Source organism: Thermobifida fusca YX (assembly GCF_000012405.1).
Lineage (GTDB): Bacteria > Actinomycetota > Actinomycetes > Streptosporangiales > Streptosporangiaceae > Thermobifida > Thermobifida fusca.
Genome location: NC_007333.1, coordinates 115,344 through 227,414 on the forward strand (window position 1 = coordinate 115,344; position 112,071 = coordinate 227,414).

General features: G+C 67.2%; 109 protein-coding genes, 1 tRNA gene and 1 pseudogene (2 of these 111 running past the window's edge). 59 read left to right on the top strand and 52 right to left on the bottom strand.

Annotated elements, in window-relative coordinates; translation table 11 throughout:
* The 3 genes from TFU_RS00465 to TFU_RS00475 form a co-directional block, all read right to left on the bottom strand.
* Positions 1–103: the beginning of a PPOX class F420-dependent oxidoreductase gene (locus TFU_RS00465; RefSeq protein ID WP_011290540.1), read on the bottom strand. The gene continues 326 nt to the left of window position 1, outside the view; only the first 103 of its 429 coding nucleotides appear in the window; its start codon is at positions 101–103; its stop codon lies beyond the left edge, outside the window.
* A 199-nt stretch (positions 104–302) separates the two neighbouring features.
* Positions 303–1,112 (bottom strand): DUF2786 domain-containing protein, encoded by an 810-nt coding sequence (locus TFU_RS00470; RefSeq protein ID WP_016188001.1) that lies wholly within the window; start codon positions 1,110–1,112, stop codon positions 303–305.
* Positions 1,113–1,286: 174 nt separating this feature from the next.
* Complete coding sequence (locus TFU_RS00475; protein WP_016188002.1) at positions 1,287–1,706, bottom strand: hypothetical protein; 420 nt, start codon at positions 1,704–1,706, stop codon at positions 1,287–1,289.
* Between the two features lie 261 nt (positions 1,707–1,967).
* Between TFU_RS00475 and TFU_RS00480 the strand changes: the two genes are divergently transcribed.
* Entirely contained in the window at positions 1,968–2,771 is an 804-nt protein-coding gene (locus tag TFU_RS00480; protein WP_011290543.1) for a PhzF family phenazine biosynthesis protein, read from the top strand.
* On the opposite strand, the gene TFU_RS00485 is transcribed toward TFU_RS00480, so the two are convergent.
* On the bottom strand, positions 2,760–3,659 hold the full coding sequence (locus tag TFU_RS00485; protein WP_011290544.1) for an NUDIX domain-containing protein: 900 nt from the start codon (positions 3,657–3,659) through the stop codon (positions 2,760–2,762). The two genes, TFU_RS00480 and TFU_RS00485, sit on opposite strands and share 12 nt — an antisense overlap.
* A gap of 932 nt (positions 3,660–4,591) precedes the next feature.
* Here TFU_RS00485 and TFU_RS00490 point away from each other — a divergent pair.
* The 3 genes from TFU_RS00490 to TFU_RS00500 all read left to right on the top strand — a co-directional run bounded on the left by TFU_RS00490 (position 4,592) and on the right by TFU_RS00500 (position 8,084).
* Entirely contained in the window at positions 4,592–5,203 is a 612-nt protein-coding gene (locus tag TFU_RS00490; RefSeq protein ID WP_011290545.1) for a hypothetical protein, read from the top strand.
* Between the two features lie 21 nt (positions 5,204–5,224).
* Positions 5,225–5,581: a hypothetical protein gene (locus TFU_RS00495; RefSeq protein ID WP_011290546.1), complete on the top strand. Its 357-nt coding sequence runs from the start codon at positions 5,225–5,227 to the stop codon at positions 5,579–5,581.
* Between the two features lie 169 nt (positions 5,582–5,750).
* Entirely contained in the window at positions 5,751–8,084 is a 2,334-nt protein-coding gene (locus TFU_RS00500; protein ID WP_011290547.1) for a Tex family protein, read from the top strand.
* A 44-nt stretch (positions 8,085–8,128) separates the two neighbouring features.
* Here TFU_RS00500 and TFU_RS00505 read toward each other — a convergent pair whose 3' ends face one another.
* On the bottom strand, positions 8,129–8,911 hold the full coding sequence (locus TFU_RS00505; protein ID WP_011290548.1) for a DUF2306 domain-containing protein: 783 nt from the start codon (positions 8,909–8,911) through the stop codon (positions 8,129–8,131).
* Between the two features lie 133 nt (positions 8,912–9,044).
* Between TFU_RS00505 and TFU_RS00510 the strand changes: the two genes are divergently transcribed.
* The 3 genes from TFU_RS00510 (at position 9,045) to TFU_RS00515 (ending at position 11,988) form a co-directional block, all read left to right on the top strand.
* A complete protein-coding gene (locus TFU_RS00510) occupies positions 9,045–9,677 on the top strand; it encodes a MerR family transcriptional regulator (RefSeq protein WP_011290549.1) in 633 nt (210 codons plus the stop codon).
* Between the two features lie 108 nt (positions 9,678–9,785).
* Positions 9,786–9,956 carry a hypothetical protein gene (locus TFU_RS15985; RefSeq protein ID WP_016188005.1) on the top strand — a complete coding sequence of 57 codons (171 nt, stop codon included), beginning with the start codon at positions 9,786–9,788 and terminating at the stop codon, positions 9,954–9,956.
* Between the two features lie 1,588 nt (positions 9,957–11,544).
* On the top strand, positions 11,545–11,988 hold the full coding sequence (locus tag TFU_RS00515) for a DoxX family protein (RefSeq protein WP_011290551.1): 444 nt from the start codon (positions 11,545–11,547) through the stop codon (positions 11,986–11,988).
* Positions 11,989–12,926: 938 nt separating this feature from the next.
* On the opposite strand, the gene TFU_RS00520 is transcribed toward TFU_RS00515, so the two are convergent.
* The 3 genes from TFU_RS00520 to TFU_RS00530 all read right to left on the bottom strand — a co-directional run bounded on the left by TFU_RS00520 (position 12,927) and on the right by TFU_RS00530 (position 16,313).
* Positions 12,927–13,003, bottom strand: a tRNA-Pro gene (locus TFU_RS00520).
* Positions 13,004–13,110: 107 nt separating this feature from the next.
* Positions 13,111–15,123, bottom strand: coding sequence for a SpoIIE family protein phosphatase (locus tag TFU_RS00525; protein WP_011290553.1), 2,013 nt, complete (start codon positions 15,121–15,123; stop codon positions 13,111–13,113).
* A gap of 269 nt (positions 15,124–15,392) precedes the next feature.
* On the bottom strand, positions 15,393–16,313 hold the full coding sequence (locus tag TFU_RS00530; RefSeq protein ID WP_011290554.1) for a metallophosphoesterase: 921 nt from the start codon (positions 16,311–16,313) through the stop codon (positions 15,393–15,395).
* Positions 16,314–16,496: 183 nt separating this feature from the next.
* Here TFU_RS00530 and TFU_RS00535 point away from each other — a divergent pair, with 183 nt between their 5' ends.
* A complete protein-coding gene (locus TFU_RS00535; RefSeq protein ID WP_041427539.1) occupies positions 16,497–16,949 on the top strand; it encodes a GatB/YqeY domain-containing protein in 453 nt (150 codons plus the stop codon).
* A gap of 77 nt (positions 16,950–17,026) precedes the next feature.
* Here the strand turns inward: TFU_RS00535 and TFU_RS00540 are convergent, their stop codons facing one another.
* Positions 17,027–19,432, bottom strand: a complete 2,406-nt coding sequence (locus tag TFU_RS00540) for a penicillin-binding protein (protein ID WP_011290556.1) — start codon at positions 19,430–19,432, stop codon at positions 17,027–17,029.
* Positions 19,433–19,898: 466 nt separating this feature from the next.
* Here TFU_RS00540 and TFU_RS00545 point away from each other — a divergent pair, with 466 nt between their 5' ends.
* The gene (locus TFU_RS00545) at positions 19,899–20,207 is read left to right on the top strand and encodes a WhiB family transcriptional regulator (protein ID WP_011290557.1); all 309 of its coding nucleotides are present in this window, start codon (positions 19,899–19,901) and stop codon (positions 20,205–20,207) included.
* A 271-nt stretch (positions 20,208–20,478) separates the two neighbouring features.
* On the opposite strand, the gene TFU_RS00550 is transcribed toward TFU_RS00545, so the two are convergent.
* On the bottom strand, positions 20,479–21,618 hold the full coding sequence (locus TFU_RS00550) for an ArsA family ATPase (RefSeq protein ID WP_011290558.1): 1,140 nt from the start codon (positions 21,616–21,618) through the stop codon (positions 20,479–20,481).
* Positions 21,615–22,628, bottom strand: coding sequence for an ArsA-related P-loop ATPase (locus TFU_RS00555; RefSeq protein WP_041427540.1), 1,014 nt, complete (start codon positions 22,626–22,628; stop codon positions 21,615–21,617). The genes TFU_RS00550 and TFU_RS00555 overlap by 4 nt, the downstream gene beginning before the upstream one ends.
* 118 nt (positions 22,629–22,746) lie before the next feature.
* Between TFU_RS00555 and TFU_RS00560 the strand changes: the two genes are divergently transcribed.
* Genes TFU_RS00560 through TFU_RS00575 form a run of 4 tightly spaced genes read left to right on the top strand, consistent with a single transcriptional unit; the run spans position 22,747 to position 25,217 of the window.
* On the top strand, positions 22,747–22,920 hold the full coding sequence (locus TFU_RS00560; RefSeq protein ID WP_011290560.1) for a DUF4177 domain-containing protein: 174 nt from the start codon (positions 22,747–22,749) through the stop codon (positions 22,918–22,920).
* Entirely contained in the window at positions 22,917–23,384 is a 468-nt protein-coding gene (locus tag TFU_RS00565) for a RidA family protein (RefSeq protein ID WP_011290561.1), read from the top strand. Before TFU_RS00560 ends, TFU_RS00565 begins: the two co-directional genes overlap by 4 nt.
* Before the next feature lie 46 nt (positions 23,385–23,430).
* Entirely contained in the window at positions 23,431–24,363 is a 933-nt protein-coding gene (locus TFU_RS00570; RefSeq protein ID WP_011290562.1) for an NUDIX hydrolase, read from the top strand.
* Positions 24,364–24,401: 38 nt separating this feature from the next.
* Positions 24,402–25,217 carry an MBL fold metallo-hydrolase gene (locus TFU_RS00575; protein WP_038043041.1) on the top strand — a complete coding sequence of 272 codons (816 nt, stop codon included), beginning with the start codon at positions 24,402–24,404 and terminating at the stop codon, positions 25,215–25,217.
* Between the two features lie 168 nt (positions 25,218–25,385).
* Here TFU_RS00575 and TFU_RS00580 read toward each other — a convergent pair whose 3' ends face one another.
* Complete coding sequence (locus TFU_RS00580) at positions 25,386–26,072, bottom strand: Crp/Fnr family transcriptional regulator (RefSeq protein WP_011290564.1); 687 nt, start codon at positions 26,070–26,072, stop codon at positions 25,386–25,388.
* Between the two features lie 363 nt (positions 26,073–26,435).
* On the opposite strand from TFU_RS00580, the gene nth reads away from it, so the two are divergent.
* From nth to TFU_RS00595, 3 genes are read left to right on the top strand one after another with little or no spacing between them, the layout of a single operon-like run.
* A complete protein-coding gene (gene nth / locus TFU_RS00585) occupies positions 26,436–27,110 on the top strand; it encodes an endonuclease III (protein ID WP_081430380.1) in 675 nt (224 codons plus the stop codon).
* Entirely contained in the window at positions 27,107–27,772 is a 666-nt protein-coding gene (locus tag TFU_RS00590; RefSeq protein ID WP_011290566.1) for an NUDIX hydrolase, read from the top strand. The genes nth and TFU_RS00590 overlap by 4 nt, the downstream gene beginning before the upstream one ends.
* 32 nt (positions 27,773–27,804) lie before the next feature.
* Positions 27,805–28,983, top strand: a complete 1,179-nt coding sequence (locus TFU_RS00595; RefSeq protein ID WP_011290567.1) for a MarP family serine protease — start codon at positions 27,805–27,807, stop codon at positions 28,981–28,983.
* Positions 28,984–29,082: 99 nt separating this feature from the next.
* On the opposite strand, the gene TFU_RS00600 is transcribed toward TFU_RS00595, so the two are convergent.
* Positions 29,083–29,628 (bottom strand): ATP-binding protein, encoded by a 546-nt coding sequence (locus TFU_RS00600; protein ID WP_011290568.1) that lies wholly within the window; start codon positions 29,626–29,628, stop codon positions 29,083–29,085.
* A gap of 7 nt (positions 29,629–29,635) precedes the next feature.
* The gene (locus TFU_RS00605) at positions 29,636–29,989 is read right to left on the bottom strand and encodes an STAS domain-containing protein (protein WP_011290569.1); all 354 of its coding nucleotides are present in this window, start codon (positions 29,987–29,989) and stop codon (positions 29,636–29,638) included.
* Positions 29,990–30,211: 222 nt separating this feature from the next.
* Between TFU_RS00605 and TFU_RS00610 the strand changes: the two genes are divergently transcribed.
* Positions 30,212–32,497 (top strand): DEAD/DEAH box helicase, encoded by a 2,286-nt coding sequence (locus TFU_RS00610; RefSeq protein WP_011290570.1) that lies wholly within the window; start codon positions 30,212–30,214, stop codon positions 32,495–32,497.
* 96 nt (positions 32,498–32,593) lie between these two features.
* On the opposite strand, the pseudogene TFU_RS15645 reads toward TFU_RS00610, so the two are convergent.
* From TFU_RS15645 to TFU_RS00640, 8 genes and pseudogenes are all read right to left on the bottom strand, one after another.
* A pseudogene (locus TFU_RS15645) lies at positions 32,594–32,869 on the bottom strand (Rv3654c family TadE-like protein); the annotation flags it as partial.
* A complete protein-coding gene (locus TFU_RS00615) occupies positions 32,850–33,293 on the bottom strand; it encodes a TadE family type IV pilus minor pilin (protein WP_011290571.1) in 444 nt (147 codons plus the stop codon). The gene TFU_RS00615 and the pseudogene TFU_RS15645, both read right to left, overlap by 20 nt.
* A 4-nt stretch (positions 33,294–33,297) precedes the next feature.
* Positions 33,298–33,504, bottom strand: coding sequence for a DUF4244 domain-containing protein (locus tag TFU_RS15650; protein ID WP_011290572.1), 207 nt, complete (start codon positions 33,502–33,504; stop codon positions 33,298–33,300).
* 134 nt (positions 33,505–33,638) lie between these two features.
* Positions 33,639–34,379 (bottom strand): type II secretion system F family protein, encoded by a 741-nt coding sequence (locus TFU_RS00620; protein WP_011290573.1) that lies wholly within the window; start codon positions 34,377–34,379, stop codon positions 33,639–33,641.
* Positions 34,380–34,391: 12 nt separating this feature from the next.
* A complete protein-coding gene (locus TFU_RS00625; protein ID WP_011290574.1) occupies positions 34,392–35,144 on the bottom strand; it encodes a type II secretion system F family protein in 753 nt (250 codons plus the stop codon).
* Between the two features lie 2 nt (positions 35,145–35,146).
* Positions 35,147–36,343, bottom strand: coding sequence for a TadA family conjugal transfer-associated ATPase (locus TFU_RS00630; RefSeq protein WP_011290575.1), 1,197 nt, complete (start codon positions 36,341–36,343; stop codon positions 35,147–35,149).
* Positions 36,340–37,434, bottom strand: a complete 1,095-nt coding sequence (gene ssd, locus TFU_RS00635; RefSeq protein WP_011290576.1) for a septum site-determining protein Ssd — start codon at positions 37,432–37,434, stop codon at positions 36,340–36,342. The genes TFU_RS00630 and ssd overlap by 4 nt, the downstream gene beginning before the upstream one ends.
* A 724-nt stretch (positions 37,435–38,158) precedes the next feature.
* The gene (locus tag TFU_RS00640) at positions 38,159–38,944 is read right to left on the bottom strand and encodes a Fic family protein (protein ID WP_049755009.1); all 786 of its coding nucleotides are present in this window, start codon (positions 38,942–38,944) and stop codon (positions 38,159–38,161) included.
* Between the two features lie 205 nt (positions 38,945–39,149).
* Between TFU_RS00640 and TFU_RS00645 the strand changes: the two genes are divergently transcribed.
* From TFU_RS00645 to TFU_RS00665, 5 genes are all read left to right on the top strand, one after another.
* The gene (locus TFU_RS00645) at positions 39,150–39,584 is read left to right on the top strand and encodes a phage holin family protein (protein ID WP_169803314.1); all 435 of its coding nucleotides are present in this window, start codon (positions 39,150–39,152) and stop codon (positions 39,582–39,584) included.
* Positions 39,581–40,516 (top strand): alpha/beta fold hydrolase, encoded by a 936-nt coding sequence (locus tag TFU_RS00650; RefSeq protein ID WP_011290579.1) that lies wholly within the window; start codon positions 39,581–39,583, stop codon positions 40,514–40,516. Before TFU_RS00645 ends, TFU_RS00650 begins: the two co-directional genes overlap by 4 nt.
* On the top strand, positions 40,497–40,994 hold the full coding sequence (locus tag TFU_RS00655) for a DUF309 domain-containing protein (protein ID WP_011290580.1): 498 nt from the start codon (positions 40,497–40,499) through the stop codon (positions 40,992–40,994). The genes TFU_RS00650 and TFU_RS00655 overlap by 20 nt, the downstream gene beginning before the upstream one ends.
* A gap of 572 nt (positions 40,995–41,566) precedes the next feature.
* Positions 41,567–43,921 carry a sodium-translocating pyrophosphatase gene (locus TFU_RS00660; protein WP_016188027.1) on the top strand — a complete coding sequence of 785 codons (2,355 nt, stop codon included), beginning with the start codon at positions 41,567–41,569 and terminating at the stop codon, positions 43,919–43,921.
* A 224-nt stretch (positions 43,922–44,145) separates the two neighbouring features.
* Positions 44,146–44,619 (top strand): SixA phosphatase family protein, encoded by a 474-nt coding sequence (locus TFU_RS00665; RefSeq protein WP_011290582.1) that lies wholly within the window; start codon positions 44,146–44,148, stop codon positions 44,617–44,619.
* A 24-nt stretch (positions 44,620–44,643) separates the two neighbouring features.
* Here the strand turns inward: TFU_RS00665 and serB are convergent, their stop codons facing one another.
* The 3 genes from serB to TFU_RS00680 form a co-directional block, all read right to left on the bottom strand.
* Positions 44,644–45,873 carry a phosphoserine phosphatase SerB gene (serB, locus tag TFU_RS00670; RefSeq protein ID WP_227480977.1) on the bottom strand — a complete coding sequence of 410 codons (1,230 nt, stop codon included), beginning with the start codon at positions 45,871–45,873 and terminating at the stop codon, positions 44,644–44,646.
* A 161-nt stretch (positions 45,874–46,034) separates the two neighbouring features.
* Positions 46,035–46,649, bottom strand: a complete 615-nt coding sequence (locus tag TFU_RS00675) for a DUF1707 SHOCT-like domain-containing protein (RefSeq protein ID WP_011290584.1) — start codon at positions 46,647–46,649, stop codon at positions 46,035–46,037.
* A 29-nt stretch (positions 46,650–46,678) separates the two neighbouring features.
* Positions 46,679–47,299 carry a DUF1707 SHOCT-like domain-containing protein gene (locus TFU_RS00680; protein ID WP_011290585.1) on the bottom strand — a complete coding sequence of 207 codons (621 nt, stop codon included), beginning with the start codon at positions 47,297–47,299 and terminating at the stop codon, positions 46,679–46,681.
* Between the two features lie 414 nt (positions 47,300–47,713).
* Here TFU_RS00680 and TFU_RS00685 point away from each other — a divergent pair, with 414 nt between their 5' ends.
* Entirely contained in the window at positions 47,714–48,499 is a 786-nt protein-coding gene (locus TFU_RS00685) for an ABC transporter ATP-binding protein (protein ID WP_011290586.1), read from the top strand.
* Positions 48,500–48,614: 115 nt separating this feature from the next.
* Positions 48,615–49,367 carry a sulfite exporter TauE/SafE family protein gene (locus TFU_RS00690; protein ID WP_011290587.1) on the top strand — a complete coding sequence of 251 codons (753 nt, stop codon included), beginning with the start codon at positions 48,615–48,617 and terminating at the stop codon, positions 49,365–49,367.
* A gap of 10 nt (positions 49,368–49,377) precedes the next feature.
* On the opposite strand, the gene TFU_RS00695 is transcribed toward TFU_RS00690, so the two are convergent.
* Together TFU_RS00695 and TFU_RS00700 are read right to left on the bottom strand one after the other, a co-directional pair.
* Positions 49,378–50,004 carry an HD domain-containing protein gene (locus TFU_RS00695; RefSeq protein ID WP_011290588.1) on the bottom strand — a complete coding sequence of 209 codons (627 nt, stop codon included), beginning with the start codon at positions 50,002–50,004 and terminating at the stop codon, positions 49,378–49,380.
* A 272-nt stretch (positions 50,005–50,276) separates the two neighbouring features.
* A complete protein-coding gene (locus TFU_RS00700) occupies positions 50,277–51,161 on the bottom strand; it encodes an alpha/beta hydrolase family protein (protein WP_011290589.1) in 885 nt (294 codons plus the stop codon).
* Positions 51,162–51,191: 30 nt separating this feature from the next.
* Here TFU_RS00700 and TFU_RS15990 point away from each other — a divergent pair, with 30 nt between their 5' ends.
* The gene (locus tag TFU_RS15990; RefSeq protein ID WP_155983523.1) at positions 51,192–51,377 is read left to right on the top strand and encodes a hypothetical protein; all 186 of its coding nucleotides are present in this window, start codon (positions 51,192–51,194) and stop codon (positions 51,375–51,377) included.
* Here the strand turns inward: TFU_RS15990 and TFU_RS00705 are convergent.
* Both TFU_RS00705 and TFU_RS00710 read right to left on the bottom strand, forming a co-directional pair.
* Positions 51,366–51,989 (bottom strand): TetR/AcrR family transcriptional regulator, encoded by a 624-nt coding sequence (locus TFU_RS00705; RefSeq protein ID WP_041427549.1) that lies wholly within the window; start codon positions 51,987–51,989, stop codon positions 51,366–51,368. The genes TFU_RS15990 and TFU_RS00705 overlap by 12 nt on opposite strands.
* Positions 51,990–52,820: 831 nt before the next feature.
* Complete coding sequence (locus TFU_RS00710) at positions 52,821–53,957, bottom strand: CapA family protein (protein WP_011290591.1); 1,137 nt, start codon at positions 53,955–53,957, stop codon at positions 52,821–52,823.
* Between the two features lie 269 nt (positions 53,958–54,226).
* Between TFU_RS00710 and TFU_RS00715 the strand changes: the two genes are divergently transcribed.
* From TFU_RS00715 to TFU_RS00755, 9 genes are all read left to right on the top strand, one after another.
* The gene (locus TFU_RS00715) at positions 54,227–54,649 is read left to right on the top strand and encodes a Fur family transcriptional regulator (RefSeq protein WP_011290592.1); all 423 of its coding nucleotides are present in this window, start codon (positions 54,227–54,229) and stop codon (positions 54,647–54,649) included.
* 885 nt (positions 54,650–55,534) lie between these two features.
* On the top strand, positions 55,535–56,335 hold the full coding sequence (locus TFU_RS00720) for a chaplin family protein (protein ID WP_011290593.1): 801 nt from the start codon (positions 55,535–55,537) through the stop codon (positions 56,333–56,335).
* A 190-nt stretch (positions 56,336–56,525) separates the two neighbouring features.
* The gene (locus TFU_RS00725) at positions 56,526–58,547 is read left to right on the top strand and encodes an endonuclease/exonuclease/phosphatase family protein (protein WP_011290594.1); all 2,022 of its coding nucleotides are present in this window, start codon (positions 56,526–56,528) and stop codon (positions 58,545–58,547) included.
* Positions 58,548–58,602: 55 nt separating this feature from the next.
* Complete coding sequence (locus TFU_RS00730) at positions 58,603–59,400, top strand: SURF1 family cytochrome oxidase biogenesis protein (protein ID WP_276525619.1); 798 nt, start codon at positions 58,603–58,605, stop codon at positions 59,398–59,400.
* A 314-nt stretch (positions 59,401–59,714) separates the two neighbouring features.
* On the top strand, positions 59,715–60,287 hold the full coding sequence (locus tag TFU_RS00735; protein ID WP_011290596.1) for a DoxX family membrane protein: 573 nt from the start codon (positions 59,715–59,717) through the stop codon (positions 60,285–60,287).
* A 178-nt stretch (positions 60,288–60,465) separates the two neighbouring features.
* Positions 60,466–61,296 (top strand): class I SAM-dependent methyltransferase, encoded by an 831-nt coding sequence (locus TFU_RS00740; protein WP_011290597.1) that lies wholly within the window; start codon positions 60,466–60,468, stop codon positions 61,294–61,296.
* Between the two features lie 81 nt (positions 61,297–61,377).
* Positions 61,378–61,638 (top strand): hypothetical protein, encoded by a 261-nt coding sequence (locus TFU_RS00745; protein WP_011290598.1) that lies wholly within the window; start codon positions 61,378–61,380, stop codon positions 61,636–61,638.
* Between the two features lie 39 nt (positions 61,639–61,677).
* On the top strand, positions 61,678–61,917 hold the full coding sequence (locus TFU_RS00750) for a hypothetical protein (protein WP_016188034.1): 240 nt from the start codon (positions 61,678–61,680) through the stop codon (positions 61,915–61,917).
* A 239-nt stretch (positions 61,918–62,156) separates the two neighbouring features.
* The gene (locus TFU_RS00755) at positions 62,157–63,506 is read left to right on the top strand and encodes a pectate lyase family protein (protein ID WP_011290600.1); all 1,350 of its coding nucleotides are present in this window, start codon (positions 62,157–62,159) and stop codon (positions 63,504–63,506) included.
* 125 nt (positions 63,507–63,631) lie between these two features.
* On the opposite strand, the gene TFU_RS00760 is transcribed toward TFU_RS00755, so the two are convergent.
* Both TFU_RS00760 and TFU_RS00765 read right to left on the bottom strand, forming a co-directional pair.
* Positions 63,632–64,318 (bottom strand): class I SAM-dependent methyltransferase, encoded by a 687-nt coding sequence (locus TFU_RS00760; RefSeq protein ID WP_011290601.1) that lies wholly within the window; start codon positions 64,316–64,318, stop codon positions 63,632–63,634.
* Positions 64,319–64,359: 41 nt separating this feature from the next.
* Complete coding sequence (locus tag TFU_RS00765) at positions 64,360–65,316, bottom strand: alpha/beta hydrolase (RefSeq protein ID WP_011290602.1); 957 nt, start codon at positions 65,314–65,316, stop codon at positions 64,360–64,362.
* A 199-nt stretch (positions 65,317–65,515) separates the two neighbouring features.
* Between TFU_RS00765 and purQ the strand changes: the two genes are divergently transcribed.
* The 3 genes from purQ to purL are packed head-to-tail and all read left to right on the top strand — an operon-like array spanning position 65,516 to position 69,069.
* Complete coding sequence (gene purQ / locus TFU_RS00770; protein ID WP_011290603.1) at positions 65,516–66,223, top strand: phosphoribosylformylglycinamidine synthase subunit PurQ; 708 nt, start codon at positions 65,516–65,518, stop codon at positions 66,221–66,223.
* Positions 66,224–66,256: 33 nt separating this feature from the next.
* On the top strand, positions 66,257–66,739 hold the full coding sequence (locus TFU_RS00775; protein WP_011290604.1) for a hypothetical protein: 483 nt from the start codon (positions 66,257–66,259) through the stop codon (positions 66,737–66,739).
* A 32-nt stretch (positions 66,740–66,771) separates the two neighbouring features.
* A complete protein-coding gene (gene purL / locus TFU_RS00780; protein WP_011290605.1) occupies positions 66,772–69,069 on the top strand; it encodes a phosphoribosylformylglycinamidine synthase subunit PurL in 2,298 nt (765 codons plus the stop codon).
* 86 nt (positions 69,070–69,155) lie between these two features.
* Here purL and TFU_RS00785 read toward each other — a convergent pair whose 3' ends face one another.
* Positions 69,156–69,344: a hypothetical protein gene (locus TFU_RS00785; protein ID WP_016188038.1), complete on the bottom strand. Its 189-nt coding sequence runs from the start codon at positions 69,342–69,344 to the stop codon at positions 69,156–69,158.
* Positions 69,345–69,601: 257 nt separating this feature from the next.
* Between TFU_RS00785 and TFU_RS00790 the strand changes: the two genes are divergently transcribed.
* Entirely contained in the window at positions 69,602–70,696 is a 1,095-nt protein-coding gene (locus TFU_RS00790; protein WP_227480979.1) for a Vms1/Ankzf1 family peptidyl-tRNA hydrolase, read from the top strand.
* An 84-nt stretch (positions 70,697–70,780) separates the two neighbouring features.
* The gene (locus tag TFU_RS00795) at positions 70,781–71,011 is read left to right on the top strand and encodes a hypothetical protein (RefSeq protein ID WP_011290608.1); all 231 of its coding nucleotides are present in this window, start codon (positions 70,781–70,783) and stop codon (positions 71,009–71,011) included.
* A 454-nt stretch (positions 71,012–71,465) separates the two neighbouring features.
* On the opposite strand, the gene TFU_RS00800 is transcribed toward TFU_RS00795, so the two are convergent.
* A complete protein-coding gene (locus TFU_RS00800; RefSeq protein ID WP_011290609.1) occupies positions 71,466–72,251 on the bottom strand; it encodes an alpha/beta fold hydrolase in 786 nt (261 codons plus the stop codon).
* Between the two features lie 97 nt (positions 72,252–72,348).
* The gene (locus tag TFU_RS00805) at positions 72,349–74,058 is read right to left on the bottom strand and encodes a serine/threonine-protein kinase (RefSeq protein WP_011290610.1); all 1,710 of its coding nucleotides are present in this window, start codon (positions 74,056–74,058) and stop codon (positions 72,349–72,351) included.
* 622 nt (positions 74,059–74,680) lie between these two features.
* Here TFU_RS00805 and TFU_RS00810 point away from each other — a divergent pair.
* Entirely contained in the window at positions 74,681–75,511 is an 831-nt protein-coding gene (locus TFU_RS00810) for an SURF1 family protein (protein ID WP_011290611.1), read from the top strand.
* Here TFU_RS00810 and TFU_RS00815 read toward each other — a convergent pair.
* Positions 75,481–75,906: a DUF3817 domain-containing protein gene (locus tag TFU_RS00815; RefSeq protein WP_011290612.1), complete on the bottom strand. Its 426-nt coding sequence runs from the start codon at positions 75,904–75,906 to the stop codon at positions 75,481–75,483. The two genes, TFU_RS00810 and TFU_RS00815, sit on opposite strands and share 31 nt — an antisense overlap.
* 160 nt (positions 75,907–76,066) lie before the next feature.
* Positions 76,067–77,608, bottom strand: coding sequence for a glycosyltransferase (locus TFU_RS00820; protein WP_011290613.1), 1,542 nt, complete (start codon positions 77,606–77,608; stop codon positions 76,067–76,069).
* 370 nt (positions 77,609–77,978) lie between these two features.
* Here TFU_RS00820 and TFU_RS00825 point away from each other — a divergent pair, with 370 nt between their 5' ends.
* From TFU_RS00825 to TFU_RS00835, 3 genes are all read left to right on the top strand, one after another.
* Positions 77,979–78,686 (top strand): WbqC family protein, encoded by a 708-nt coding sequence (locus tag TFU_RS00825; RefSeq protein ID WP_038043096.1) that lies wholly within the window; start codon positions 77,979–77,981, stop codon positions 78,684–78,686.
* Positions 78,687–78,779: 93 nt separating this feature from the next.
* Complete coding sequence (locus tag TFU_RS00830; RefSeq protein ID WP_011290615.1) at positions 78,780–79,493, top strand: PIG-L deacetylase family protein; 714 nt, start codon at positions 78,780–78,782, stop codon at positions 79,491–79,493.
* An 82-nt stretch (positions 79,494–79,575) separates the two neighbouring features.
* Entirely contained in the window at positions 79,576–80,535 is a 960-nt protein-coding gene (locus tag TFU_RS00835) for an NAD-dependent epimerase/dehydratase family protein (RefSeq protein WP_011290616.1), read from the top strand.
* A 48-nt stretch (positions 80,536–80,583) separates the two neighbouring features.
* Here the strand turns inward: TFU_RS00835 and TFU_RS00840 are convergent, their stop codons facing one another.
* Positions 80,584–80,937: a DUF202 domain-containing protein gene (locus TFU_RS00840; RefSeq protein WP_011290617.1), complete on the bottom strand. Its 354-nt coding sequence runs from the start codon at positions 80,935–80,937 to the stop codon at positions 80,584–80,586.
* Positions 80,934–81,308, bottom strand: coding sequence for a YidH family protein (locus TFU_RS00845; protein WP_011290618.1), 375 nt, complete (start codon positions 81,306–81,308; stop codon positions 80,934–80,936). Before TFU_RS00845 ends, TFU_RS00840 begins: the two co-directional genes overlap by 4 nt.
* Positions 81,309–81,510: 202 nt before the next feature.
* Here TFU_RS00845 and trxA point away from each other — a divergent pair, with 202 nt between their 5' ends.
* Positions 81,511–81,891, top strand: coding sequence for a thioredoxin (gene trxA / locus TFU_RS00850; RefSeq protein ID WP_016188041.1), 381 nt, complete (start codon positions 81,511–81,513; stop codon positions 81,889–81,891).
* A 109-nt stretch (positions 81,892–82,000) separates the two neighbouring features.
* Here trxA and TFU_RS00855 read toward each other — a convergent pair whose 3' ends face one another.
* The 6 genes from TFU_RS00855 to purS form a co-directional block, all read right to left on the bottom strand.
* The gene (locus TFU_RS00855) at positions 82,001–82,717 is read right to left on the bottom strand and encodes a spermidine synthase (protein WP_011290620.1); all 717 of its coding nucleotides are present in this window, start codon (positions 82,715–82,717) and stop codon (positions 82,001–82,003) included.
* Between the two features lie 6 nt (positions 82,718–82,723).
* Positions 82,724–83,578, bottom strand: a complete 855-nt coding sequence (gene hisG, locus TFU_RS00860; RefSeq protein WP_011290621.1) for an ATP phosphoribosyltransferase — start codon at positions 83,576–83,578, stop codon at positions 82,724–82,726.
* An 82-nt stretch (positions 83,579–83,660) separates the two neighbouring features.
* The gene (locus TFU_RS00865) at positions 83,661–83,924 is read right to left on the bottom strand and encodes a phosphoribosyl-ATP diphosphatase (RefSeq protein WP_011290622.1); all 264 of its coding nucleotides are present in this window, start codon (positions 83,922–83,924) and stop codon (positions 83,661–83,663) included.
* A gap of 121 nt (positions 83,925–84,045) precedes the next feature.
* Positions 84,046–84,792, bottom strand: coding sequence for an SDR family NAD(P)-dependent oxidoreductase (locus TFU_RS00870; protein ID WP_370492644.1), 747 nt, complete (start codon positions 84,790–84,792; stop codon positions 84,046–84,048).
* A 165-nt stretch (positions 84,793–84,957) separates the two neighbouring features.
* Entirely contained in the window at positions 84,958–85,401 is a 444-nt protein-coding gene (locus TFU_RS00875; RefSeq protein WP_011290624.1) for an ATP-binding protein, read from the bottom strand.
* Between the two features lie 109 nt (positions 85,402–85,510).
* Positions 85,511–85,753, bottom strand: a complete 243-nt coding sequence (gene purS, locus TFU_RS00880; RefSeq protein ID WP_011290625.1) for a phosphoribosylformylglycinamidine synthase subunit PurS — start codon at positions 85,751–85,753, stop codon at positions 85,511–85,513.
* Between the two features lie 452 nt (positions 85,754–86,205).
* Here purS and TFU_RS00885 point away from each other — a divergent pair, with 452 nt between their 5' ends.
* From TFU_RS00885 to TFU_RS00900, 4 genes are all read left to right on the top strand, one after another.
* Complete coding sequence (locus TFU_RS00885; RefSeq protein ID WP_011290626.1) at positions 86,206–86,805, top strand: sigma-70 family RNA polymerase sigma factor; 600 nt, start codon at positions 86,206–86,208, stop codon at positions 86,803–86,805.
* Positions 86,806–87,177: 372 nt separating this feature from the next.
* Positions 87,178–88,290 (top strand): pyruvate dehydrogenase (acetyl-transferring) E1 component subunit alpha, encoded by a 1,113-nt coding sequence (gene pdhA, locus TFU_RS00890; RefSeq protein ID WP_016188044.1) that lies wholly within the window; start codon positions 87,178–87,180, stop codon positions 88,288–88,290.
* Positions 88,287–89,270 carry an alpha-ketoacid dehydrogenase subunit beta gene (locus TFU_RS00895; protein ID WP_011290628.1) on the top strand — a complete coding sequence of 328 codons (984 nt, stop codon included), beginning with the start codon at positions 88,287–88,289 and terminating at the stop codon, positions 89,268–89,270. The genes pdhA and TFU_RS00895 overlap by 4 nt, the downstream gene beginning before the upstream one ends.
* Positions 89,271–89,280: 10 nt before the next feature.
* A complete protein-coding gene (locus TFU_RS00900; protein WP_011290629.1) occupies positions 89,281–90,621 on the top strand; it encodes a dihydrolipoamide acetyltransferase family protein in 1,341 nt (446 codons plus the stop codon).
* 89 nt (positions 90,622–90,710) lie between these two features.
* Here the strand turns inward: TFU_RS00900 and TFU_RS00905 are convergent, their stop codons facing one another.
* Positions 90,711–90,929, bottom strand: coding sequence for a hypothetical protein (locus TFU_RS00905; protein ID WP_016188046.1), 219 nt, complete (start codon positions 90,927–90,929; stop codon positions 90,711–90,713).
* 124 nt (positions 90,930–91,053) lie between these two features.
* Between TFU_RS00905 and TFU_RS00910 the strand changes: the two genes are divergently transcribed.
* Together TFU_RS00910 and TFU_RS00915 are read left to right on the top strand one after the other, a co-directional pair.
* A complete protein-coding gene (locus tag TFU_RS00910) occupies positions 91,054–91,806 on the top strand; it encodes a 3'-5' exonuclease (RefSeq protein WP_011290630.1) in 753 nt (250 codons plus the stop codon).
* A 115-nt stretch (positions 91,807–91,921) separates the two neighbouring features.
* Entirely contained in the window at positions 91,922–93,682 is a 1,761-nt protein-coding gene (locus tag TFU_RS00915) for a BCCT family transporter (RefSeq protein WP_169803324.1), read from the top strand.
* 55 nt (positions 93,683–93,737) lie between these two features.
* On the opposite strand, the gene TFU_RS00920 is transcribed toward TFU_RS00915, so the two are convergent.
* Both TFU_RS00920 and TFU_RS00925 read right to left on the bottom strand, forming a co-directional pair.
* Complete coding sequence (locus tag TFU_RS00920; protein WP_011290632.1) at positions 93,738–94,463, bottom strand: YidC/Oxa1 family membrane protein insertase; 726 nt, start codon at positions 94,461–94,463, stop codon at positions 93,738–93,740.
* Between the two features lie 108 nt (positions 94,464–94,571).
* The gene (locus TFU_RS00925; RefSeq protein ID WP_016188048.1) at positions 94,572–94,859 is read right to left on the bottom strand and encodes a DUF6412 domain-containing protein; all 288 of its coding nucleotides are present in this window, start codon (positions 94,857–94,859) and stop codon (positions 94,572–94,574) included.
* A 241-nt stretch (positions 94,860–95,100) separates the two neighbouring features.
* On the opposite strand from TFU_RS00925, the gene TFU_RS00930 reads away from it, so the two are divergent.
* Positions 95,101–95,463 carry a hypothetical protein gene (locus TFU_RS00930; RefSeq protein ID WP_041427564.1) on the top strand — a complete coding sequence of 121 codons (363 nt, stop codon included), beginning with the start codon at positions 95,101–95,103 and terminating at the stop codon, positions 95,461–95,463.
* Here the strand turns inward: TFU_RS00930 and TFU_RS00935 are convergent.
* The 3 genes from TFU_RS00935 to TFU_RS15550 all read right to left on the bottom strand — a co-directional run bounded on the left by TFU_RS00935 (position 95,460) and on the right by TFU_RS15550 (position 97,857).
* Positions 95,460–96,092: a bifunctional 4-hydroxy-2-oxoglutarate aldolase/2-dehydro-3-deoxy-phosphogluconate aldolase gene (locus TFU_RS00935; protein ID WP_011290635.1), complete on the bottom strand. Its 633-nt coding sequence runs from the start codon at positions 96,090–96,092 to the stop codon at positions 95,460–95,462. The genes TFU_RS00930 and TFU_RS00935 overlap by 4 nt on opposite strands.
* A 4-nt stretch (positions 96,093–96,096) precedes the next feature.
* A complete protein-coding gene (locus tag TFU_RS00940; RefSeq protein WP_011290636.1) occupies positions 96,097–97,116 on the bottom strand; it encodes a sugar kinase in 1,020 nt (339 codons plus the stop codon).
* Positions 97,117–97,278: 162 nt separating this feature from the next.
* Complete coding sequence (locus TFU_RS15550) at positions 97,279–97,857, bottom strand: C40 family peptidase (RefSeq protein WP_016188051.1); 579 nt, start codon at positions 97,855–97,857, stop codon at positions 97,279–97,281.
* 891 nt (positions 97,858–98,748) lie between these two features.
* Between TFU_RS15550 and TFU_RS00950 the strand changes: the two genes are divergently transcribed.
* Positions 98,749–99,198 carry a GNAT family N-acetyltransferase gene (locus TFU_RS00950; RefSeq protein ID WP_016188052.1) on the top strand — a complete coding sequence of 150 codons (450 nt, stop codon included), beginning with the start codon at positions 98,749–98,751 and terminating at the stop codon, positions 99,196–99,198.
* Positions 99,199–99,272: 74 nt separating this feature from the next.
* Here the strand turns inward: TFU_RS00950 and TFU_RS00955 are convergent, their stop codons facing one another.
* Entirely contained in the window at positions 99,273–100,439 is a 1,167-nt protein-coding gene (locus tag TFU_RS00955) for a hypothetical protein (RefSeq protein ID WP_011290639.1), read from the bottom strand.
* Between the two features lie 339 nt (positions 100,440–100,778).
* On the opposite strand from TFU_RS00955, the gene TFU_RS00960 reads away from it, so the two are divergent.
* Together TFU_RS00960 and TFU_RS00965 are read left to right on the top strand one after the other, a co-directional pair.
* Positions 100,779–101,318 (top strand): gamma carbonic anhydrase family protein, encoded by a 540-nt coding sequence (locus TFU_RS00960; protein WP_016188053.1) that lies wholly within the window; start codon positions 100,779–100,781, stop codon positions 101,316–101,318.
* A gap of 1,636 nt (positions 101,319–102,954) precedes the next feature.
* Positions 102,955–103,179 carry a hypothetical protein gene (locus TFU_RS00965; RefSeq protein WP_011290641.1) on the top strand — a complete coding sequence of 75 codons (225 nt, stop codon included), beginning with the start codon at positions 102,955–102,957 and terminating at the stop codon, positions 103,177–103,179.
* A gap of 438 nt (positions 103,180–103,617) precedes the next feature.
* Here the strand turns inward: TFU_RS00965 and TFU_RS00970 are convergent, their stop codons facing one another.
* Positions 103,618–105,768 carry a (Fe-S)-binding protein gene (locus TFU_RS00970; RefSeq protein ID WP_011290642.1) on the bottom strand — a complete coding sequence of 717 codons (2,151 nt, stop codon included), beginning with the start codon at positions 105,766–105,768 and terminating at the stop codon, positions 103,618–103,620.
* A 438-nt stretch (positions 105,769–106,206) separates the two neighbouring features.
* On the opposite strand from TFU_RS00970, the gene dnaK reads away from it, so the two are divergent.
* The 5 genes from dnaK to clpB form a co-directional block, all read left to right on the top strand.
* The gene (gene dnaK / locus TFU_RS00975) at positions 106,207–108,048 is read left to right on the top strand and encodes a molecular chaperone DnaK (RefSeq protein WP_011290643.1); all 1,842 of its coding nucleotides are present in this window, start codon (positions 106,207–106,209) and stop codon (positions 108,046–108,048) included.
* Between the two features lie 33 nt (positions 108,049–108,081).
* Positions 108,082–108,876, top strand: coding sequence for a nucleotide exchange factor GrpE (grpE, locus tag TFU_RS00980; RefSeq protein ID WP_011290644.1), 795 nt, complete (start codon positions 108,082–108,084; stop codon positions 108,874–108,876).
* A gap of 98 nt (positions 108,877–108,974) precedes the next feature.
* Positions 108,975–110,111: a molecular chaperone DnaJ gene (dnaJ, locus tag TFU_RS00985; protein ID WP_016188055.1), complete on the top strand. Its 1,137-nt coding sequence runs from the start codon at positions 108,975–108,977 to the stop codon at positions 110,109–110,111.
* 5 nt (positions 110,112–110,116) lie between these two features.
* Entirely contained in the window at positions 110,117–110,560 is a 444-nt protein-coding gene (locus TFU_RS00990) for a heat shock protein transcriptional repressor HspR (protein WP_011290646.1), read from the top strand.
* Between the two features lie 96 nt (positions 110,561–110,656).
* Positions 110,657–112,071 carry the 5' portion of an ATP-dependent chaperone ClpB gene (gene clpB / locus TFU_RS00995; RefSeq protein WP_011290647.1) on the top strand. 1,189 nt of this gene lie beyond the right edge of the window, so 1,415 of the gene's 2,604 nt are visible here — the first part of the coding sequence; the start codon lies at positions 110,657–110,659; the stop codon falls past the right edge of the window.

Consider the following 112,071-nt stretch of genomic DNA (forward strand, 5'->3'; position numbering starts at 1 on the left):
TGCTCACCGGGGTGTGCACGGGGGTTTTGCCGTTGTTGAGATACGTGGTGAGCAGCGCGATCCGCTGGTGGCGGAACTGGTGGAGCAGCGCGGTTCCGGGCATCCTCTCCCCCTCTGCAGCGGCCGTGGTGTCAAGGCCCCACTTTCCCGGAATTGGGGGCTGCCACCACTGACCATGTCCAGGCAGGCCAAGTTATCCACAGATTTCCACAGGTTTATCCACAGCTTTTGAGGGGTGGGGGATGGCCGTTTCCGGTCTGCGGAAACCTGGGGACCGCGGCGGAACCGCCTCGCGCTCCGCTTTAGTTCGCGGCCGCCTGCCCCGGCAACGAGTGGGTGCCGCCTTTGCCTACCGCGGTCTCCAAACCCAACTGTGCGTTACGGCCCCGCAGATAGCCTGCCCGGTACCCAGCCCGATGATAGGTGCGCTCGGGCCGGGTCGGCCGCAGTTTCGGGAAACGGCGGGCAAATTCCTCCCGCACCCGGTCCACATCCGTACGCAACACCAGCTCCGCACCCGTGCTCGGCGTGTCCTCCGCCGCGCCCGCACCACTCCCCACCTGGGCATCCTCGGCGAGCCGGGCCCGAAACTCCCGGATACGCTCCGCTACCGCAGTCCCGTAGGCGCGGATGAACGACCGGTAGAAGCGGTTGCGTTCCGTGGCCAGAGTGGAACGGTCGTAGTTGCGCAGCTCCCGCAGGTTCGCCACATGCTCCCGCGCCGCGAACCGCGCCGACGACTCCATCTGCATGGTGATCGACGGCAGCAGCACTCGCAGCGAATCCAACGCACTCACTGTTCCGATGATGATCAGCGTGCGGTCGGTGTTCGCTGACGTGTTGCCGCGCACCGCCGACTGGCATCCGTACGCGGCCGCGATCGCTGCCAGCGCCTTCACCCGGGCTTTGCCGTGCCCGCCGACACCGGAAACCGGGAAGTCCAGCCTGCTGATCTCCTCAACACCTTCACCGCGCTGCGCCCGCGCCTCCGCCTCCGCAATCGCGTGGCGGGTCATCAGCTCAGCGGCTTTCGCGGTGAACGCTTGGCTTTCCGCGTCGGTGACCGAAGGGTCCTCTGCCATGCGCAGCAGCCCGCGGACCCGTTCGATCATCTTCTTCCGGGCGTCTCCCCCGGCGCGCCCCCGTGCGTCAGACGCCATGGACCCAGCTCCGTTCCCTGTTGGGCAGCGGCCAAAAACCGCTCCGGGGTGGTGTGCTTCCCCGGAGCGGTGAAGTTTGTCGCGGTTCAGTCAACCGTTGCGATATGTCAAGGACTGTGCAGCAGCCTACTTCTTGTTGCCCGCCACCATGGTGATGATCCCCAAGATGACCCAGAGCACCGCTGCGGTCGCAGCGCCACCCAAGATGCCCAGGATCAATCCGCTGCTCAGCAGAGTGCCTACGGCTGCGCCGGCGCCACCGATCAGGGCAGGAACCATGGCGAACCGCCACGGGTACTGGGCCGCGTAGCGGCGTGCCCGCCGGTCCCCCTTGCTGCCCAGAGCTCCGACCGCACCGCCCACCAGCGCGAAGAAGAAAGCCGCGGACCCGATGCCGCTCCCCAACGCGCTGAGCACGCCCTCGTTCAAACTGGTCAGCAAGGCGAGCACTCCGGCCACGCCGCCCGCGACCACGGAGCTGCGCCAGGGCCAGATCAGTGTCGCCGAGGCGACGGGGGTGAAAGCGTTTCCGCGCTCCAGCGTCATATCTGCTCCAAGTCCGTTAGTGAACGTTCCGGACGGTACGGCCCGGCTGTTCTCGTTTCCACCATGCCCCACAACAGGCCCGAGCTCCATCGGGAATCGACCCTGACTTCTCCCTGACGCTGCGCCAGCAGGGAAAAGGGGAATCCCCGAGCCCCACCCGGTTCCGCTTACTCAACGAACCAGCCGGGCAGAAAGTGCCCGGAAAACCGGTGCCGCGGGAGTCTCGTCCACTGTCCTGCCGTACTCCTACGCTTAAGGCGCATGAACCGTTTCCACGTGGTGGACGCTTTCACCGACCAGCCGTTCCACGGCAACCCCGCGGCCGTGCTCGTCCTCGACAGCCCTTACGACGACGCCTGGGCCCAGCGGGTGGCTGCCGAATTCAACCTGTCCGAAACCGCGTTCGTCCGGCCCCTTGCCGGGGCGGACGCCGACTACGAACTGCGCTGGTTCACCCCAACCACTGAAGTGGACCTGTGCGGGCACGCCACCCTCGCCGCCGCCCACGTGCTCGCAGCAGGCGGGGCCGAGGGGCCGTTCCGATTCGCCAGCCGCAGCGGGGTGCTCACCGTCACCGCGCGCGACGGCCTGCTGTGGCTCGACTTCCCTGCCAACCCGCCGTACGCGAAGGACGTTCCTGACGGGCTTGTGGCCGCGCTCGGCGGCGAACCGGTGTGGGCGGGGTTCAGCGACGTCAACGACTATTTCGTGGTCTATCCGGACGAAGCGACCGTGCGCGCCCTTGCCCCCGACCTGGCCGAGGTCGCCCGGTGCACGGTGCGCGGGGTGACCGTCACCGCGCCCGCCGACCCCGGGCAGCCCTACGATTTCGTGTCCCGGCTCTTCGCTCCCGCGATCGGGATTCCGGAAGACCCGGTGACGGGGAGCGCCCACACCGCGCTCGGCCCGTACTGGGCCCAGCGGCTGGGCCGCACCCGGCTGGACGCCGTGCAGTGCTCAGCCCGGGGCGGCCGCCTGGTCGTGGAGCTTCCCGCCGATGCCCCCGACCGGGTCCTCATCGGGGGAACAGCGGTCACAGTCAGCGAAGGGACTCTACGTTACTGAGGAGCCGCGTTCGACCGGGCTGGACTCTTCCCGCTGGGCAAGCTCGTACGCCCACGACACGGGGGCCGTGTGGACGCCTAGGGCCGCGGCCTGTGCCCGCGTGTCCGGATGGTCGGTGGCGACGACGATGCGGGTCTGCGGCAGGCGCTCGGAGACGAGCTGCGCTATTGCGGCGGCACTGCCGTCCGACACCTGGACTACGTCGACCCCGTGGACGGGGGCAGGCAGGGCGGCTCGGCTGTGGGCGTCCACGAGGAGCAGCACGCTGGGAAAACGCCGGTGCAGCGGGGTGAGGGGCACATCGGGGGGAAGCATGTCGTCCGTAACTCCGACCTGCGCCAGCTCAGTCAACCGGTGGCACAGTGCGCCGGGGGTGATGGACTGCGGCACCACCGTGGTGTCCACGATCAGCAGGAGCTGTTCAGAGAGCGCGGCCGCCACCTCCGGCCAGACCTTCCCGAACGCGGGCAGCAGCGGCATCGACGGCACGTCGGGGACCGGAATCCAGCGGATGCTCTCGCTCTCCGGGTTGCCGGGAGTGAACGGCCGCCGTTCCGGCACACTGGCCAGCACGGTGTCGAACACCCAGACCTGGTGGTCTTGCCGGTGGATGCCGAGCAGAGACAGCGTGCCCAGGTCGCCGTCCACCTCTTCGACGAATTCGCGGATCGCAGCGGAAACAGAGGACTCGCCGCTGTTGCGGGCACCGCCGGGCAGCCCCCAGGTGCCGCCCTGGTGAGTCCATGGGGCACGGTGCTGCAGCAGCACGTGGCCGGTTCCGGACTCGTCCACGCTGTACAACAGCAGTCCGGAAGCCCCGTACAGTCCCCACCGCCGTGAACCGTCGGCCAGGATCACCCAGCCGTCGCCATCCCCTGCGGTCACCATCCCACCTCCTCCGACGCCCCAGAACCCCCGGATAGGGTCCCACGTGGCATAACTCAGCATGCCTGGTCAAGCTTCCCTTCGGTGGGGATCGCGGCAACACGTGGCGGGTGGACGGTGCTGTCGCAGGGGACAGGGACACTGGGGCGGGCGGGTGCCGGAGGAGCGGCAGGGGCCTGCTGGAGGCCGCTGCCGTCAGGGGCACGGCTGGTTCAGGGGACGGCGCGCATGAACTACCGGGGCACCGGTTGAAGCCTTATGCGGAGTGCCGCGTTTTTGGTGCGGGGCAACGGTTGAACGCCATTCGATTTCTGGTGTTCATGAATAACAACTGTGTTCCGATGATCCCATCACATTCGCCTCGCTGCTCCCTCTTTCTTCTCGGCTATCAGAACGCCGCATAGTCCTCCGGGATGTGCGGTGAGAAAAATGAAGGAAATTCAGGTTTTCCCTTCTCTGTTGCTGTCGGGCAAGCAGCAGGACTCCATGATGTATCCGCTGGTCAACGCGATTTTCTGCGCGTCGGCCAACGGCTTGTCTGTGACGGTGTGTGCAGGAGGGATCGCGCGTCGCAGAATGTCAGATCCGGGGAAAGAACGGCGAAGAGGACCATTTCCTCAGTCGCATAGATATTGCTCCAGGAAGGAATTTGTGTCACAGAAAAGCAACGTTCCCTATGGTGCGGGATTTATGAGAAAACTCGGGTATAGGGTTATTTACCCAGCCGCAGCCGATGGCTGTCCGGCGAGAGATGCTGCCTAAGGCTCACCGTGAACCATTGCGGCTTTCACGGTGAGCCCGATCTCTACCTGGACCAGCCCTCAGGTCCTGCCCGGCGCTACCAAGCCGGGCAGTGGAACGCGCGGTTCCTGATCCGGAAGACCCCGGATAGGCCACAGAGCGCTGTCTGACAGACAAGCACTAAAGGCATCCCCATGACCAACGGACCCTTTCCTTCTGAGAGCCCTTCACCCCAGCCCTCCGACGGCCAGGGCAGCACTTCAGGAAACATTCCGGAGCCCGTCACCCAGCTCGCAGCCCAACGCGGTTTCGGTGCCCTCATCGACATGCGCTCCGACGGTACCCGGGCAGAAAAAGCGCTTGGCGGCTGTGCGATCGCGGTCGGCTCACTGCTGCTCATGGTCCTCGTGGCCTACCTTGCCCCAGAGGACGACCCCTTCTCGTTCTCCCTGCTCCGCTCTGTACTGCGGTTCTTCGCCCTGTTCTTCCTCTTCGTGGCTGTCTGGGCCGCTGCCGCCGGGCTGCGCGGCCTCATCGTCGCCCCCCGCTCGCACTACCTGTACGAAGGCGGAATCATCTACGCGGCAGGAAAACGGCTGCAGCCTGCGGCGTGGGAGGAAATCAGCCACCTGACCACCATCTACGGCAACCGCGCCACCGGAACCAAAGGCAAGATCCTCGGTTACAAGGTGTGGCTGGGAGACACCACGTCGTTCGACGTGCCCCTCATCCTCACCGACGGCCGCGACAGCTTCATGGACCGCATCATCCACGAAGTGCGCTCCCGCAACCGCCCTATCCGCTGAACCACCACCGGCACCACACCCATGGCTGAACAGCACACCCCCGAGCCGCACTCCTCAAACCGCCCCCAGCCAGAACCCGTGCCCAACGCAGAGCACACGGACGCTGCACTTTCCCCTTCCGCTGAGCCGCCCCCGTACGTTCCGCGCCCCGAGGCCCTGCGGCATGACTTGAAGGTCCGGGGTGAACGGGCGGTCATCTTCGGCGCGCTCTGGCTGCTGGCCGGCGTTCTCATCACCCTGATCACCTACGTGAACGCCCTGCAGTCGTTCTCCGGCGGCATCTACGTCGTCGCCTGGGGGCCGGCCGTCTACGGCCTCTACCGGATCATCTCCGGACTCATCATGATCAAAAAGAGTCGCACGCAAAGCGTCAACTGAACACCAACAGGTATCTTCTGATCCACCCCCGTGCCGTGTCCTGGCACGGGGGTGTGCCCGTCTGCGCGCCGACCAGCCCACTCGACCTTCACACCACCCCGGCCGCGGCGGGCATGGACAGGCGGCACAATGCTCCTGTCCCACCCTCAGGGAGAAAGCGGATCAGATTGTGACGACGTCCATTCACCAGCGGATCGCCGAGGAGCTCGGGGTACGCGAACGGCAGGTACGGGCCGCAGTCGAACTGCTTGACGACGGCGCAACCGTGCCGTTCATCGCCCGCTACCGCAAAGAAGTCACGGAGATGCTCGACGACGCCCAGTTGCGGGCGATCGAAGAGCGGCTGCGCTACCTGCGGGAACTGGAGGAACGCCGCACCGTCATCCTGGAGTCGATCAAGGCGCAGGGCAAACTCACGCCCGAACTCGAAGCCGCGATCATGGCCGCCGACTCCAAGGCACGCCTGGAAGACATCTACCTCCCCTACAAGCCGAAGCGCCGCACCAAGGCGCAGATCGCGCGCGAAGCCGGACTGGAGCCCTTGGCGGACGCGCTGCTCAACGACCCCTCCCGCGACCCGCACGACCAGGCCGCCGCCTACGTTGATGCGGACAAGGGGGTCGCGGACACGGCTGCCGCACTGGAAGGCGCCCGCGCCATCCTGGTGGAACGGTTCACCGAAGACGCCGACCTCATCGGTGAACTGCGGGAACGCATGTGGCAGCGGGGCCGTCTCGTCTCGCGGGTGCGGGAAGGCAAGGAAGAAGTCGGCGTGAAGTTCGCCGACTACTTCGACTTCGCCGAAGCGTTCACCACCCTGCCCTCCCACCGGGTCCTGGCTCTGTTCCGCGGTGAGAAGGAAGAAGTCCTCGACCTCACCCTGGAACCGGAAGAACCGGCAGAAGACCCGAGAGCCCGCAGCAGCTACGAGGTCCGCATCGCCCAGCACTTCGGTATCGCCGACCAGGGCCGTCCCGGGGACCGCTGGCTGTTGGACACGGTCCGCTGGGCGTGGCGCACCCGCATCCTCGTCCGTCTCGACATCGACCTGCGCTCCCGCCTCTGGCAGGAAGCCGAAGACGAAGCAGTCCGGGTGTTCGCCGCCAACCTGCGCGACCTGCTGCTGGCCGCGCCCGCCGGCACCCGGCCCACCATCGGTCTCGACCCGGGCCTGCGCACCGGGGTGAAGGTCGCTGTCGTGGACGGCACCGGCAAAGTGGTGGACACCGCGACGATCTACCCGCACGAACCGCAGAAGCGCTGGGACGAGTCCATCGCCGTCCTGGCGGCGCTCGCCCAGAAGCACCGGGTGGAACTGGTCGCGATCGGTAACGGAACCGCGTCCCGCGAAACCGACCGTCTCGCCGCTGACCTGATCAAACGCCACCCGGAGCTGAAGCTCACCAAGGTGATGGTGTCGGAGGCCGGGGCGTCGGTGTATTCGGCGTCCGCCTACGCTTCCCAGGAGCTTCCTGACTTGGACGTGTCGCTGCGCGGCGCTGTCTCTATTGCACGACGACTCCAGGACCCGCTCGCCGAGCTGGTTAAAATCGACCCCAAGTCAATCGGGGTCGGCCAATACCAGCACGACGTGTCCGAGGTGAAACTGTCCCGCTCCTTGGACGCGGTCGTGGAAGACTGCGTGAACGCGGTCGGCGTGGACGTGAACACCGCGTCGGTACCGCTGCTCAGCCGCGTTTCCGGTATCACGGCGAGCCTGGCCCAGAACATCGTCGCCTACCGTGACGCCAACGGGCCGTTCCGTACCCGTGCCCAACTGCGGGAAGTGCCGCGGTTGGGACCGAAAGCGTTCGAACAGTGCGCGGGTTTCCTGCGGATTCCTGACGGGGACGACCCGTTGGACTCTTCAAGCGTCCACCCGGAGGCGTATCCGGTGGTGCGGCGCATCCTCGAGGCGACCGGCCGGGATATCCGGGCGCTCATCGGCGACACGGACACGCTGCGCTCGCTACGCCCCGACGACTTCGTGGACGAGCGGTTCGGTCTGCCCACGGTGACCGACATCCTCGCGGAGTTGGAGAAACCGGGCCGGGACCCGCGCCCCGAGTTCCAGACCGCAGCATTCCGGGACGGGGTGGAGGACATCACCGACCTGGAACCGGGCATGGTGCTGGAGGGCGTGGTCACCAACGTGGCGGCGTTCGGCGCGTTCGTGGACGTGGGAGTGCACCACGACGGCCTGGTGCACGTCTCAGCGATGTCGAAGAGTTTCGTCAAAGACCCGCGGGACGTGGTCAAGCCCGGCGACATCGTGCGCGTCAAAGTGCTGGACGTGGATGTGCGTCGCAAGCGGATCTCGCTGACTCTCCGCTTGGACGATGAAGTGGACCAGCGCAGTGGGGAGAACAACCGCTCCGGCGGGGAGCGCCGGGAGCGGGGTGCGCCGCGGCGCGGGGACCAGCGGCGGCAGCGCGGCGGCCGCGGCGAGCAGCAGCCCATGGGGGCGATGGCGGAAGCGCTGCGCCGCGCAGGCCTGGTGTAGTCGATGCGTGTGGGCGGTGTTGCCAGGCACCGCCCACATGTCGTCTATGCGGGGGTCGGGGACGTTTCCGTGTTGTCGGCTGCCGCGGCGGTCGTCTGGAGCGCCGTGGCGAGGGCTTCCCGGGCTTGTCGGGCAGCCTGCCGGGCCAGGTAGACCTCGACGAGCAGCAGGTTGGGTAGCCACGACGTCCAGTGGCTGACGGCGTAGGCGGTGGCGAAGAGCTGGTCGAAGTCGCCTCCGTAGAGGGAGTCGAGCCAGGGAAGTTGGATGGCGACCAGTGCACTGAGCCAGATGCGCAGGGTGACTGCGGCGAACGTCAGGGAGAAGTTGCGCAGCATCCACTCCCGGTGTGCGGCATAGCGGCCGGCGCGGGCGGTCCGGTAGGCGGCGAGGCCCGTGATGATCCACAGGATGTCGAGGGAGAGGAACGCGGCCATCGCCACAGGGCCGCTGGAGGTCAGCAGGGCGGCGACGATACCGCTGAGCGCCGAGGGCAGCACTCCGGCGAACAGGTAGACCCGGCCGATCCAGCGGTGCCAGACTCCGCGGCGGCGCAGTCGCCGGCTGAACTGGAGTGGGCCGGTGAGCAGCGCGATCCCACCGGTGGCGGCGTGGATGGCGACGGCGGGAAAGTGCAGGGCCGAATCCGGGCGGAGTGCGACCCTGCTGGAGCCGGGGTCGAGGGACAGGTAGGGGGGCACAAAGATCGCAGCAACGAGGACGCAGGCGAAGGCGGTGATTGCCACGACCAGGGAGGTGCGGTTCCAGCGGACACCCGGAAGCCGGCGCGGGCTGCGGGGCGGTGCCGTAGCGGAAGAGAGAGTCATCGTCGGTCCTTGCTCCTGGAACGGCTGAGGGGGCCGAAACACCACAACTTAGATAGAAGAATTATCGATAATTGAATTATCGATAACAAAGCTATCTATTGACTGCTGGGGACGCAAGAGCAAAGGAGACAGGGTGCGCATCGGCGAACTGAGTCGGCGAAGCGGCGTGTCCGTGCCGACGATCAAGTACTACCTGCGAGAAAAGATGCTTCCCGAAGGCGAACGCATCGCCGCCAACCAGGTCAGATACTCCGAAGAGCATCTGAGACGCCTCCGACTGATCCGCAGCCTCATCGACGTCGGTGGACTCCCCGTGCCCACAGTCCGCGAAGTCCTCGCCGAAATCGACGCATCCCAGCCTTCGGTGCACCACGCCGTCGCCCTCGCCCACCGCGGACTGCCTGTCCTCACCGGGGAGCGCAGCGACGAGCCCCGGGAAGAAGCCCGACGCTACGTGGAATCAGTGTTCGCCGCCCGCGGCTGGACAGTCCCCGAAGACCACCCCGGTTTCACCGCGCTCGTAGAAGCCTTGGCTCGGATGAGCCTGCTGAATCAGCGCGGCTTCTTCGAGTGCGTAGGCCGCTACGCCGAACTCGCTGAAGCGATCGCCGAGGTCGACATCGACCTGATCTCCGGCCACACCGATGTGGCCGACGTCGTCGAAAAAGCAGTGCTGGGCACAGTGCTTGGCGACGTCGTCATCACCGCGCTGCGCCGCATCGCCCAAGAACAGGTGTTCAACCGGCGGATGGCGCAAGGCGGCTGACCCCTCGCCCACGACGTGGGCAGGCAGTGCCGTCTGCCACGTGTGTTCCGGCATACCTGGGGTAGCCGGGGGTGGGACAGGTCTGCAGAGAGCAGAAAGGGAACGACTGTGACCACTCCCGAGGAGAACCGGCCGAAGACCCGCGGCACCGAGCAGACACTCCCGGAGCCCGATGTGCAGGCTCCGAAGCTGCCGCAACCCCGCCCCACCCTGGGCGCGGAACTGGAAGATGCGATGCGGCGGTCCGGACTCTCCCGTGAAGACTTCGGGAAGGAGTAGTACCGCTGCTTGTGGTGAGGGCGGCACCGGGATTCCCGTGACGCCAGCGCACAGCGGCGCTTCCTGTCGTGGCGATGAAGGCTGCCGCCCCATCTGCCCTGGTGGACTTCCCGGTGGAACACCCCGCGTGTCCGCAGCGCGGCGGACACGCGGCTGGACGGAGCCCGGGAGGAGCGTGCCGGTGCGAGGAGCGCCCTCGAGGGATACCCCACACCGGTTGCCAGGTGTGCTGGAGAGAAGTCCTCGGTTTTCTCCCTGCTGTTTTTATGTGAAGTGGATCACTATTTAATGCCGTGTGGGTCACGGTAATTCACAGCGGTTTTCCACAACCCGGGCTGCGGTTGGGGGATCAGAAAAGTTGCCCTTGCGCCCCGAAAAAAGGGACAAACGGTGAGTTTTAGGTGCATTCGTTGCGCTCGATGCGCCGGGCGAGCATGAGGGAGCCGCTACGTTATCCACAGCCTGTGGATAAAACTCTGTGCATGTTTCCCGCCGACGAACCACGTCATTCCCGGCTCCGACACCCGACCACCCCGCACCGAAATCGGACCAGCGGCCGCCCCGCAAGAGGCATGACGAGCACCCTGCCCACAGGCACGGAACCTGCACGGCCCGGTCCCGTCGGCCTCCTCGCAAGGAAAACAGCAGCCCACCCGGCCCGATCCCGCGCCATGCTGACCCAGCGGCCAGCAGACGCTGGCCAACTCAAACCAGCGCGAAAAAGCCGTCCACGCCAGACATGCGCTCCCGCCTGCACGCAGACAGCGCCAAGTAGTCCGACCTTTCAATTCGGTCAGAAAAATCCGGTCCGAGAGGCTTCCGCGAACAGGAGAATCCGACAGAGAAACTTGACGAGAAAGTAACTTTAAGAGCTGGTTCAGCCCGGACCATCCTCGAAAAAATGCCCAGTGACGTGCGGTTTCTTCCAAAACCGCGCCCCGAGAAAGCGCTCTCGGGACGTCGGAAGCCTCCTCGGGACAGCGCAGGAGCACCGCGTTTCTGAAGTCCTCAAACCCGGAAAATTATCCGGCCAAAAAATGAGAGGACGCGATTCTGCCATCCCCTTTTACTCTGCGTTGACATTTGCCTAGCAAGTAGTCACTATTTGATGTAACCGCATAGCGGGCACACCCGACCTTGAGTCGCATTCCACGCGACCCACCCCTTGTCGTGGGAATGCCTCCTGCTGCCCCAAAGGCGACTCGGCCACTCGGCCGCCACCCCGGGTGCCCCACTCGTGCGGAGGAGCAGTCATGTCCTCAACAAGAGCCGTGCCCTCGCTCGCACCACCTTGATCACATTAAGTGGTCAAACCGTAACTCCGAGCCGGGGTTGTGCTCTCTGGGCGGTTTAAACACCATCGTGGCTGCTCCGCAGTTCCGGACGCACCGCAGCGTGGCGGTGCCCCGACCGGAATGACCACGGAGTGTCTCCCACAGTCGTGGTCTCTCCGGTGCCACGGACACGTCCACACCGCAGCGCCGTGCACCGCCGGGGCCCGCCGGTGTCACATCCACGCTGCGGCAAACGTGGCATTCCCGTGGTCACTCTCCTCCCTTCCTCCCCCATTCATGTATTGAGGTGACCAATGAACCTGGACCGATACCACGGACCAGTCCTCGCTCTATTCCGCATAGTCGTAGGCCTGATGTTCCTCTGCCACGGAGTGGCCTCCCTGTTCGGCGTACTCGGCGGCAACCAAGGCACCGGGCAGGCCGTGGAATTCGCCTCCTGGCCGGGATGGTGGGCCGCCCTCATCCAGCTCGTCTGCGGCGCCCTCGTCCTCCTCGGCCTGTTCACCCGGCCCAGCGCCGCCCTCGCCTCCGGCTCCATGGCGTACGCCTACTTCGTCGTGCACCAGCCCCACGCGCTCCTGCCCCTCAACAACGGGGGAGAACTCGCCGCCATGTACTGCTGGGCTTTCTTCCTCATCGCCATCCTCGGACCCGGAGCCTGGGCGCTCGACCACTTCATCCTCCGCCGTTCCAGCGGCACACAGCAGCGGCTGACAGCGGGCACCTCCGCGGGATAACAGCCAGCCGACAGCAGCCCCAGGTCCCGGAGCGGCCCCCACACGCTCCGTGACTCAGCCTCGGCAACAGCGCCGGTCGGACCACAGCAGCACCCGACCGGCGCTGTTCCTCTCATCAAACTGCGCTCCGTGCAGAAGCGCCCCCGCTTCACACGAGCAGTTCCCCGCTGAACCAGAAAACCCCGAACGCGGCACGCCCACGGAAGCGGGCTCCGACGTGTTTTCTCGGTGTGCCGCTCCGCACCCCAGTGGACAGGGCGAGGAGCGGCACACTCACCGACCAGAGACCCGAGACCCTGTAAGGTCCACGGACGGCCAGGACGCACAGTCGGCAAGCATCATCCGATCGTGCGTGGCGACCACCACCGCAGCCGGAGTGCGGCGCAGCGCCTCGGTGAGCTCGTCAACCAGAAGCGCCGACAAGTGGGGATCATCCCCGCATGCGCGGGGAGCACCGGAACCCCCTGCCAGAGCCGAGCGATGATCTCGGATCATCCCCGCGTGCGCGGGGAGCACATGGGTTGGCGACCGCCCCATTGACGGGAGGGAGGATCATCCCCGCGTGCGCGGGGAGCACACTAGACGACCTGCGACTTTACTAACGCGCGGCGCTGATTTCATTCACTTTTCAAAATCGTACAGGAGGGATTGTGGGGTGGGGTGCCCGTCCGGGGAGCGCCGCCGTGGGCGGCTACCGCTGCCCGTCTACGTTCGGCAGGCAGACGTCCCTGCGAGGCATGGGACGGGCAGTCCGCGGTAGTCAGCATGCTGGTGCAGTCCATGCCTCAAGGGGCCACGGTGCGAAGTGTCGCAGGGATGCGACCAGAGACCTTTGACGCACGTGTGACGCACGGACACACAGCAAAGAAGGTGGCCCCAGGAATCCGGATCCCCTGGGGCCACCCTCTTTGACCTCTGCTTATGCGACAGTGTCGCTGTGGTCGGGGTGGCGGGATTTGAACCCACGACCTCTTCGTCCCGAACGAAGCGCGCTGCCAAGCTGCGCCACACCCCGAAACACTGATGACAGTCTAGCGGACACTCCGGGGTACTTGCACATCTGCCGGTGGCAGGGGGTCCGTTAGGTGAGATACCCCCTATGCCGGAGGGGAAACTGGCCGGTCAGCCGTGCCGGGCCAGGGAGGCTGTGGCCAGGGTAGGCGACTCCAACCGCAACGCGATCAAAGTGATGTCGTCGTTTCCGGCGATAGGCAGCTCAGTGAGGAGCCGGTCGCAGAACGTGTTGAGGGGAATCCGGGCCATGGCGGCACAGTGGTGGGCCAGCCGCTCCAACCCGATATCGAGAGACTCGTGGGGGTGTTCCACGAGACCGTCGGTGTAGAGCAGCAGGGTGGCTCCCGAGGGCAGGACTTCGAGCGCCCGGTGGCGCGGCATTGTGGGGTCCACGCCGAGGAGAAGGTCGTGGGCTTTCTCCAAGAAGCGGGTCTCCCCGTTCGGGAGAACGAGCAGCGGCGGCAGGTGTCCGGCCACCGAGTAGTCCACCTGCCAGATGCCGTCACTGTCTGGGGTGACCCGGGCGAGGATGCAGGTGGCCGTCCCTTTGTACTCCCCGGAGCGTTGCACTGCGCCGTCCAGGCGGCGTAGCACTTCGTGAGGGTTGTGCGGGTGGTCGGCGGCGAAAGCGCGGAGCATGTTGCGCATCTGGCTCATGGCGGTGGCCGCGGTCAGGTCGTGTCCGGCCACGTCCCCGATAACGAGCATGATCGTGTCGTCGACGATGAACGCGTCGTACCAGTCACCGCCCACCTCCGCGGAAGTAGGGCTGGTCTGATAGCGGCCGACGATAGGGAGACCCGGGATGGTGGGGGGATCGCTGAGCAGGCTGTGCTGGAGGGCTCTCGCGACCCGTTGGGTGCGTTGGAAGCTCGCGAACGTGTCGATGGTGGGCTGGAGGTGGTCGATGAGGTCCGCCAGGAGGTCCGCGTCGTCTTGAGTCAGCGGTTCGCGTTCCCCGCAGACGACTGCGACCAGGCTAGCGACGAGTTCCCCCTCGACCGTGATGGGGAGCATGACCACGCTGTTGGCTTTGACTTGGCGGAGCCACCGCGAGCTATTCGGGCTGAGAGGGTCCAAGGGCGGCTTTCCTACCGGGAACACCCGGTGGATGGAGCGCTTCTGCCGGATCAACTCGAGGTATGTGCTTCGGATGGTGAAGCGTGACTGGAACCGTGGCGGCGGCACGGTGATCCCTTCCCGGGCTTTGGTCGCCAGGCGTTCCACAATGAACGGGTTCGCTGATGTTTCAGGCGATGAGGTGGGGGACAACAGGTGGACCGTGCACACATCGGCGACCTCGGGCACGATGACCTCGGGTAACGCCTTGAGCATGTCTTCGATGAGGGCGGTGTTGGAGATCGCCCCAGAGGCACGGTTGAACAGGGCGTGGCGGCGCTGCTCCCGCCATTGTTGTTCCACGTCGGCGCAGGTGCCGGTCCATTCGACGACGACCCCGTTTTCTCGGACGGGGACGGCATGGGCACGGAAGTGCCGGTAGGTGCCGTCGCGTGTTCGTACCCGGAAGATGTACTCCACAGAGTCGGGGACTTCGTCGATTGCCCGTAGCCAGGACGCGAGCAGCGCGGCCCTGTCTTCTGGGGCGACCATGTTCAACCAGCCGTGGCCTCGGGATTCTTCGTGGGGTTGCCCAGTGATCTCCTCCCAGCCGCGGATCCATTGCAGGGAGCCGTCGATGGGGGAGGCGCTCCATTCCACCAGGCTCCCGGAGCGGACGATGCTGGTGTACCGCTGGAGGGCGCGTTTCCGCTGGGCGGCGTCGATGGTTTCGGTGACGTCCGCGATCAGGTTCAGTACTGCGGGTTCTCCGTCGTCCAGGAACACCGGGGTGAAGCTGAGGTTGAAGTAGCGTTCTTGGCGGCCGGCGTTGGGATAGTTGACGGTTACGGGGACTTGGGGGAGGAATTCGGGTTTCCCGGTGGTCATGACCTGGTCGAGGACAAGGATGTATCCCGCTTCGGCAAGGTCGTTGAAGGCTTGCAGCAGGGGTTTGCCGAGTGGGCGCGGGCCGAATATGGCTCGTTGTGCTTCGTTGACGTAGACCAGGCGGTGGTCGGGGCCACGGGTGATGGACACCCCGATAGGGGCCAGGTCGAACATTGTCGACACGGTGGCGGTTAACCGGATTGCGCCGCCGGGTTCTCCGTGGTTCTCTGGCGTCGATCTCGGCACTGGATTCGTACGGCCTCCGGGCAGAGCGGTCTCTACCAGCGTTTATGCCTCATATGCCGGTATGTATGCGTGCCGGGGAGGGGTTGGAGAACGCGAATGTCGATTATGGGGAGCCCGGGTCAGGGACGGGTGGCGGGGCCGCGGTTGTGGGGTGCGGGGTGGGCGGCCCCGCCACGGGGATGGCACTGCGGGGCGGGTTAGGCGCGGGGGATGAGGTCCAAGAGGGCGGCTTCGGGGCGGCAGCAGAAGCGGACTGGGGCGTAGGGGGAGGTGCCTAGCCCGCCGGAGACGTGGAGCCACGACGTTCCGTTCCGGCTGAGTCCCCAGGCGCGGGCCCGGTCGATACCGCAGTTGGTGACGAGGGTGCCGTAGAAGGGGAGGCAGATCTGGCCGCCGTGGGTGTGCCCGGCGAGAAGGAGTTCGTACCCGTCGGCGGTGAACCGGTCGAGGTTCCGCGGTTCTGGGGAGTGCATGACGCCGATGCGTACGTCAGCGGTGGGATCGGCGGGGCCGGCTATCTTCTCGTAGCGGTCGAGGCCGATGTGGGAGTCGTGGATTCCGGCTGCGGCGATCCGCAGGTTTCCTGCGGTGAGGTGGCCTTTCTGGTTGTTGAGGTCGAGCCAGCCTGCTTCGCGCATGGCTGCGCCGAGCTCCCGCCACGGCAGGTCGGGGATTTTGCGTTTCCGGTAGTCGGCTTTGCTGCTGCGCCACAGGTAGCGGGCGGGGTTTTTCGGCTGGGGGGAGAACAGGTCGTTGGAGCCGTAGACGAACAGGCCCGGCCGGTCGAGGAGAGGGCCGAGCGCGTCGAGGAACGGTTTGACCGCTTGGGGGTGGGCGAGGGAGTCTCCGGTGTTGACGACCAGGTCGGGGTTGTGGGCGTCGAGGCTGCGGATCCAGTCGATGAGTAGGCGGCGTCCGGGGGTCAGGTGCGCGTCGGAGAGGTGGAGGATACGCAGCCGGTCGCTGCCGGGGGCGAGTATCGGTATCTCGTAGTGGCGCAGCCGGAACCAGTTGCGTTCCACGACCGAGGCGTATACGAGTCCTGCGACACCGAGGGCGCCGGTGACCGCTGCTGCTGTGCCGATCCGGCGTAGCACTCTGCCCGTGGTGTTCACCACCGCTGAACCTGTCATGGAACGATGGTGTCAGATCCCAGCAGTGCCTGGTTCCGGCGCGCCGGTCACGCGGGTATCGGTGGTGGCGAAAACCGTGGTGGGGGTGGGGCTGCCGGCTGGGCTGTGGTGGACGCCATGGGAAAAATTGCCTGGAGTTCCCCGGAAGGGGCCTCTAGCATCCCTGGCATGTCCGAACTAAAGACCCGGCTGCAAGCCGACCTTACCGCTGCGATGAAGGCACGGGACGCTGTGCGGACTCGGGCGCTGCGCATGCTGCTCACCGCGATCTCCAACGAGGAGGTGTCGGGGAAGTCCGCCCGTGAGCTCAGCGACGACGAGATCATCAAGGTGATCACGAAGGAAGTGAAGAAGCGTCGCGAGGCCGCGGAGGCTTTCGAGCAGGGTGGGCGCGCGGACCGGGCAGCGGACGAGCGTGCCGAAGGCGAGGTGCTGTCCGAGTATTTGCCGGAGCAGCTCAGCGACGAAGAGCTGGCTGATCTGGTTCGGGCGGCGATCGCGGAGGCCGGGGTGAGCGACGTCAAGGGGATGGGCGCGGTGATGAAGCTGCTCACTCCCCGGGTTGCGGGGCGTGCTGAGGGCCGCCGGGTCGCTGACGAGGTGCGCCGCCAGTTGTCGTGACTTTTGTCCTCAGGCTGAGGAAGCGTGTGGCCCTCGAGCACCAGTGCTCGAGGGCCATAGTGGTGAGTTGGGACTAGCTAGAACGCGCCCCACTGGTCATCTAAGGCGGGGAGCTCCCAGCCGCCTCCGCCGGGGAATTCCCAGCCGCCGTTGCCGTTGCCGCCGTTGCTGTTGCCGTTGTCGGCGGGGCCGCGGCTCAGGAAGATGTTGACGACGGAGCCTTCGGCGAGGCGGGAGCCCGCGGAAGGCTCGACGAGGGCCACGGTGCCTTCCGGGTGGCTGGACGGCAGCCGCCGGTCGGCCACGTTCGCCCGGTAGCCGGCGGATTCGATGGCGGCTACCGCTTGGTCACGGGACATGCCAACCACGTTGGGTACGCTTCCCGGGCTGGAAGCCGGGTTGGCGTCCGTGGGGTCCTCTCGTCGTGGCGGCGCGGGTTCGCTGGTGGAGCCGAACCGTGCGGGCGACCGTGCGAAGCTCTTCTCGTCCAGTTTCTTCACGGCTTCCCGCATGGTTTCCTGCCAGATCGGACCGGGGATGGTCGCGCCGTAGACCACCGAGTAGTAGCGTCCGCCGAGGGTGACGTTCCGCAGCGGGTACTGGTTGGGGCCGCGCGGGTCGCCGACGAACACGGCGCCGGCCAGGTTCGGGGTGTAGCCCGCGAACCAGGCGCTCGCCGAGTTGTCGGTGGTTCCCGTCTTTCCGGCGGCAGGGCGGCCGATACCCAGTCCGGTGGCGGTGCCGCCTTTGAAGGTCTGCTGGAGCAGGTAGTTCACGCCGTCGGCGACATCTTTGGAGATGCGCCGTTCGCACTCCGGTTCCATTTCGATGGTGCGCCCGGCCTGGCGGTCGACGATCTTGGTGATCGCCATCGGCTTGCAGTAGATGCCCCGCGAGGCGAAGGTCGCGTAGGCGGCGGCCACGTTCAGCGGGGAGACTTCCTCACTGCCCAGGGTGAAGGAGTTGTTCCCCTGGGTGCGCGGGTTGTCGTAGCTTTGGCCGTCGGCCCGGGTCAGGCCGAGTTTTTCCGCCATTTTGATGACGTTGCACAGGCCGACCCGTTTCTGCAGTTGGGCGAAGTAGGTGTTCACCGAGCCTTTGGTGCCCGACACCATGTTGTGGGTGGCGGCGCCGCCGCTTTCGCTGGAGTTGCTCACTGTCCACGGGGCGAGAGTGTTGCCGTCGCAGTTCTTCTGGCCGGTGACAGTGATGGTGCTGCCCGAGGTGAAGGACGTGCTGTACGGCAGTCCTTTTTCGAGGGCCGCGGCCAGGGTGATGGCTTTGAAGGTGGAGCCGGCTTGGAAGCCGGTGCTGCCGCCGCGGTCGGCGTTGGCTGTGAAGTTGATGGAGGTTTCGCCGAGTTTGCTTTCGTCGGGGCCGTAGTTGCGGCTCTGCACCATGGCCCGGATCTCCCCGGTGCCGGGTTCAATCAAGACTTCGGCGGCGACCTTGCGGGCTTCGTTCTTGCGCGGCACCCACTTGTCTACGGCTTTCTGCCCAGCCTCCTGCATGTCGGGGTCGAGCGTGGTGTAGATCTCCAGGCCTGCGGTGCGCAGCCAGCGGGCGCGTTCGGTTTCGGTCTCCCCGAACGCTTCGTTCTTCTCGATCTCCTGGATCACGTAGTCGCAGAAGAACGGCTGCTTGCTGGGCATGCACCCGTTGCTGGGCGTGGAGATGTCGAGTTCCAGGTCTTGCGCTTTGGTCTTCTCGGCTTCTTCTTCGGTGATCACCCCGGTGGCGACCATCCGGTCGAGGACCACGTCGCGCCGTTCTTGGGCCTGGTCCGGGTTGAGGCGGGGGTTGTACAGCTCGGGGTAGCGGACGAGACCGGCCAGGGTGGCAGCCTGGTTGAGGTTGAGTTCGCTGGCGCTGACGCTGAAGAAGTGCTGGGCCGCGGACTCGGCACCGTAGGCGCCGTCCCCGAAGTAGGCGATGTTGAGGTAGCCCTCGAGGATTTCGTCTTTGGTCATCCGCTGTTCGAGCGCGATGGCGTAGCGCAGTTCGCGGATCTTGCGTCCCAGGGTGGTTTCGCGGGCTTCTTCTTGTTCCGCCTGGGATGTGGCGCTTTCGATCAGCACGTTTTTGACGTACTGCTGGGTGATGGAGGAGCCGCCTTGGGTGCGCCCGGCGATGGTGCGCAGGGCGGCGCGGAAGGTGCCCACGATGTCGAGGCCGCCGTGCTCGTAGAACCGGCTGTCCTCGATGGCGATGATCGCCTGCTGCATGATCGGGGCGATCTGGTCGAGTTCTACCAGTTCCCGGTTCCGGTCGTACACCTCAGCGATGACGCCGCCTTCTGCGTCGTAGATGATCGAGCGTTGGGGCGGCGGCGGGGTCTCTAGCTCGCTGGGCATGTTGAGGAAGCCGGTCGCTACGTTGCGGGCAGCGATGCCGATACCGCCGAGGGCGGGAGCGGCGAGCGCAGCCACGAGTACTCCGGCAGCGACCGAGACCCCGAACAACTGACCGAGTTTCTGCAGCAATGTCCCTTGACCCACCCGTCCAGATTACGTTCGGAAACGAGAAAACAGCGACGAACCGCCGTGGGCTTCGCGTTGTTGTCGGTTCCGGATGTGGTCGATCCGCGAGCCCTGATTCCCATCTTTCCATGATCAGGGACTTGGGGAGGGTCGCCGCCCACACGCACTTTATTACTCTGGGTAGTCACTAGGTGACTAGTTTTCAAAGCTTTAATGGTCCACCTGAGCTATATCAGAAATGGGCCTAATGGGGACTGTTGACTTTGGGGTGCGGACCGTAATTTCTTTACCAGCGGAGATGCAAGAGACGGTACATCTCATACGGGCCCCGCACCCCGTCGTACCCGTTGAGCCGATCCGGTGTGCCCGCAGAGGTCGTCTCTGTTCCTCCGTGCCAGTCGATGTCCGCGCCCGTCGGCTGGCTTCTGTCACAGCACACAACACATGATGATCTTTGGGAGTGGGGCACATGTGGAGTACAGACTGGGCTGCGCGTGCTGCCTGTCGGGAGATCGACCCCGACTCGCTGTTCGTCCAGGGGGCCGCGCAGAACCGGGCCAAACTCATCTGCCGGGGGTGCCCGGTCCGCACCGAGTGTCTGGCTGACGCGCTGGACAACCGGATCGAGTTCGGTGTCTGGGGAGGGATGACCGAACGCGAGCGGAGGGCTCTGCTGCGGCGCCGCCCCGAGGTGACCTCGTGGCGGGCACTGCTCGAAGACGCCCGGCAGCACTACCAGCAGTCCGGGGCTGCTAAGGACCAGTTCGTCAAGGGTTGACGGCACCACGGGCAGGGAGGAAGCCCGTGGCCGCCCGCGCCCCCGGTGCACGTTCCGGAGACCGTGGAGGGTGGTTTTCGGCAGCGACAGAGCAAGACGGGGGAACCAGCCGTCTTCCGGACGGAGCCGTGCAAGCGCGGGACAGGTCCGTCCACCATTCATTGGGAGGGTGTGGGGTGGGGCTGCTCTTGTCGAGGACACGTGGTGAGAGGAGACGCGGCGTCCACGCGACCGAGGGGAGCAGCCGCCCCTTCCTGAGGGCACCGGGCCGTTACGGCACGGTGGACACACCAGCGAGTGCCCGGCCGATCGCGCGGAGCGCGTCCAGGTCGTGGACGTCTTCCGGGTAGGCCGGGACTTCCGCTATCGCAACGTCAGGATGGTCCGCAGCGAACCGGTTGCGCAGTCGCTGCTCCCGGTTCCGCTGTCGGACCCGTCCGGCATGCAGGCGGAGTGCCGCGGCGGCGAGGGGATGCTCCCCGGTTGCTTCGAGCAGCTCCGCCGCGGCCGAGCCTTGTTCCGCTGAGAGGTCGGCGTGGACCTGTTGGACGCGGTTGAGGACCAGGCCGGCCAGCGGCATCTGTTCTGCGGAGAGCCGTGCCACGAAGTAGGAGGCTTCCCGCAGCGCGTCGAGCTCGGGTGCGGCCACGACGAGGAACGCGGTGCCTTCGGTTTGCAGGATCCGGTAGGTCTGTTCGGCCCGTTCCTGGAATCCGCCGAAGACAGCGTCGAACGCGCCGATGAAGGACTGCACGTCTTTGAGGAGCTGGGTGCCGAGGATCTTCGTGATCACCCCGGTCACCAGGCCGAACCCTGCGCCGAGCAGGCGGAAGGCTCCGCCGCGTGCGGGGGTGCCCAGGAATCTGACCAGGCGGCCGTCGAGGAATCTGCCGAGCCGTTTGGGGGCGTCGAGGAAGTCCAGTGCGGACCGGCTGGGCGGGGTGTCGACGACGATGAGGTCCCATTCGTCGGAACGCCGCAACTGGCCCAGCTTCTCCATCGCCATGTACTCCTGCGTGCCCGCGAAGCTGGACGACAAGGACTGGTAGAAGGGGTTGTTGAGGATCTGCTCCGCCCGCTGGGGGTCTGCGTGCGCTTCGACGGTCTCGTCGAAGGTGCGTTTCATGTCCAGCATCATGGCGTGCAGTGATCCGCCGTTGCTGTCCGCGACACCGGGGACCGGGCGCGGGGTGTTGTCCAGTTCGGTCAGTCCCAGGGATTGGGCGAGTCGGCGGGCCGGGTCCACGGTGATCACCACGGTGTGCCGTCCGCGTTCTGCGGCGCGCAAGGCCAGGGCCGCGGCCGTGGTGGTCTTGCCGACGCCTCCGGAGCCGCAGCACACCACGATTCGGGTGCCGGGGTTGTCGAGGAGGTCGTCCACGTCGAGGGTGCGGGGAGGGGTGGGGTTCACACTGCCCCCTGGTCGCGTAGTTCGCGGGCGAGTCGGCGGAGGCCGTCAAGGTCGACCCCGTCGTCGAGGAAAGGGACGTCGTAGCAGGGGCGTCCGGCTGCGGCGAGCCGGCTGCGGGCTTCGGCTGCTACTCGCATGTGCCGGGCGTGTTCCACGATTTCTTTGGACAGCTCCTGGGCGAGACGGGACGGGTCGGGGAGGCTGGCGGCCTGAAGGCCGCGGGTGAGCGCGGCGACGTCGACGACACCTTGGGACGCTGCGGCGAGCACGGAGTCCTCTAGCAGCGCGGGGCGGACCATGTTCACCAGGATGCCTCCCACATGCAGTCCTGCGTCGCGTGCCTCCGCGATTCCCTCCACGCATTCTTGGACCGGCATTTCTTCGAGCAGGGTGACGAAGTGCACCACGGTTTCGGGGGAGCGGATGACGTCTATGACCCGGGCGGCGTGGTCGCGGACCGGGCCTACCCGGGCCAGGCCGGAGACTTCGGCGGTGACGTTGAGGAAACGAGTGATGCGGCCGGTGGGCGGGGCGTCGAGCACTACGGCGTCGTAGACGTACGGGCCGGGACCGTCGTGCCGGGCACTCTGCGGGGTGCGGCGGCGCACTGCTTCGGTGACTTTGCCGGTCAGGAGGATGTCGCGGGCGCCGGGCGCGATCGTGGTGGCGAAGTCGATGACGCCGAAGCGGCGGAGTGCACCGCCGACCCGGCGCAGGCCGTAGAACATCTCCAGGTATTCCAGGAGCGCTGCCTCAGCGTCGACGGCGAGCGCGTAGACCGTGCCGCCGTTGTCGGCGGCGGCGATTTCGCGTTCCGCATAGGACAGCGAGTCGAGGCCGAAGAGCGGGGCGATGCCGTGCCGTTCTTCAACTTCCACCAGCAGCACTTTGCCGCCTTCCGCGGCCAGGGCTAGAGCGAGTGCTGCGGCGACGGTGGTTTTCCCGGTGCCTCCTTTGCCGGTGACGACGTGGAGGCGGACTCCGTCCCAATCGCGATCGCGTGAGCTCACCCCACGGAGTCTATGCACTGCGGGTTGAGGTCTCGCCCTGCCGCCGCCGGGAGTGATGGTGCTGGTAAGGGTCATGGACCCCTGCCGTGCGGGGAACGGTCGCTATAAGGTTGGCGCCATGACGAAGTGGGAGTACGCGACTGTGCCGTTGTTGTCGCACGCAACCAAGCAAATTCTGGACAATTGGGGCGAAGACGGGTGGGAATTGGTCACGGTGATCCCCGGCCCCACGATCGGCGATGACCCGCGCAACCAGCAGTTGGTCGCCTACCTGAAGCGCGAGAAGAAATGACGACGAAGACCCCTGAGACACGATTGGCGGAGCTCGGGCACACCCTGCCCGAGGTGGTCCCTCCCGTGGCCGCATACCTGCCGACCGTGCGCAGCGGGAGCCACGTCTACGTCTCCGGGCAGCTTCCGGTGGTCGGCGGGGAGCTCCGTGCGACCGGCAAAGTGGGGGCCGACGTCGACCCGGAGCAGGCCAAGGAGCTGGCCGCGGTGTGCGCGTTGAACGCGATCGCCGCCATCAAAGCCGAGGTGGGCGAACTGTCCCGGGTGAAACGCGTGGTCAAGGTCGTGGGATTCGTGGCCAGCGACCCGTCGTTCACCGGCCAGCCGCAGGTCATCAATGGGGCCAGTGAACTGTTCACCGAGGTGTTCGGCGAAGCCGGCAAGCATGCGCGTAGCGCGGTGGGTGTGGCCGTGCTCCCGTTGAACGCCCCGGTCGAGGTTGAGGTGATCGTCGAGGTCGACTAGTCCGGTCCGACCAGGCAACGTCACCGTCCCCCGGGGAGGAGGCTCCGTGTCAGCGAACCATTCAGAATGCCGGCGGGAAGAAGAGGAGAAGCCTTCCTCCGCTCCCGTGTCTCCCTCCGAAGAAGCGACTCTCTCGGAGGGTGAGGTCATCCGCCACCTTGGCAGCGGCGAGATCACTCCCCGCATGTGGGACGTGCTCGCGGGGCGGGTGACTCCGGTGCGGCCTCGGGACGCCGCGACCGTGCTGCTGGTGCGTCAGGCAGATCGAGGTCTCGAGGTGTACCTGCTGCGGCGGGTCGCTTCGATGCGGTTCGCTCCGGGCATGTACGCCTTCCCCGGGGGGTCGGTGGATCCGCGGGACAGCGACCACACGATCCGCTGGAGCGGGCCGCCGCCCCGGGAGTGGGCTCGCGCGTTCGGGGCGGACGAGGCACTGGCGCGCGCCCTCGTCTGCGCGGCGGTACGGGAAACCTTTGAAGAGTCCGGGGTGCTGCTGGCCGGTCCCTCCGAGAATGAAGTGGTAGCCGATACGCGGGGGGACGACTGGGAGGAAGACCGGCAGGCGCTGCTCAACCGTTCCCTGTCGCTCGCGGAACTGCTTGACCGGCGAGGGCTGGTGCTCCGCTCGGATCTACTGTGTCCGTGGGCGCGGTGGATCACCCCGGCGATGGAGCCGCGCCGCTACGACACCAGGTTCTTTGTCGCGGTCCTGCCGGAAGGCCAGCAGCCTCGCGACGTGGGCGGGGAAGCCGACCATGTCACGTGGATGTCCCCGGAGGAGGCGGTGCGGCAGTGGCGGGCGGGGCAGTTGGCGATGCTGCCGCCCACGGTGGCCAACCTGAAGAGCCTCATCGGATACGCCACACCTGAGGAGGTGTTGGCCGCGGAACGGGAGATCGTTCCGGTGCAACCGGAGTTCCGGAAGTCTGCGGGGGGAATCACGCTGATCGTTCCCGATGGTGTTGATTATCCGTTCTGATGGACCCCCTAGTCGGGCATGCCGCGAAAAGAGGTGCGATGAGGATCGACGGTTCCGGGACGCTGCGCGCAAGTTGCGTTCTCTGCCCGAATCCCGGCCCGATGACGCTCGACGGAACGAACACGTGGATACTGCGGGAGCCTGGCGCCCGCAACGTGCTGGTGGTCGACCCCGGACCCCATCACGAACGGCACCTGGAGCGTGTTGCGCGCATGGTGCAAGAGCAGGGATCCCAGGTCACCCAGGCCCTGCTCACCCACGGCCATGCCGACCACGCCGCGGGGGCACGGTACTTCTCCGAGCTGACCGGCTGCCGTGTGCGCGCGGTCGATCCGGCGCATCGCATCAGCGGGGACGGGCTCGACGACGGAGAAGTGGTCGAAGCAGACGGACTGCGGGTACGGGTGCTGCGCACGCCCGGGCACACCGCGGACTCGGTGAGCTTCCACCTGCCTGCGGACGACGTCGTCCTCACCGGGGACACCGTGCTGGGGCGGGGCACCACGGTGATCGTCGGAGAAGACGGCGGAGACCTGGGCGACTATTTGAATTCCCTGATTCGGCTGCGTGACCTGGTGGATAGCGCGAACATCCGCGCCCTGCTGCCCGCGCACGGGCCCGTCTGCACGGATCCGCTGCGGAAGCTGAACTCTTACATCCAGCACCGCGAAGAGCGGCTAGGACAGATCCGTGACGCGGTGGCGGCCGGGGCGGACACGCTGGCCGAGATCGTGGACCGGGTGTACGCGGACGTGGATCCCGCGCTGCGTGCCGCGACCGAAGCGTCCGTCCGCGCCCAGGTGCGGTACCTCGTGGACCGCGGAGACGTTCCCGTGGAGGTTCTGGCGGACTGAGCCTGCCCGCGGCGCGGCCGGGCGGCACGGGCATGCCGAGCACACTCGACGTGCCGGGGTCGGCGGAGCGGCCGCTTCACCGGTGTTCCTACTGCGCGGAGGATGGTTGTCCGGCACGGTCCGACCGCCCGACGCCGCGGGACTGAGGCGGTCGGACCGGGGTCGAAGTCAGCGGGCGCGGCGACGCAGCCGTTCCACGTCGAGCAGGACCACGGCTTTGGCTTCGATCCGCAGCCAGCCGCGCAGCGCGAATTCGGCCAGCGCCTTGTTGACGGTTTCGCGTGACGCGCCCACGAACTGGGCCAGCTCTTCTTGCGTCAGGTCGTGGTGGACGTGGAGCCCGTCCTCGCTCTGCTTGCCGAAACGTTCCGCCAGGTCGAGCAGGGCCTTGGCGACACGGCCGGGAACGTCGGTGAAGACCAGGTCCGCCACCACGTCGTTGGTCCGCCGCAGTCGGGTGGCCAGCGCCTTCAGCAGGTGGACGGCGACCTCGGGCTGCCGCATGATGAACGGCCGCAAGTCGTCGTGGCCCAGCCCGGCCAACACAGCGTCGGTTACCGCAACCGCGCTGGCCGTCCGCGGTCCCGGGTCGAACAGGGAGAGCTCACCCAGCATTTCGCCCGGGCCGAGAACCGCCAGCAGGTTCTCACGGCCGTCAGCGGACTTGCGGGTGAGTTTGACCTTTCCGCTGAGCATGACGTAGAGACGGTCACCCTCGTCTCCCTCGGAGAAGAGTGTCTGGCCCCGGCCGAGTCGCACCTCGGTGATGGAAGAACGCAGCGCGGCCGCGCCTTCTTCGTCAAGCGCCTCGAACAGGGGGGCCTTGCTCAGCACCTCGTTGGTCTCGTCCACCATTCCTCCTCGCAGCCTGACCGTCAACAGTGTGACGCACATCGCACAAGCTGTGAAACCGGCGTGTTCCCTGGTGGACCCCACCGGGGGTACGAGCAGCTCGTCACAGCCGACGTCAGCACTTCGATCCTAGTTGTTTCTCGAGGGCGTGGCTGCGGACTCCGCTGGAGTGCCGGGAGGAAACCGCGGATAACACAGCCTGAGGCTGTCGCGGAATCCCGCGCTGACCGGGCACGAAGCAGAAAAGATACGTAGGCTGGAACAGTGTCCCGCAACGTATACACTGCTTCCTCCTCCCCCGGTGCTAGCGGCGACGCGTCCGCAGCGGAGCGCGACACGCCCACGGGTGAGACTCGCCTCGCTTTGATGAGACGTTCCCGACAAATCAACCGGGAATTGGCGCGAATGTATCCCGACGCGCACTGTGAGCTTGATTTCACTACCCCCCTCGAACTCCTGGTAGCCACCATCCTGTCGGCCCAGTGCACGGACCGGAGGGTCAACAAGGTGACCCCCGTGTTGTTCGCCCGCTACCGCTCTGCAGCCGACTATGCTTCGGCCAACCAGGAGGAGCTCGAAAACATCATCCGCTCCACTGGCTTCTACCGCACCAAGGCGCGCAACATCATCGCGCTTGGCCAGCGGTTGTGCGACGAACACGGCGGAGAAGTTCCCGACCGGTTGGAAGACTTGGTGAAACTGCCGGGTGTGGGCCGCAAGACCGCCAACGTGGTGCTGGGCAACGCCTTCGGTGTTCCCGGCCTCACCGTCGACACCCACTTCGGACGGCTTGTGCGCCGCTTCGGGATGACCCGGCAGACCGACCCGGTGAAAGTGGAACAGGAGATCGCTGCCCTGTTCCCGCCCGAGGAGTGGACGATGCTATCCCACCGGCTCATCTGGCACGGGCGCCGAGTCTGCCATGCCCGCCGCCCCGCGTGCGGTGCCTGCGAACTCCAGCACCTGTGCCCCTCCTACGGTGAAGGACCGGTGGACGAGGAGACCGCGCGGCGGCTGGTACGGACGGGGCCGTTCTCATGAGACCGCAGATCACTACTCCGGAATGGCTGCTGTCACTGACCGAGGCCGCGAAGCGGATGCCGGTGCCCGTCGAGATGCGGCCCCCAGCTTCCGGTGGGCGCAGCTCCGCGGTCCTGCTGCTGTTCGGGGAAGGCGAAGCCGGGCCCGACGTACTCCTCATCCAACGCAACACGGGGCTGCGGCGCCACTCGGGGCAGCCCGCCTTCCCCGGAGGGGCGCTCGAACCGCAGGACGCCGGGCCAGTGGACTGTGCCCTGCGGGAAGCCGAAGAGGAAACGGGGGTGGTCCGCGACGGAGTCCACGTGCTCGGCACCCTGCCGGAGTTCTACATTCCTCCCACAGGGTTCCGCGTCACCCCTGTGCTGGCGTGGTGGCACACCCCTTCTGAAGTGCGTGCCGTCGACACAGACGAAGTCGCCTCGGTGACCCGTGTCCCCATCGCAGAGCTCGCCGACCCGGCCAACCGGGTGCGTACAGTGCTGTCCAACGGGCGCACCGGCCCGGCGTTCCGGGTGCGCGGCATGCTGGTGTGGGGATTCACCGCTGGGATACTGGATCGTCTGCTCGTGTTGGGCGGGTGGGAACGGCCGTGGCGTGACCAGAATGTGGAAGTCATCGACGTGTTCCGACCCGTGGCCCGAGACGGTGGCGGCACACCTTAAAACAACCTTGGGGACAGCGGAGAGGAGCGGGTGTGCTGGACGCGATCCTCGTCGTGCTCATTATCGTCTTCGCGATCTCGGGCTACCGGCAGGGGTTCATTGTCGGAGTCCTGAGTTTTGTGGGCTTCATCGGCGGGGGAGTCCTGGCTGCGCTCGGCGCGCCTCCGGTCATCCAAGCGTTCGTCCCCAACCCCACGCAGCAGGCGCTCATCGCGATCGCGATGGTGTTCCTGTTCGCCGCGCTCGGCCAGTTCTTCACTTCCTATCTGGGCGCGCTCATCCGCAACCGGGTCACGTGGAACTCGGCGCGGATCCTCGACGCCATGGGCGGGGCCCTGGTGAGCACCCTGTCGGTGCTGCTGGTGTCCTGGCTGGTGGGGAGCGCCGTCGCTAACTCGATGATTCCTCTGGTCACCGAGCAGGTGCAGAATTCGCGGATCCTGCGGACGGTGGACCGGGTCATGCCTGATCCGGCGCAGACCTGGTTTTCCACCTTCCACAGGATCGTCGACCAGAGCGCTTTCCCGCAGGTCTTCAGCGGGTTGGGCACCAGCGAGCCCGCGGAGGTCGCGGAACCCGACCCGTCGGTGCTCAACACTGAAGAGCTGCGGCGGGCAAGCCAGAGCGTCGTCAAAGTGCTGGGGAACGCGCCCTCCTGCCAGCGTCGGGTCGAAGGCACCGGGTTCGTCTACGCGCACGAGCGTGTCATGACGAACGCGCACGTGGTGGCCGGGGTGGAAGAGGAGCTGCGGATCGTCACCCGGGACGGTACCCAGTACGAGGCGATCGTGGTCCTCTACGACCCCCAACAGGATCTTGCGGTGCTCGCCGTGCCCGGTCTCGACTTGGAGCCGCTGGAATTCGAAATGCAGGCGAAGAAAGGCGACGACGCGGTCGTCGCCGGTTTCCCCCGGGACAGCGGGTTCACCGTGGTCCCCGCCCGGATCCGCGCCGAGCAGACCGCACGGGGACCCGACTTCTACCACTCCCAGCAGGTGAGCCGGGAAATCTACCAGGTGCGCGCGGTGATCCAGCCGGGAAACTCTGGGGGGCCGCTGCTCTCACCCCGGGGAACCGTGTACGGGGTGGTGTTCGCGGCCGCCACCAATGACGAAGAAACCGGTTACGTGTTGACCGCAGAAGAGGTTGCCGCGAACGCGGAAGCGGGAATCCGCGCTACCACGCCGGTGTCCACTCAGGAATGCGACTAGGCGCACCGCTGCCATGGCGGATTTGTGTGGTGCTTGAGGGGACGGGGGAAGGAATTACGGGCGTCTCACCATGAGACGCCCGTGGACGTGCGGAAGGCGTCAGTCGAGTCCATGCGCCTCGGAGATGTCCGCCTCGTTACTGGCCAACGGCCAGCTCATGCGGATCACCGTGCCGTTCTCGCTGGGTTCGATACTCACCTCGTCAGCCAAACCGCGGATGACGGCAAGGCCGACATCAGGTGACAATCCGCCGAACCCGCCTGAGGTGAGGGATTCACCGAGCGAAGCGTGCGGCCCGCCCTCGAAACCGTTGAACGCTGGAGCGCCGTTCTCCTTGGCTGGGGCGTGGTCGGAAACGACCACTTCGAAGCGGCCGGAACGGCTGCCGTTGATCCGATCGGGACCTGAGGGGCCACCGGGTCCCGTCGGGCCGGAACTGTCGATCAACTCCAGCTTGATCGGCTGGTCGGGGCAGTGGGTGCGATGAGCCTCCACGGCGCGGGAGCACGCCTCGCCCACGGCCAGGCGAATCTCGTCGAGGGTCGACTCGCTGACACCCGCCCGCCGGGCCACGGCCGTAGCCATGAGCCTGGCGGTGCGGACATGCGCGGGCAGCGCGCTAATCGTGAGTTGGACAACCGCCATCGTTGGCTTACGACTGCTTCGACTTGCGCTTGTCGATGGCCTCCTGCACCGACTCGTAGATACCGAAGACCTTGGTCAGACCGGTGATCCGGAAGATCTTCAGGATCCGCTCCTGGGTGCAGACCAAGTCCAGGGTGCCGTCGTGGGCCCGCACGCGCTTGAGACCGCCCACAAGCACACCGAGCCCGGTCGAGTCGAGGAACTCCACCTTCTCCATGTTGACGATGAGGTGGTGGTGGCCCTTGTTCACCAGGTCGATGAGGAGCTCTCGCAGGCGAGGCGCCGTATAGACGTCGATTTCCCCTTCGACGACGACGACCTCGGTGTCGTCTTGGGTGTGGTGATCAAGCTTCAAGTCCACTGGTCCTCCAGCACCGAACAGCGAAAACTCGCGAGGGATCCTCTGCCGGGCGTTACCCTCTTCGGACGAAATTCAATCACGCCAGGCTGTTGTATCTATGGCAAAGTCAAGAAAACCACGCCGTAGCGCCAGTCGTACCCCCAGATGTCACACTGAAATCGTTCAGCTATCAACTGCGGTCCCGAATAACCAAGGCGCACGATCCTGTGGAGGGTGTCGGGTGTGAACCGTTGGGAGCCGGTTCTCCAACGGCTGCGGCGTGACCATACCCGCACCGCGCAGGTGACCCATGTGGAAAGCCTGACGAATAGTCCCGGGGTGAGGGAGAACTGGCCGGGCTGGGCGTCGCCTGCGGTGGTGGAACGCATGGTCAAGTCAGGTGTAGCGAAGCCCTGGTCGCACCAGGTGCGGGCAGCGAACCTGGCTCACAGTGGCAGCAATGTGATCATAGCCACTGGCATCTCTTCCGGGAAGTCGTTGGGTTTTCTGCTGCCGTGCACCGCGGCGATCGCCGAGGGCGGCAGCGTGCTCTACCTGGCTCCCACCAAAGCACTCGCCGCCGACCAGGAGCGCAAACTCGCGGAGCTGGCGCTGCCCGGGGTGCGGGCTGCCGTCTACGACGGCGACACCCCGATGGAAGAACGGTCCTGGGCCCGGGCGCACGCCAACTACGTGCTGACCAACCCTGACATGCTGCACCGTTCGATCGTGGCGCGCCACCCGGTCTGGGCGGGGTTTCTGCGCCGGCTCAGCTATGTCGTGGTGGATGAGGCCCACCACTATCGGGGAGTGTTCGGGTCGCATGTCGCGCAGATCCTGCGGCGGCTGCGGCGGGTGTGCGGCTGCTACGGTGCCGAGCCGCGGTTCATCCTGGCGTCGGCGACCACGGCGACGCCGGCGGAGACAGCGCAGCAGCTCACCGGGCTTCCCGTGGTCGCGGTCACCGGGGACGGTTCGGCGCGCGCCTCGCTGCGGTTCGCTCTCGTGGAGCCGGAGCTGACGGAGAAGACCGGGGAGCAGGGGGCGCCCCTGCGGCGCACGGCGACAGCGGTCGCCGCGGAACTGTTGGCTGACCTGGTGTCCCATGAGGTGTCCACTCTGGTGTTCGTGCGGTCCCGGCAGGCGGCTGAACTGGTTGCGCTGGCGGCGCAGCGGGCACTGGCCGATGCGGGGCGCCCAGAGCTGGCCCGGCGCGTAGCCGCGTACCGGGGCGGCTACCTGGCTGAGGACCGGCGGCGGCTGGAGCAGCGCCTGCGGTCCGGGGAGCTGCTGGGACTGGCCACCACCAACGCGCTTGAGTTGGGGGTGGACGTGAGCGGACTGGACGCTGTGGTGCTCGCCGGCTGGCCGGGGACGCGGGCCTCGCTGTGGCAGCAGGCCGGGCGGGCCGGCCGGAGCGGCCGTGACGCGTTGGCCGTGTTCGTCGCACGGGACGATCCGCTCGACACCTACCTGGTCCACCATCCCGACGCGATCTTCGGGCAGGACGTGGAAGCGACGGTCCTGGACCCGGACAACCCCTATGTGCTCGCCCCGCACTTGTGTGCCGCAGCCGAGGAACTTCCGCTCGCCCCGGAAGAACTGCCGATCTTCGGTCCGAACGCGTCCGATGTGGTTGCCGAGCTGGTGGGCCGAGGGCTGCTGCGCCGCCGCCCTCGAGGCTGGTTTTGGACGCGTCGGGAACGGGCCTCCACCTTGGCCGATATCCGGGGGTCGGGCGGGGCGCCGGTCCAGATCGTGGACGAAGACAGCGGCGTGCTGCTGGGCTCCGTGGACGAGGCCACGGCGAGCTCGGCCGTGCATCCCGGCGCGGTCTACCTGCACCAAGGGTTCAGCTATGTGGTCTCCGCGTTGGACTTGGAGAGCGGAATCGCCTTGGTGCGCGGCGAAGACCCCGGCTACAGCACCTGGGCGCGGGAGGTCACCCACATCGACATCCTCACCACCGCGCGCGAGGAGCGGTGGGGGGAAGCCACAGTGTGCTTCGGGAAAGTGCGGGTGGCCCGCCAAGTGGTGAGCTATCTGAGACGCGACCTGCGCACCGGGGCGGTCCTGGACGAGCGTCCGCTGGAACTGCCGGAGCGGGTCCTGGAGTCGCAGGCGGTGTGGTGGACGGTCGGTCCGGACGCTGAGGAACGGCTGCGGGACGAAGGGGTGGAGCTGCGCGGCGCCGCCCACGCAGCCGAGCACGCGTCGATCGGCCTGCTGCCGCTGTTCGCCACCTGCGACCGGTGGGATATCGGCGGGGTGTCCACTGCGCTGCACCCCGACACCGGGCTGCTCACCGTCTTCGTCTACGACGGGCACGAGGGAGGCGCAGGGTTCGCGGAACGCGGCTACGCCGCTGCGCGGGACTGGTTGCGCGCCACACGGGACGCGATCGCGGCCTGCGAGTGCGCTACCGGGTGCCCGTCCTGCATCCAATCGCCCAAATGCGGTAACGGCAACGAGCCGCTCAGCAAGCCGGGAGCGGTCCGGCTCCTGGACGCGCTGCTGGAAGCGGCCTAGCCAGGCCGGGGATACAGCCTTGTGCTCTGCGCCGACCGGACCAGCCCGGGAGACTGCGGTGAGCTGCGCTGGTCCTATACGGCCCGGCACCGCTACGGTGACCGTAACAGTCAGCCCAGACACGGTGCAGTCGACCAGCCGGGCCTGGTTCGCGTGCGCAGTGCGGCGGGCCACCGCGCAGGCCCGGTCGGCCCCCGAGGCGGCCTGCTCCGCCCCGGCGAGGGCGGCGAGGTCAGCGGCGGCAGCAGCCCGGTGCCGGTCCACGCGTACGCTCGCCACCACGACGATTGCGACTACGCACGCCCAGACCAGCATGGCGAAGGTGAGCACCCACACGGTGCCGGAGCCGCGATCAAGGGCTGGAGGGCGCATCAGCACTCCTCACCGCTAGAGCATCCACCTCGGGTTCCGCGGGGATCGCGGCGGTGCCGCTGACCCGCACTGTCGGAGGCAGCCCGGGGATGATCCGGACCGGGGCAGTGACCTCTACCCGGGCGAAACCTTCCGCCATGGACAGTTCCGCCGTGGCCTCCGGGGGACCGGCCTGGGCGACAAGGGAGCGGACGACTGCCTCGTCGTCGCCGCGCGCGAGCGCGCGGGCCCCCACCCGGGCAGCGTCCACGCACGCCACGTGGGCTGCTGCGGCGTGGACACAGCAGAGCGCGACGCCCAGCAGCAGCGCCAGCCCGGGGAGCACCACCGCGGTTTCCGCGGTCACCGCTCCCCGGTCCCGGAACAGGGCACTGGTGCCCTGGCGTGCCGGGGCTGTGGGACGGGCCGTGGGAGGGCGGCGCATCGGCTCAACCACCCATCCCGAGAGCGTCGATGACCATGCGGGTGAGGGCGGTGCGGAGCTCAGCGCTGGTCAGAATGGCGTAGAGGACCGCGGCGAACGCGCAGGCCGCCACAGTGACGAGGGCGTATTCGGATGTGGCCATTCCGGTGTCGCGGCCGCGGCCAGCGGACCGAAGAAGACAGCGGAGCAGCAGAACAGGAGCAGCAGACACAGGAACCTCCGTACAAGGCGAGGGCGTAACAGCCCGACACAGCGTTTAGCGTGGCCGGGCGATACGGGGCGTGCGGCGGGGGAAGACGCGGCTGTGGATAACTCGAGACCGGCGCTGGTAAGGCCGCTGGGCGGTCAGGGAAGGACCAGACCAGACACGAGGCCCGCGGCCAGGGGCACCACGCCGAGGAGGACGAACGCGGGCAGAAAGCACACACCCAGGGGGATGACGACGGCTACCCCGGTGCGGTGGGCCAGCTCGAGGGCTGTCGCGCGGGCGGTACGGCGGCAGTCGGCGGCGTGGGACTCCACCACGTCGGCCAGTGGGGCGCCAGTGTGGCTTGCCCGGGCCAGGGCCCGGCCTACCGCGGCCAGCTCTGCGGGGGCGTGCAGACTCTGCCAGGCGCGCGCCGGATCGGCGCCGAGCCGTAACTGCCGGGCCACCCCGTCCAGCGCGGTACCGAGCGGCCCGCCGAGAGCCTGGGCTACCGCCGCCACCATGTCGGTGGGGTGTGCTCCCGCGCGCAGCCCGGCCGCCAACAGGTCCAGGGCCAGGGGCAGCACGGCCGTGATCTCCGTGTCCCGCCCGGCGGACGGTGGGGACGCTGCGGCCCGTTTCCGCCGCCACACCACGAACCCGGCGAGGAGTGCGCTCCCGAACAAGCCGAGTCCTGCCCCGCCCAGCGCCCAGCAGGCCGCGAGTACGGCAGCAGCGGCGAGCATGCGGGGAAGCCGGGGCAGAAGCCGGGGTGGGCGGCGTAGGGCAGGGGCCGACAAGGCGGCGAGCCGCCGTTCTGCGGGCGACCGGCCGTCTCCGACCGCGAGCGCGCCCGTTCCAGCGGCCAGCGCGATGACAGCGACATCGAGACCCGTCACAGGTGCCTCCGTTCACATTCCCGCGGTGCGCAGCACTCGGTGGACGAGACGCCGGGTCCACCACACGCCCGCGGCGTTGAGCGCGATCCCGGCGCACAGGCAGCCCCATCCGAGCGGTGTGGTGAACAAGAAGAGGAGGGGAGCACCACCCAGCGCACTCGCCATCAGCAGCCCGGCAATGGGAAGCCCGGCGAGCAGCACCGCGGTGGTGCGTGGTCCCGCAAGGTGGATGTCGAGTTCACGGTGGAGCGCATCCTGGTGTGCCAGCGCGTCCGCGAGGCGTTCCACGACCGCCGCTACACCGGTGCCGGACGAGGCAGCGACCTGCCAGCACACCGCGAGGCTCGCCCATGCCGTGCCGCCGGGACGGCGGGACGCAGCCCGCAGCGCAGGCACCGGGTCGTGTCCCGCTTCAGCGAGCACTGCTGCTTCGGCGAGTTCCGCCGCGATGAGCGGGTCAGCGCCGCGGAGTGCGGCGGCGAGCGCCTTCCCCGGGGAGCTGCCGCAGCGGAGCTCCGCGGCGATAGCCCGGCACACGTCAGCGCAGCCGCGCAGGCGGCGGCGCGCCAGCAGCCCGGGGCGGTGCGTCAAACGGCGCCGCACCACTGCTGCCAGGGCACGCAGTGAAGGACGCGGAGCGCGAGCGGTAGTGAGCGCCCGCAACCGGAGTTCGGCGGCGGACGGCAGTACCCACACCACGGCGCAGCCCAGCCAGCCGGCCGTCCACACCACCATCCCGTAGCGGGCGATCCCGTCGGCGAGCATGGTCACTGCCCCCTCCCCGGCGGTACAGCGATCCGGTCGCACAATTCGGGGAACGCGGTGTCGTGCACCAGGTCGCCGTGCGCGGTGAAGGTGACCGCCGGTACCGCTGCCACCAGGCCGTCGCACCCGCGGCGCAGAACGCACACTTGGGCGACGCGGCGTGGCCCGCTGGGCGGGCGGACCAGGTGGACGACGAGTGCGCGGGTGGCGGCGAGCTGGCTGTGCACGGCTTCGCGGCTCAACCCGGCCGCGCACCCCAGTGCTTCGATACGGGCGGGGACGTCGGCTGCGGTATTGGCGTGCAGGGTCCCCGCGCTGCCTTCCTGGCCCGTGTTGAGGGCGTGCAGCAAGGAGACGACTTCGGGGCCGCGCACTTCGCCGACGATGAGCCGGTCGGGGCGCATCCGCAGTGCTTGGCGGACGAGTTCGTGGAGTTCCACTCCGCCGCGCCCTTCGATGTTGGGTGGACGCGACTGCAATCGGACCACGTGGGGGTGGTCGGGGCGGAGCTCGGCAGCGTCTTCGACCAGCACCAGCCGCTCGGTGGGAGCGGCAAGGGACAGCAGGGTGGACAGCAGCGTGGTCTTCCCGGTGCCGGTGCCGCCGGAGATGAGGAAAGCGCACCGGGAGGCCACGAGGGAATGCAGCAGAGCCGCCCCTGCCGGGGGAAGCGTGCCCAAGGAAACCAGTTCCGGAAGGGAGAACACGCGGTGGCGGGGCAGCCGCAGCGACAGCCGGGGACCTTCCGGGGACACCGGGGGCAGGACCGCGTGCAGCCGCGCCCCGGAGGGGAGCTGGGCGTCCACCCACGGTTCCGCCGCATCCAAGCGGCGGCCGGCCTGGGCTGCCAGCCGTTGCGCTAGGCGGCGCACCGCGTCGTCGTCGGGGAAGCCAATGTCGTTGACGCGGCGCAGCCCGGTGCCGTCGTCCACCCAGATCTCGTGCGGGCCGTTGACCAGGATGTCGGTGATGTCCGGGGCGGCGAGCAAGGGTTCCAACGGTCCGGCACCGGTGAGGTCGGCGCGGAGGAGCCGGGAGAGCGCCAGCACTTCGGCGTCGCCCAGGGTGGTGTCTTCCGCGCGGACTGCGGCGGCTACCGCGGCGGGGGTCGGTTCCACCGACTCGCGCATGAGCCGGGTGCGGACTGCTTCGAGCAGTCGCGCCACCGCTGTTCCGGAAAGGGAAAGTTGGCTGCTCATGCCGACCGGACCCGTTCCGGGCACAGGTGGGCGACGAATGCTTCGCTGAACGCGACGAGAGGGGACCGGGTGCGGCGCGTGGGCAGTTCCCCTTGGTCGAGGAGGCGGGGCAGTTCAGTGTCGTCGGGGAGGTCTCCGGCGAGGGGCAGTTTGAGCGAGGACGCCACCGATTCCGCGGACAGGATGTCGGGGGTTGCGCCGCGGACCACCAGCCGCAGGTCCGCAACGGAGTCCCGGAGGGCGGGCAGCAGCCGTTCCGCGGCCACGACGGCAGACACTTCAGCGGGGAGGATCATCAGGGCGACCGTGGTGCGGCGCAGTACTTCTTCCGCAGCGGCGTCGAGGGCCCGGGGCAGGTCAACGACCAGCATCTGGCATCCCCGGGTAGCGGCGTGGAGCACGGTGCGCATGGCTTGTGGGGGAATCGGGGCGTACGGGCCGTGCCGGGTCCAGGTCACCACGGGAAGACCGTGGATGTGGGGCAGCGAGTCGCGGAGTGCTGGCCAGAGCATGCGTCCCTGTCGGTTGCTGAACTCCTCCCAGCGGGATCCGGGCACGTGCTCGGCACCCAGCAGGATGTCGAGTCCTCCGCCGAGCGGATCGGCGTCGACCAGTGCGGTGCGCAGTCCGGCACGGTGCCCGGCGAGCGCGAGTGCCGCGGCGAGCAGGCTTGCTCCGGCCCCGCCCCGGCCGCCGATCACGGAGACGACCAGGGCTTCTTCCCCGGCATGGTCGGTGGATTCGGTGAGGAGCGCCACCAGCTGCTGTTCTGCATCGGGTAGGACGAGAACGTCTCGGGCGCCGATCCGCATGGCGTCGGGGTAGACGCTGAAGTCCAGGGCCGGGGAGAGGGGGGTGCGGCTGACCACGACCGCGTGCGCATGCCGGGGCGGTTCGGCGCGGGCGAGCACGCCCACCAGGTCGGTGCCGACGACGACGAGAGGTGCCTGCGCCCAGTAGCGGCTGCTCCGTGCCGCAGAGGAGACCACGGTGACGTCGACGTTGGCTGCGGCAGCGAGGCGGAGCAGGTCGTCGAGGAGCGCCGGATCGTCGGTGAGGAACAGGGGACGTGCGGAAGATGTGGACGGCATCGCGGACCTCCCAAGACAGCGGTGTGCCGGGTGTCCACGCTTCCGTAGCTGTCTGGGCGGTGCGAAGCCGAACTGTGCGAGCTGTGGATAACCACGGTTGACAAGGGTGCTGCACAGCAGTGCCGGGCCGGGAAAGCTCCGGCGTCCAAGGGGACGGCCCCCGCCAGGGGGGAAAGGCGGGGGCCGTCCGACGGTCCGACTCCGGGGGGAAGAGTCGGTCCCGTATCCGGTGAGGTCAATGGGGAGGGCAATCGTAGGAGTGCCGTTTCCCATGCGGGAACGGGGTGTTCTCCGCGGTCTCCAGCCGGATCGACCCTCCGAGTAATAGATAATATACGTAAAGTTATCGAGTCACTTTACCTACTTGACGAAAAAATAGCCTTCCGGCCCTTTTCCAAGCTGTCTGACCAGGCGTAGAAAGGAAGTAATCGATGGGGTCGCCCCATCGGACACGCCGCAACTGGGTACCCACGCGTCACCGCGCCGTGAGTGGCCCGTCGAGATCAGGGAACCGCCTGGTCAGACTAGCGATAATGCACGCATGTTAGCCCAGTCCGGCGTGGTATGGGCGATGCTGTGAACCTCCCACTCAGGGATGTCCCGGCATCGCCCTTGTTGCGTGTTTTTTGCCGTTTTTCCGGATTGTTGCCGTTGATGCCACGGTGCTACCGCGCTGTTTCCTTTTCGTTGCTGCGGTTGCCGGTACGCAGCGTCCCCCACCGGTTTAGCGTCGGGTCGTGGCGCGCCGGATGGCTTCACAGGTGGCAAGCGAGTCGCGTGCCCCTTCCATGACCGCTTGTGCGCAGTGCACTACCCACCCCGCCACACCCTCCGGGGTCCCGGTCATATAGCCGCGCAGCGCAGCAGCGTAGTGCTCACGGCGCTGCTCGTGCCCCAACTGGGTAGGGACCAGCGAGTTGGGGTCCAGGCCGCGCGCCATCAAGGTCAACCGTTCCGCGGCGCGCGCGACGATGCCGTCCCCCCAGCCGAAGGGGCGCAGCGCCAGCAGTTCCCCGTGCACGATCGCGCCGACCACCACGGCAGGCGCCTCGGTCCGCGCAGTGAGCAGGGAAGTCAACGCCTCCAGCCGGGCGATGACTTCGGACGCGGGCGGCGGCGAGCCCAGCTCGAGGGGATCGGTCACGTCGTCCCCGTCGCGGCGGGGACGGCCCAGCGCTTCGGGCGCGACCACGTCGGAGGCGGCCAGGACGTGCAGGCGGGCCAGGACCTGGCGGGGCGCCTTAGACCAGGTCTCCACCAGCAGCCCGAGCTCCCCGGAGACCCGCACCGACCCCCGCACCCGGGGATCGTCGCTCTCCCCGAAGCGCACCTGCTCGAGGGAGACGTCGGCTCCTTCCAGCACGGCTGAGGCACGGGCCCCGCGCAGAGCCGCTTCCATGGAGACGTCGCTGCCGCGGCGGCGCAGCACCCGTTGCCCGATCAGCATGTCAACGAGGCTGCGGGTTTCATCGACCGCGCGAGCGACCTCGGGAATTTCGGCGATCCGCATCAGAGGATCGGTCGGCACAGCGTTCACGTTATGCACCCTACGCCGAGGTGGTGCCGGGGCGCGCGACCGGGGGAGTCCTAGAGCGGTGCCGGCCGCGGGCGCACGCCATGGGGACACACGCCGCGCACCCGCACGGTAGCGGACTGGCCGCAGGGAACTATGCAAGGATTCCCCAGAGATGTGTCCGATGGAAGGAGCCGCCGCGGTGTCCAAAACCAACACGGGTGGCCGGAAGCCGGTGGACGTCGACGCGCCCCGGCGTTCACTGGGAGAACTCACCTCTGAGGTGACCGGTCACCTCAGCCATCTGGTGAGCCTGCAGCTTGAACTTGCTCGGACGGAGCTGGCCGCGGACGTCCGCCGGGTCGTCCAAGGGACCGCGCTGGTCATCACCGCTGCCTTGGTCGCGCACCTGATCCTCATTCTGGCTTCGATGACGATCGCGTTCGCGTTGATCGCGTTCGGTCTGCCTGGATGGCTGGCCTTCTTGATCGTTACCCTTGTGTACACGCTGGTGGCGGTCATCCTCGGGATCGTCGGTGTGCGCTCCTACAAGAAGATCCGCGGGATGCCGCGGTCGAAGGAGACCTTCGACAAGACCAAGGCCGTACTGCGTCGCGAACATACCGCGCAACAGTGATTCACAGGATCAGCAACGTTCCCGACGAGTCTGCGGTTCTGATCGAGGGTCCATGGACCCATCGGCTGGTCAGCGCCGGAGGGATCCGGTTCCACGTGGTGGAGGCCGGAACGGGGCCGCTGGTCGTGCTGCTCCACGGTTTTCCGCAGTTCTGGTGGGCGTGGGAGCAGCAGATCACCGCGCTTTCTGCAGCGGGCTACTGCGCGGTCGCCGTTGATCTGCGCGGCTATGGTGCGAGCGACAAGCCGCCCCGCGGATACGACCTGTTCACTGCGGCTTCGGATATCGCCGGGCTGATCCGGGTGCTGGGGGAGGCCGATGCGGCCGTGGTCGGGCACGGCCTGGGCGGCCTGATCGGTTGGACGATGAGTGTGTGCCACCCCCGTGCAGTCCGGCGGCTGGTCGCCTTGTCGGCGCCTCATCCGGTGCAGTTGGCTACGGCGACTGTGGCGCACTGGCACCGGGCCCGCGGCCTGTGGGAGCTGCTCGGCCTGCAGGTGCCGATGCTGCCGGAACGCCGCCTGGTCGCCCGCAACGCGCAGGCAGTGGCCGAGGCGCTGCGTGCCTGGTCGTGCTCGGGTTGGCCGGATGCGCAGACGGAGCAGCGTTTCCGGGAAGCGTTCCAGATCCCCTTGGTGGCCCACTGCTCGGTGGAGTATCACCGGTGGCTGTTCCGGTCCCGGTTCCGCCCGGACGGCTATCGTTACCTGCAACGCATGCGTGAGCCCAGTCCGGTCCCCACGCTGTACGTGCACGGTGTTGCGGACCCCCTCATCCTGCCTGCGGCAGCGCACGGACTGGAGCGGCACGTACGCGCGCCCTACCGGTTGCGGTTGGTGGAGGGCGCGGGGCACTTCCCTCACCAGGAACGCCCCGACCAGGTGAATGCACTGCTTGTGGAGTGGCTTTCCGATGACGCAGCACAGACGTGACCGGGACCGTAGAGCAGACGGCCGGGCGCAGAACCAGCGGCCCCGGGACCGGTACGGGCGTCCGCTGCCGTATGGGGCTCCAGGGGTGCCGCGGGTGCCCGACGACGCGGAGTTCTCCCCCACTGAAGGGCTGCGGGAGGCCCAGCGGCTGCTGGACGAGGGGTACGCCTTCCACGCCCACGAGGTGCTGGAGGCGGTGTGGAAGTCGGTGGACGGCCCGCAACGGGAGCTGTGGCGCGGACTGGCCCAGGTCGCGGTGGGGGTGACGCATGCGCAGCGCGGGAACACTGTGGGGGCGGCCCGCCTGCTGCGCCGGGGAGCGGACCGGGTGGCCGAGTACGGCGCGGAGGCGCCCCACGGGGTGGATGCGCTGGGGGTGGCCGCCTGTGCGCGGGCGATGGCTGATCGGATCGAAGCTGGCAGGGCGGCCGAAGTTGATCCGGCAGAGCTGCGGCTGGTCCGGGCTGCTGGAGGGTGACGGGCCAGGGCTCGGACTGCGACCGTAGCGCGGGCTGGGCGCAGCGCGGCGCCCAGCGGTGTTCCGCGGGTGGGGGACCGGGCTGGGGATGCCCGGGCGGATCTTTCCCGAGGAGGCTCCCGCGTGCGGTGGCGTGGCGGGCAGCGTGCAGCGAATCGTGCGTTCCGTGATTGCTGTGCCGCTGGGTGATCGCGCCGCGGGGATGCCTTGAGCGCCGTGGCGCATGCGCTCCATGCGTTATTTGTTGCGTTTTGTCATTTTTTGCGAAAAAAGCGACAAAAGAGAAGTTTGTTCTCTCTGTTGGGTGAATGTCGCATTTTTTGGGGTGTTGTCGGACCGCAAACCCCAAGGTTTTCTCGAAAACCTCCTTTGGGACCTCACATTTCCGGGTAACGATGCGTAGACTCCCGGCACATCGAATCCGTTAATACAACGGAAACGATGGGGATTTTCCCGACCATGGAGGCACCGGCAAGACCCCGCCTGACGTGCTGGAGGGCGACCCGTCCGGAAAGCCCTGGACGGCGGAGCGAGCACCCGGGCGGGGCCCTGCCCGTCTGGAGGAGGACGGATTGACCGGGCTCAACCTTGCCGCTGACAGCGGCGCCGAGCTCGCTCTGCTCGGTATGGATCTCACGCTCGTCATCGTGGTTCTCGCGGTGGCACTGCTCGCGCTGGCTGTTGCCGGGACCCTCGTGCGTGAGGTTCTCGCCGCAAGCCAAGGCACAGAGCGCATGCAGAATATCGCACGAGCGGTCCAAGAAGGCGCGGCTGCCTATCTCAAACGCCAATTCCGCACCCTCGCGGTCTTTGTCATTATCATTCCCCTGCTGCTTCTCCTGTTGCCCGCAGACACGGAAGCCGTCCGCTGGGGACGCTCCATCTTCTTCGCGATCGGCGCGCTCTTCTCCGCGATGACCGGGTTCCTCGGCATGTGGCTCGCCGTGCGCGGCAACCTCCGCGTCGCCGCGGCCGCCCGCGCCGGAGAAGCACGAGCTGCCATGCGGATCGCCTTCCGCACCGGCGGTGTCGCCGGCATGTTCACCGTCGGCCTCGGCCTGCTCGGCGCAGCTCTCGTAGTCCTCATCTACCGGGCCGACGCCCCGATCGTCCTGGAAGGCTTCGGGTTCGGCGCGGCCCTGCTCGCCATGTTCATGCGGGTCGGCGGCGGAATCTTCACCAAGGCGGCTGACGTCGGCGCCGACCTGGTAGGCAAAGTCGAACACCACATCCCCGAAGACGACCCCCGCAATGCCGCCACTATCGCGGACAACGTGGGCGACAACGTCGGCGACTGCGCGGGCATGGCCGCCGACCTGTTCGAGTCGTACGCGGTGGTCCTCGTCGCCTCCCTCGTCCTGGGCCGGGTCGCCTTCGGCACGGAAGGACTCGTCTTCCCGCTCCTCGTGCCCATGATCGGGGTCATCACCGCGATCATCGGGATCTTCGTGGTCTCCCCCCGCGCCCGCGACGCCAACGCCATGGCGGCGATCAACCGCGGGTTCTTCATCTCAGCGGTCATCTCCGCCGTCCTCGTCGTGGGAGCAGCCCTGCTCTACCTGCCCGACACCTTCGCGGAACTGGAGGGCGTCCCCGCAGATATCGCTGCCTTGGACGGCAACCCGCAGCTCATCGCGATCGGCGCGGTACTCATCGGCCTCCTGCTCGCCGCAGCCATCCAGCTGCTCACCGGCTACTTCACCGAAACCAACCGCCCGCCGGTACGGGAAATCGGGGAGAGCTCCCGCAGCGGACCGGCGACCGTGGTCCTCGCCGGCGTGTCCGTGGGACTGGAGTCTGCCGTCTATTCGGCGCTGCTCATCGCCGGAGCCGTCTACGCGGCGTTCCTCCTGGGCGGCGGCAACATCACCGTCAGCCTGTTCGCTGTGGCCCTCGCCGGAACCGGCCTGCTGACCACCGTCGGAGTCATCGTGGCCATGGACACGTTCGGCCCGGTCGCAGACAACGCGCAAGGCATCGCCGAAATGTCCGGGGACGTGGAAGGCTCCGGGGCTGAGGTGCTCAACAGCCTGGACGCGGTGGGGAACACCACCAAGGCGATCACCAAGGGCATTGCGATCGCCACCGCGGTACTCGCCGCGACCGCGCTCTTCGGCGCCTTCCGCACCGCGGTCGAAGCGGAACTGGGCGCCACGGAGTTCAGCCTCTCCGTGGACCAGCCGGACGTGCTCGTAGGCGTGATCATCGGAGCGGCCGTCGTCTTCCTGTTCTCCGGGCTGGCCATTATGGCGGTGGGCCGTGCTGCGGGCCGCGTCGTCCACGAAGTCCGCGAACAGTTCCGGACCCGGCCGGGGATCATGGACGGCACGGAGAAACCCGAATACGGCCGAGTCGTCGACATCTGCACGCGCGACTCGCTACGGGAGCTCATCACTCCCGGACTGCTCGCGGTCCTCACCCCCATCGCGCTCGGCTTCGCCCTCGGCTACGCCCCGCTCGGCGCGTTCCTCGGCGGCGGTATCGCGGCGGGCGCCCTCATGGCGGTCTTCCTTGCCAACTCCGGCGGTGCCTGGGACAACGCGAAGAAACTCGTCGAAGACGGGCACTACGGCGGCAAAGGCTCTGAAGCGCACGAGGCCACCGTCATCGGCGACACCATCGGCGACCCCTTCAAGGACACCGCGGGCCCGGCCATCAACCCGCTGCTCAAGGTGATGAACCTGGTGGCGCTGCTCATTGCGCCGAGCGTGGTCATCTACGCCGACAACCTCGCCCTGCGGCTCGGCATCACCGTGGCCTCCGTGGCGCTGCTCGTCGGCGTCATCGTGTGGAGCAAGCGGCGCAGCACGGACGGCAGCTTCGCCGCTGAGGCCACCAAGACGCAGCCGGAGGCGCCGGCAGCCGACCAGGGCGCCGCCAAGGAGGAGCCGGTCAGCCAGGGCGGAGGCGCATCCTCCCAGGAGTGACCGGCGGCTGTCCGCCAGAAGAAAACCCGTCGCGCCGGGAAGCACGCGGCTCCCCTTCCCGGCGCGACGCCCGTGGAACCCGGCAACCTTCCGGGTGGTCTGGGCACCGTACTCGACCCATGGCAGACTGACGGCATGAGCGGTATGAGAGGGCTCGCCGTCATCGTCGGCGTGATGGTGGCATTCATCGCCCTACTAGCCATCGTGGCGACGGTGATCACGTCATGAGCCGCCGGTTGGTCGTTCTCCGCCACGCCCAAGCCGAACATTCCGCGTCTCTTGCTGACGTCGACCGCCCCCTCACCCAGGAAGGACGCCAGCAGGCCAGGATGGTGGGCGAACGCCTCGCCCGGGAAGGTCTGCTCCCCGACCACGTCCTCTGCTCCACCGCCCGGCGCACCCGGCAGACGTGGGACCTGGTCGCGGAACAACTGCCGTGCGAGCCCGAAGTGGACTTCGACGCAGAGCTGTACACCGCAGACGTGGACACCGCGCTGCAGCTGGTCAGCTACGTCGACCCCCAGGTGCGCACCCTGCTCGTGGTCGGCCACAATCCGACGATGGCGCAGCTCGCCGCCGCGTTCGACAGCGAATCCGGGTACCTGTCCTTTCCTCCCGCCTCGGTGGCGGTGGTCGACCTGGACGTCGACTGGCTCTACATCGCTCCGGGAACCGGGCGGCTGCGGCTCGTAATGTGACCGAGCCGTCCCGCGTCCCTGCGGTCAGGCGTAGCTGCCCCGTTCCGCGGCTTCCACTTCCTCCCGGGAGATCCCCAGCAGGAAGAGCACCGTGTCGAGGTAGGGCACGTTCACCGACGTGTCGGCCTGGGCACGGACCACCGGTTTGGCGTTGAACGCCACCCCGAGCCCGGCGACCCGGAGCATGTCGAGGTCGTTCGCGCCGTCGCCGATCGCCACGGTCTGGCTGAGCGGCACCCCCGCCTCCGCGGCGAACCGCTCCAGGGCCGCGGCCTTGCCTTTCCGGTCGATGATCGGTCCGACCAGCGAACCGGTGAGCTTGCCGTCGACGATTTCGAGGACGTTGGCCGCCGAGTAGTCGATGCCGAGCTCTTCCACCAGGTAGTCGGTGAGCTGGGTGAAGCCGCCGCTGACGATGGCGCACTCGTAGCCGAGGAATTTGAGGGTGCGGATCAGGGTGCGCGCTCCCGGGGTGAGCGTCATCTTCTCGCGCACTTCTTCCAGGATGCTCGCGTCCAGCCCTTTCAGCAGGGCGACGCGCCGCCGCAGCGACTCCTCGAAGTCCAGTTCACCGCGCATCGCCTCCTCGGTGATCCGGGCGACCTCGTCCCCGCAGCCCGCGTACTGGGCGAGCAGTTCGATGACCTCGCACTGGATGAGCGTGGAGTCGACGTCCATCACCACCAGGTGCTTGGACCGCCGGTGGAGGCCGCTCGTCTGCACGGCCACGTCCACCGACTGGGTGGCGGCCTCCAACGCCAGGTCGGTGCGGAGCTGTTCCAGGTTGCCCCCGGTCAAGGAGAGGGAGAGCGCGGTCACCGGGTAGCTGGCCAAGCGTTCGATACGGTCGATGTTGGCTCCTGCCCGTGCCACACAGGAAGCGATGGCGCCGACCGCGCCTGGACGCAGCGGGTCCCCCATGATCGTGACGTCGAGGCGGGTCCCCGTGCAGGGGCGCACCCGCTCGCCGTCGACCATGAAGTCGACGTCCATGTCCATATCGACCGCGACTTTGGAAACCGCCGAGCGGATCTCCTCGAACAGGCGCTCTTTGCGGACCCCGGGGGCAACGCGTTCGTCGGCCGACAGCAAAGCGCCCAGGAGCAGACGCCCACCAATGACAACCTGCTCCAAGTCGGTGATGGTGACCGGGAAGACCGACAAGGTGCTCAGCAGTCGAGCGCTGATGCCCGGACGATCTTTACCGGTGACCGTCACCAGCAGGGTTTCAGGCACGGAATTCGCGAGAGTCATGACGGCTCTAAAGGTACTCTGCTGGACCACAGTGGCGTAGACCAGGGCACCCCAGTCCCGGGCGGGCACACTCTGTTACCCGACGTGGGACCCTTCACCGGCCGACAGTACTGTGCTCCACATCACGTACCACGGAGAGCCGCAGCGGATCCGCGCCGCGGTCACCTGCACTTCTGGCCGGGGCGCTGTTCCAGCACCTGGATGCCACCCATCAGGCAGGTCCCGGTGATCCGGATCGTCGGGGCGCTCGGATCAGTGACGCTGTCCACCTTACTGAGGTCCACTCCGCCCAGGAAGACATTGGCCTGGTTGACCACCCGCACGCCGGGCGGCACGATGATCCGCAGCCCGCCGAAGATCACCGCGCACTGGAAGACGACTTCGCGCTGGGCGAGCACCGCCTCCCGCAGGTCCAGGTCCACCCCACCGCACAGGATGGACACGGTGGTGTGCGGCTCCACCAGCCAGCGTCCCGCACGCTCCACCCCGCCGAAGACCGCGGAAATCGCTTCTTTCCCCCGGCTTTGCGCGGCCAGTTGCTGCGCCTCCGCGGAGGACAGCGACGGGTCCGTCCCCGAAGCAGGCGACGCGCCGAGCGATGAGGGAAGGTCGCGGGTGATTTCGGCGAGTTCCCCCACAGTGGTCGCCCGGTACACCCGGTCCAACCGTTCGTCGAGTTCCTCGTGGTTGATGCGGCCTTCCGCAAGCGCGTTGCGGAGCACTTCGGCGCTGCGCTCGCGGTCCGCGTCAGAGGCGCGGAGACGTTCCAGGTCCATGGTGGAGCTCCTCACAGCAGCAGACGGCGTCAACGCATCCATGGCAGCTTCCTCTTCCCAAGAGTGCGTGTCCGGACTTTGACTGAGCTGAACATCACGCTTCCCCGCAGGCGGATCGTGGGCGCGTTGACCGTGACCGCCGAGTCCGTTTTCTTCAAGTCGACGTCACCGAAGATCGGTGTGGTTTCGTTGACGATCCGCACCCCGGGAGGAACCGTCAGTTTCAGCGAGCCGAAAACCAGCCCGCACTGGATGACCACCTCACGCTGGGACAGGACTGCTTCGCGCAAGTCCAGCGCGATCTCTCCGAACAGGGTCGACGTGTTGGTGCGCGGTTCCACGAGCCAGCGTCCGCTGCGCTTCGCGGAGCCGAACACGGCGACGATGTTCTCCGCACCGGTGCTGGAGGCCCGGAGCTCCTCGGCTTCGGAGAGCGTCGGGGCAGGGCCCAGATCGGCGATGAGCGGCTGCAAATCCCCCAAGGTTGTGGCGGTGGAGAGAGCGTCGAGCCGTTCAGCGTGCTCTTCTGCGGTCAGCCTCCCGTCGACGAAGGCCTCGCCGAGGAGTTGGGCCACGCGGTCCCGGTCGGCGTCGGAGGCACGGCGCCGCTCCGGGGGCAGTGCGTGCGAGTGGTTGGCGGCGTTTCCCATGGTCACGATTATTTGTCTTCGACGGCGGGAGCGAATCGGGAGACAACCCTGAGGTGTCCCGGAGTTTCACACGCGGACACCCTGAGACCGCCCGGCATTACGCGGGGCGAGAATACGGGTGCGGGGCGCTGCCGGGATGGGGACGCGGGACGGGGAGACCCGCCGGAGTCGCAGTCGAGGCCTTGCGCGCTGCCGGACGACCGTGGTGGCGGCCAGGGCAGCGCCGAGCGGGACGGAAGCGTCCGGGCACGCTGACTGGGGGCGCCCCGCAGGCGCAGGGCGGCGGGCGTTCACGCGGCCGTCACCCCCGTCTGGAAGGGTGGTCGCTGCGGGCGGGTGGAATCGGGGGCGACCGGCGCGGTCGGCGGCCAAGCGTCCAGTATGTTCGCACTCGGGCTGTCACGAAGGAGAGCTATGAACGGGCACGTGCTGCACATGAGCGGGGTCGGGGTACGCCGCGGCCAGACGGTGTTGCTGGACGCAGTGGACTGGACTGTGGCGGAAGGGGAGCGCTGGGTGGTCGTGGGACCGAACGGTGCAGGCAAGACCACCCTGCTGCGGATCGCCGCCACTCAACTGCACCCCACCCGGGGCACGGTGGAGGTGCTCGGTGAGCGGCTCGGCCGCGGAGACGTGTTCGAGCTCCGGCCGATGATTGGCTTCGCCTCGTCTGCGGTGGCCGCCCAGCTTGAGGACGACATGCGCGTCCGGGACGTGGTGGTCAGCGCCGCCTACGGCTATCTGGGCACAGGGAAAGAGGAGTACAGCGCCCCTGACTATGCGCGGGCCCGGGCACTGCTGGGCCGGTGGGGAGTGCTGCGGTTCGAGGACCGTGCGTTCGGCACCCTTTCGGAAGGGGAACGCAAACGGGTGCTGATCGCCCGAGCGTTGATGTCCAACCCGGAGCTGCTGCTCTTGGACGAGCCTGCGGCCGGGCTCGACTTGGGCGCGCGGGAGGATCTGGTGCGCCGCCTCGGCACGCTCGCGAAAGACGAGTCTGCCCCCGCTCTCGTGCTCGTTACCCACCATGTTGAGGAGATTCCCCCCGGGTTTACGCACGGCCTGCTGCTGCGCGGAGGCAAGGTGGTGGCCGCGGGGCCGCTGGAGCAGGTGATGACCGCCGACCACCTCAGCACCACGTTCGGTATCGGGCTGAAGGTGGAGTTCGACGGGGAGCGCTGGTCGGCCCGAGCGTCGTAACCGGGGCGGCACGGCCGGGCAGCAGGGACGGCAGCCCCGCCTTCCGTGGCCGGTGCAACAGGTTCATAGACTGCACGGGATTCGGGAAGGTTCACACACCGGTTCGGGGGCGTCCGTGAACGCGTGGGAGGCATGCGTCGTCTTTGCTGCGGGTGCCGGGGCGGGAGCCATCAACACGCTGGTGGGCTCCGGTACGCTGTTCACTTTTCCGGCGCTGCTGGCGTGCGGGATTTCTCCGGTGACGGCCATGATCTCCAACAGCATCGGACTCACCCCGGGGTCGATCGCCGGAGTGATCGGCTACCGCAGGGAGCTGGCTGGGCAGCGCGCCCGAGTGCTGCGGTTCGGCGGGATGTCGTTCCTGGGGGCGCTGACCGGCGGAACCCTGCTGCTCACTTTGCCGGAGCGGGTGTTCACGTCGATTGCGCCTGTGCTCATCCTGTTCGCCTGCGCGCTCATTATTTTCCAGCCTCAGATCAGCGCGCGGCTGCAGGAGCGTCGTGCGGCCCGCCCCCACGGCGGCCCGCTGCTGCCGCTCGGCGTCTACGGGGCGGGCGTGTACGGCGGGTATTTTGTCGCCGCTCAGGGCGTCATCTTGATCAGCCTGCTTAGCAGTTCCCTCAATGACGAGATGCAGCGCCTCAACGCGTTGAAGAACGTGCTGGCGCTGATCGTCAACGCGTCGGTGGCCCTGTTCTACCTTGTCCTGGCTGAACCCCACTGGGGGGCGGTGGCGCTGATCTCCACCGGTTCGGTGATCGGGGGGTATTTTGCCGCGAAGTTCGGCCGCCGGCTCCGCCCGGGGGCGCTGCGCGCCCTGATCGTCGTCATCGGCCTCACCGCAGCAGTCCAACTGGTGCTGCGGTGAGGCCGGTCAGTCAGTTTCGGCTGAGGTAGCCGCGCCGTTCGGCGTCATCGACGAGCGCCAGCGCGTAGGCGCCCAGTGGCTCGGATCCCTCCGAGATGAGTTTCACGTTCTTGAGCACGTCGTCCTTGGAGATCTTGAACTGCCGCCACATGGCGCCTTCGGTGTGCCAGTTGGCGAGCAGGGGGGAGAGGCGGTCGATGGCTCTGGCGAACCGCGCCTCGGGGGTTTTGCGTTCTTCGAACTCGTCCCACAGGTTCCGTGCCCACACGGCCTGGTCTTCGGGCAGGAGCGCGAAGATGCGGTCCGCGGCGGCACGTTCCCGTTCCGCCTGGGTGCTCACGGCGGCCTGGTCGTAGATGTAGGTGTCTCCGGCGTCGATTTCCACGATGTCGTGCACCAGCAGCATGTTCACCACGTGGTCGATGTCGGTGCCCGCGGGGGCGTATTCGGCGAATACGCGAGCGAGTACCGCCACGTGCCAGGAGTGCTCGGCAGAGTTTTCGCGGCGGGCTCCGTCAATGAGCAGAGAACGCCGCAGTACGCGCTTGAGCTTGTCGACCTCCAGGACGAACCGGAGTTGAGAAGTGAGCCGTTCATGATCGATTCCGCTGGTGAACACCGGCGCCGGCTCAGTCACGTGAGTCGCCCTCCTAGAACTTGTCACACGCGAGCCCCACGAAGAGGACACTCGTTCACGCTGAGCATCCAGCGGGGAGAGTAGCCGTAGAGTGGGGCACCAAGTGATTATTCATCACGCTGCTGGGACCAGTGGGGGATGTCCGGCCCTTCACCAGGGAAGTGGTGACTCTAGGCAAGCGGGGCAAGCGAGCGCCGAGGAGCCGGGCAGCGGTTCTTGGCCGGCAGCGGATTTCGGAGGGGCAGCCCGCGGCCGGTGCGGGGGCGGAGCAGTCAGGGCGCGGCCTGAGGGCGGGCGATCAGGTGGGTGTGGAACCATTCCGTGAGGGCGCGGTCGGTGAGGACCGTCCCGGGGGTGGGCGGTCCAGGGTCGAGCCCGGGTTCGGGGCCTAGAGTGTGGGCGAGGTCGGGAATCACGACGTGCCGCAGAGTGTGGGGCTGGTGGTGCGGGGAGAGCGCGTCGTGGAGGAGACGGCCGTGGCTGGGCCGGATGATCTCGTCGTGTTCGCCGTTGACGATGAGGACAGGGGTGTCCGGCCCGCGGGAGGCGAGTTCGTTGGCTCGTTCGGTGAAGTCCAGTCCGGCAGCGGCGTCCCGCGACTGGTCGTCCCACGTGTAGTCGACTCCGAGGTGGCGTTCCCGGGCGGAGAGGACGTGGGTCGGGTCGATGACGGGGTTGACCACGCCCACGGCGCCGACGGGCAGGTCGCTTTCGATGAGGGCGAGGAAGACGGCGGCTCCGCCCGCTCCAACACCCATGAGGCCGAGGGGAGCGTCGGCGAGGGAGAAGGACCGGCGGAGTTCCGCGACGGCGAGGGGGAGTTCGGCTGCGGCCTGCCGCACGACCGGGCTGTAGAGCTGGAGCAGGTAGTCTTCCCGGCCGAGGCGGTTGACTTCGGACACGCCGCCTTTGGGGAGGCGGTGGCCGAAGAGGGGAAGGCCGAGGTAGAACCTCCAGGCGGGGAGTCCGAGTAGTGGCAGGGTGCCGGCGAGCGCGGCTTCGCTGCGCGGCGGTTCGAAGGCGTGCAATGCGACGACGATGGGCACGGTCGGGGCCGGGTCGGACGGCGGGATCGCGAGGTAGGGGACCCCGGCGGCGATTCCTGTCAACGTTCGGCTCAGTGTGCTGTCGGCTACCACTGCGAGTTCCTCCCTCATGAGATGCGCCCCGCCGACCGAGGTGGATGGGTGGGCCGGCGCGTCGCGGACCTCGTGGTGTGCGGGCAGGCGGATAACGGGCGTGTGCGGGGCTGGGCGGCGGACGAGGCGCTGCTCCGCTGCCCCGGAGGGTCCGTCCCACGGTCGCGGATGGTCAGCCGGGCCACTGGGGAGCGGGGGCCGGTGCGCGGACTGCTGTTGGCGCTAGGCCGGTGACCTGTCGTCTGTACTCTCGTGGAGTTCCTGGGCGGTGTCCGGTTCGTCGCCGAAGACGTGTTCCAGATAGCTGCGGACGAGCTGTTTGGCCGCGGTGATGAGACGGGGGTCGCCGTCGGCGTCGTCGCGGAAAGCCATTTTGAGCACCGCGTCCGCGGCCTCGACGGAGACGAGGACCGCTAAGTCAAGCTTCTCACTTTGTACGGCCCCGGCGAGGGAAATCAGCAGATCGCGTAAGCGCGTTGCGATGACTTGATTGTTCTCCCGTGTGGAATCCAACAGCTTGGGGTCGATTGCGTCACCGAACCGGAGAAAACGGAATCCGGGTTCCTCACGGTGCATAGTGACGTATTCGTCGATAATCGCGTCAACGGTCTCGGTCCAGTGGTCGAAGTTCTGCTCGGTGATCCGGCGGACGATCCGCGCACTGAAAATGTCGAGATAGCGCAGGCCGAGTGCTTGGGTGATCGCCTTCTTATCGGGGAAGAACTGGTAGACCGAGCCGATCGCGACCCCGGCGCGTTCCGCGATCTTGGTGGTGGTGAGTTCGGCGTATCCGGCCTCGTCCAGGAGTTCCGCGCAGGCGTCGAGCATGCGCTGGACCCGCGCCATGCTGCGCTGCTGGGAGGGGATTCGGCGCAATGGCGCGTTGATGAGGGAGGGCGGGGAGATGACTGCTGATCCGTTTCGGAGGGCGGGGAAGACCTCCTCTCCAGTGAAAGTGGTGGGACACGAGGATGGTGCGGGAAGTCGAGTTGTGGAAGATCGAGAATTGGTGGTCACGATCTCTGTGATGCCTTTCGTGGTCAGTTTGTTTATGTACTATTCCGACTCCCGGGTATAGATGGTCCGTTTCATAGATTTTGGCCACTTGTGGCCGTGATGCCTGCGGGGTTTTCCGCTGCTTCGCTGTCCGAATCTCGGAAAAGAGGATGTCCTGATTCCCGTTCCCGGGGAGCATGGCGGGGAGGGAGCGGCCGTGCGAGGCGTTCCCCCGAAGGGGATGCGGGGGCTTTCTGCTGCGGCACGCCATGAAAGGCCGCTGCGCCCGCGGACGTCCGTCACGCTCGAAAGGGGTTTCCCTAGTGCGGCAGAGACGGGGCAGGCCTGGCCTGGGAATACGAAGGCTGCATGTGCCGCGGCAACCGGTCAGCAGGAGGGGCGCCGTCGACCGAGGGAGTGCTTCCCGGGTAGTGCGGGAAGCAGGGCAGTGTCCAGCTGCCGGTCGTCTGCTCGGTGCGGCAGGGGCAGGCCGCCGCGGGTAGTTCTCGGGGACGGAGGCGAGCAGCGGTGCGGCAGTGCGGCCGTGCCGCCCGCGTACGCGGAGTTGTCTAGCGGCTTTCCGTGTTCTTTTTCCGCGCGGCGCGTCCGGGCGGGCGCGGTACGGCAGTGCAGGCGGGCGCCGTACCGCGCGAAAGCTGGTCGGGGTCTTCCTCAGCCGGGTCAGACAGCCGGTTCGCCCGGTTCAGCGGTCAAGTTGATCCCGCTGCACTGTTCTCGGTAGCCCTCGAACCGGGCCACTCCTTCGGCGATTGCTTGCTCGTCTTCGAACAGGATCGGGACGCCGCCTTCGATGCGGCCGGGCAGCCATTCGTCTTCGAGGATTTCCCCGCCCTGGAGGGTGAGGCGGAGGACACCGGTCTCAGCGGTGGGGCCGTTGAAGTTGTAGAAGACGAAGTTGCCGAGACCGTAGTGCACGTAGGAGCTGCCCATGTACCCGCCGGGGCTGACCACGTGGGCGTGTCCGCCGACGACAGCGGTGGCGCCGGCGTCGATGAGCTGCTTGGCGAGGTCGGGGGCGTGCGGCAGGGGGCAGTGGTCGCCTTCGAGCCCCCAGTGCAGGAACACGATGACGGCGTCGGCTTCGGCGCTCGCCTTCTCCACAGCGTCGATCGCGTGGGTGATCATCTCGCCCTTGGTGGAGGCCAGGCCGGGCTTGCCCTCACCCGCAGTCCATTCGGGGATGAGGTGGTCGTCGAGGACATCGGTGGCGCCGATGATGGCCAGGGTGTTCCCTTTGACTTCGAAGAACTCGGGCTCATACGCCTCGGCGATGTCGCGGCCCGCGCCGATGATGGGGAAGTCTGCGGCTTCGGCGTTCTCGAGAGTGTCGAGGAGCCCTTCGGTCCCGTAGTCCATGCCGTGGTTGTTGGCCACGGTGGCCACGTCGATACCGGCCTCTTTGAGAGCGGTGAAGGCGGTGGCCGGGGCGCGGAACACGAACTGCTTGGCCGGGGCCGGGGTGCCGCCGTCGGTGACAGCGGTCTCCAGGTTGACGACGCTGACGTCGGCTTCCTGGAAGACTTCGGCGACCGGGCCCATGGCAGTGGCCGGGTCTGCGTCCAGCCGCTGCCGCAGCATGCCCTCGAACATGACGTCCCCACCGATCGCCACGGTGTACGGCTCCTTGACCGGTTCGGCGGAGGCCGACGGGGTGGGCTGCGCAGGGCGGTCAGACGAGTCGTTGCTCAACTCGTCCGAGGCCGTGCCGCAGGCGGTGGCGAGCAGGGCGGTAGCCAGCAGCGCACCGAAGCGGAGCGGGCGACCGTTGGGGAGAGTGAGTGAGGAAAACGGGGTCACACGTGTCTCCTGGAAAGCTGGTTCGGCCGTCGTGAATAGAAGACGCGGGGCACTGGACGACAGGTGTAGGTAGCTGTGATGATGAATCTGATTTGTTACTTATGTCAGGCTTGGCGTCATCGAAATGCACCAGCGAGATTACCCAGAGTAATAACGGAGCGACCGAAAGTTGGGGCTCTTGGAGGAGTGTTGGGAGGGGTGCAGCAGAATAAGTGGATACGGTCGTTTTCTTGATCGATTCCAGATAACCTCTTCTTAGGGTGTGAGCCATGGACGACGCCGCTTCGCTGCGTGCTGCCGGGCTGCGGGTGACCGCCGCACGCCTGGCGATCCTTGACGCGGTCCGCCAGGGGAACCACCTGGACGCCGACCGCGTGGCGCGCGCTGTCCGAGAACGGGTTGGGCACGTGTCGACTCAGGCCGTCTACGACAGCCTGCACGCTCTCACCGCAGCCGGGCTGCTCCGCCGTATCGAACCTGCGGGATCCCCGGCACGGTATGAGACGCGGGTGGGCGACAACCACCACCACCTGGTCTGCCGTGCTTGCGGTGAGGTGACCGACATCGACTGCGTGGTGGGGGAAGCCCCGTGCTTGGCGCCGTCGCAAGCGCACGGTTACACCGTCGATGAGGCCGAAGTGGTCTTCTGGGGGGTCTGCCCTTCCTGCAAGGCCAAGGAATCGGAGCACTGATCCGGCCTCTCGAGGTTCCGGAAACGGGACCGGCGGTGTCCGGGCGAAGCGTGCCTGGCGGTGTGCATACCGGGCGTCTCCGGGCAGGAGAGGTCCGACCACGTTCCGCGGGGCAGCGATGGGGTCCCTGCGACATCTGGTTCCTGGAAAGAAGCGGCGCAGCCTCTGCCTTCCCGGTGTCCCGGAGCGGGACCGGGGCTCTGAGCAGGAGACTGCATCCTCAGCCGTTCTGCCTGCTGCGACAGGAAGAGCCCTCCAGACAGCAAAAGATCCGGTCATCGGATGAATTGAGTCGACCGGTGGGACAGCACCTGACCGCGGAAGCAGAGCTCCGATCGAGGGGAATTCCGCCGTGCGGCCAATAGATCGTCCCGCTGACCTCTCTGCTGTGAGCGTTGCGGCGGAAAACTTCGGATATCAACCATAAATGTGGTTTTCTCTCATATTCTGCCGCGAATCAGGAGAATGCGGCTTTTTCCGATTCTTCCGGGTGCTGATCGCCTCTGTGTCGCAGATATGTGGTGTATCTGTTTTGTCCTTTTTCGTGGACTCTGTGCTGGTTGCGGGGATGCTCGCGGGGTGTGGCAACGTTTCCGGCTTTTTGAACGAAAAGCTGTCCGGGGAAACTCATGAGTTCTTCAAAAGGTCTCGCAGAAAGCCTCACGGAAGACCAATAAACTGCTAACGTTACGGTCTGTCAGCGGCCAAGGGTGGATCGCGGATATTTCTTATCGACCCGCCAATGGCCTATAAGGTCTCCCTCGCCGCTGAACACAGCACCAAGCTTTGGATGTCGAGCCGTGGTTCACCGATCCCGCTCACGGTGACTCTTTGTGCTCTGTCATTCGCTACGAGTAATAGTTAGCGAAAGGTCATACCGGAAACATGCGTAAAACCACGTTTGCCTCGGCTGCTGTACTTGCGGCCGGTTTGGCGGTCGGATTCGCCTCTCCCGCCTCTGCGGATCAGGCCGTCAGCGGCAACCAGATCATCATTCCGGTGGACGTCGCTCTCGACGTCTGTGGCAACACCGTTGCCGTACTCGGCGACGCCCAGGGCGCCTGCCAGTCGTTCGTCGACGCCCTGAAGTCGGCGTCCGGCGGAGCAGTCACGCTCCAGAGCAACCAGGGCGGCGGTCTCGCCAACGGCAACCAGATCGTGATCCCGGTGAATGTCGCCCTCAACGTCTGCGGCAACACCATCACCGCCCTCGGTGAGGCCAAGGGCACCTGCGACACCATCGTCGAAGCGTTGGAGGACGCCGCGGACGACGTGGTGAACAGCAGCGACGTCCCCTCCGACGGCTCTGGCGGCGGCCTTCTCAACGACAACAAGATCGCCGTTCCGATCGACGCCGACGTCGACGTCTGCGGGAACGCGGTCTCGGTCCTCGGCTCGGCCGAGTCCGACTGCCCGGAAGAGGACACCGCCGCCCCGAACAAACCCGCGGAGCCTGAGCAGCCCGGCGGCGGCAGCGAGCAGCCCAAGCCCGATGAGGGCGGCGAAAAGCCCGCCGCCGACGACAAGCCCGCGGAAGACGCCAAGCCCGCTCCCGCGGCTGAGGACACCCTGCCGGTGACCGGTGCGGCCCTCGGCGGCCTGGTTGCCGCTGCTGTCGCGGCTCTGGGCGGCGGCGGTGCGGCCATGTACTTCACGCGGCGGAAGCGGAACGCAAGCGAGAACTGATTCCCGTTCCTTTCCTGATTCCCACGTTCCGTGCCCCCGGCAGTCCTGCCGGGGGCACTTGCGTGTCTGAGAAGACAAAATTCACAGTTCCGAAGGAACTCGGAAAAGCTTGGATTTTTCAGTGATCTAAGACACAATCTCTCTGCTGGACGGGGGATAAGTCGGGGTTCTAAACAGAAGAAGGACTCTTATGGGCACTCCGAAGAGCCTCACTGACCGTGGATTCGTCCCTATAGCGACGATCGGAGCCGGAGTCTGGATTCTCCTCGACATACTCCGTGTGTGGTTGTCGTCACTAGTCATAGTTTTTGGCCAGGAAGGGACGACACCACTGCAGAACGTCGGGCTTTTCGTCCTCGTCTGGTTCCTCGCCCCGCTCCCCATCCTGCTGCTGCGCTTCCTCGTCACCCAGAAGACGGTGGAGCGCTCCGCCCAACTGCCAGTGGACGTGTGGTTCGCGGTCCTGCTCGTGGGGGCGCGGCTCGGGCTCCAAGGCCTCAGTGGGGAGCAGCTCCAGTTGTACGTGTCCTCCCTCGGGCTCGCTGTCGGGCTGACCTGGCTCGCCACGATCGTCGTGCGGATGCGCCGCTCCCTGCTGCGCGGTTTCGCGGCCGGCATCGCCTTGGCCACCCTCACCCACACCGCCCTGGGCACCTATGCGGTGGTGTGGCGCTCCGAGGTGCTCGGCTGGGTGCTGACCGCTGTGCAGCTCCTGCTCTTCGCCTGGGTGCTGGCCAGAACCTCCCGCGTGAGCCGGGACGACTTCGTTAAACAGGCCGCCGACTCCGTGCTGTGCTTCTTGCTGCCGCCCGCGCTGCTGGTCGCGGTGACCGTTACGGCCGCGCCGGCCCGCGCGGAAGCAGCGACTGGCTGGCCGGACGGGTGGGCCGCTGCCCTCGTCATGATGGCCGTGGCACTGGCGGCCGTGGTCGCGGGAGCTTCCTCCACCCCCGGCTCCACCCCGCTCCTCTCCGGGGCCGTGCTCGTCATCGCGGTCGGTGCAGCGATCTTCCCCACCACGACCGATGAGGGAGTCCCCGGGCTCCTCCCCTTCTACGCTCCCATCGCCCAAGCGGTAGGGGCGATCGCTCTCATCGCTGCGTTGAGCTGGGCGGACTGGCCGGGGGCGCGGGGCCGCCCCCCACGAGCCAACAACGCCAGCCTGGCCGTGTTCTTCGGCAGCCTCGTCTTCTACGCCGTCCTGCTGGGCATCTACGCGGGATACACCCTGGGCTACCCGACGGACGCCCTCGTCGTCGGGGTGGCACTGCTCATCGCTGTGGCGGCGGTCGTGCACGGACGGGCCAAAGACCGCGACTCCGGAAGCCGGGTCCGCCGGTCCGTGTTCTACCGGTGGCCGGGGGCGACGCTTGCCGCCAGCGCAGGAATCGTGGCCGCGATCCTGCCCCAGGTGGTGCCGCTCTATGCGACGACAGACCCCTTCTCCGACACCACGCGGACTCCCGCGGGCAACGAGCTGCGGGTGGTCGCCTACAACATACGGATGGGGTACGGCCTCACCGGTACATACGACATCGAAGGGATCGCCGAGACCATCCAGCGCGCCCAGCCCGACGTGGTACTACTCAACGAAGTGGACCGGGGCTGGTTCCTCACCGGAGGCCAGGACACCCTCGGCACCCTCGCCCGAATGCTCGACATGCAGGCCGTGTTCGCCCCCTCCAACGGACAACTGTGGGGCGATGCCGTCCTGACCCGGCTGCCGATCGTGGAGACTGTCGGCTATCCGCTGCGCGGCTACGGTTCGACGACCGGAGCTCAAGCACTGGCCGTCGTGGTCAAATACGAAACCACGGAGATCGAGGTGATCGCCACCCATCTGCAGTCTCCGGGCACGGAAGAGGGCGAGGAGCCCAAAGAGCCGACCCTGCAGGCCGCGGACTTGGCTGACATCATCATCAAACGCCGCTCCGCGCATGGACGCCCCGTCATTGTGGGCGGTGACTTCAACTTCGAACGCAACGGCGCAGCCTGGCGGGAGATGGAGCGCGCCGGACTGTACGACGCGCTGTTCCGGGTGCGTCCCTCCCCCACCTTCCCTGCTGACGACCCCGACAAGGAGCTCGACCACATCTTTGCTACCGCAGGTCTCGTCCGGGAACAGGGCGCGGTGCTCCCCGCCTCCTACTCGGACCACGTAGCGGTGATGGCGGTGCTGCGGTTGGAGAGTCCCCTGGTGTACGGGACCTGAGCGAAGTGACCGGGGCGGTGCAGGGGACCGGCGACGATCCCCTAGCCTCGATGGTGTGCTTCGTGTCCTGATCTCGCCTCGGATGATGGCGTTCCACGTGCTGCTGCTCGTGGTGGTGCCCTCGTTCATCGCCCTGGGGCTGTGGCAGTACGAACGGGCCGAGACCAAAGCCGCGGTAGTCGAGCTGCAGGAGGCCAACCTTGCCGCCGACCCGGTCCCGATTGAGGAGCTGACCTCGGTCGGTGGCGAAGTCGCCCCCGAGGACCGCTGGCGGAGGGTCACGGTCACGGGCACCTACGACCCTGACCGGGAGCTCCTCGTGCGCAACCGGAGCGGTTCCGGCGGGGTCGGGATGCACGTCCTCACCCCTTTGGTGACGGAGGACGGCACAGCGGTACTCGTCAACCGGGGATGGGTGGCGCAGCCGCCCACGGCGACCGAGAGTCCCGAGGTGCCGCCCGCTGCCCAGGGAGAAGTCACCGTGACGGGGCGGTTGCAAGTCTCGGAGACCCCGGAGAGCACCGGCATCCACTCCCGGGACGGGCTTCCCGAAGGGCAGATCATGCTCATCGACGTGCCCGCCATTGCCGCAGACCTCCCCTACGAGGTGTACGGGGGGTATGTGGAACTGGTCGAGGAGACCCCGGCTCCCGCAGCCGCGCCCGAACCGGTCGAAGTGACCAAGGTCAACACGGGGATGAACTTCTCCTATGCGGTCCAATGGTGGACGTTCACGGTGATCGCCGTTGGCGGATGGGTTTTCCTGGTCCGCCGTGAAGTCCAGGACGCGGCACAGAAATCGGAACCCGCCGAGCCGGACACCGTTTCTTCCACCACTCCGAACAAGGTGTGACAGAATTCACCTTGGCATGCAGGGTGCTCCCCGCGGAAAACCGGTGGAAAGCGAGGAGCGACCCCCTGTCCTATAGGACAAAGAATTCTGCATTAATGCAGGTCACAAGGGATTGAGTCCGGAAAGTTCCGGACAGGGGCAGAACCTTGAACTAGTCCGTAGTCATATCCCCGCAAAGACACCCTCAATCTATAAATACGTCGCTTTTTCTGGGACCTTCCGGCTTGCTCTCCCCTTACGGAAGACCCTGGAAGAAGATCGGCGTCAGGAGTTGTCTGGAAGTGGTTCCACAGGCACCGCGAAAGGGTGTTGCAATGCTGGAGGAGAAAACCACGGTCCGGACAGTTTCCCCGCACGCCGAAAGCGACCGCTCGTCGACGGACCCCCGGCCCATCGTGGCCCACCCGTGGGCCCGCGGAGTCCTCGCCGCTATCCGGCTGTCCATCGGGTGGATCTTCCTCTGGGCTTTCCTGGACAAACTGATCGGTCTGGGCTTCGCCACACCCGCAGAACGAGCATGGATCAACGGCGGCAGCCCCACCCACGGCTTTCTCACGAACGCAGTCTCGGGACCGTTCGCGGATGCCTACCGCGCCATTGCCGGTGCAGCCTGGGCTGACTTCCTCTTCATGCTCGGCCTCCTCGGGATCGGGGTGGCCCTTCTGCTGGGGATCGGGATGCGTATCGCGGCCGCAACAGGCGCCCTCCTGCTCTTCCTGATGTGGACCGCCGTGCTGCCTCCCGAAACCAACCCCTTCATGGACGACCACATCGTCATGGGGCTCACCGTGATCGCTCTCGCGTTGACGAACGCCGGCGACACCTTCGGACTCGGTGGCTGGTGGAGCAACCTGGGGATCGTGCGCCGTTTCCCCGTGCTCCGCTGACTCCGTCTTCCCCACGCTCCACACAGGAAAGAGGAGAAAGGGGGTGATGGCTCAGCGGGAGAGCGGGAGAACATCACCGGTCCGACCGGAATACCGGAAGGTCCATAACAGTGCCCGCAGGGGGCCGTACCCGCGGTACGGCCCCCACTCTCATGGGGCCTGCGGCAAGAATGAGGACATGATCGACGACGTGGAGCAGGCGACCGTCCACCGGGTTGCACGCCGCCCCCTCGGCCCGCAGGAGAGTGCCCGGGCCAGCCGGCTGTGGTGGGAGCGCGCCGCCGACGAATACCAGGCGGAGCACGGCAGTTTCCTCGGCGATGCCGAGTTCGTGTGGGGTCCCGAAGGGCTCACTGAACGGGAAGCGCAGTTGCTGGGGAACCCGGCGGATCTGGTGGGGCGGCGGGTCTTGGAAATCGGCTGCGGGGCAGGACAGTGCGGCCGGTGGCTGCGTGCCCAAGGGGTCGCCGAAGTCGTGGGGATTGACATGTCCGCCCGGCAGCTCCAGCATTCGCACCGCCTGGACAAGGCCACTGGGCACCGGCTGCCCGTGGTGCAGGCCGATGCGCAGTGGCTGCCGTTTGCCGACGCGTCATTCGACGTGGTCTGCTCCTCGTTTGGCGCTTTCCCGTTCATTCCGGATATCCGGACCGCGCTGGCGGAAGCGGCCCGGGTGCTGCGGCCGGGCGGGCGGCTGGCGTTCTCGGTCAGCCACCCGATCCGCTGGTGCTTTCCCGACAGTCCGGGGGAAGACGGACTGCAGGCCCGCGACTCCTATTTCGACCGCCGCCCCTATGTGGAGGAGGACGAGTACGGGCGCGCCCTGTACGTGGAAGCCCACCACACGATCGGCGACTGGGTGCGTGCCCTCGCCGACGCTGGACTGGTCATCCGCGACATCGTCGAACCGGAGTGGCCCGAGGACAACGACCAGGTCTGGGGCGGATGGAGTCCGCTGCGAGGCCGCATCATCCCCGGTACAGCGATTTTTGTGGCCGATCGCCCCTAGCGCTCTGCCGGTGTGTCGGCTGCGGCGGGCTGGGTAGCGGAAGGCTACGACCTGACTGCCCGCCGAAGGGAGCGGAGGGCAATGAACGGCATGGAATTCGGGCTCCTGCTGATGGCCCTGTTGGCCGTGATCATTCCGGTGGGGGTGATCATCACCGTCGTGGTGGTGCTCTGGCACGCGCAGCGGTCCGCGGAGCGGCAGGTCCGTTCACCAGAGTTCTGGGAGCGGAGGCGGTTGGAGAGCGATTCGCTGCTCCGGGACCTCGACCGGCAGCTCGCTGAGGGAGAGATCGACCGCGCAGAGTACGAGCAGCGCCGGGAGAAGTACCGGGCGGCGCGGTAGGTGCACCGCGGGGCCAGGCCGAAGCAGACAGGAGGAGGCATGGGGGTTATCCGCGCTGAACATGTGGCGGAGCTGCTGCGCTCGACTGATGCTGGAACGGTGCTCGTGGTCCGGGGCGGCGCTGCTGAGGTGGTGCCGCCGGACCGGAGGGACAGCCAGGGGTACCGGGGCGCACTCGAAGTGGTGAGCCGCGGGGAGTTGGACGAGCAGGCTGCCCGGCAGGATCCGGCTGCGCTCGCGCGCGGCTTCGACACGGCGGTGGCCGCTATGGGAGGTTGACTGTTCGCGCGGTCGCCCCTCCCCCGGCAGCGGGGAGCGGCGCTCTCGGCCTTTGTGGTAAGGGCTTTCCCTTGAGAGGAAACCGGGTCTGCTGGAAAATCCCCTGGTTGTCGAGGTTTTCTGGAATTCTCTGATTGACATCGCGTAACTTATGTGACTAGTTTCACGTAAAGCGCTTTCCCGAGTTGCTTCCCCCATCACCGTTCACCGGCTGTGAGCCGGGTGACGAGGAGAGTTCTATGCGAAGAGCTGCCACCCTCGGCGTGGCCCTCGCGCTGCCGCTCACCCTGGCGGCACCCAGCAGCGCGTTGGCTCAGCCGCACCACCACGCCGGGGTCTCCCCCAAAGCCGAACAAGTCGCCCGCGAAGTGCTCGCCCCCAACGACGGCTGGGCCGCCTACGACGGCGGTACCACCGGCGGCGCTGCGGCCGACCCCGAACACGTCTACGTTGTCACGACCTACGCCGAACTGCGCGAGGCACTGGCCGGAGGCCGCACCAACGACACACCCAAGATCGTCTTCCTCAAGGGGCGCATCGACGCCAACACCGACGAGCACGGCAACCAGCTCACCTGCGACGACTACGCCGACCCGGAATACGACTTCGACGCCTACCTCGCTACCTACGACCCCGAAGTCTGGGGCTGGGACCAGGAACCGTCCGGCCCCCTCGAAGAAGCGCGGGAACGCTCCTACCGCAACCAGCGCGACCAGGTCGTCATCGAAGTCGGCTCCAACACGACCCTCATCGGCCTGGGCGACGACGCCACACTCGTCGGCGCCCAGGTCATGGTGGACAGCGTCGACAACGTGATCATCCGCAACATCATCTTCGAAACCGCCCAGGACTGCTTCCCCCAGTGGGATCCCACGGACGGCCCCGAAGGGAACTGGAACTCCGAATTCGACGGAGTCTCGGTCCGCCGCTCCACCCACGTGTGGATCGACCACAACGAGTTCAGCGACGGCGCAGTACTCGACCGTGACCTGCCCGAATACTTCGGCCGCGAATTCCAGGTCCACGACGGGCTCCTGGACATCACCCACGGGGCCGACCTGGTCACCGTCTCCTACAACGTGCTGCGCGACCACGACAAGACCATGCTCATCGGCAGCACCGACTCGCCAACCTACGACGTGGGCAAACTGCGGGTCACCCTGCACCACAACCGCTGGGAGAACGTGCTGCAGCGCGCTCCCCGGGTCCGCTACGGGCAGGTCCACGTGTACAACAACCACTACGTGATCCCTGCCACGCCCGAGGGCGAGAAGACCTACGAGTACTCGTGGGGGGTCGGCGTGGAATCCGCGCTGTACGCGGAGAACAACTACTTCGACATCGACCCGTCCGTCGACTTCTCCCAGGTCGTCGCCCACTGGAAGGGCACCCAGATGTACGAGAAGGGAAGCTACGCCAACGGCCGCTCCCGGCACCACCAGGTGAGCTTCCTCGACGAATACAACGCGGTCCACAGCCCGACCATCGAGAACAAGCAGACCTGGAGCCCTCCGCTCCACGGCCGGATCGACCCCACCCAGTCGGTGCCCGCCAAGGTGCAGAAAGCCGGGGTGGGCCACATCCTCTGACCAACCCTTCGGTGGCGTCTCCCGTCCCCCACGGAGCAGCCCGCTACCGCGGCTCTCACCCCAGCCCCGCCACTGCGGCGGGCTCCTCCGATGCGGTCCCGGCCCCGGGACCGCATCCCGCGTTTTCAGAGCGGTTTACGCAGGTGAAAGACGCACGCCGGGGGAATGTTCCGGTACACGTGCACCTGGTCCACCGCGTACCGGTTCACCCACTCCCGCACCTCCCAGCCGGACCGCACCCGGCGCAGATAGTCGTCGAGCGGAGAGACCACCGCTGTGACCTGCTTGAGGTACAGGTAGCTGAAGAAAGACACGTAGCCGCCGGGGCGGAGCACGCTGAAGTAGTACTCCATGATGGTGCGGACCTCGTCCGCGGTGAAGTTCGCAAACGGCAGCCCGGAGATGATCACGTCGAACTGGCGGTCGGTGCCCAGTTCAGTGACCAGTGTCGGGTGGATGGTGACGCGGTCGGCGATCGGCTGGAACACCGGATCGCTCTTGACCAGCCGGGTGAGGTGCTCGACGAACACCGGATTGGCTTCGACCAAGTCCGCAGCGTCACCGGGGCGCATACGCGCCGCAATAGCCCGGGAGACGGGACCGGTACCGGGGCCTGCTTCCAGAATGCTCAACGACGACGCGGGATCGTTCCGCTGGGCAACGTAGCGGGCCAGCTCGCTGGCGAGTGCGGCACCGCTGGGAATGATGGCGCCCGTGGTGCGGAAAGTCTGCACCGCCTGCCGAAAAAAGAGTCCACCGTCCCGAATAAGCCTGGGCCATCGGAAGGGTCGGGGGTCATGGGTGGCTGCCATGGGGGGAACGCTACTGCGTCAAGAGGTAAGACGGGGGTCAATCACCGCTGTGGCGGTTGCAGCGTGTCGCGCAGCAGCGCAATGACCGGAAGCTCTGCGTGGCGGCTCAGCGGCAGGACCGGTCCCAGGCCGAACATGCCGTGCACACCCCCGTTGATCCGGACTGTGGTGGCGGGCACCCCGACGGCTGCCAACGCGCGCGCATAGGCTTCCGCCTCGTCGCGGAGCGGGTCGAACTCGGCGCTGACCACCAGGGCGGGCGCCGCACCAGACAGGTCCGCCGCACGGATCGGCGACGCCCGGAAGTCCGCGGCGTCCGCGGGATCCGCCAGATACTGTTCGACCACGTGCTGCATCGCCGCGGTGGTGAGGAAGCAGCCTTCGCCGTGGGCGATCCGGGAAGGGTACGGGGTGTCCGCGGTGACCGGGTAGCCGGTCAGGTCGATCACCGGGTAGATGAGCACTTGTGCAGCCAGCGGGGGGCCTCCGTCCCGGACCAGGAGAGCGACTGCCGCGGCGAGCCCGCCGCCCGCACTGTCGCCTACCACCGCCAGTCGCGCGGCATCCACCCCCAGTCGGGTAGCGTGCTCAGCCACCCAGCGGGTCGCGGTGAACGCGTCCTCGACCGCGGCCGGGAACCGGTGCTGCGGGGCCAGACGGTAGTCCACCGCGACCACGGCGGCCCTGCTTTCCGCGGCGAGCAGGCGCGCAATGTGGTCGTGCGTGTCGAGATTCCCGAAGACGTAGCCGCCGCCGTGGAAAAACACCGCGCACCCGGTGGCAGGATTGTCCGGCGCCGGATGGTAGAGCCGGGCCGGGATCCCGCCCGCGGGGGAGGGAATCGTAAGGTCACGCACGAGAGCCACGCCAGGGCCGACGATCCGGCGCTCCCGCAGCGAGGAGTGCAGCGAGGCGTCCGGCACCCCTACCGCTTCCCCGGGCGGGGAGCCGGAGACGAGTTCGTCGATCAGCGCGCGGGTTTCCGGATCCAGCGGCATGGAATTCCCTTTCCTGGCGGGATTTCTGCCGGGGACTCCGCAGGCGACGCTCCCCGGGGAGGCCCGCCCCGCGGGGCTGCAAGCGGGGCAGCGCCACGACCACAGCCTCACACAGCGGGTAGTCTCATACAAGGTCGAGCTGTTCGGGACGAGACTCGGCCCAGCCTTGCTCCCATCGACGATTTCGGAGAGTGCCCATATGGCTGCCCCACGTGTGGGCGTCGTCACCTTCCCTGGTTCCCTTGACGACAGGGACGCTGCGCGCGCGGTGCGGATCGCCGGCGCAGAACCCGTCTCACTCTGGCACGGCGACGCCGACCTCAAAGGTGTCGACGCGGTCGTGCTGCCTGGCGGCTTCTCCTACGGCGACTATCTGCGCTGTGGGGCCATTGCCCGCTTCGCGCCGATCATGACCGAGATCGTGCCCGCTGCCCGCTCCGGCAACCTTCCGGTGCTGGGAATCTGCAACGGGTTCCAGATCCTGTGCGAAAGCCAGCTGCTGCCCGGCGCACTGACCCGCAACGCGTCACGGCACTTCATCTGCCGCGACCAGTTGATCAGGGTCGAGGCCGCGGACACCGTCTGGACCAACGGCTACTCGCCCGGCCAGGAACTCCTCATCCCGCTCAAAAGCGGGGAGGGCAACTATGTGGCCGACCCGGAGACCATCGCCGAACTGAAACGCGACAACCGCGTGGTGGTGCGGTACGTCGACTCCGCGCCCAACGGCTCCATGGACAACATCGCCGGAGTGACCAACGAGCACCGCAACGTGGTGGGGCTCATGCCGCACCCGGAACACGCTGTGGAGGCGCTCACCGGGCCCTCCACGGACGGTCTCGGCTTCTTCACCTCGCTCCTGGCCCACCTGACCGGTAGTACTCCGGTGCCCGAGACCGCTGGTTGAGCACGCCCGCAGGGCTCGGGGGATGATGTCTCGATGATGGCGCTGCTGCGCTCCAGAAGGGTCCAAGTCGGCCTGGCGGTAGCGGGGATCCTCGCGCTGCTGACCACGACAGCCGTCACCCTGCTGTACCGGCCGTGGACCTCCGACACCGCTCCCGTCGTGCCCGCAGCCGCACCGCCGCTGGAGGTGCTGGGGGCGGCCCCGGACGGCATCAGCTACACCGACCTCGGACAGCAGTGCACTCCGCAGGAGTGCTACCGCCCGGTCGGGGTCACCGCTGAAGGACTCGACGCCGAGGAGGCGATCGAGACGATCTACACGCACCTGAGCGACCAGGGGTGGGAACGCCTCCTGCCGGAAGGCGAGACCGACCCTGATGAGGTGCCCTACTCCCAATCGGCGCTCAGCAACGGCACGGTCCTGGTCCAGGGCAGCCTCGAGCCCTACGTCGAAGGCACCACGGCGGGTCTGCTCCTCGCCCACCGCGTGCCGCCGCCCCCGTCTCCGCAACGTTGATCCGCTCCACTTCCCGAACGGAAACAGCCCGTATGTCTGAAGAGCCCAGGTTCGATACTGTCGCCAAGGCCGCGGCCACCCCGGACCTCCCGCAGCCCTACACCGAACTCGGTATGAAGGACGAGGAGTACGCGCGGGTCCGGGAGATCCTCGGCCGCCGTCCCACCTCCGCCGAGTTGGCCATCTACTCGGTCATGTGGAGCGAGCACTGCTCCTACAAGAGTTCCAAAGTCCACCTCCGCCAGTTCGGGGAGAAAGCGCCCGACACCGACGTGCTGCTCGTCGGGATCGGCGAGAACGCGGGCGTGGTGGACGTCGGCGACGGCTACGCGGTCACCTTCAAGATCGAGTCGCACAACCACCCCTCCTACGTGGAGCCGCACCAGGGGGCGGCGACCGGTGTCGGCGGTATCGTGCGCGACATCCTCTCCATGGGTGCCCGCCCGGTCGCGGTGATGGACTCGCTGCGGTTCGGGCCCGCCGACGCCCCCGACACCCAGCGGGTGCTGCCCGGGGTTGTCTCCGGGATCTCCTCCTACGGCAACTGCCTGGGGCTTCCCAACATCGGCGGTGAGGTCGGCTTCGACGCGGGATACGCCAGCAACCCGCTGGTCAACGCCCTCTGCGTGGGCGTGCTCAAGCACGAGAACATCAAGCTCGCCCAGGCGTCCGGACCGGGCAACCACGTCGTGCTGTTCGGCGCGGCCACCGGCCCCGACGGTATCGGCGGCGCGTCCGTCCTCGCCAGCGCGAGCTTCGACGAGGAAAGCCAGGCCAAGCGGCCCAGTGTCCAGGTCGGCGACCCGTTCCTGGAGAAGCTCCTCATCGAATGCTGCATGGAGCTGTACGCCAAAGACCTCGTCGTCGGCATCCAGGACCTGGGTGCCGCGGGCGTGTCCTGCGCGACCACCGAACTCGCGGCGGGAGGCACCGGCGGCATGCGGATCGAACTGGACCGGGTCCCGCTCCGCGACCCTCGGCTCACCCCCGAGGAAATCCTGATGAGCGAGTCGCAGGAGCGGATGATGGCGATCGTCGAGCCCGACAAGCTCGACGAGTTCCTCGCCGTCTGCGCCAAGTGGGACATTCTCGCCAGCGTGATCGGCGAAGTGACCGACGTCACCCCAGAGGAAGAGGCGCGGGGTGGACGCCTCGTCATGACCTGGCGCGGGGAGACGATCGTGGACCTGCCGCCCCGGACCGCTGCCGACCAGGGGCCGGTGTACCACCGGCCGATTGAGCGGCCCGCCGACCAGGACGCCCTGCTCGCCGACGACCCTGCGGCACTGCCCCGCCCCAGCAGCGACGAAGAGCTCCGCGACCAGGTGCTGCGAGTGCTGGCCGCCCCCGGCATCTGCGACTCGAGCTGGATCACAGACCAGTACGACCGGTACGTGATGGGGAACACGGTCCTGGCCATGCCGCACGACAGCGGCATGATCCGGATCGCCGAGGACACCGACCGCGGGGTGGCGCTGGCCACCGACGGCAACGGCCGCTACACCCGTCTCGACCCCTACGTCGGTACCCAGCTCGCCTACGCCGAGGCGTACCGCAACGTCGCGGCCACGGGGGCCCGCCCTCTCGCCGTCACCAACTGCCTCAACTTCGGCTCTCCTGAGGACCCGGGGGTGATGTGGCAGTTCGCCGAAGCTACCCGCGGCCTGGCGGACGCCTGTCAGGCGCTCGGCACTCCGGTGACCGGCGGCAACGTCAGCTTCTACAACCAGACCGGGAGCACCGCGATCAACCCCACTCCGGTGATCGGCGTGCTCGGGGTCATCGACGACGTTCACAAGCGGGTGACCAGCGCATTCAGCGCTGAAGGCGAGAGTGTGGTCTTCCTGCTCGGCGAGACCCGGCTGGAACTGGGCGGTTCGGCATGGGCGGATGTCATCCACGGGCACCTGGGCGGCCGCCCGCCCCAGATCGACCTCGACGCTGAGGCGGCCCTCGGCCGGGTGCTCATCGACGGCGCCGCAGCGGAACTGCTGGTTTCGGCGCACGACCTTTCCGACGGCGGGCTCGCGGTGGCGCTCGCCGAGTCCTGCCTGCGCGGCGGCGTCGGCTGCGAAGTCGACCTCGGCGATGACGCGTTCACCGCACTGTTCAGCGAATCCGCGGCGCGCGCCGTGGTGAGTGTGCGGCCCGAGCACGAGACCGCCCTGGTGGACCTGTGCGCCAAGCACGGGGTTCCGGTCAGGAGGCTGGGTACTGTCGGTGGGTCCGCGCTGACCATGGTCCACCGCACCGGGCGGATCAGCATTGAGGTGGCCGAGCTGCGCGACGCGTACGAGTCGACGCTGCCCGCGCTCTTCGGGAACAAGTAGTTTGTGGTACGGCCCGGCCCCGCCGAGTTGGGGCCGGGCCAAGCCTGCGGTCGGGGATCGTGCGGGGGTGCAGACCGGGCAGCGGCTTATTCGCTCCGCTGCCTGCGCTGGATTGCCTCACGGTCGGTGGCCGGGATTCCCTCGTCATCAACCAAAGGCTCCGGTTCGCGGTCTTCGTGGGCCCGGGTCGGGCCGCCGCTTTTGAGTGCCCCCTCGATCTCGTGTTTGAGGCTCTCGTCGAGTCGGGGACCGTGTTTATCGCTGCCGCGCTCCATGAGGGGTGTCTCCCTTCCACCTCCTGAACCGGCTGGATCCTTCGCACTACCCGACCATCCGGTCAGGAAACGCGTTCCACGCCCCAGAAGTCCCGCAATGCACCGGCGCGAACCGGGCGGACCGCGGGCTTTTTCCCCAGCCCTGCGCATGCTCCTTCCCGAGTCGGGCAGCGGAACCGGACAAGGTTGACCACCGAGTTCGGAGGGGGTGAGCGGGCCGCCGATCAACAGGCCCGCGGCGCATGCATCTGGGTTTCTTGCGACCGTTGTACGAGACGACCGCTCCGGTGGCCTCGGTCTACCTGGACACCACTCGGACCACAGAGAGCGCCTTCAAAGAGATCGAGCTGCGCTGGCGTGCCGCCCGGGAGCGCCTCGCCGAGCAGGGGGCCGATGAGGCGACCCTGCAAGCGTTGGACGAAGTGGCGGAGGGAGAACCCGGTGTTCCCGGCCCGCAGGGGGAGGCACTGTTCGCCGCAGAGGGAAGAGTGCTGGGCGCGTTCACCCTGTCCCGGCCGCCGCTGCGGGACAGCGCGGTCTGGTGGCCGGTCGCTTACCCTCTCGGCGTGGTCATCGACCGCAACCACCAGATCCCCTATGTGACGGTGGCGGCGGACCGGGAAGGGGCTGATGTGTCCGCCTACACCGCTGCCCAGCACAAACCCGAGTTCCAGCGGAGTTTCTCCGGCAGCACCCTGCACATCCAGAAGGTGCGGGTCGGCGGGTGGACGCACAAGCACTACCAGCGCCGCTCGGAGAACCTGTGGGACGCCAACGCCCAAGAAGTGGCCAAAGACGTGGAGGATACGGCTGCCCATGTGGGCGCCGAGGTCGTGTTCGTCGGCGGAGACGAGCGGGCGATCGGCAAGCTCCGTGACCACTTGAGCGAACGGGTGCGCGACATCCTCGTGGAGCATCCCGGCGGGGGACGGCACGATCCGGCGGCGCTGGCCAGTCTGCGGGAGGCCGCAGACGGTGTGGTGGACTGCGTGGTGGCCGAGACCAGGAAGCGGGAACGTGCCGAGTTCACTACGGCGCTGAGCCGGGGTGAGGGGGCGACCCAGGGGATCGCGGCTGCCGCGGAAGCCCTGCGCCGCGCCCAAGTGAAGACGCTGCTCCTGGCAGCGGACTTGGGGAAGGAGCCGTGGATTTGGGGCTCCCGCACCGATCCGCTGGAAGTGTCGGTGGACCGGGAGTCGCTGAGCGACCCCGAGAACGCGATCCAGGCGCCGGCCAGTGCCCTGCTCCTGCGGGCGGCTGCCTACACCGATGCCGAGTTCGTAGAGTTGACGGACAACAGCGCTGCGGAGGGCGTCGGGGCCATCCTGCGGTACACCACAGCAGTGCGGTAGCCGCTGGGCGGACGTCGTCATAGCCGTCGTTCTGCCCTCCGAGGGAAGACCGTTGCGAGGCTACGACCGTCGGTGGAGGGGAGTATGCGACGCGGAAGTCTCAAAGGGCCGTTGGGAAGTCACGACCGGCCGGCGAGCGCGCTGACGTTCCGCCTGGTCCTCGCTGTCTTCGGTGCAGTGGTGCTCCTGGTGGGAGCGGTGCTCGCCGCGGTGTGGGCGGACTCCGTGCCGTTGGCGGTCGTTTTGGGTGCGGGTTTCCTCGCGGCGTGTCTGAACGTCTACTGGGTGAGTCGCCGCCGCCGCTACGAGCGGTGATGCCGGCGACCGCGGTGGGGGCGGCGTGGCGCGGTCCGCGGCAGGGGCGGAGCGCCCGCCCGCGGTTCCCCGCTGACGCATTCCGCTGTTGAAGGTTGGAAAAGCGGCCGCCGCGGCGAAAACCCCGGACGCGTGTTTTGCGGGAAGAGAAGGAAATTCTTCAGCGGGCGGCCGCGAGCAACTGAAGATGTTTCCGAGGTTTTTGTGCCGGGGCAGATATTCCGGACCGCTGTCGCAGAAGACCCGGTGGTGTGCTTTCCGGGTAGTCCCGGAAATAAAAAAGGGGATGTGCGTCTATCCCCGAAGGCGTGAATTTTCTGGATTCGGAATGGCGGGCCTGGCGGCACAGGCCAGCGGACGGCCTTTTGACCTCCGGAACGGGTAGGCGCAGAGCTGCCGCCACGGCAGGGCCGCCGGTGTGAGACGGGGCGTCGTCTCTATTGCGGTACCGCAGTCAAGGCCAGTGGACCGAGAGCGGGTCCAGGTGCTGGAGCAGCAGCTCGTTGACGACGTCGGAGCGTTCCACGTTGACGAGGTGAGCGGCACCGCTGACGACCTCAAAGCGGGCGTGGGGGAGGAGGGCTGCGAGCCTGCGGCCGTGACCCGGCGGGGTCTGCGGGTCGTGGGCGCCCGCGATCACCACGGTGGGTGCGTGGACTAGCCGCGCCAGCGGTCGGTGGTCCAAGGCGGCGATGGCGTCACAGCACCCGGCGTAGCCTTCCGGCGAGATCTTCTCGAATTCTTCGGTGAACCGGGTGACAATGTCGGGCCGCCGCTCGCAGAAACCAGGCGTGAACCAGGAGCGGGTGACCTCGTCGATCACTGAGGAGATCCCGAAGTGGCGTACCCGGTCGCCGATGTCGCGCCAACGGGGCAGCGGGGGCGCCCACGCCGTGGTGGAGACCAATGCCAGCCGGGAGACCCGGGAAGGGTTCGTGGCAGCCACCCACAGCGCCACCATCGCCCCCAAACCGATCCCGATGAACGACACCTGCTCCAGGTCACACTCGTCGAGGAGGGTCAGCAGGTCGCCGCCGAGCTCCTGCATGGAATAGGGGCCGGGAGGAGCGGGAGACGAGCCGTGGCCGCGGTGGTTGACACGGAGTACCCGCAAGCGGCGGGTGAGCTCCGGCATCTGCGGCTCCCACATCGACCACTTCGTGCCGAGGGTGGGGACCAGCACCACCACCGGTGCGGTCCGCGGTCCGTCGAAGCGGTGCTGAAGGGGGACAACGGCCATCTGGGACCTCCTGGGACAGCGAGCCAAAGCCTACCGGCATTCCCTTGAGCCGTAGGGCATTTTCCGGGTGCGTCCGGCACGGAGCAGGCCGTTCCGGTCATGGAGCGGCCGGCGAGACAGCCACTCGGCCTACGCCGGCCCCGCCTTCTCCGCTTCCCCCGGGCCCGCCGGTGCCCGGCTGCTCGCCCCCTTCGGAACCGCCTTCCTCAGCACCGCCTCCGTGGGGCTGTCCGGGAGCCTCCTCCCCGGCGGGGGGACTGTGCCAGGGGCCTTCCCCGGGAATGGTGGGGTTGAGGTGCGGCTCTTCCATGGGGTCGGTCTGGGACATGTCGTCGTACGGCAGGGACGGGTAGAGCTCTCCGCCGGGGTAGCCGGTGTCGCTGCTCGTGGGGGTGTCGGGGTCGATCGCGGACGGGGAAGGGACGGAGTCGTCGATGCCGTCCTGTGCCGGGGTGTCGCGGCGGGTGCCGTCCACCGGGGTGGCTTCGGGGGACTGCCCGTTGGGGGAGAGCAGGAACGTGTCGATGAGGAACCAGCCGCCGGCCAGGACGATGATGAGGATCCCCGCGGCCACAAGCCAGGACAGGACGGTTTTCCGCTCGCGTGTGGAACGCGGGGGCAGCGGCTGGTGGCCGGGACCGGCACTCCGGCGCGGCGGGCCCTCCCCGGGAGAGGAGGCGGTTGGCTGCTTGTTCTCTCCCGTGTTGACGAGGGCGGCGAGTCCGCTCGTGGTACGCAGCGGGCCGCTCGGGGGACTGCTGGCGGGGGCCTCGTCGGCGGGGCGGTTCGCGGCGAGCGCGGCCAGGCCGCTCACCGGCGTGCGGGACTCCGGGGCGGGGGTGTCTTCGGCCGCGGGCATCACCGCGGTGGGGGCGGGTTCTGGGGCCTGGTCGCCGATGGGGATCGGCAGTGCAGCGGTCGCCGCGATCTGCGTCTGCTCGTTGAGGGCCGCGGTGTACCCGTTTTCCAGGACTTCTTCGACCGGCACCTGGGGGAGTGTCGCCGGGTCGTGGCCGACGAGGACACCGAGGACCTGCACCGCGGTGGGGCGGCGCTCCGGCTCTTTGGCGAGGCAGGCCTCCAGGAGCGGCCGGAGCCGCTCGTCCACTCCGTCGAGGCGGGGCGGCTGGTGGAGGACCCGGTTGATGATCGCGGGCAGGGTTTCGTCGTGGAAGGGCGACTGTCCGGTGGCGGCGAACACCATGACCCCGGCCCAGGCGAAGATGTCCACGGCCGGGGTGAGTTCGCGTCCTTCCACCTGTTCCGGGGCCATGTAGGCGGGGGTGCCGACGATGGAGTCGGTCGCGGTCACCGTGGCCTCGGAGTGCCGGGCGATCCCGAAGTCGATCACCCTGGGGCCGTCCGGTCCCAGCAGGACGTTGGCCGGTTTGAAGTCGCGGTGGATCACGCCTGCCTGGTGGATCGCCACGAGGGCGGTGGCGGTGGAGATAGCGAGCCGGTCGAGCGCGGCCCCGGTCCGCGGCCCGTCACGGAGCACGGCGTCGCGGAGCGACGGGCCTTCGATGTACTCGCTGACGATGTAGGGCGGGTCCGCGTTGATGTCGGAGTCCAAAAGCGCCGCGGTGCAGAAGGGGGCGACTTTGGAGGCCGCTTCGATCTCTTTGGCGAACCTGCTGCGCGCTCGGCTGTTGGAGGCCCAGGAGGTCTCCATGACTTTGACGGCGACGCGGGTGCCGTCGGGAGCTTTGCCGAGGTACACCACGCCTTGGCCGCCCTTGCCGATACGGGCAACAAGGTCGTAATCCCCGACCCGAGTGGGGTCCTCAGGCCGTAGCGGACTTGTCATACGACTGTTCTCTCCCTCCACTCCGCCGGGCACTGGATGGCTCCAAACCGCGTCATGTCGGGAACCGTCCGGGAATGAGCGGGCAGGCTAGGTGAATGGCCACTGGAACGATCATGCTCCATCAGCGAACCACACCGTGGGCGGTTCCGCCAGAGCACATTCCCGTTCCCTGGAACGTGACGCACCTACAGGAACAGATGAACGAAATCACAGAAGAGTTGGTTCTGTCGAAAAGACCGAAAACCCTTTTTCGGGCATTGGCTGACAACACGAAAGAGTCGGTCATCAGGAAAAGGAGAGCGAGATCACGGGGTCCAGTGGCGAGGGCAGCGCAAAGGCCGCCCCCGTGTCCCCCCTCAAAGCACGGAGGCGGCCTTCGCTAGGGAACGGCCGCCGACTCCTCCCCCCAGAAGCCGGCGACCTTCGGAATGGCCTACGTCACGGGAGGCCGTGGTTCTCTCCCGTGGTGATATCCAGAGTACCCATGCTCATCTGCTGAAACAACCGTGAGTCACTGATGAACACTTAAAGTGATGGCTATTCGTTCCTTTGCGCACAGTCAACTCCCGCCGTGCCGCGGGGGTGCTGAGCGGCCGCGCAGCAGCGCGCATAGCCTGGAAGCGTGCGTGTCCCACTCCTTCTGCGACCCCGCTGGCTCGGTATCCACCTGCTCGCGCTCCTCGCGGTGCTCACCTGCACCCTGTTCGGCTACTGGCAGTACGAACGGGCGCAGCGGCCGGACCGTGAGACGGTGACCAACCCGGTTGCGGATCTTGCCGCGGCGGTGGATATCAGCACGCTGCTCCGCCCCGGCGAGTACATGCCTCAGGACCTCGCTAACGAGGCCGTGGTCGTGACGGGGACCTACGACGCCGAGCACCAGTTGCTCTCCCCGGCGCTGTCCCCGGACGGCGCTGAAGGGTACTCCGTGGTGATTCCGCTGGTGACCGAGGACGGCGTCGCGGTAGCGGTGAACCGGGGGTGGATCCCCCTCGACGCCGCCGACGAGGTTCCTCCCCCGCCGGACGGCGAGGTCACGGTCCGCGGCTGGCTCCAGTTGCCGCAGGACGAGGCGTCACGCGGCTATTCGGCGATCCTCCCGGAGGGGCAGATCGCGCGGATCTCCTCCGCCCTGCTGGTCAACGAGTGGCCTTACCAGCTCTATGAGGGGTACGTCACGCTAGGGGAGCAGAGTCCGCCGACGCCCGCCGGAGCGGGGAGTGCGTTGGAAGAGTTCCCGCCGCCGGACCCGCCACAGGGGATCGTGTGGAACTTCCGGAACCTCAGCTATGCCGCCCAGTGGTGGGTGTTCGGGCTGGCCGCCATCGTGTTCTGGGTCTCCCTGATGCGGCGGGAGCTGGACGACCACCGGAAGGCGCGGCAGGACGGCGGTGCGGCGGCCGAGGGCCCTGCCGAACCGGCTCAGCCGTCGGCGGAGATGGTCGCCGACTGAGCGGCACCGGACGTCTGCTCTTCCGCGTCGATCGCGGCCTGCTCCTCGGCTGCGATCTTGCGTTCCACGAAGAATCCCACGACCGGGATCGTGCCGGACAGCATGACCCCGACGGTCCGGAGCGCGTTCCACCGGCGCTTGAGCGCCAGCCACAGCACGGACAGCACGAACACCATGTAGATGTAGCCGTGCGGGATCGCGATGTACATCATCAGCGGAGTCTCCGCACCGAACCACTGCTCCAAGCCGGCGGGGGCGGGAACCACGGAGAACTGGGCGGTCTCCCCGACGAGGTATTTGGCGGGCATCGCCACGAACGTCAACAGCAGCAGCCACGTCGAAGTGACGTAGGCCAGGACACGGTAGACCGTGAGAGGAAGACGCTTGTTCTCCACTTGGGCACCTCGGCTTCGACCTCGTGATCGGACCCGGTTGTCCGGCGGCACCGCCCAGGAGGCCGCCGGACAACCGGGCCCGTGTTCTCCGCTTCCTCTTTGAGACTAAGCGCTGTGCTGGACGCCCGTGACCCGGGTCGGGATGCCGGCTGTGCCGTGGTCACGGCGTCTTGACCGGCATACGGGTGGGGCTCTTCCACCGGCCGTCGGACTTGGTCGTCCACGCTTGCGGAATGGTGATGAGCATCAGGTAGGAGTCGAGCAGCCGCAGCGGCAGGTAGAACAGGCCGTAGAACAGGTAGCTCGGCCGACGGCGGATCATCGCGACGACGCAGGTGAGGATGTAGTCCGGCACGAAGAGGCCGACCGCCACCGTGCTCAGCGGCAGGACCGAGGTCACCGCGGCGTAGCCTGCGGCGTACCACTCCACGACGAGCACTTCCTCCCCGAACAGGGCCGGAGGAAGCACGAACACGAAGATCAGCGCGGTCAGCAGGAGCAGGGCCGCGACCAGAACGATCTCCAGGATGTAGAAGAACAGCGAGAACCAGAAGAGGCTCGGCCAAATACCGTGACGCCGCACGGTCTGCCAGAAGCCGAGGCTCCACCGCCGCACCTGGCTCTTGTAGTCGCTTAGCGTGAAGGGGTCCTGGGAGTAGGCCTTGGTGTCGGGACGCATCGAGATGCGGCCCAGCTTCTTGTGGTGCACCTCGAAGGTCATGTTGAAGTCTTCGATGACGAGGCCCTCGGGGTTGATATCCAGGTGCTTCAGGACACTGGTGCGGTAGGTGCTGGCAAACCCGGGGACGATGAAGGTGACGCTGGTGAATCGCCAGGTCTGGCCGAACCGGAGCATGTACTGCATCAGCCAGTAGAGCCGGTCGCGGTAGGCGGCGATCAGGCGGCCGATGACGGTGCGCTGCTGCGGCTTCCACTCGGCGACAACGAATCCGGCGACAGCGGCGACCGTGGGGTCCCGCAACTGGTCGCGGACGCCTTTGACGTAGTTCTCGTCGAGCTCGGTGTCGGCGTCGAGGATGACGACACCGTCGTAGTTGTCGATGAGGTCGAATTCCTGAATGACCGCTTCGATCGCGCCCGCCTTACCGCGGTTGGTCAGCAGTTCCAAGACGTTGACACCGGTCTGGGCGGCGATTTCGGCGGTGGCGTCGCTCGAACTGTCCGACACCACGTAGATGTCCCAGCGGTCGAAGAGTCGAAGGGCGGAACGGATAGCGCCGTCGATGACGGGTTCTTCGTTGTGCGCCGGGATGATGACCGCGAGCGAAATGGTCTCCGGGTCGGTGTTGACTTTGGGGATCTCGAATTCCCCGGTGTCCGGGTTGAGCACCGGGGTGGGAGTGCGGCGGGCGCGCCGCGCACCGCTTCGGGACCGGGCGGCGAAGGTGACCCGCTTGTCTTCGTCCCGGATCCGAGCCTTCGCACGGCGTGGAAGCTCCCGGCGGGAGCCGAAGGGATCGCGGCCGAGTAGTTTATGGATCCATTCATCGATCAGTCTGATCAGGCCGATCAGCGACCAGACCATGAGGTTGAGGCCTACCCCGATGATCAGCAGGAAGGCAACCGGGGTGTCGTTACCGGAGCCGAGGACGAACCTGAGCCACAGCATGAAGAGAAGTGCTGCGGTTGCCAACGAGAGCAGGCCCGCCAACCAGCTCCCGATGAAACGGGCAGTGCGCACTAGGGACCTCCGCAGAGTGTTGGGGTGACAGCGGGTGGCATAAAACTACCGTTAGATGGACGTTTCAACGGCACGGTGAGTTGTCCTGGGGCGATCAACGAAAACCGGATTACGAAAAATTGTGTATGTGGATCGACCGCAAGTCTGCACCATTGCTTTGGTAATCCGGGAGCACCGCCTCACCGTATGGATTGTTCCGAACAAAACATCGTCGTAATTGGGGAGGTGACTATCGTTCAGGTTACGAATATATGACTTGATCGATGAAAGAGCCTGAGTCCGGTCAAGAATGAGGACGGCCGGAGGAGGAATCTCGTACCCTCAACCAGGAACCACGGCGCTCGACCGTTTGCGTGAAGGGGAATTGACTGTGCGTGTTGCCATGCACCAGCCGCACTACCTGCCATGGCTGGGCCTACTGGACAAGATCGACCGCTGTGACTTGTTTGTTGTCCTCGATCATGTCCAGTTTGAGAGGAAAGGGTGGCAGCACCGTAACTATGTGGCATCGAAGAATGGTCCGGTCCTGCTGACCGTTCCGGTGGTGCAGCGCAGCCGGGACGAGCGGATCATGGACAAATCGGTGAACAATAGTTCACCGTGGTGGGAGAAACACAGTAGAACACTGGCGCAACACTGTTACCGTAAGGCACCTTTTTGGGACGAGTTCGGCGCTGAAATCACAGCCATCTACGAACGCCGGTGGGAACAACTGGTCGACCTTTCTCTAGCGACCACCGAGTTCGTGCTCAACGCGTTCGGAATCACCACTCCCATGGTGCGCTCGAGCGAACTGGGCGAGTTCACCGTACAGAAGAGTGAACTGCTCGCGCAGATCAGCGCCAAAGTGGGGGCGACCACCATGCTCTCCGGCGATGGTGCCCGCGCCTACCTCGACAAGGACGTGTTCGACCGGTACGGGATCGCCGTCGAGTGGCAGAACTTCCAACACCCGGAGTACCCGCAGCACAACCGGAAAGGACAGGAATTCCTGCCCCGCATGGCAGCCATAGACCTGCTGCTCAACGTCGGCCCCGAAGGAATGGACCTGGTGCGCCAGGCGCGCATCGCCGACTGACCGGCCCGCACGCTCTTCCCTAGAACCGAAACGCTGCGACCTGCCTGAAGCGGCTCGGTGCTGCCTCAGGCCCTACTGAATCGAGGACATCCAATGATGATCGACTGGTCTCGCGAGCGGATCCTCATCCTCGCACCGCACCCTGACGATGAGACGCTCGGCTGCGGAGGGCTCATGCGCAAAGCCAAGGATGCGGGGGCCGAGGTCTACATCCAGTTCATGACCGTGGGGGACACCGCTGACAACTCGCCTAAAGGACTGTCCACCGCCGAAGAGCGCTACCAAGAAGTCAAAGAAGTCGCGGAATTCTACGGCTGGGACGACTGGCATTTTGCCTTTCCCGGTGACGCGTACCACCTCAAACTGGACGCGGTGCCCCGCTTTGAGCTCACCAACGCGATCGAGCGCGGCAGCCCGCTGTCCATCGCCAAGCTCAAACCGACCACGGTGATCGCGCCGCACCGCACCAGCTACAACCAGGACCACCAGATCACCGCTGAAGCGCTGCACACCGCGCTACGGCCGTCCAACACCCAACGGCGCCACCACCCGCGCCTGGTCCTCGCCTACGAGCAGGCCGCCGACCAGTGGCGCTACGACGCCGCACCGTCGCCCAACTTCTTCGTCGAACTCACCAAAGAGCAGGTGGACGCCAAGATCCACGCGATGCACCTGTACGGAACCCAGAGCCACGACCACCCGCACACCCGCTCCGACGAGACGCTGCGCAGCCTGGCCACCCTGCGCGGCATGCACGCCGGAGTGCCCTACGCAGAGGCCTACCACATGATGCGGTGGCTCGCCTGACCTTCCAGGCGCGGTGCCGTCACGCAGCAAACAGGAACACCCGAGCCCTTCTGCGGCCGTGTCTTTGCAAAGGAGAAACAGCGTGAAAGCCCTGGTTACGGGGGGCGCCGGATTTATCGGATCCCATTTGTGCGACTACCTGACGTCCCAAGGCCACCAGGTCACGGTGCTCGATGACCTGTCCACCGGCTCCAAGGAGAATCTGGCGCAGCTTGCTGCCGCCCCTAACTTCGAGTTCGTCGAGGGCTCCATTCTGGACACCGCGCTGGTCGACAAGCTGGTCGGCTCCTGCGACACCGTGTTCCACCTGGCTGCCGCGGTCGGGGTGCACACCATTGTGGACAAGCCCTTGGAGTCCCTGCGGGTGAACCTGCACGGCACCGAGAACGTGGTGGAAGCCGCGGCCCGGCACGGGGCCCGCATCATGGTGGCCTCCACGAGCGAGGTGTACGGCAAGAACGACGCGGATGGTCTCACCGAAGACGCCGACCGCATCCTCGGCTCCCCGCTGAAGAGCCGCTGGTCGTATGCGGCGGCGAAAGGACTGGACGAACTGGTCGCCTACGTCTACGGCAAGGAGACCGGGATCCCGACGGTCATCGTCCGGTTCTTCAACATCGTCGGCCCGCGGCAGACCGGACGCTACGGCATGGTGGTGCCGCGGTTCGTCAGCCAGGCGCTGGCCAACGAGCCGATCACCGTCTACGGTGACGGCACGCAGCGGCGGTGCTTCGGCTCGGTCTTCGACGTGGTTCCGGCCGTGGTGAAACTCATGGACACCCCGGCCGCCTACAACCAGGCGGTCAACCTGGGCGGTATGGAGGAGATCTCCATTCGCGGCCTGGCGGAACGGGTCATCGAACTGACCGGTTCGAGCAGCACGATCGAGTACATCCCGTACGAGAAGGCGTACGGCGAAGGGTACGAGGACATGCGCCGCCGCATGCCGGACACGTCGCTCGCCAAGAAGCTCATCGGCTACGAGCCGACGCGCCGCCTCGACGACATCATCAACTCCATCATCGAAGCCAAGCAGGCCTGACCGGCAGAGACCACGGTGGCCCCTGGAACTTCCAGGGGCCACCGCCGGTTACGCGGGAAAAGCAGAGACGATAGCGATCACGCTGATCCCCAGGACGGCGAGGCTCACGGCGACGAGCGCCCACGGGCGGGCCAGGGGCGCGGGCGGTCGCAAGGAGCCGTCGGCACGCCGGCCGTGGTCGGTCTGCCGCCAGCGTTTCTGCAGGTGCACGGCGAGTACGGTGGACGTGCCGAACAGGATGCCCACCGCGATGAGCTGGCCGACCGTACCGGCCAGCGTGTCCTCGGGCGGGACCCGCAGATACAGCAGGGTCACCACAGCGAGCAGGAACAGAGTGCGCTGCCAGGACAGCAGGGTCCGTTCCGGCTGCAAGCCCGGGTCGCGTTCGCGGGGGCCGCTCATGGCAGGTAGTTCCCCACCACCACGGCCAGGCAGATCAGTCCGATACCGAGCGCTGTGATCAGCGGCAGCGGGGTGGTCGGCAGCGGCTGGTCGTGCCGCATCGCCCGCTGGACCCGCATCCACCGGATGGGGGCGTAGCAGGTGATCACCACGGCCAGGGCGGCCAGGGCCAGCCCCACGGAGAGTTGGGTGCCGCCATGCCACCGCAGCGGAACCAGGTGCAGCACTGCGACCGCACCCGCTACCAGCGCGAGCGCGGTGCGGATCCAGGCCAGGAACGTGCGCTCGTTGGCGAGAGTGAAACGGTAGTCCGGTTCTTTCCCGTCCCCGCCGTCGTTGGCCCGCCGTTTCGCTCTGGACAGTGCGCCCACGGTCCCCCCTTCCCCGGTGACACTGCTTCCCTCACGAATCTACGGACGAACGTTTTTTCCGTACAAACCGGTATTGAACTGGGATTTTGTCGAGTGTTGGGGAGGGGTGGACGCATCGATGCCCCGAATGCGGAACAAAGCAGCGGCCTCAACCGCTGTACAAGGGAGAAGACCGTTGCTGACGCCACGATCAGGAGAGCCTGTGGCCACTATCGAACTGACCAAGGACAACTTCAATCAGACGCTCGAAGAGAACGACTTCGTCCTCATCGACTTTTGGGCCTCCTGGTGCGGGCCGTGCAAGATGTTCGCTCCGATCTTTGAGCGGGCGTCAGAACGGCACAAGGACCTGGTGTTCGCCAAGGTCGACACCGAGGCCCAGCAGGAGCTGGCCGCGAGCTTCAACATCCAGTCGATTCCGACGCTCATGATCGTGCGGGATCGGACTGTGCTCTACGCCCAGCCGGGCGCGCTGCCGGAAGCGGCCCTGGAGGACCTGATCCAGCAGGCCCGCGACCTCGACATGGACGAAGTGCGCCGGCAGATCGCCGAGCAGCAGGGCAACGGCCAAGCGTCGGAGTAGACCTCAGGCTGACCGGTGAGGGCGGTGAGGGGGCCGTACCGCGGTGATCCTCGCCACCCTTCGTCGTGGAGCGGCCGCCACAGCCCGCGGTTGTCCCGCAGGGCGCCGGTCACTGGCGGTGTGGGCCGTGGGGGCGCGCCAGGTACACCACGTCGGGAGCGCCCCGCCGCACGGGCACCCGGATCTCCTCGACCGCGCCGAATCGGCGGTCAAGCAGCAGGGCGAAGTCGGGGGCGGGCATTGCACTCCACACGGCCAAGGCCCCGCCCGGAGCGGTGAGCTGCGCCAACCGGTCCAGACCGTCCGGGCTGTACAACCGGCGGTTGCTGTCCACCACGGTCCAGTCGGGACCGTTGTCGATGTCCAGACACACCGCGTCGAAGGTCTCCGCTGTTTCAGCCAACCATTCCACCAGGTCAGCGCAGACCACCTGGCAGCGCGGATCGTCAGTGGGACGCCCCGCGGCCTCGCCCAGCGGACCGGAATGCCAGGCGATGACCGCCGGCTCCACTTCGATCACCCGCACGTGGGCGACCCGTGGACTGGCCAGCGCCTCCGCCGCGGAGAATCCCACCCCGAGCCCGCCGACGAGGACCCGCAGTCCAGTCTGGTCCGCGGGCAGGACACGCAGGCAGGCGCGGACCAGTTCACGTTCGGAGCGGCCGTCCCGGGTGTCCATGAGGAACACGCCGTTGCTGATGATCTCGTAGTCGGTGCCGACCCGCCGCAGCACCAGGTCCCCGCCGCTGACCCCCTGGGTCCGGTCGACCACCACGGGCGCAGCGGTGTCAGAGAACCCCGGTACTCCTTGTGCGGACCTGTCCATCGTGCTTCAGAGTCGGCAGGCGTAGATATCGGTGACGAGGATGGCGCGGGCCCCGATCTCCCACAAGTCGTCCATGATCCGCTGGGCGTCGCGGCGCGGCACCATGGCCCGGACCGCCACCCAGCCTTCCCGGTGCAGGGGCGAGACGGTGGGCCCCTCCATGCCGGGGGTGAGAGCGATGGCCTCCTCCAAGTGCTCGGCGTGCACGTCGTAGTCCATCATCACGTAGTCGCGGGCGACGAGCACACCGCGCAGCCGGCGCAGCAACTGCTCGACTTTCGGGTCGTCCGGTTCCCCTTTGCGACGGATGACGACCGCCTCGGATTCCAGAATGGGCTCCCCGAACGGCTCCAGTCCGGCCTGGCGCAGGGTCGTGCCCGTGGACACGACGTCAGCGACCGCGTCGGCCACACCCAGCTGGATCGAGCTCTCCACAGCGCCGTCGAGGTGGATGACCCGGGCTTCGATGCCGCGCTTCTTCAAATAGGACGTGAGCAGCCCTTCGTAGGAGGTGGCGATCCGCTTCCCAGCGAGGTCTTCCACCGTCATCGAGGAGCCGTTGCGCGCGGCGAAGCGGAACGTGGAATTGCCGAAGCCCAACGCCAGCACTTCTTCGACGGGGGCGCCGGAGTCGATGAGCATGTCGCGGCCGGTGATTCCCACGTGGAGGATGCCTTCACCGACGTAGACGGCGATGTCCTTGGGGCGCAGGAAGAAGAACTCGGCTCCGTTGTCGGGGTCGAGCAGGACCAGGTCGCGGGAATCTTTGCGCTGGCGGTACCCGGCCTCGCGCAGCATGGCGATGGCAGGCTCGGACAACTGGCCCTTGTTGGGCACGGCGATGCGCAGCAGATCGGTCATGGGATGCTTCCTCGGCTCACGGATTCCGGCATGGGACGTCGGGACAGGTCGGTCTCGCGTGCGTGACGACGCGGGAACCGACCTAGAGATGCCGGTAGACGTCTTCCAGACGGAGGCCGCGCGCCAGCATCAGAACTTGGACGTGGTAGAGGAGCTGGGAGATCTCTTCGGCGGTTTCTTCGTCGCTCTGGTATTCGGCGGCCATCCAGACTTCAGCCGCTTCCTCGACGACCTTCTTGCCGATCGCATGCACCCCGGCGTCCAGTTGGGCGACCGTCCTCGATCCTGCCGGGCGGGTCCGCGCCTTCTCGGACAGCTCGGTGAACAGCTCTTCGAAGGTCTTCATGATCTCTTTCCTTGACTGCGTGCTCTCCTAGGGTAGGCGCAGCCGGTCGGAGACGGAAAGTGGAGGCGGTCGAAGCGGAAGTGAACACTGCGGGGAGCTGTCCGGGGTGTGCCGCGGGTGGTCACGCACTGGTGCGTTTTGCGACCGCGTGGAACAGCCCTGGGGGAAGGGCATGGAGCAGGGCGTTGACCGCCTTGTACTGGGCGCCCGGCACGACTCGGGTCCGGCCCGAAGCCCAGCCGCGCAGCGAGTCGGTCACCACGCGCTCCCGCGGGACGAACGCGATATCGGGCGCCCCTTTCTCCTGCAAGGACCGGGTCATATCGGTGCGGACGTAGCCGGGGAGGACCGCGGTCACCCGCACGCCGTGCCGGGCCGCTTCGACCGCGAGCGTGTCGGTGAGGGAGAGCACATAGGCCTTGGACGCGGAGTAGACCGCGCCGCCGGGAGCGGCCGGCAGCAGTCCGGCCATGGACGCCACGTTGATCATGCCGAGCGGGCGGGAGCTCCCTGCCTCGCGGAGCTGGCGGGCCCGTTCGATCTGCACGGGGAGTACCGCGTGCGCCAGCCGGGTGAGCGCACGGATGTTCAGTGCGAGCGTGTCCTCGATCGCGCTGACCGGAATCGTCGCGAAATCGCCGCCGTGCGCCTGTCCGGCATTGTTGACCAGCAGGTCGATCGGGGCGTCAGCGGTGTCACCGGTGACTCGCAGCCGCTCTTCGACCGTGGCGAGGTCCTTGTCGTCGGTGAGATCGGCGGGCAGGCACTGCGCGGGCACGCCGTAGCGGTCGGTGAGCTCCGCGGCGAGCGCGGCGAGCCGGTCGGCACTGCGCGCCACCAGCACCAGAGAGTAGCCGCGTTCGGCCAGTTACCGGGCGTATTCTTCTCCGATTCCCGTGGACGCGCCGGTGATGAGGGCGGTACGGGGGTGTGCGTGGTGGTCGCTCATGGTCCCGGATGGTATCGCCGCCTCGCCCCCGAAGCGAGGTGGATGTCCCGAAGGCCGGGAAGGTCAGCAGGGCGGGCGGCTGCCTCACCCGCTGGCCACGGCCGGGGTGAGCGGGCGTTTCGCCGCCGGCAGCAGGCAGAGCCGTTTGACGAGCAGTACCGTGGTCCGCCCGTCGGGCTCGACGTCGAACACGACCTCGTCCATGAGGGCGTGCATGAGGAAAATACCCCGACCTGACTCAGAATCTGGAGCAGGGCGGGGCGGGGCGATCGTCGGAGTGAAATGCCGGCCGTTATGAGTGATGCGGATGACGCAGCAGGCCTGCTCAATGCTGACCGAGACCTGGTAGTCGGATGCCGGAGCGCCGTGGTCGATCACATTCGCGCAGGCTTCCGAGGCCGCCACCAGGATGTCGCGCTGGCATTCGGGGCAGACACCGTGGACGTGCAGGGCACAGCCTAGGAAGCTACGCAGAACGGGGACCGTGTACGCCGCCCTCGGCAGTGCGACCTGGAATCGCCTTTCCATCAGAGTCAGCCCCCCGAGCCTCGGTACCGTTAAAAACCTTCCCGAGGCTATTCACGCGAAACCGCGCGATTTCGGACGGGCCCCGGTTATGGGGCCTCGTGGTGCTTCATTACTCTACGCGGAGTGAGAAATCCTCGATAACCGGGTTGGCGAGCAGGGTCTCGGCGAGCTTGCGGATTTCGGCGAGACGGGCCTCGTCGGCTTCGCCCTCGAGGTCGATCTCGAAGCGCTTGCCCTGACGGACTTGGGTCACCCCGGAGAAGCCAAGCCGTTCGCAGGCGCCCAGGATGGCCTGGCCCTGGGGGTCCAGGATCTCGGGCTTGAGCATGACATCGACGATGACGCGGGCCACGGGGTCCTCCAGAGTTGTACCGCACCGGTGGTGACGACGTCGCTGGTGTCCAGGCGGACACGGGACGCAGGGCCGGGGCGAGCGCAGCCAGGGGCCTGGCCGCGGCTCGGCGCCAGCCGGACAGTCCAGAGCGTACGGTACCGGCCACGCGGGGAGGAAACCGGCTGTTCCCGAGGCCGGTGATGTGTGCGACGCGCCGTGTGGGGAAGCGGAACCGTAACGTCCCGGGCCGCTACGGATAAGGCCTTCCGGGGCGTCGCGGCGGTGGCGACGCCGCGGATCACTTTGGAAGAGACGAAAGCAAAATTCTTCTTTTTACCCGACCCTTGCTGTAAACCACACCCGGAGAGGGGGATTCGTGTCCTTAATCACCTCATGACTATGCATCGTGAATCGACTTGGCATGCGTCTCACCAAGTAGCAGTATCCCCGGTCGTCCTGAGGGGGAAATTTTGGCGACCATTGAACTCGACCGTCCCGCAGAGACCACCGTCACTGCGGAGGGTCTCGACTTTGCAGAGGCAGTCAGGCCGTACGCCGACCAGCTCTACCCGGCAGCCCTGCGGATGACGAGGAATTCGGCGGATGCCGAAGACTTGGTTCAAGAGACCTTCACCAAGGCGTTCGCTAACTTCCACCAGTTCCGTGCGGGCACGAACCTGCGCGCCTGGCTCTACCGGATTCTCACCAACACCTTCATCAACGGCTACCGCAAGAAGCAGCGGGAGCCGCGCCAGGAAGTCACCGACGAGATCAAGGACTGGCAGTTGGCGGCGGCCGACGCGCACTCGTCCACCGGGTCGCGGTCGGCGGAGGCCGAAGTCCTCGACCGGCTGCCGGATTCCGCGATACGCACCGCGCTCGCCCAGCTGCCGGAAGAGTTCCGCATGGTCATCTACCTGATCGATGTCGAGGGCTTCTCCTACAAGGAAGTGGCGGAGCAGATGGACACCCCGTTGGGAACGGTGATGTCGCGGCTGCACCGGGCACGCCGGCAGCTTCGCGTGCTGCTCGCGGACTACGCCAAGGAGCGTGGCCTGTACGCGGACTGACCGCGTGCCCGGTCCCCTGCACGCCCGCGCACCCTCCTGGGCACCCGGTGGCTGAAGCATGCTGCGCTGATGCGCGGCAGTGCGGTCTGTCTTCTCCGACGGCGGCGGAGAAAAAGTACTAGGGTGGCCTAATTTTTACTTGGAACCCCTTGTATTTTCTAGGAAGTCCTGGTACTTGGGGTTTTTCTTTTTCTGCGGGATGATGAGTCGGACGACGTGAGGTGTCGCAGGGTCTTGCGCTGCCCATAGTGATATCTGTCACGATGGGTGGTAGGGCTGTTCGACCCCACCCGTTACCCCGGGACGGGTCGGGCAGGCAACAGGCCGACCAGCGGTACCCCGTCAGTCGGCCCCGAGACCGAGGAGCGACAGGTGTCCGACAGCACCGTTCGTGAAGAGCCTGAGCTGATCCAGCTCTTGACCCCCGACGGAGAGTACGTCCCGCACCCTGACTACCCGTTCGAACCCGCCACGGCACAGGTCCGCGACCTCTACCGCGACCTCGTCCTCGTGCGGCGCCTCGACGCCGAAGCCGTGGCCCTGCAACGCCAAGGCGAACTGGGCCTGTGGGCCTCCCTCCTGGGCCAGGAGGCCGCGCAGATCGGTTCAGCCCGCGCCCTCGAACCGCAAGACATGGCCTTCCCGTCCTACCGGGAGCACGGGGTGGCCTGGTGCCGGGGAGTCCGCCCCCGGGACCTACTGGCCATGTTCCGCGGCGTCACCAACGGGGGCTGGGACCCGTACGAGCACAACTTCCACCTCTACACGATCGTCATCGGCAGCCAGACGCTGCACGCCACCGGGTATGCGATGGGTGTGCAGCGGGACGGGGCACTCGGTGAAGACGGCACCGCTGTCATCACCTACTTCGGCGACGGAGCCACCAGCCAGGGCGACACCAACGAAGCCTTCAACTACGCCGCGGTCAACAATGCCCCGGTCGTGTTCTTCTGCCAGAACAACCAGTGGGCCATCTCCGAGCCCAACGACCGCCAGAGCAAAGCGCCGATCTACCAGCGGGCAGCCGGCTTCGGCTTCCCCGGGATTCGCGTGGACGGCAACGACGTCTTCGCCTGCCTGGCGGTGACCCGCAAAGCCTTGCAGCACGCCCGCGAAGGGCAAGGCCCCACCCTGATCGAAGCGTTCACCTACCGGATGGGCGCGCACACCACCTCCGACGACCCCACCCGCTACCGGACGTCCGCAGAGATCGAAGAGTGGCGCCGCAAGGACCCCATCGCCCGGCTGCGGGCCTACCTGGTCCGCGAAGGCAAAGCCGACGACGGCTTCTTCGACGCGGTAGAAGCCGAGGCGGAGAAGCTCGGGGAGCAGGTCCGCGCCGAATGCCGCGCCCTGCCCGACCCTGCACCGCTGGACATCTTCCGCGAGGTCTACGCGGAACCGCACCGCGAGCTCGACCGGCAGCGCGCCGAATTCGCGGACTACCTGGCGTCGTTTGAGGGGGCGGAGGGAGCGGCCCGATGAGCGGAACCGAACTCACCCTGGGCAAGGCCATCAACGCGGGACTGCGCCGCGCCATGGAGAACGACCCGAAAGTCCTGGTGATGGGGGAGGACGTCGGACGGCTCGGCGGGGTCTTCCGCGTCACCGACGGCCTGTACAAGGACTTCGGCGCAGACCGGGTCATTGACACCCCGCTCGCAGAATCCGGCATCATCGGCACCGCGATCGGCCTGGCGCTCCGCGGCTACCGCCCGGTCTGCGAGATCCAGTTCGACGGGTTCTTCTTCCCCGCCGCCGACCAGACCTTCACCCAGCTCGCGAAACTGCGGGCCCGCTCCGAGGGACGGCTGAGCCTCCCCGTCGTGATCCGCATCCCCTACGGCGGCGGGATCGGTGCGGTGGAACACCACAGTGAGTCGCCCGAGGCCTACTTCACCCACACTGCCGGCCTGCGGGTGGTCACCGTAGCCACCCCCGAGGACGCCTACTGGATGATCCAGCAGGCCATCGCCTGCCCGGACCCGGTGGTCTTCCTCGAACCGAAACGCCGCTACTGGGACAAGGCCCCCGTCCGCACGGACGGCAGCGTGGACACCGCCACCCCGATGGGGGAAGCGCGGATCGTCCGCCCCGGTACCGACGTGACCCTGGTGGCCTACGGGCCGATGGTCAAGGTCGCGCTCCACGCCGCTGAAGCGGACACCGAGCGGTCCATCGAGGTCATCGACCTGCGGTCGCTCTCTCCCGTGGACTACGACACCGTCTACGAGTCGGTCCGCCGCACCGGACGGCTCGTCGTCACCCACGAAGCCCCGGTGACCAGCGGACTGGGCGCGGAAATCGCTGCCCGGGTCACCGAGGCCTGCTTCTACCACCTGGAAGCCCCGGTCATTCGCGTCGGCGGATTCGACACCCCCTATCCGCCGTCCCGGTTGGAGGAGTACTACCTCCCGGACCTGGACCGGGTCCTCGACGGTGTCGACCGCACGTTCGCGTACTAGAGGGCTGGGCATGACTCACCAAGGAATCCAACAGTTTGTGCTGCCCGACGTGGGCGAAGGCCTCACCGAGGCCGAGATCCTCACCTGGCACGTGCAGCCAGGGGACCAGGTTGACGTCAACCAGGTCATCTGCGAGATCGAAACGGCCAAGGCCGTCGTGGAACTCCCCAGCCCGTTTGCGGGTCGCGTCGAGGCGCTGCTGGTCGAGGCCGGGGAGACCGTCCCGGTCGGAACTCCGATCATCGCGGTGGACACCGGCGGTGCCGCGGGCGAGCCGCGGCCTGAGCCTGCTCCCGCCGCAGCCCCGGCGGAACCGCCAGCGGAGGAGAAGCGGGAACCGGTCCTCGTCGGCTACGGCGTCAAAAGCGGGGCCACCAAGCGCCGGGCCCGCCGCCGCACCCCTTCGGCCGTGCCGGCGCAGACCGTCGGCCAGCGCACCGTGGTGCTCGCCAAGCCTCCAGTGCGCAAACTGGCGAAAGACCTGGGGGTGGACCTGCGTACGGTCGTGCCCAGCGGGCCGAACGGGGTCATCACCCGAGACGATGTGCGGCGCCACGCCGAGCAGAACCAGCCGCAGCCCTCAGCGCCCCGCGTGCCCGAGCCGGCGGCGCCCGCACCGGCTGCGTCGCCTGCTCCCGAGCGGGACGTGCGGGAAGAGCGCATCCCGGTCAAGGGGGTGCTCAAGCACATGGCGGCGGCGATGGTCGACAGCGCGTTCACCGCACCGCACGTCACCGAGTTTCTGCAGGTGGACGTCACCAAGACCGTGAAGGTCGTGCAGAAGCTCCGACAGCGGCCGGAGTTCGCGGACGTGAAGGTCTCCCCGCTGCTGCTGGTCGCCCGGGCACTGCTTATCGCGGTGCGGCGGCACCCGCGGATCAACGCGTCCTGGGACGAGGCCAACCAGGAAGTCGTCGTCAAACACTACGTGAACCTGGGCATCGCGGCGGCCACGGATCGGGGCCTGGTGGTGCCCAACATCAAGGAGGCCGACCGGCTGCCGCTGCCTGACTTGGCGCGGGCGTTGACCGACCTCACCGAGAAGGCGCGGGCGGGACAGACCGCCCCCGCGGACTTGACCGGCGGCACCATCACCATCACCAACATCGGCGTCTTCGGGATCGACGGCGGAACCCCCATCCTCAACCGGGGAGAGGCTGCGATCCTGGCCCTGGGGCAGATCCGCGACATGCCGTGGGTGCACAAGGGCAAGATCAAGATCCGCAAAGTGACGACACTGTCGCTCTCCTTCGACCACCGGCTGGTCGACGGGGAACTGGGATCGAAAGTGCTGCGCGACGTCGCCACTATCCTGGAAGACCCCGAGGAGATGGTGCTGGCATGGGGCTGATCGGCCTTGCCGGTGCGTGAGGCCCTGGGCACTGGAGGTCCTCCAGTGCCCAGGGCCGGTCTCTTATTCCGATTCAGCGTGCTCGAGGGTCAGGAGGGGCTGCTGTCGTCGGTAGACGCCTCAGGGCGTTGTTGCTCGTCCAAGGCAGTCCGGATGGCGTTTTCCGCAGCGTCGAGCGCAGTCCGGGCGGTAATCGCGTGGATGTGGGCGCGCTCCAAGTCCTCCAGCGCAATACAGTCAAACGACACTCGAGCGTCGTGGATCGCCTGCTGGAGCTGGCGGAGCGCCTCTTGAATCCCGACGTGCATGACTCCCCCTGGGATTGGTTCCTGCGGTGGGCGGGACAGCACCGACCGTCCCGTGTATGTAGCGTGCCCCCGCCTGGCCAAGGTGAACAGGGGTTTCGTCAGTGCAGGCCAGTAGAGTCGCGGTATGACGGATAACCGTGCAGCCGCTCCCGGTTGGCACCTCGGCCCGCTGGTCGGCTTCGACATCGAGACGACCGGCATCAACCTGGAACAGGACCGTGTCGTCACTGCCGCGATCATCGAAACGGCTGCTGACGGCTCCCAGCGGACCCGGCGGACCTGGCTCGTCAACCCCGGAGTCGAGATTCCCCCCGAGGCCGTGGCGATCCACGGCATCAGCACCGAACTGGCGGTGGCCGACGGAATCCCCGCCCCCGTTGCCGTAGCGGAGATCACCGACCTGCTGGAGCAGGTACTCCAGTCGGGAACGCCGCTGGTCATCATGAACGCTCCCTTCGACCTCACCATCCTCGACCGGGAGTGCCGCCGCTACGGGGTGGTGCCGCTGTCGGAGCGGCTTGACACGGTCGCCCCGGTCATCGACCCCCTGATCCTGGACCGGCACATCGACCGCTACCGCAGGGGGAAACGCACTCTGGAAGCGCTCTGCGCCCACTACGGGGTCCCGTACGACGGTTCACATGAGGCGAGCGCGGACGCGGTAGCAGCTGCAGCAGTGGCCCGGGGGATCGGGCACGCCGCGGCGCACGTGGCTGCCCTGTCCCCTCGGGAGCTCCACGAACTGCAGGTGACCGCAGCTGCCCAGCAGGCCGAGTCTTTGGCGGCGTTCCTCCGCAGGAAAGGACTGAGTCCGGAGAGGGTCACCCGGGCATGGCCTCTGGTTCCCGTCCCTGGCACGCAGCCGAAGCTCATCTGACCTGGAGAAAACCCCGACGGAACGCATGAAACCCCCCGCTGCGGAAACAGAAAGGTGCACACTCGTCGTGCACCGTGCTTGTAGAGGGGGTGGCGCGACTCCGCGCCAAGACGTCGTGGTACGACCAACTCACGGATCATCCGATACGACCACCAACTCGGCCGACAACCAAGACCTGCTGTGGGAACCGCCTCCCGTCCTCGAAGCGGAGCGGCCGCCGCGGACGGACTGGGCAGTGTTCCTCACCGCAGCAGCGTTCACCCTGGCCTTCGTCGCGTGGGGGGCGATCTCTGACGAGACGCTGGCCCAGGTCGCCGAGAACCTGCTGGCCGGGTTGATGCGCTACGGCGGCTGGGCGTTTGTGCTGGTCGCCGGAGTGTTCGTGGTGTTCGCGCTGTGGCTGGCCTTCAGCAAGTACGGGCAGATCCCCCTCGGCCGGGAGGGGGAGGAGCCCCAGTACACGACGGTGTCGTGGGTCGCCATGATGTTCGCCACCGGTATGGGGATCGGGCTGGTGTTCTACGGGGTGGCAGAACCCTTGGCCCACTACGTCACTCCCCCACCGGGCACGGATGCCGCGAGTGAATCGCAGCGGACTCTCACCGCGATCGCCACCACCTTGTTCCACTGGACCCTGTATCCGTGGGGCATCTACGCGGTGGTCGGCTTAGCGATCGCATACACCACCTTCCGCCGGGGGCACAGCCAGCTCATCAGCGCCGCGTTCATCCCGCTGTTCGGGGAGAGGGCCGCAAAAGGGCCGCTCGGCAAGGCGGTCGACGTGATCGCGATCCTGGCCACCCTGTTCGGGTCTGCCTGCTCGCTGGGGCTGGGGGCGCTGCAGATCGCGGGAGGGTTCCAGACCCTGGGGTGGACGAGCCAGACGACGTTCGGCCTGCTGTTTCTGATCATCGCGGCCATCATGGCCTGCTACCTGGTCTCCGCGGTCTCCGGAATCGCGCGGGGGATCAAGTGGCTGTCCAACACCAACATGGTGATGGCCGTGCTGCTGCTCGTCTTCGTGCTGGTCACCGGGCCGACCGTGTACATCCTGGACCTCGTGCCGGGCGCGGTGGCCACGTTCTTCCAGGACTTTTTTGAGATGGCGGGACGCACTCAGGCGGTCGGCGGCAACACCGCGGAGTGGCTGTCAACATGGACCGTGTTCTACTGGGCCTGGTGGATCTCGTGGACCCCGTTCGTGGGGCTGTTCATCGCCAAGATCAGCCGCGGCCGCACGATCAGGGAGTTCGTGGCCGGTGTCATCGTGGTGCCGAGCGTGGTCAGCCTGATCTGGTTCGTCATCTTCGGGTGCACGGCGATCCATTTCCAGCAGTCGGGGGTTGATCTAGCCGCGTCCAACCAGATCGAGGCGCAGTTCTACGGGATGCTGCAGAACCTGCCGTGGAGCGGCGTGGTGAACGTGGTGCTCGCCGTGCTGGTCGCGATCTTCTTCATCACCGGCGCGGACTCGGCATCCATTGTCATGGGCACGCTCACCCAAGGCGGAGTGGACAAGCCGCGGCTGGCCATGACCGTGCTGTGGGGGATGCTCATCGCGGCGGTGGCCGCGATCATGCTGCTCGTCGGCGAGGGCGGCAGCACCGCGATCGACGGGCTGCAGAACATCACCATCCTCGGGGCTGCTCCGTGGGCGATCGTCATGCTCCTGCTGTGTGTGGCCTTGCTGAAAGGGCTGCGGCGGGATCCTCTGGCGGTGCGGGAGCGCAAAGCCAGGGAGCTCATGGACGAGGCGGTCATCACCGGGGCCCGCACCTACGGGGAGAGCGGGTTCCAGTTCCCGGTGGCGCCGGCGCGGCGGGAGGAGGCGCCACCGCCGCCGCGGAAGGGTGACGGGGACGCCTCCGAAACGTAGTCGCCGCCTCAAGGACGCCGGGAGCGGCATGCAGCGCTGAACCTTCGTGCCGCGCCTAGTCAACGCGGACGAGACGGCGCAGCGTGAGGCGTTCCACCACTGTCCACGTGGTCGAGGTCACCAGGTAGATCCCGGAGGCCAAGGGGACGAACGCGGCGATGACCACGGTCAGGAACGGCAGGTAGGTGACGAACGCCGGCACGGGGGTGGGCTGTCCCGCAGCCGGGGCAGCGGAGAGTGCGGGCAGGGTCAACCACCGTCGGTTGGCCCACGCCACCGCGGCCAGTGCGGCGAGCAGCGCAGCGAACACGGGGAGAGCTCCGAGGTCACCGGACGCGAGGATGCGCGGCAGGGTCGACCCCAGCGGGGTTCCCGCGAACGGCAGCGCGAGGAGCGCGTTGGCGGAGCCGTCGATCTCCGGAACCGTGAACAGGGTGTAGAGCAGGGTGAACATCGGTGCTTGGGCGAGCGCAGGCAGGCATCCGGCGAACGGTGAGGCGCCTTCGCGGGCGTAGAGTTCCCGGGTCTTCGCGACGAGGCGCTCCGGGTTGTGGCCGTAACGCTCCCGAAGCGCGTAAAGCTGGGGCGCCAGGCGGGCGCGGATTTTCTCCCCGCGCACCTGGAGGTAGCTGAGGGGAAGCGTGAGTACGCGGGCGGCGAGGGTCAGGAAGGCAATCGTTGCTGCGGCGGACACCGGACCGAGGAACACGGCCAGGGTGCTGTGGACCGCCATGGTCAAGGCGTGGGCAGCGGCAAGGAACGCAGAGAACAGACCGAACACAGTGAACCAGGGCCTTTCGTGAGAAGGAGACGGGTGATCAGCGAAAGGCCGCGCGAGGCAGGAGACAGCAGCCCTGTCCCCGGAAGAAGAGAAGGAAGGGCGGTGCGGTCACGCGGCCGTAGCGGCCGCGCCGGGAGCCCGAGACCGGGGTTTACCGGGCACGTTAGGAGCCGCGGAGACGACCACGCCGACGCGCTGCTGCCAGCGGCGCAGGGCACTCGTCCGGGCATAGGGTTCGGTTGCGGATTCGGTCCGGACCGGGCGCGCGGGAAGGGCCAGCCACAGGAGGGCCGCGCCCACGGCCAGTGTGGCCGCCACGGTGAGCGAAGCCGGGTCCAGTGGGACACTGTCCACCCCGACCAGGAAGGACTGGGCGAGGAAGATCAGGAACGCCACAGCACCTCCCGTCGGTATCCGCACCGGATCTTTCTGTCGGTCCGTTGACACAGACGCACGGGACGGGGAGAGAGTTCCCGCCGGCGGACGGTTGTTCTGAGGACGGGGCCGGGACAGGCTGCGGGCCTGCCGCCCCGGTCGGGAAGAACAGGAGACACGCCGCCCCCACCTTCATTTACACGGGGTTTCCAACCGGTGACTATTGGTGGGGTCTTGTGTTTCAGGAGGTAGGAAACAAGCCGTGCCGTTGCGCCCGCACCATCTCACCGTCATGTTCGCCACTCTCGCGCCGACCGTGGACACTGCTGTGCACCGGGCTGCTGGGCGGACAGTAAGGCCGGTGACGATCTGCTACGAGTCGGGCCACCGGCAGGTGTGTGCGGCCCCCGCCCACCGCCTCCGCCGTGACCAGGGCGGGGTGGTTGCGGTAGAGACCAGCGCGGATACCGGCTTCGTTCTCTACGCGGGAACGGCCTGCCACCCGACCCTGGCCGTGGGCTCGGGCCGCGGGCGGACAGAATTCGCCGCCCCGATCTGCGCGGCCACGATTCTGATCGAGGATGCGGCGCCCCGCGCGGACCGCATTCCGCTGCGCGTCCGCTAAGCGGCCGGTCCGCTCCCGCTTCCCCACGGTCCGGTTGAGGAGGCGGCGAGGGCGGCGAGCGCCTCCCACTGGGTCTCGTCGGCGAGAGCCGAGCCCACAGCGACGGCGCGGGCCCCCGCTGCCAGATAGTCCGCGGCGTTGTGCGCGGAGACCCCTCCTGTGGCGACCAAGTTGACCTCGGGGAACGGACCGCGCATCGCGGCGAACCATCCCGTGCCGAGCACGGTGGCCGGGAACGCTTTGAGCCAGGTGGCACCGTGGCGGAGCGCCTGCTGGATCTCGCTGGGGGTTGCGACGCCGGGCAGGTGCGGCAGCCCTGCTGCCAACGATGCGGCGAGGACTTCTCCATCGAAGCCGGGGGCCACGGTGAACGCGGCTCCTGCGTCGGCGGCCGCTGCCACCCGGTCCGGGGTGGTCACGGTTCCTGCCCCCACCGGGCGGCCGCGGCTGCGCCCCGCGGCGACTGCGGCGCGCAGCGCGGGAAGCGCGTCCGGGGATTGGATGGGAACTTCCACGAGGGCGATGCCCAGGTCCCAAGCGCGGTGGGCGTGGGCGACAGTGTCCTGTGCGGACAGGCCGCGCAGGATCGCCATGACCTGCTGGCCGGCGAAGAGGTCGGCGAAGTCCACGAGGTCACGCTCCGGAGAAGAGGGGGTCGGACGGGTCGAGGGGGAACAGGTCCGGGTCGGGGATGCAGAGGGCCGCCCAGGCGGCCGGGGACAGGGCGAGCAGACGCTCTCGAGCCTCCCGGGGCGGGAACGGAGCCAGGTCTGCGACGCTGAGCAGGGTGGCCGCGGCCATGATGTGCCCTAGCCGCAGGCATTCCTCAGGTGTGCGGTCGTCCAGCAGACCGGAGAGGAAGCCCGCCGCGAAGGCGTCTCCGGCACCGACGGCTTCCACCACGTCGACGCGGGGCGCGGGAACGAAGACCCGCCGGGCCCCGGTGTAGGAGGTGGCGCCCACGTCGGCGTCTTTGACGACGAGGAGCGGTACGTCTGGCAGGAGCGCCCGCACCTGGTCGGCGGTGGAGGCCTGCCAGAGCTGTTCCGCTTCGTCGCGGCCGACGAAGACGAGGTCGGCTGCGCGGGCCAGGTCGAGGAGCACGGGGGCAGCGTCGTCGGCCGGCCATAGGGCAGGACGGTAATTGACGTCGAAGGAGAGCAGCGGCCCGTGCGCGGGCCGGGAGACGAAGAGCCGCTGGACGAACGCGGCGCAACTGGTGGAGAGGGCCGGGGTGATACCGGACAGGTGGAGGAGCCGGGCGGTGCGGAGCTCCGGCCGTTCCGCCAGGCGGGGGCCGATCGCGGAGGCAGCAGATTCGCGCCGGTAGTAGTACACCCGGGTGCCTTTGGGCGCAGGGTCTTTGAGGTAGAGGCCGGTGGGGCGCTCCTGGTCGACCTCAACCAGACTGGTGTCCACCCCGTAGCGGGCCAGGGTCCGTGTGATGATCGCCCCGAAGGGGTCGTCTCCTACCCGGCTCATCCAGGCGACCCGGTGGCCCAGTCCGGCGAGGCCGCAGGCCACGTTGGACTCTGCGCCGCCGATCCGCGGGAGCAGCGGCGGCTGTTCGACCAGCGGGACTGCCGAGGCAGGAGAGAGCTGTCCCATGGTCTCGCCGATGCAGATCACGTCGTAGGAATCGGTTTCGGTCACCGTACCACCACCCTCCGCACCGCTGCCCGCAACATTAGCGCCTTGTGTCCTTGCCGGGCGGCGCGGGGCGGGCAGCGGTGCGGGGTGCCCGTCGAGGAACCGCTGTTCCGGGCGACTCGGCAACGCTCGGATGCAGGGGTGACGGGCGTTTTCCTGGGTGGCTTAGACGACCCGGCGCGCGGAGTTGAAGTTCTCCTCGTAGTGGCCGGACATGGAGACGATCTGGACGGTCTTGCCGCTTCCGGGCGCGTGGATGATCTGGTTGTCGCCGACATAGAGGGCGACATGGCTCGGCCCGGAGTAGAAAAAGACCAGGTCACCTGGGCGGAGCTGGGAACGGGATACCGGTTTGCCCTGGGTGGCCTGGTCGTAGGTCGTGCGTTTGAGGGTCACCCCCACCTGTCTGTATGACCATTGCACGAGGCCGGAACAGTCAAAAGCGTCCGGGCCGGCTGCCCCCCAGCGATAGGGGGCGCCGATCTTGCTTTCGGCATAGCGCACCGCCTCCTGGGCGATGCTCTGGCTGCCTTTCCCGCTGCCCTTCCCGCTGCGAACGTGCTGGTCTTCCTGCGAGGAGTCCGCTGCCGGGTCCACGCGGTGTGCGGCACCGGTGACCGGGGTGGCGTTCGCGACGCTGATCGTGGCGGCCAACGCCAGGGCGGAGAAGGCCGTGGCGGCCCGGCCGATGAGACGCGAAGCGTTGCCTCGTGGAGACCGACCGAAACCCTCGTTGCAGAGCATGGTGTCTTCCCTCGATATGTAGACAAAGGACACATTCGTCGTGTGGAAGGGGATGACGCTGCCAACCGAAACACAAGGACACTGCGACGACGGATATAAAAAGCAGATCGGCGTGTCACGCCGAATCAATTGCTGGAAACGGCTGTCGGCGAATGAATCGCAACGTCGGGGAGTCGGGGGTGGCGGCGCGGGGAAGGCGGCGTGGCGGTCGGGAAGGGGGAGGGGAAGCCGGTTCGTCCGTTATCGGGGCAAGCCTTGCTAGTAAGCACATCCCGCGATGTCACGGAGAGGTCACGGGCAGAGTTAACGCAGACTTTATACATCCGATCATCCTATGAATTGTGTGCGTGTCGGCTGATCCGAATCTGTCACCGGAGTCCCGAGATCGATGTCGATGATGCGCGCCGGAAAAAATCGCTTTCTGGAATTTATTGACTACTTCTTGGCGTCGACAAAACCAGGGGAAATGATATTTCCGGCAATCGTAGAAAAGGTTGTCAACTAGCGGAGTCCGGGAGGAACGTGTGCGGGATGGCCGGGAGAAGGCCGTGGTCTCAGCCGATTCCAAAAGTGCTCCGTGCCGGAACCGGCATTGTTCGCCCATGGGTCCAGGGGGAAGCGGAGGACCGGGGCAAAGGCGCGGCTGAGCCGCAGGCGAAAACTGCGGAGCCGGCAAGGGTGCGGAAACGCGCCGCCCCTCTCCACCACCCTGGAAGGGGCCGCTGCCGCGGCGGCCGGGAACGCGCACCCGTCCAGCGGATTTCCCCCGCACACTCCATGGCGAGGAGCATGACCGGAACTGTCCCCACCGGCACAGACCGTTATCCGTGTATGCCCCAATATGGGGCATCGTCCGGTATTTCACCGCTGTGGGCTACGATTTCGGAAGCCATGATTATCCGTGAGGCCACTCGGTCTGACCTCGGTGCGATCCTGCGCCTCCTGCGTGAACTAGGGGAGGAGGCCCCAGCGCAGGGTGGCACCGTTCGCATGTCCTCAGCCACAGTCCGGGCCTGGACGCGCATCGAGAACGACCCGGAGCGCACCGTGCTGGTCGCCGAGCGCCGCGGACAGATCATCGGCACCCTCGACCTCATCATGATCGCCAACCTCACCCACGACGCGCAGCCGTGGGCGGTGATCGACAACATGGTGGTGGACGCGGCCTACCGGCGCACCGGAATCGGCCGGGCCCTGGTGGAGGAGGCGATCAACCGCGCCATCCAGGCCGGGTGCTACAAGATCGAAATGCTCACCCACGAAAGCCAGGGCAGCGCCTACGAATTCTGCCGCGCAATGGGATTCACTATCGCCACCGAAGGCTTCCGCCGCTACCTGTAAGCCGCATCCAACGGTGAGGGGGGTGGAACATGGCACGTTCCACCCCCCTCACCGTGCTGCGTTACGGCACGCGGCTAGAAGCCGCCGCCGGAGGAGTCTGAGCCTCCCGAGCTTCCCGAATCCGAGGAGCCCGCGGAGCTTCCCGCGTTCGAGGAGCCGGCGGAGCTTCCCGAGTCCGCAGAGCTGGCGGAGTCTGCAGGCACGGACGCCTGGTACACGCCGGTCAGTTCCGTGGACGGAGGCGGCGGCGTAGGAGAGCTGCCCGCGTCAGTCGGTGCTGGACCCGCGTAACGAAACCCTTGAGGACGCCCGGGAATGGGACGCGCTCCCTGCGCGGCCGGGGCGCTCTTCACCTGGTTCTCCGCCTTCCCATCCGCCGCGGCTCCGCTGCTCGCCGGGTTGAGGCGGGCCGTGGGCTCCTTGTCGGCCGGGTTGAGGCGGGCCGTGGGCTCGTTGTCAGGGGAAGCGGGACGCTGGGCGTTGGCCGCACCCTCGGGCTCCGCCGCCTGGGGGGAGGACTGCTTGCTCGAGGCCGCGGAGGCCGACTCCTTGTCCGTGCTGCCTTCGAAGTCGGACCGTTTGAGCCCGGCGTCCAGCGCACCGGCCTTGGCTTCGGCTTTGAGGAGCTCCGCCAGGGTGTCGCGCATGTCGTTGAGGCGGCGCACCGCCTCCCCGTGCGTGGCCACCAGGCGCTTGAGCCGCCGGTCCGCGACATCGTGGATCTTGTTGGCCCGCGCCTCGGCCTCGTTCAGCTTGCGCTCCGCTTCCTTGGCTGCCTCCTCGCGCAGCCGCTCGGCCTCCTGCTTGGTGGAGGTGAGCAGCTCCTTGGCTTCGTCCCGAGCGCCGTTGACGATCCGCTCCGCCTGCTCCTGGGCGCTCTTGATCTTGGCCTTGGCCTCCTCCTCGGCCTTGGCCCGGATCTCCTTGACTTCCTTGTCGACCTGAGCTCGCTTGTCAGCGGCCTCTTCCTCCGCGATGCGCAGGATGTTGGCCAGCCGCTCGCTGATCTGCTCGTGTTCCGGCTTGACCGCGGCCTTGGCTTTGGCCTCGGCGAGTTCGCGACGCAACTGCTCCAGCTCGTCGTGGGCGCGGGCGAGGCGCTCCTGGAGGTCGCGGAGCTGGTTGTGGTTGCGGACGACGAAGTCGTCGACCTGACGCTTGTCGTAGCCGCCCTTGCGGACGGTGGGGAAGGCGTCTTCGCGCAGCAGGTTCGGGAATATCTCAGGAATGCGTTCGTTCATGTCCTCGGTTACCAGGTCGACAATGATCGGATCTGGAGGGATGGATTTTTGCTCTTGTCTATCGTTCCCATAACACCTCTGAAACGAGATGTGGGAATCCTCATCTGAGGTGGGGGAACGCGAGGGGCGAGCGGGGAACGGACAGTGTGCGGGGTGGCCCCGGGGCAGCGGCGCGTCCCGGTGGTGACATTGTTCCGAGGCCCGCTCGGCAGTGGCGTGCGGCGACCTCACAGAGCCGCCCAGAAGCCATCCCACTAAAGTATGGGCGATTGTGCCCGTGCATGGACGGTATCGGTCATCTTCGCTGTCCGCACGTGCCTGTGGGTGGGAGGAGATGCCATGTCCGGTAGCGGAGAGCGACCGCACATCGGCTCTGCGGAGTTCGGCGAGCCGACGATCCACCCCGACGCTTGGATCGCGCCGGGAGCAGTGGTCGTAGGCAGGGTCCGTATCGGGGCCCACAGCAGTGTCTGGTACGGCTCAGTGCTGCGCGCCGACACCGAGGACATCATCGTGGGGGAACGCTGCAACATTCAAGACCTGTGCTGCCTGCACGCGGACCCGGGAGAGCCTGCGATCCTCGGTAACGGGGTGAGCCTCGGCCACAAGGCGATGGTGCACGGCGCGGTCGTGGAGGACGGCGCGCTGATCGGGATCAACGCGGTGGTCCTGGGCGGGGCCACCGTGGAGGCGGGAGCGCTGGTCGCTGCCGGTGCCCTCGTGCCGCCGGGCAGGCGGGTGCCCGCAGGCACCCTGTGGGCGGGCGTGCCAGGCAAAGTCATCCGGGAGCTGACCGACGCCGAGCGGGAGAACCTGGTGGGCACCGCCGAACGGTACGTGGGGTATGCCGCGCAGCACCGCGGCGTGACGTGGCGTTGAGCCGCACCAGGGGCGCTGCCCGCTGAGAGCGGGCGTGCGTGGCTGAGCCCTCGCATGCGGGAGACGGCGCTCGGACCGTGGCTTCGCGGGGCGGCGCTCGGGAATAGCTGGTGCGCGGTCCCGGCCCCGGTACCGCGGGTTCGAAGGCGTGCCGTGGTGCATCTGCTGCGGATACGGCCGGATCTGCTCAGACTTCGGCGGCGGACTGCCCGGCCGGGGACCCTGCTGCCATGCGGGAGCTGCCGGACTGTGCTGCGCAGGCAGTATCCGCGCATCCGCGGGGTCCTAGGCACAACGGGCTACCCCGGCATAGACCGATCCGGTAGCGGACTGCGCCCCGCCTGGGCAGGGCGCACCTGAGCGTGGCAATGAGGTCACCGACTGGCATCTTCTTTCGGGGCAGCCGTGACCCGGCGGCGCCGGATGTGCGCTCGACGGCGCAGGGCCGCGGCGCCGGGCAGAACACCCAGGCGGCGCTCCGGCGGGGCAGGCCGACGGAGCGTATCTCGTGCAGTTTCCCTGTGTGACGCATCTATTCCGAAGCGTGAAGCGAGGAGAAAAGTCTGGATGGGGCATGAGCGCCACCGGTCCATGCCACTAGCGGCTTCTCGCTCCGGTTTTCTTTTCTGCCGCTTCAGTCACGGTTTCCGGGGTTGCCCGGGACTCCGGTTTTCCCCGGAAGAAGACGGTGCAGGGCACGGCTTGCGTTCGGTTTCCTTCGCCGTTGTCCGGGGATATTCCGCCCATGGTGTCGGCGGGAGAGGATTGCGATAAGTCTCGGCTGTCGCGCTGCCATACCTGCCTCGTGCCCGCGTGCCCCGGGAGAAGCGGAACAGCCGTGGTGCGGCGCGGAGCGGGAGCACCTCGGGCACCGAGCTACGCGTCGAAGCGACGGCAGAAATAGCGGACTCCCGAGGGTGTTCTCCGTATTTTTTCCACGCTTTTTCCTAAGAGTGCGGAGAACTCGTGCAGTCCGGGGGCGGTTCATAAAAAATAGAGATCCCGTCCCGCAAATCTTCCTGTATTTCGGGTGTGCCTCTGGGGCGAGAAAGCACTTGAGTGGAGTTGTTTTTCTCTTCGGAAATATCCTTCCCGGGGTTCCGGAAGGCGGTAAAAACGCCTCGCGGCTGGGGAGGTGCGGCCAGAAGGCTGAGGACAGTGCAAGGAGGAAAGCAGCGGTCCCCGGGCCGTCACAAAGAGTCACTATCTCCTGGTAGACAGGTGCGGAGAGTGCCTGGTCGGGGTGGGGAAGCCGGGGTGGCGGCGGGGGGTCCGAGCCGTGCCGCCGCGCGGCTGCAGGGGCGGTGCGGGCGGTGTGCAGAGAAACCTCCTGATGCTCTCTCTTTGTTATGGAGGTGGATCAAAAATGTTATTAGTCATTTTCAAGTCATATTTATGTGAGGGCAGTGGCCGGTGGGGAGAGAAGAGCGATTGAACTAGTCCGTTCGGTCATTGGAAACACGGAATCCCTGACATTGAGTAACTAGATCGCTCCGCGGTTGAAAAATGGTCCCGATGGGCCATGGTCTGTCGGCTACCGGTACGTAATCTGGGGTGAGACGGTGGGGAGGGCTCGTCCGGACATGTCCGGAACGAGGAAAGCTCTGAGGACAGACTCGGACCGGAGGTGACACGGATGGACATCGATCCTCACGTACCTCTCCACGACGCCGTGGCTTTAGCGGAGATCGACCTGTACACCGACGTGCTGGCCGCGGTGGGGGAAGCTGATGCCCCACTCACGACCGACGAACTCGACCGGGTCCTGGGACTGCGCCCCCGCACCGCCCAGTCCGCCTCCCCGATGCGGCTCGTCCTCGACGAGCCAGTCAGCCAGGAAACGCCTGAACTCTCCTGCTAGCCGCCCGGCGCGGTCGGACGAGATACCCGCGGCGCGAGCGCGGCTGCGCGATCCAGTGCGGGGCGGACACTGGGTCGGACCAGCACTTCTGGACCGCGTCCATCAACCGGGATACGGACGTGCTGTCCCGCGGCGAACGACACATACCTCACTACGCGCGAGCGGGAGACGCGGATGCGCCAGTTCGGGGGCGCTCCCCGCATCACGCCACGGCCGCCACGCGCCCCAAAGAGAGGGCCCGGCCCTGCCTGCCCCGGCTGCCCCGCGGTGAGCTCCTGACGCTCCCTGCGGTCCTGTTCTCGGGGCTGCCCGCGCCTTTCCTGCGCCATGCCTCCTCACCGGCGCCGTAGCGCACAAGGGCCGCGGACGCCGGGGCGGATCACCCCGACGGCCGCGGCCCCGATCCGGTTGTGCCGGAAGCCCGTGGCACCGGGAGGGTTAGACCGTCTCCTTGGCGGCCTCTCCCTCTTCCTTCTGCTTCGCCGACTGGAGCAGGAGCTGCGCGACGTCCATCACTTCCACGGACTCGGCCGCTTCCTTCTTCGACTTCTTCTCGTTGACGGCGTCGCTCACCATGACCTGGCAGAACGGGCAACCGGTAGCGATGAGGTCCGCCTTGGTGGACAGCGCCTCTTCGACGCGCTCGGTGTTGATGCGCTTGCCGATGCGCTCCTCCATCCACATGCGCGCGCCACCCGCACCGCAGCAGAAGCTGCGCTCCCGGTTGCGCGGCATCTCGGTCGCGGACACTCCCGGCACGCCGTTGATCAGCTCACGCGGCGGCTCGTAGATCTTGTTGTGGCGGCCCAGGAAGCACGGGTCGTGGTACGTGACGTTCCGGTCCACCCGCTCGATCGGCGCCAGGCGTCCTTCCTTGACCAGCTGGGCGAGCAGCTTGGTGTGGTGCACCACTTCGAAGTCGCCGCCCAGGTCCCGGTACTCGTTGCCGATCGTGTTGAAGCAGTGCGGGCAGGTGACCACGATCTTGGTCGCGCCGACTTCCTTGAGCGTCTCGATGTTCTGCTGGGCGAGCATCTGGAAGATGAACTCCATGCCCAGCCGGCGCGCCGAGTCGCCGGTGCAGGTCTCCATCCCGCCGAGCACGGCGTACTTGACGCCGGCGATGTGCAGGAGTTCGGCAACGGCCTTGGTGGTCTTCTTCGCCCGGTCCTCCAGGGCGCCCGCGCAGCCCACCCAGAAGAGGTACTCGGTTCCTTCGGGGAGCTTGTCCTCGACAACGGGGACCTCGAAGTCGACTTCGGAGATCCAGTCCATGCGCTTGGACTCGCTCATCCCCCACGGGTTGCCCTTGTTCTCCAGGTTCTTGAGGAGGGTGTTGGCCTCGGAGGGGAAGCTGGACTCGATCATGACCTGGTAGCGGCGCATGTCGAGGATGTGGTCGATGTGCTCGATGTCCACGGGGCACTGTTCGACGCAGGCGCCGCAGTTGGTGCAGGACCACAGGACGTCGGGGTGGATGACGCCGTTCTCCTCCTCCGTGCCCACGAGGGGGCGGCTGAGCAGGGCCAGCACGTCTTCGTGGATGTCCGGGGTCTCCTCAGTGATCCCTTGCATGAGGTAGGGAGCCTTGGCGTAGGCGTGCTCCCGGAGGTCCATGACCAGCTTCTTGGGGGACAGCGGCTTGCCCGTGTTCCAGGCCGGGCACTGCGACTGGCAGCGGCCGCACTCGGTGCAGGTGGTGAAGTCGAGGAGGCCCTTCCACGTGAAGTCTTCGATCTTGCCGACACCGAAGGGGTCTTCGTCCGGGTCGGCTTCCTCGAAGTCCAGCGGCTCGCCGTCCTTGTTGAGCATCTGCTTGGCCGGGCCGAGCGCGGCCGAGCCGTCGGCGTTGCGCTTGAAGAAGATGTTGACCGGCGCGGTGAAGCGGTGCCAGGCCACGCCCATGGTCAGGAACACGCCGATGGCGATGAAGAACAGCCAAGAGATGATCAGTTTGAAGGCCGCGACAGAGGCCAGTAGGTACTCGTTGGCGGGGAGGATTGCGCCGAAGGCGTGCGAGATCGGGGTAGCCCACACCGGGAAGGGGAAGTCACCCATGGCGACCTTGACGCCACGGATCACAAAGATCGAGACCAACAGGGCGATGATGTAGGCCTCGACGTAGTAAGCGGTCCAGTGCTTGGAGTTGGCGAACCTGGACTTGCGGCCGAGGACACGCGGTCCACGCAGCTGCCGGTAGATGGTGAGCCCGACGATGCCCGCGAGGCTCAGTGCGGCAATGGCCTCAATGAACAGGCCGTAGATCGTCCAGTCGTGGATGAGCGGCAGCTGGAAGTGGGGATCCCACACTTCACCATGGGCTTCGGCCACTGTGAAGACCAGGGCCGGGAACGACACCATGATGAACCAGTGGGCAATGCCGATCCAGCGCCACTTGAGCATGCGCGTGTGACCGAGTGTCTCGATCAGCGTGTTCGTGATGCGTCGCCCGAAGTCTGCCTTTCGAGCGGCTTCCACCGGACGGCCGATGCGCAGGATGCGGACCATCCGGCTGATGCCATAGGCCCACACGGCGACCCCGACCACGGCGAAGGCGGTCGTGATGATCCCCAGTATCAGGTAGAGCATCGCCCGCGGCCTCCCAACGTGCTGTCGTGTCCTGGTGCACGGCGCACCAGGGGTCCACCCAATGTTACTAGCGAGTAATAACCGACGGGTCAACGCTCCGCCGGTCCCACCCATTGACCGACTGGACAGGATGGCTGGTTGCCAAGGTTAGTGAAGAGGGTATGTGGTCATCTCCATTGGGTAGCCGGTCGGGGATGGCGGTGCGGGCCTCGGGCTCGGGGACTTCCCGGAGGAGAGTACTGGGCCTTCCCTGGGAGTCCCTGGCTTCTCAAGAACCGTGATCAGAAGTGACGGTCGCCAGGGAACAATCGATGTGTCTTCCGCGTTGTCATGAGCGCGAAAGAAACTTGAGCCTAGGCGACTCAATTGATTTGACAGTGAGTCTGTGACGAAGCAACATTGCGTTAGGCAGACTCAACTTTGACGGAGGAAGCACTCATGGCACGTGCGGTCGGCATCGACCTTGGTACGACAAACTCTGTCGTCGCGGTCCTGGAAGGCGGCGAACCCACGGTTATCGCCAACGCCGAAGGAGCTCGGACCACTCCGTCCGTCGTCGCCTTCGCGAAGAACGGTGAGGTGCTCGTCGGTGAGATCGCCAAGCGCCAGGCGGTCACCAACGTCGAGCGGACCATCCGCTCGGTCAAGCGCCACATGGGCACCGACTGGAAGACCCACATCGACGGCAAGGACTTCACCCCGCAGCAGATCAGCGCCTTCGTGCTGCAGAAGCTGAAGAGGGACGCGGAGGCCTACCTCGGCGAGGAAGTCACCGACGCCGTCATCACCGTCCCGGCCTACTTCAGCGACGCTGAGCGGCAGGCCACCAAGGACGCAGGGAAGATCGCCGGCCTCAACGTCCTGCGCATCATCAACGAGCCCACGTCCGCTGCGCTCGCCTACCACCTGGAGAAAGAGGGCGAGGCCACCATCCTGGTCTTCGACCTCGGCGGTGGTACCTTCGACGTCTCGCTGCTGGACGTCGGCGACGGCGTGGTCGAGGTGAAGGCCACCCACGGTGACAACCACCTCGGTGGTGACGACTGGGACCAGGCCGTCGTGGACTGGCTGGTCGAGCGGTTCAAGAGCAGCAACGGCATCGACCTGTCCAAGGACAAGATGGCGATGCAGCGGCTCCGCGAGGCCGCGGAGAAGGCCAAGATCGAGCTGTCCAGCTCCACGGAGACCTCGATCAACCTGCCCTACATCACCGCCTCCGCCGAGGGTCCGCTGCACCTGGACGAGAAGCTCACCCGCGCCGAGTTCCAGCGGCTCACGTCGCACCTGCTCGAGCGCACCAAGGGCCCGTTCTTCCAGGTCATCAAGGACGCTGGGATCAGCGTCGACCAGATTGACCACGTGGTCCTGGTGGGTGGCTCCACCCGGATGCCCGCCGTGGTCGACCTGGTGCGCGAGCTGACCGGCGGCAAGGAGCCCAACAAGGGCGTCAACCCGGACGAGGTCGTCGCGGTCGGCGCGGCCCTGCAGGCCGGTGTGCTCAAGGGTGACGTCAAGGACGTGCTGCTGCTCGACGTGACCCCGCTGTCGCTGGGCATCGAGACCAAGGGCGGTGTCTTCACCAAGCTCATCGAGCGCAACACGGCCATCCCGACCAAGCGCTCGGAGATCTTCACCACGGCCGAGGACAACCAGCCGTCGGTGCAGATCCAGGTCTACCAGGGTGAGCGGGAGATCGCTAAGTACAACAAGAAGCTCGGCGTCTTCGACCTGACCGGCATCCCGCCGGCGCCGCGCGGTGTGCCGCAGATCGAGGTCACCTTCGACATCGACGCCAACGGCATCGTCAACGTCACCGCGAAGGACCTCGGCACCGGCAAGGAGCAGTCGGTCACCATCACCGGTGGCTCCGCGCTGCCGAAGGAAGACATCGAGCGGATGATCCGCGAGGCGGAGGAGTACGCCGAGCAGGACCGCAAGCGCCGCGAGGAAGCGGAGACCCGCAACAACGCCGAGTCGCTGGTCTACCAGACCGAGAAGGTCATCTCCGAGAACGAGGACAAGATCCCCGAGGACGTCAAGAACGAGACCAAGGAGGCGCTGGACGGGCTGAAGAAGGCGCTCGAAGGCAGCGACATCGAGGCGATCCGCAGCGCCAGCGAGAAGGTTGCCCTGGCCAGCCAGAAGATCGGCTCCGCCATCTACAGCCAGAGCCAGCAGGCCTCCGGCGCAGCGGCGGGCGGCCAGCAGAACGCCGAGGACGCGGAGGTCGTGGACGCGGAGATCGTCGACGAGGAGCCCAAGCGCGAAGGCAACTCGTGAAGACCGGGCCCTGGATAGAGGAGGCGTAACTCAATGGCGGTGCCGGAGAACGAGCACAGCACGGACAAGCAGGGGCCGGTGATCCGCGACAAGCGGCGGATCGACCCCGAAACCGGCCAGCCGCGCGTTCCAGAGGGGGAGGCCGCGTCGCCCTCTGAGGACTCCGCGGCTGCGGCAGCCGAATCCACGACGGCACAGCCAACCGACGAGGAGAACGCGGAGCTGATCCGGCTGCGGCAAGAGGTCGCGGAACGCACCGACGACCTCAAGCGGCTGCAGGCGGAGTACATCAACTACCGCAAGCGGGTCGACCGGGACCGCGCCGCAATGCGGGAGCAGGCACTCGTCCAGGTCCTCACCGAGCTGCTGCCGATCTTGGACGACATCGGCCGAGCCCGGCAGCACAACGAACTGGTCGGTGGCTTCAAGTCCGTGGGCGAGGCGCTGGAGTCCTTGGTCGCTCGGATGGGGTTGAAGAAGTACGGCGAGAAGGGCGACGAGTTCGACCCGACCGTGCACGAAGCCCTGTCCATGGTGCCCTCGACTGACGTGACCGTCCCGACCGTCATCGAGGTGTTCCAGCCCGGATACCTCATCGGTGACCGGGTGGTCCGTCCGGCCCGCGTGGTCGTGGCAGGGCCAGCCGAGGAGGACACGTCCGCCTCGGAAGAAGAGAAGAAGGAAGAGGCTGCAACCGAGGAGGCTGCCGCACCGTCCGAATCAGACGACGAGGCGAAACCTGCTGAAGCGTCCGAGTCGGCGGAGGCCGCGGAATCCACGGAGCAGTCTGACGCCACCGCGGACAAGAACACCGCGGACGAACAGTAGCGCGAGCGGTAGGAGAAGGGGTGTCCCAGGCTCGGGCCTGGGACACCCGACTCAGTCACCACTGGGCACAGAGCACGAGCGGGGAGAAGCAGACGTCGATGAGCACCAAGGACTACCTGGAGAAGGACTATTACAAGGTCCTCGGAGTCTCAAAGACGGCCACCGCGGACGAGATCAGGAGTGCCTACCGCAAGCTCGCGCGCAAGTACCACCCCGACGCCAACAAGGGCGACGCGCAGGCCGAGAAGAAGTTCAAGGAGATTTCTGAGGCCTACAGCGTCCTGTCGGACGAGAAGCGCCGCAAAGAGTACGACGAGGCCCGGTCGCTGTTCGGCGGGGCCTACCGGCCTGGCGGGGGCGGTATCGGCGACTTCAACCTCGGCGACCTGTTCGGCCACACCACGACCGGGGGTGAACGGCTCACCGACCTCTTCGGTGGACTGTTCGGCGGCCGCGGCCGCGCCACCCAGTCGCGGCGGGGCGCCGACCTCGAAACCGAGACCACGCTCAGCTTCACCGAAGCGGTCTCCGGCACCACGAAGAGCTTCACGCTCACGACCACCGTCTCGTGCCCCACCTGCCGGGGCAGCGGGGCCAAGCCTGGAACGACCCCGCGGGTCTGCCCCCGGTGTGCGGGGACCGGGCACGAGAGCACCAACCTTGGCGGCTTCTCCCTGTCCGAACCGTGCGCTCTGTGCAAGGGACGCGGCTACTTGGCCGACGACCCGTGTCTGACCTGCAGCGGAACGGGGAATGTGAAGGGCACTCGCACCGTGCAGGCCCGCATTCCCCCGGGAGTGTCCGACGGCCAGCGGATTCGGCTGCGGGGCAAGGGCGAACCAGGGGAACGCGGCGGCCCCGCTGGCGACCTGTTCGTGACCGTCCGGGTCACCCCGCACCCCGTGTTCGGCCGGTCCGGAGACAACCTGACCCTCACTCTCCCGGTGACCTTCCCCGAAGCCGTGTTCGGAGCGGAGGTGCGCGTGCCCACCCTGAGCGGGCCACCGGTCACCGTGCGGATTCCGCCGGGCACCCGCAACGGGCGCGTGTTCCGGGTCCGCGGCAAGGGGGCTACCCGGCGGGACGGCACAACTGGAGACTTGCTAGTGACCGTTGAGGTGGCGGTACCGCAGAATCTCAACAGTGAGGCGCGGGAGGCGTTGCAGCGATTCCAGGCCGCCACAGCCGACCACAACCCGCGCGCCGATCTGGAAGCCCGGGCGAAGGGGGCGTGAGAACCATGAACGACGCCACGTTCGGCGAGGACACTCCCGTCTACGTCATTTCGGTTGCGGCAGAACTGTCGGGGCTCCACCCGCAGACTCTGCGGCAATACGACCGGCTCGGGCTCGTGCGTCCGGGGCGGACGCCGGGCCGTGGCCGACGGTACTCGATGCGCGACATCCAGATGCTCCGCGAGGTGCAGCGGCTCTCCCAGGAGGAGGGCATCAACCTCGCCGGGATCAAACGCATCCTCGAACTGCAACGCGAGGTGGCGGAGCTGCGCGAGCACATCTTCCACTTGCACAACGAGCTGAACGCAGCCCGCTCCGCGGTGGCGGCCCGGCGGGCCAGCAGCGACCACTCCTCCTCATCCCGGAGTGGCGGCGAACTGCTCCCGGTCCACCGCACTCGCATCACTATTTTCAACCGCACCACGACCCAGCCCCCCGAGTCGCAGTAGTAGCCCTGGGCCGCCCCGGCCCCGGGCTCCTTCGAGCCTCCGGCGGGGCAGCGCATTCGTCTTACCTGTTCTGTGCCTTGAAGGGGGCGGCGAGACATGGATTATAAGCTCACCAGGAAGAGTCAGGAGGCGTTGTCCGCGGCAATCCGGAGGGCAACCGCGGACGGTAACCCCCAGGTCGAACCGGTGCACCTGCTGTCTGCCCTGATCGGCCAGGCTGAAGGAGTCGTCCGGCCCCTGCTCAAAGAGGTGGGGGCCGATCCAGGCAGGCTCAGCACCAAGGTGGAAGAGGAGATCGCCCGACTGCCTCGCGCGTCGGGGAGTACGGTCAACGCGCCGGCGAGCTCCCGGCAGCTCATCATTTCGCTGAACACGGCGGCCCAGCGCGCCAAGCAGATGGAGGACGAGTACGTCTCCACCGAGCACCTGCTGGTCGGGCTGGCCGCGGACGGGGGGACGGCAGCCACCCTGCTGCGGGAGGCAGGCGCGACACCGGAAGCGCTGCTGGACGCGTTCAGCCGGGTGCGGGGCAGCGCCCGTGTCACTTCGGAGACCCCGGAAGACACCTACCAGGCGCTCGAGAAGTACGGGGTGGACCTCACCCAGCGGGCCCGCGAAGGCAAACTGGACCCGGTTATCGGCAGAGACGCGGAGATCCGCCGGGTGATCCAGGTGCTGTCCCGGCGCACCAAGAACAACCCGGTGCTCATTGGTGAACCGGGTGTCGGCAAGACCGCGGTGGTCGAGGGCCTCGCCCAGCGTATTGTCGCCGGCGACGTCCCCGAGTCGCTGCGCGACAAGCGGCTGATCTCGCTGGACTTGCCCGCGATGGTGGCGGGTGCCAAGTACCGGGGCGAGTTCGAGGAGCGGCTCAAAGCGGTCCTCAACGAGATCAAGCAGAGCGAAGGGCAGATCATCACGTTCATCGACGAGCTGCACACCGTGGTCGGCGCGGGTGCGGCCGAGGGGGCGATGGACGCGGGCAACATGCTCAAGCCCATGCTGGCCCGAGGCGAACTGCGCATGGTCGGGGCGACCACGCTCGACGAGTACCGCGAACGCATCGAGAAGGACCCGGCGCTGGAGCGGCGGTTCCAGCAGGTGATGGTGAACGAGCCGTCCGCGGCCGACACGATCGCGATCCTGCGCGGCCTCAAGGGCCGTTACGAGGCGCACCACAAGGTGCAGATCGCCGACTCGGCGCTGGTGGCGGCGGCGACCCTGTCCGACCGGTACATCACTGCCCGGTTCCTGCCGGACAAGGCCATCGACTTGATCGACGAGGCAGCATCCCGGCTGCGCATGGAGATCGACTCCCAGCCGGTGGAGATCGACGAACTGCAGCGCGTGGTCGACCGGCTCAAGATGGAGGAGATGGCGTTGAGCAAGGAGTCCGACGCCGCCTCCAAGCAGCGGCTGGAACGGCTGCGCGCCGACCTCGCCGACAAGGAGGAGCAGCTCAATGCGCTCATCGCCCGCTGGGAGCAGGAGAAGGCCGGGCTCAACCGGGT

What these genes read in the sequence shown, in the direction of transcription:
- TFU_RS00855 (WP_011290620.1), bottom strand. Translation starts at nt 82,717, where the DNA reads ATGGACAGGTCCGCACAAGGAGTACCGGGGTTCTCTGACACCGCTGCG.
- TFU_RS00700 (WP_011290589.1), bottom strand. Translation starts at nt 51,161, where the DNA reads ATGAGGGAGGAACTCGCAGTGGTAGCCGACAGCACACTGAGCCGAACG.
- TFU_RS00575 (WP_038043041.1), top strand. Translation starts at nt 24,402, where the DNA reads ATGAGGATCGACGGTTCCGGGACGCTGCGCGCAAGTTGCGTTCTCTGC.
- TFU_RS00675 (WP_011290584.1), bottom strand. Translation starts at nt 46,649, where the DNA reads ATGGACCTGGAACGTCTCCGCGCCTCTGACGCGGACCGCGAGCGCAGC.
- ssd (WP_011290576.1), bottom strand. Translation starts at nt 37,434, where the DNA reads ATGCCGTCCACATCTTCCGCACGTCCCCTGTTCCTCACCGACGATCCG.
- TFU_RS00720 (WP_011290593.1), top strand. Translation starts at nt 55,535, where the DNA reads ATGCGTAAAACCACGTTTGCCTCGGCTGCTGTACTTGCGGCCGGTTTG.
- TFU_RS00805 (WP_011290610.1), bottom strand. Translation starts at nt 74,058, where the DNA reads ATGACAAGTCCGCTACGGCCTGAGGACCCCACTCGGGTCGGGGATTAC.
- TFU_RS00990 (WP_011290646.1), top strand. Translation starts at nt 110,117, where the DNA reads ATGAACGACGCCACGTTCGGCGAGGACACTCCCGTCTACGTCATTTCG.
- grpE (WP_011290644.1), top strand. Translation starts at nt 108,082, where the DNA reads ATGGCGGTGCCGGAGAACGAGCACAGCACGGACAAGCAGGGGCCGGTG.
- TFU_RS00755 (WP_011290600.1), top strand. Translation starts at nt 62,157, where the DNA reads ATGCGAAGAGCTGCCACCCTCGGCGTGGCCCTCGCGCTGCCGCTCACC.
- TFU_RS00685 (WP_011290586.1), top strand. Translation starts at nt 47,714, where the DNA reads ATGAACGGGCACGTGCTGCACATGAGCGGGGTCGGGGTACGCCGCGGC.
- TFU_RS00495 (WP_011290546.1), top strand. Translation starts at nt 5,225, where the DNA reads ATGGCTGAACAGCACACCCCCGAGCCGCACTCCTCAAACCGCCCCCAG.
- TFU_RS00505 (WP_011290548.1), bottom strand. Translation starts at nt 8,911, where the DNA reads ATGACTCTCTCTTCCGCTACGGCACCGCCCCGCAGCCCGCGCCGGCTT.
- TFU_RS00590 (WP_011290566.1), top strand. Translation starts at nt 27,107, where the DNA reads ATGAGACCGCAGATCACTACTCCGGAATGGCTGCTGTCACTGACCGAG.
- serB (WP_227480977.1), bottom strand. Translation starts at nt 45,873, where the DNA reads ATGACTCTCGCGAATTCCGTGCCTGAAACCCTGCTGGTGACGGTCACC.
- TFU_RS00490 (WP_011290545.1), top strand. Translation starts at nt 4,592, where the DNA reads ATGACCAACGGACCCTTTCCTTCTGAGAGCCCTTCACCCCAGCCCTCC.
- TFU_RS00840 (WP_011290617.1), bottom strand. Translation starts at nt 80,937, where the DNA reads ATGAGCGGCCCCCGCGAACGCGACCCGGGCTTGCAGCCGGAACGGACC.
- TFU_RS00580 (WP_011290564.1), bottom strand. Translation starts at nt 26,072, where the DNA reads ATGGTGGACGAGACCAACGAGGTGCTGAGCAAGGCCCCCCTGTTCGAG.
- TFU_RS00545 (WP_011290557.1), top strand. Translation starts at nt 19,899, where the DNA reads ATGTGGAGTACAGACTGGGCTGCGCGTGCTGCCTGTCGGGAGATCGAC.
- TFU_RS00905 (WP_016188046.1), bottom strand. Translation starts at nt 90,929, where the DNA reads ATGCACGTCGGGATTCAAGAGGCGCTCCGCCAGCTCCAGCAGGCGATC.
- TFU_RS00475 (WP_016188002.1), bottom strand. Translation starts at nt 1,706, where the DNA reads ATGACGCTGGAGCGCGGAAACGCTTTCACCCCCGTCGCCTCGGCGACA.
- TFU_RS00910 (WP_011290630.1), top strand. Translation starts at nt 91,054, where the DNA reads ATGACGGATAACCGTGCAGCCGCTCCCGGTTGGCACCTCGGCCCGCTG.
- TFU_RS00965 (WP_011290641.1), top strand. Translation starts at nt 102,955, where the DNA reads ATGGACATCGATCCTCACGTACCTCTCCACGACGCCGTGGCTTTAGCG.
- TFU_RS00665 (WP_011290582.1), top strand. Translation starts at nt 44,146, where the DNA reads ATGAGCCGCCGGTTGGTCGTTCTCCGCCACGCCCAAGCCGAACATTCC.
- TFU_RS00775 (WP_011290604.1), top strand. Translation starts at nt 66,257, where the DNA reads ATGATGGCGCTGCTGCGCTCCAGAAGGGTCCAAGTCGGCCTGGCGGTA.
- TFU_RS15550 (WP_016188051.1), bottom strand. Translation starts at nt 97,857, where the DNA reads ATGCTCTGCAACGAGGGTTTCGGTCGGTCTCCACGAGGCAACGCTTCG.
- TFU_RS00715 (WP_011290592.1), top strand. Translation starts at nt 54,227, where the DNA reads ATGGACGACGCCGCTTCGCTGCGTGCTGCCGGGCTGCGGGTGACCGCC.
- TFU_RS00735 (WP_011290596.1), top strand. Translation starts at nt 59,715, where the DNA reads ATGCTGGAGGAGAAAACCACGGTCCGGACAGTTTCCCCGCACGCCGAA.
- TFU_RS00970 (WP_011290642.1), bottom strand. Translation starts at nt 105,768, where the DNA reads ATGCTCTACCTGATACTGGGGATCATCACGACCGCCTTCGCCGTGGTC.
- TFU_RS00630 (WP_011290575.1), bottom strand. Translation starts at nt 36,343, where the DNA reads ATGAGCAGCCAACTTTCCCTTTCCGGAACAGCGGTGGCGCGACTGCTC.
- TFU_RS00760 (WP_011290601.1), bottom strand. Translation starts at nt 64,318, where the DNA reads ATGGCAGCCACCCATGACCCCCGACCCTTCCGATGGCCCAGGCTTATT.
- dnaJ (WP_016188055.1), top strand. Translation starts at nt 108,975, where the DNA reads ATGAGCACCAAGGACTACCTGGAGAAGGACTATTACAAGGTCCTCGGA.
- TFU_RS00740 (WP_011290597.1), top strand. Translation starts at nt 60,466, where the DNA reads ATGATCGACGACGTGGAGCAGGCGACCGTCCACCGGGTTGCACGCCGC.
- nth (WP_081430380.1), top strand. Translation starts at nt 26,436, where the DNA reads ATGAGACGTTCCCGACAAATCAACCGGGAATTGGCGCGAATGTATCCC.
- TFU_RS00800 (WP_011290609.1), bottom strand. Translation starts at nt 72,251, where the DNA reads ATGGCCGTTGTCCCCCTTCAGCACCGCTTCGACGGACCGCGGACCGCA.
- TFU_RS00955 (WP_011290639.1), bottom strand. Translation starts at nt 100,439, where the DNA reads ATGAACGAACGCATTCCTGAGATATTCCCGAACCTGCTGCGCGAAGAC.
- hisG (WP_011290621.1), bottom strand. Translation starts at nt 83,578, where the DNA reads ATGACCGATCTGCTGCGCATCGCCGTGCCCAACAAGGGCCAGTTGTCC.
- TFU_RS00565 (WP_011290561.1), top strand. Translation starts at nt 22,917, where the DNA reads ATGACGACGAAGACCCCTGAGACACGATTGGCGGAGCTCGGGCACACC.
- TFU_RS00950 (WP_016188052.1), top strand. Translation starts at nt 98,749, where the DNA reads ATGATTATCCGTGAGGCCACTCGGTCTGACCTCGGTGCGATCCTGCGC.
- TFU_RS00470 (WP_016188001.1), bottom strand. Translation starts at nt 1,112, where the DNA reads ATGATCGAACGGGTCCGCGGGCTGCTGCGCATGGCAGAGGACCCTTCG.
- TFU_RS00515 (WP_011290551.1), top strand. Translation starts at nt 11,545, where the DNA reads ATGAACCTGGACCGATACCACGGACCAGTCCTCGCTCTATTCCGCATA.
- dnaK (WP_011290643.1), top strand. Translation starts at nt 106,207, where the DNA reads ATGGCACGTGCGGTCGGCATCGACCTTGGTACGACAAACTCTGTCGTC.
- TFU_RS00725 (WP_011290594.1), top strand. Translation starts at nt 56,526, where the DNA reads ATGGGCACTCCGAAGAGCCTCACTGACCGTGGATTCGTCCCTATAGCG.
- TFU_RS00535 (WP_041427539.1), top strand. Translation starts at nt 16,497, where the DNA reads ATGTCCGAACTAAAGACCCGGCTGCAAGCCGACCTTACCGCTGCGATG.
- TFU_RS00480 (WP_011290543.1), top strand. Translation starts at nt 1,968, where the DNA reads ATGAACCGTTTCCACGTGGTGGACGCTTTCACCGACCAGCCGTTCCAC.
- TFU_RS00680 (WP_011290585.1), bottom strand. Translation starts at nt 47,299, where the DNA reads ATGGGAAACGCCGCCAACCACTCGCACGCACTGCCCCCGGAGCGGCGC.
- TFU_RS00525 (WP_011290553.1), bottom strand. Translation starts at nt 15,123, where the DNA reads ATGTTCGACCTGGCCCCTATCGGGGTGTCCATCACCCGTGGCCCCGAC.
- TFU_RS00485 (WP_011290544.1), bottom strand. Translation starts at nt 3,659, where the DNA reads ATGGTGACCGCAGGGGATGGCGACGGCTGGGTGATCCTGGCCGACGGT.
- TFU_RS00795 (WP_011290608.1), top strand. Translation starts at nt 70,781, where the DNA reads ATGCGACGCGGAAGTCTCAAAGGGCCGTTGGGAAGTCACGACCGGCCG.
- TFU_RS00655 (WP_011290580.1), top strand. Translation starts at nt 40,497, where the DNA reads ATGACGCAGCACAGACGTGACCGGGACCGTAGAGCAGACGGCCGGGCG.
- TFU_RS00560 (WP_011290560.1), top strand. Translation starts at nt 22,747, where the DNA reads ATGACGAAGTGGGAGTACGCGACTGTGCCGTTGTTGTCGCACGCAACC.
- TFU_RS00625 (WP_011290574.1), bottom strand. Translation starts at nt 35,144, where the DNA reads ATGCTCGCCGACGGGATCGCCCGCTACGGGATGGTGGTGTGGACGGCC.
- TFU_RS00895 (WP_011290628.1), top strand. Translation starts at nt 88,287, where the DNA reads ATGAGCGGAACCGAACTCACCCTGGGCAAGGCCATCAACGCGGGACTG.
- TFU_RS00600 (WP_011290568.1), bottom strand. Translation starts at nt 29,628, where the DNA reads ATGGCGGTTGTCCAACTCACGATTAGCGCGCTGCCCGCGCATGTCCGC.
- TFU_RS00615 (WP_011290571.1), bottom strand. Translation starts at nt 33,293, where the DNA reads ATGCGCCGCCCTCCCACGGCCCGTCCCACAGCCCCGGCACGCCAGGGC.
- TFU_RS00830 (WP_011290615.1), top strand. Translation starts at nt 78,780, where the DNA reads ATGATGATCGACTGGTCTCGCGAGCGGATCCTCATCCTCGCACCGCAC.
- TFU_RS00750 (WP_016188034.1), top strand. Translation starts at nt 61,678, where the DNA reads ATGGGGGTTATCCGCGCTGAACATGTGGCGGAGCTGCTGCGCTCGACT.
- TFU_RS00960 (WP_016188053.1), top strand. Translation starts at nt 100,779, where the DNA reads ATGTCCGGTAGCGGAGAGCGACCGCACATCGGCTCTGCGGAGTTCGGC.
- TFU_RS00705 (WP_041427549.1), bottom strand. Translation starts at nt 51,989, where the DNA reads ATGGCGCGGGTCCAGCGCATGCTCGACGCCTGCGCGGAACTCCTGGAC.
- TFU_RS00785 (WP_016188038.1), bottom strand. Translation starts at nt 69,344, where the DNA reads ATGGAGCGCGGCAGCGATAAACACGGTCCCCGACTCGACGAGAGCCTC.
- TFU_RS00900 (WP_011290629.1), top strand. Translation starts at nt 89,281, where the DNA reads ATGACTCACCAAGGAATCCAACAGTTTGTGCTGCCCGACGTGGGCGAA.
- TFU_RS00875 (WP_011290624.1), bottom strand. Translation starts at nt 85,401, where the DNA reads ATGGAAAGGCGATTCCAGGTCGCACTGCCGAGGGCGGCGTACACGGTC.
- purL (WP_011290605.1), top strand. Translation starts at nt 66,772, where the DNA reads ATGTCTGAAGAGCCCAGGTTCGATACTGTCGCCAAGGCCGCGGCCACC.
- TFU_RS00765 (WP_011290602.1), bottom strand. Translation starts at nt 65,316, where the DNA reads ATGCCGCTGGATCCGGAAACCCGCGCGCTGATCGACGAACTCGTCTCC.
- TFU_RS00865 (WP_011290622.1), bottom strand. Translation starts at nt 83,924, where the DNA reads ATGAAGACCTTCGAAGAGCTGTTCACCGAGCTGTCCGAGAAGGCGCGG.
- TFU_RS00640 (WP_049755009.1), bottom strand. Translation starts at nt 38,944, where the DNA reads ATGCGGATCGCCGAAATTCCCGAGGTCGCTCGCGCGGTCGATGAAACC.
- purQ (WP_011290603.1), top strand. Translation starts at nt 65,516, where the DNA reads ATGGCTGCCCCACGTGTGGGCGTCGTCACCTTCCCTGGTTCCCTTGAC.
- TFU_RS00745 (WP_011290598.1), top strand. Translation starts at nt 61,378, where the DNA reads ATGAACGGCATGGAATTCGGGCTCCTGCTGATGGCCCTGTTGGCCGTG.